The following is a 112968-nucleotide window of genomic DNA, read 5'->3' as shown; positions in this document are numbered from 1 at the left end:
GCGGCAGGATGAACGACATCAGGTCGCGTATCCGCGTCGCCGTCACGCCTTCGACGCCCACGTCAAAGTCCAGGCTTTGCGAGCGAACCTCAAATTCCGGCGTTTCCGGCGCCACGATGCGCTCGTAGAAGTTCTTGAACGATCCCTTGCCGGTGAAGTCGATCGCCCCTGCCGTCTTGCTGCCGACCGAGGCGAGCGTGTAGTTCATGCCTGCAAAGCTGGCCTCGAGTTCCTCTTCCCCGCTTTTGGAGACCATCCGGATCGGGCCGGACATTGCCGCTGCCGACCGCATGAAGGCGATGGCTGGATCGAAGATGCCCGAGAACACCATGTCGGTGACGGAATAGGTCACGTCCGTCTCTTTGCCGTCCGGCAGCTTGCCGCTGACGGAGAAGTTGACGTCGCTGTCGCTGTTGAGCTTCCACTGGCCGTTGTCCAGAGGCGAGGCCGCCATGATGAACGGGGTCAGTCCGGCCACCGTGAAGTCTTTCAGGCCAAGGGTGCCGATCAATTTGCCGAAGTCATAGGAGATCTCGTAGCGGTCGCCCGCCGGCGTCACCGTCAGAAAATCGCTCTTCTTGACCTGCTCGGGCAGGAAGCCGGTGAGGCTCTCCTGCAGTGCTGCGGCACCCTGTGCATTGATATCGGCTGCCGTTGCCGGATTGACCGCAAGCGCTATAAGCACGCTGCCGGCAATGATCTTCGTTCTCATGGGAACATGCCCCCTTCCCTCATTTTTCGCGCCTGAATGTGTGGGATACGGTATCAGAGTCAAGCGGGCGAATGCCCCCCATGTCTAAGCTTGCGCTCAAAGCCCTGATGGAGTATAGCCCGCGCGTCCGCGCAGACACCCTTGGAGGCAAACGCGGATGAAGCGCATCGGATGATGCCCTTCAGTTTGATACGGCACGTGTCGTTGAAAAACTCTCCAAACAACCTCGAAAGGACATGCCATGAGCCAGGAAACTTACGAGCTCAAGGCCGAGGCGCGCGAACGGGTAGGTAAGGGGTCCTCCCGTGAACTTCGCCGCAACGGTATGATTCCCGCTGTCATCTACGGTGACAAGCAGGCCCCGCTTTCCATCGCACTCTCGACCAACGAAGTGACCAAGCGCATCCACGCTGGCGGCTTCATGACGACGATCGCAACGATCGACGTCGGTGGCCAGAAGATCCAGGTTCTCCCGAAGGATTACCAGCTGGATCCGGTACGCGACTTCACCATGCACGTCGATTTCCTCCGCGTTTCGGGCAACACCGAAGTCACGGTTGATGTTCCGGTTCACTTCGAAAACGAAGACAAGTCGGCCATCAAGCAGGGCGGCGTTCTCAACGTTGTTCGCCACACGGTCGAGTTCATCTGCCCGGCCAACCAGATCCCGGAATTCATCACGGTTGATCTGTCCGGCGCAAAGGTCGGCGATAGCATCCACATCTCGGCCGTCAAGCTGCCGAAGGGTGTTCGCCCGGTCATCACCGATCGCGACTTCACCATTGCCACCATCGTTGCTCCGGCAGCCGGCGTTGAAGAAGAAGTGACCGAAGAAGCACCGGCTTCCGAAGCCGAATAATCAGCTTCACATCTTCTTGAAGTTGAACCCGCCTTCTCCCGGAGGCGGGTTTTTTCGTGCATTTTCCGTGACTTCTCGAGGAGATTGGTCGCCGATTTGTGGCTTTTACCGCATCCGTTTCAATGAAGCTTAATCAATCCGTGGAAGATTGGCCGATGACTTGAAGCCTGGGGTAAAGAGCCGGCAAGGCCGGAGAAAATGCGGGGAAAAGGGTGACTCGGTCCGTTGAAAGTCGATTTATCGCGATCATTTCCGGCGCCCTGCTGGTGGTGGTCGCGCCCCTGTTCACGCTTTTCCTGACACTGTCCTCCCAGCAGGCTGCCAAGAACCTCAGCGAACGCGCAGACGCGGTTCTCGCCACCAACTCCCAGGCCCTCGGCAAGCCGTTGTGGGAGATGGACACCACCAGCATCCGCCAGATCGCGACCCTCCTGGTGTCCGACTCTGCCATCAGCGCGGTTCAGATCACCGACGATGCCGGCGTCGTCGACATCTCCGAAGTCAAAGGCAACCCATCCGATTTCCGCGGCCTCGACGCGATCTCGCGGCCGATCCTCTACAAGACGACCCAGAACACCCAGCAGGTCGGCACGATCACCGCCTATGTTCCGCGGCTTGGCTGGTTCGCAGCCCTGCACCAGGTGGAGATGGCCTTCATCTCGATCTTTGTTATCGCCATCCTTACCGTTTTCGGGGCAGCCGTCCTCGGCAACCGCGTGATGGTCATCAAGCCGCTCCTGCGGCTGACGGCGGCTATCGAGGCAACCCGACGTCTCGGCTCGCGCCACCACGTCGACTGGCGCTCCAACGACGAGATGGGCCGGCTGGCCCGCAGTTTCAACGAGATGCAGACGCTGCTTGAACGCGAGGAGCGCGAGCTGAAGCGCGCCCACCAGCAGACGATCGAGATCTACAACCTGACGCCGGCCATGCTGTTTTCGCTGACGGTCGACGACCATATCTCGGCCGTGAGCGACTATTGGCTGCTGGCGACTGGCTACAACCGCGCCGATGTCATCGGCCGACCATTCCTGGATCTTATCGCACCGGCGGACCACGCCCTCTTTGCCGACCGCAAGAACCAGGCCAAGCCGGACTCGCCGGCAACCGAGGCCACCCTCCGCTTCATCCGCGCCGATGGCAGCATGATCGACGTGCTGATCGTCGAGACCAGCCTTTGTGCAGCAGGCAAACCTCCGGGATCGCTCAGCGTCATGACGGACGTGACAGAACTGAAACAGTCCGAACTGCGCAACCACCAGCAGGCGATCACCGATCACCTCACCGGGCTCCTCAACCGCCAGGGGTTTGAAGGCGCGCTGGATGAGAAGATCGCCGAAGCCGATGAAGCCGGCACCGAAGTCGCCTGCCTTTTCGTCGACCTCGACCGCTTCAAGTCCATCAACGACAATCTCGGCCATGCCGCCGGCGATGCCGTGTTGCGCGAGTTCGTGGAACGCGCCCAGCCGCTTCTCCGGGAAGGTGATTGTGCATCCCGTCTCGGCGGCGACGAGTTCGCACTCCTGATCACCGGCGAAGGTGCCGAGCGCCGCGCCTGCGAACTCGCGCAGAAGATCGTCGACCAGTTCGACGCGCCTTTCCGCGTCAGCGGCACCGCCGTGCGCCTCAGCGCCTCCATCGGCCTTGCCTTCTATCCGAGCCACGCCGCCACGGCCGCTGAACTCCTGCACAAGTCGGACCTTGCCATGTATGCGCGCAAGCGGGACGGCAAGAACGGCGCGCAGCTCTACGACCGCGTCATCCTCGATGAGACGCGCGAGCGCGCCGAGATGGAAAGCGACATCGAAGTCGCGATCGCGGCAAGCTGGTTCGAGGCGCATTTCCAGCCGATCGTCGACATCAAGACCGGGACGCCGGCGGGCTTTGAGGCGCTGATGCGCATGCGCCATCCGCGCAAGGGCCTGTTGTCGCCGGCCGGCATCGTCAGCGTTGCGGAGGAAACCGGAACGATCGCGCAGATCGGCACGCTTATTCTGGAAGACGCACTCGCAAACCTCGCGCGCGTCTCCCGCCTCCCCGGCATGGGCGATGCCTATGTCGCGGTCAACTTCTCGCCGTTGCAGTTCGAGCCCGGCCTGCCGATGCGGCTTGCCGCCCTGCTTGCCCGCTACGAGATCCAGCCGCAACGCCTGGTGGTCGAGATCACCGAGGCGGTGCTGCTGCATGACAACCCGGAGATCCGCAATGTACTCAACGAGATTCAGCAGTTCGGCTGCCGCATTGCGCTCGATGACTTCGGCACCGGCTATTCCTCGCTGAGCTACATGAGCCGCTTCCCTGTCGACATCGTCAAGATCGACCAGTCCTTCGTGCGCTCGCTCACCGAACAGACTGACGAGATCGGCCGCAAGAACCGCATGCTTGTCGAAGGCATCAGCGCCATCTCGCACAAGATGAACTGCAAGGTGGTGGCCGAAGGTGTCGAGACCGAGGAGCAGCGCCTTCTCCTTCAGGGGATGGGCATTGACTTCGCGCAGGGCTATCTCTTCTCCAAACCGCGCGGCATATCCGACATCCTGGACATGTTCTCGGCCGATGAGCCCATTGCCAGATCCCTGGCAAGCTGAGCGACTTAACCTGACCTTGGGCTGAAACCTGGTTGACATCGGCGGCGTTTCGCGGTGGTGAAGGCCGTCAGCGCCACAGGAAATTCGCCATGTTCATCATCGCAGGTCTCGGCAATCCCGGTTCGCAATATGCCAGCAACCGGCACAATATCGGTTTCATGGCCGTGGACGCCATCCAGCGCCGCCCGGGCTTTGCACCATGGTCCAAGAAGTTCAAGGCGCTGATCTCGGAAGGCGAACTCGCGGGCGAGAAGGTGCTGCTGATGAAGCCGCAGACCTTCATGAACCTGTCCGGCGAAGCCGTGGGCGAAGCCATGCGCTTCTACAAGCTCGGGCCGCAGAACATCCTGGCCATCTATGACGAACTGGACCTTGTCCCGGGCAAGAGCCGGATCAAGACAGGCGGCGGTCATGGCGGCCACAATGGCGTCAAGTCGCTGGATGCCCACTGCGGCAAGGACTATCGCCGCCTGCGGCTCGGGATCGGCCATCCCGGCGCAAAGGAACTCGTGCACAATCACGTGCTGGGTGACTTTGCGAAAGCGGATCAAGCCTGGCTGTCGCCGCTGCTCGATGCCATTGCCGACAATGCCGAAATGCTGGTGCGCGGCGAAGACTCGCAGCTCATGAACAAGCTCGCGCTGGCGGTGGGTGCCCAGCCTGACGAGGACAAGCCGAAGCGCGAAAAGCCGCCGCAGCCGAAGCCTGTCGCCAAGTCGCACATCCACCAGGCGCGCGGCGGCGCAAAGCCAAATCTTCCGACATCGGGCCCGATGGCCGAAATGCTCAAGAAGATGTTCGGCAGCAAGGATAGTTAGGCAAAGCGGTAGCATCCGGCTCCGCGAACGGTTATGCGGACGCACGAGCAAACGGACTTCAGAAGAATGACAGACATCACAGCAGAACTCGTAACGTTGCGCGACTACTGGCGCTATGCCATCTCGCGGTTCAACGCGGCCAACCTGAGCTTTGGCCACGGCACGACGACGGCTGGCGATGATGCCGCCTTCCTCATCCTCGACTCGCTCGACCTTCCGATCGACGCGCTCGATCCATTCCTCGATGCCCGGCTGCTTCCGGCCGAACGCCGCCTGCTGGCGGACCGGATCGAGACCCGCGTGACGACCCGCAAGCCGTCGGCCTACATCACCGGTCGCTCCTATATCCAGGGCGTGCGCTTCCATGTCGATGAACGTGTCATCGTGCCCCGCTCGCATATCGGCGAGATCCTGTTTTCGGAATACCTTAATGCTCAGGGCTCGTCCTTCCTGCCCGACCCGATGAATGTCGAAAGCGTGGTGGACATCTGCACCGGCTCCGGCTGCCTCGCCGTCCTTGCTGCCAAATTCTTCCCGAATGCGCAGGTCGATGCCGTCGATCTCTCTGCCGACGCACTTGAAGTGGCGGAGATCAACATTGCCGAGCATGAGGTCGAAAACCAGGTGACGCTCCACCAGGGCGACCTCTTCGGCCCCCTCACCGGCAACCGCTACGACCTCATCATCACCAATCCGCCGTATGTCGATCACGAGGCGATGGACGGCTTCCCGGAGGAGTTCCGTGCCGAGCCGGCAATGGCCTTTGATGGCGGCGTCGATGGACTTGATCTGGTGCGGCGCCTTCTCGACGAAGCCGCGGACTATCTCAGTCCCGAAGGCGGCATGATCTGCGAGATCGGCTCCGGCCGCGAGATCCTGGAGGAAGAATATCCGGACCTCGATTTCTTCTGGGTGGAAACCGCCGAGTCGCAGGATGCGGTCTTCTGGATCTCCGCCGAAGCACTGGCTGCCCGATCGGCAGGCTGAAGGCTGACGCCTGAGGCCGAAGCTATTCTTCGGGCTCGGTGATGAACATCAGCGGATAACCCGCTTCCTTGGCGAGATCGACAGCCTCCTTGGCCTTGGTCTCGGCAATATCCTTGGTGCAGACAACGACGACGGCGGTGCCCATCTTGTGCGCCGTCAGCATCACGCGGTAGCCGGTCTCCTCGCTCATGCGGAAAACCGCCTTCAGCACCATGGTGACGAACTCCCGCGGCGTGTAGTCGTCGTTGACGAGGATCACCTTGTAGAGCTTCGGCCGCTCAAGCTTCGGCTTGGTGATCGTCTTCGGTTTGAGGGTGGTGTCTTCGGCCATCGGCCTCTCCTGGCGATAGGGATTATCGGGAGATTTCTGGGCTATATCGCACCGCAGCCACGACATTTCAAGCATGAGCGACCGGTCAGGTACCCGCCCCCTCTCCGGCTCAAGCCTTGACCGCCAAGGCAGTTTCCCCCATAGCCACACCAACGCTAATCTTACATCGACAGGTTCGAACCCATGGGTTTCAAATGCGGTATCGTGGGCCTGCCCAACGTCGGCAAATCCACGCTCTTTAATGCGCTCACCAAGACAGCTGCGGCGCAGGCAGCCAACTACCCGTTCTGCACGATCGAGCCGAATACCGGCGAAGTCGCGGTGCCCGACCCGCGCATGCAACAGCTTGCATCGATCGCAGGCTCCAAGGAAATCATCCCGACCCGCATCTCCTTCGTCGACATCGCTGGCCTCGTGCGCGGTGCGTCGAAGGGTGAAGGCCTCGGCAACAAGTTCCTCGCCAACATTCGCGAAGTCGATGCCGTGGTGCATGTACTGCGCTGCTTCGAAGACGACGACATTACCCATGTCGAAGGCCGCATCAACCCGGTCGGCGATGCCGAAACGATCGAGACCGAGCTGATGCTCGCCGACCTCGAGAGCCTGGAGCGCCGTGTCGAGCAGACCCGCAAGCGCGCCACCGGCAAGGACAAGGAATCGATGGCACAGCTTCCGGTGATGGAAGCCGTCATCAAGCTCCTGAACGAGGGGAAGCCTGCTCGCCTGCTCCTCAAGACACTGGCACCGGAAGAGATCGAGATCCTCAAGGGCCTCAACCTCCTCACCTCGCATCCGGTCCTCTACGTCTGCAACGTCGCCGAAGCCGATGCTGCGACCGGCAACAAGCACACCGAGGCCGTTGCTGCGATGGCAAAGGCCCAGGGTGCCGAATGCGTCATCATCTCGGCCGCCATCGAAGCCGAGGTGGCACAGCTGCCTGAAGAAGAAGCCACCGAGTTCCTGTCGGCGCTCGGCCTTGAGGAAGCCGGCCTCGACCGGTTGATCCGCGCCGGTTACCACCTGCTCGACCTGATCACCTATTTCACGGTCGGCCCCAAGGAAACCCGCGCCTGGACCATTCGCCGCGGCACCAAGGCGCCGCAGGCCGCCGGCGTCATCCATACGGATTTCGAACGCGGCTTCATCCGCGCCTTCACCATCTCCTATGACGACTACATCACCTACAAGGGTGAAGTGGGCGCCAAGGAAGCCGGCAAGGGTCGCGATGAAGGCAAGGAATACGTCGTCAACGACGGCGACGTCATCCACTTCCGCTTCAACACGTAACCTCTAGAGGGGAAGGAGCCATGACGGGCGTCGAATTTTACTTCGAGGACTTCACGCCGGGCAGGTCCTTCCCGCTGGCGCAGAAGCACGTCTCCGCTGAAGAGGTGATCGAATTCGCGTCCGAGTTCGACCCGCAGCCGATGCACCTGTCCGAGGAAGCCGGCAAGGCCAGCATCCTCGGCGGGCTGTCCGCCTCCGGCTGGCACACCGCGAGCATGTTCATGCGCATGATGTTCGACGGCTGGCTGTCACGCTCCTCCTCCGAAGGCTCTCCCGGTATCGAGTTCATGGAATGGAAGAAGCCGGTTCTCGCCGGTGATACGTTGTCCGGCCGCTCGACTGTCGTGGAGTCTCGGGTGCTCCGCTCGCGCCCGGGCATTGGCCTCGTCAAGTTCCTGCATGAGGTCGAGAACCAACGCGGCGAGCTCGTCATGCGCGGTGAAAACCCGATCATGATGCGGCTGAAGAACAGCGAGGCCGGCGCAGCATGAGACTGATCGAACTATCCCCTCCAGGCCGCAAGGTCATCACCGGCACGCTTCTGTTCACCGCCGAAGACATCGTGCGTTTTGCCAGGAAGTTCGATCCGCAGCCGTTCCATGTCGATGCAGAAGCCGCCAAGGACTACGTCTTCGGGGCTCTCTGCGCCTCCGGCTGGCATACCTGCGCCGGTTGGATGAAGACCTATATCGCCTACTGGACGAAGGAAATCGGGCGGCTGGAGAGCGAGGGGCTGGTTGCCCCCAAGCTTGGCCCATCCGCTGGTTTCAAGAAGTTGCAGTGGCTGAAGCCGGTTTATGCCGGCGACAGCATCACCTATTCCGTCACCCTGGTGGAAAGCCGTCCGCTGATGTCACGTCCCGGGACCTGGATCAACATGACCGTCTGTGACGGCGATAACCAGCGCGGCGAGACGGCGATGCGCTACGAAGGCACCGTGCTCGAGTTCGAGTGAGCACGTGCCACTGGTTCAGTGGCCCGCAAACTCCACCAGTGTCCGCACCTCGACGCCCAGCGCCTCGAGCTTCTTGCGCCCGCCGATCTCCGGCAAGTCGATCACGAAGCAGGCGGATACGATCTCGGCGCCAAGCTGACGGATCAGCTTCACCGCCCCTTCCGCCGTACCGCCTGTGGCGATCAGGTCATCCGTCAGGATCACCTTCTCGCCCGGCTTCAACGCGTCGACATGGATCTCCATCTCGTCGGTGCCGTATTCGAGGCTATAGGCCATCCGGACCGTCTGGTGCGGCAGCTTGCCCTTCTTGCGGATCGGCACGAAACCCGCGCCCAGTTGGTGCGCCAGCGCACCGCCGAGGATGAAGCCGCGCGCTTCGATACCAGCCACCTTGTCGATGCCGAGCGCCTTGTACGGCGCGACCAGTTCATCGACTGCCTGGCGGAACGCTACGGCGTCGCCAAGCAAGGTGGTGATGTCGCGGAAGATGATGCCCGGCTTCGGATAATCCGGAATGGAGCGGATGGCAGTGGTAAGGTCGATGCTGGCTGACATGGTGCCCTGGAACGTGATGGTTTTGGCGAGACCCTAGCAAGTCGGGCCTCGGTCAGAAACAGAAAAGGCGGCACAGAGGCCGCCTTCTTTGAAGGTGAACGGGAGATTTAGTGTTCCCGGTTTGCGTAGACCGACTTCTTGGTCAGGTAGATCAGTCCCGTGAAGATCAGCAGGAAGATCATGACCATGAAGCCCGTGCGCTTGCGCTCTTCGAGGTGCGGCTCTGCAGCCCACATCAGGAAGGCAGCGACGTCCTGCGAATACTGCTCGACGGTCTGCGGAGCGCCGTCGTCGTAGGTCACCTGATCGTTGCTGATCGGCGGTGCCATGGCGAGCGCCGCAGCACTTGCGAAGTACGGGTTGTAGTGGGTGCCCGGAGCGACTTCGACGCCAGCCGGCGGCTCTTCATAACCGGTCAGCAGCGAGTAGATGTAATCCGGGCCACCTTCCTGGTACTGCGTGAAGATGTCGAAGATGAAGGTCGGGAAGCCACGGGTAATGCCGCGTGCCTTGGCGAGCAGCGACATGTCCGGCGGTGCAGCGCCGTTATTGGCGGCAGCAGCAGCCTGGTTGTTCGGGTACGGCGACGGGAAGTAATCCGAAGGCACGGCCTTGCGGGTAAACATCTCGCCATCGTCGTTCGGGCCGTCCTCAACTTCATAGTTGGCGGCGAAGGCCTTCACCTGGGCTTCCGAGTAGCCAAGGCCTTCCAGGGTGCGGAAGGACACGAGCTTCATGGAATGGCAGGCCGAGCAGACTTCCGTGTAGACCTTCAGGCCGCGCTGGAGCTGGCCCTTGTCGTAGTGCCCGAAGGGACCGGCAAAGCTCCAGTCCACGTTCTTCGGATGCTTGATCGGATAGTGCGGCGTGCCGCCTTCGGCATGTTCTTCACCGCCGGCCGGAGCAGCAGCATGGTCCTGCGCCAGCGCGGTGGTAACGCCCAGGCCTGCTACGAAGGCCAGCGAAAAGAAGCTTGCAACGAGCTTTTTCATATTCTTTTTCCCTCTCGCCCGCGAGCTTCAGACGGTGACTTTGGACTTGCCGTGCTGCTCCAGGACGGCTTCCGTGATCGAGTTCGGGATCCGCCGTGGCGTCTCGAACAGGCCGAGAAGAGGCATGATCACGAGGAAGAAGCCGAAGTAGTAGAGCGTGCCGAGCTGCGACAGGATGACGTAGATGCCTTCAGCAGGCATGGCGCCGAGCCAGCCGAGCATGATGGCATTGGCCACGAAGAGCCAGAAGAACAGCTTGTACCACGGACGGTAGACGGCCGAGCGGACCTTCGACGTGTCGAGCCACGGGAGGAAGAACAGGATGATGATCGAGCCGAACATCACCAGAACGCCACCGAGCTTGGAGTCGATCGGGCCGATGTTGAAGGTGATCGCACGCAGCATGGCGTAGAACGGCAGGTAGTACCATTCCGGAACGATGTGCGCCGGGGTCTTCAGCGGGTCAGCCGGGATGTAGTTGTCCGGATGGCCGAGGTAGTTCGGCATGTAGAAGATGAACCAGGCGAAGACGATCAGGAAGACCGATACGCCGAGCGCGTCCTTGAGCGTTGCGTAAGGCGTGAAGGCAACGGTGTCCGTCTTGGTCTTCACTTCGATGCCGGTCGGGTTCGTCTGGCCGGTCACGTGCAGGGCCCAGATGTGCAGGACGACAACGCCGGCAATCATGAAGGGCAGCAGGTAGTGAAGGGAGAAGAAGCGGTTCAGCGTCGGCTGGTCAACGGCAAAGCCGCCGAGCAGGAACTGCTGGATCCACTCACCCACCAACGGGAAGGCCGAGAAGAAGCCGGTGATAACGGTTGCACCCCAGAAGGACATCTGGCCCCAGGGAAGCACGTAGCCCATGAAGCCGGTTGCCATCATCAGGAGGTAGATGACGACGCCGAGGATCCAGAGGATTTCGCGCGGTGCCTTGTACGAGCCGTAGTAGAGGCCGCGTGCAATGTGCAGATAGACTGCGATGAAGAAGAAGGATGCGCCGTTGGCGTGCATGTAGCGCAGCAGCCAGCCGTGGTTCACGTCGCGCATGATCTTTTCGACAGAGTCGAATGCGACGCCGGTCGATGCCGCATAGTGCATGGCAAGCACGACGCCCGTCAGGATCTGAACAAGCAGCATGACCGACAGCATGGCGCCGAAGGTGTAGGCATAGTTCAAGTTACGGGGAACGGGGTAAGCAACGAAGCTGTCATGGAGCATACGCGGCAGCGGAAGCCGCGAATCGATCCATTTTTCAATGCCGGTCGACGGCTGGTATTCGGAATGACCGCTCATCTATGTGTATCCCCTCACCCGATCCTGATGACTGTGTCGGACGTAAACGTAAAAGTCGGAATGGCGAGGTTCTGCGGTGCCGGGCCCTTACGGATACGGCCAGCCGTATCATAGTGCGAGCCATGGCAAGGACAGAACCATCCGCCGAAATCGCCGGCCTGGCCCAGCGGAACGCAACCGAGGTGGGTGCAGGAACCGATCATGACGATCCAGTTTTCCTTGCCTTCGCCACCGGAGCGATCAACGCCGGTTGCTTCGGCTTCCGCCGGCAGATTTGCGTTACGAGCAACCGGATCCTTGAGGTCGGCAAGCGCAACCGCGTTGGCCTCTTCGATTTCCTTTTGCGTGCGGTTGCGGATGAACACCGGCTTGCCGCGCCACTTGACGGTCAGCGACATGCCGGGCTCGAGAGCCGCAACATTCACTTCGATCGAAGCAAGAGCCAGCGTCGAAGCATCCGGGCGCATCTGGTCGATGAAGGGCCAGGCGACGGATGCCGCACCGACCGCACCGGCCATGCCGGTCGCCAGGTAAAGGAAATCACGGCGAGTGGGCTCGCCCAAAGCTTCGCTGTGTGTATCGTGCTCGCTCACGGATAAATCTTCCTTCTCACGCAATTTGCGGAAACCCCAGTCCCCCTTCCGTAAGAATCTCAAGCGGACATAATCCGACCATAGATTCCCCGGCAATTTGGCGCGTTCTATGCTTGATCGCAAAATATGTCCAGCCTTGCCACATATCGGCATCCACATTGTCCGGCGAAAAAATCGACATGGGAAATCGCAGCTTACGAGGCAGCGACCGGGGCTTGAGGCGAGTTACCGGACAGGCCGAAAGATTCGTGGTTGCAGATAGAAGCGCGAAGTCCTTGAGAAGCCGCAGCAAGCGGTTGTGCTGCTGCGTTGCAACAATGGCGGGCGCATGCTACGTCAGCGTCAACCCAGAAGGCAGCCGCTTCGGATAAAGCTGAATGAGAGTCGTCCTGTCGGTGGCCATCTGCGTCATCGTGTCGCTTGTGCTCGGTGCGATCGGGACACGCTACATCCATCCCCACTGGATCCTTGCGACCCTCTACAGCCTGCATCTTCATGCGGCCGTGGCGTGCATGCTTGCGATGATCGTCGCGCTTTTCATCCAGCGCCATTTCCTGATCTGGCTGCTGTTTGCCGCTACCATTTTCTTCGTCGGCCATGCTCTGCTGATGAGCCGTGAATTCGCCGCACCGGCAACCGCGCAGGAGGCGTCCGGCACCAGCTTCCGCGTGCTTTCCTTCAACATTCTCAACGACAACTACGCGAATGCTGAATCGATCGTTGAAGCGATTGCCGGTTCCGGCGCCGAGATAGTCAACATCATGGAGGCGGCACCGCTGCGGGTGCATTTGGATGCACTGGCGCTCTCTTACCCCTATCGCGTCGGCTGCGGCGTCCTCATCGAGGACTGCGACCATCTGATGCTGTCCAAGGTGCCGATCGACCGCCCTGTTGTCCGCACGCTGAGCGACATCTTTCCGGACCGCTTCATCCTCGGCAAGGTGACGATCGCCGGACGTGAGATCAACGTCGCCGGCATCCACACGACCAAACCATATTTCGACAACTTCCATTCGCTCGAACTCATCCGCGCGGGACTGGCCCTGATAGAGATCCCCGGGCCCCTGCTGGTTACTGGCGACTTCAATGCCTCGAGCCTCGGGCCGAACATGCGCCGCTTCCTGCGCATCACCGACCTGAAAACTGGAGGATGGGAGCCAGCAAGCTGGCCGGTCAGCGCCGGTGTCTTTGGCGTGCCGATCGACCATGTCTATGCGCGCGCGCCGCTGAAGATCAAATCGGTGACACGACTGCCCGATGCGCATGGCTCAAACCACGCCGGCCTTCTCGCGGAAATCGTCATTCTTCCCTGAGGATTACTGAGCGGCGTCTGCCGCAAGGAAACCGCCGGACTGCCGCGCCCAGAGCTCCGAATAAAGTCCGCCCCGGGTGATGAGTTCATTATGCGTGCCCTGCTCGATGATGCGGCCGCGATCCATCACCACCAGGCGATCGAGTGCGGCGATGGTCGACAGCCGATGCGCAATCGCCAGCACCGTCTTTCCTTGCATCAGCTTTTGCAGGTTGGACTGGATAACCGCCTCGACTTCCGAGTCGAGTGCCGAGGTCGCCTCGTCGAGCACCAGGATCGGCGCGTCCTTCAGCATCACGCGCGCAATCGCGATACGCTGCCGCTGACCGCCGGAAAGCTTCACGCCGCGTTCGCCCACATGCGCGTCAAAACCCTTGCGCCCCCGCTGGTCTTCGAGGTTGGCGATGAATGTTTCCGCTTCGGCGCGCCGCGTTGCCTCGAGCAACTGCTCTTCGGTCGCATCCGGTCGGCCGAACATGATGTTGTCGCGGATCGAGCGGTGTAGCAGGGACGTATCCTGCGTGACCATGCCGATCTGGGCGCGCAGTGATTCCTGCGTCACCTTGGAGATGTCCTGCCCGTCGATCAGGATGCGCCCGCCCTCAAGGTCGTAGAAACGCAGGAGAATGTTGACGAGCGTCGACTTGCCGGCACCGGAGCGCCCCACGATGCCGATCTTCTCGCCTGGGCGGATCGTCAGCGACAGGTCGTCGATGACGCCTCTGCTCTTGCCGTAATGGAAGCTGACATTCTCGAAGCGGATCTCCGGCCGCGTGACGGTGAGTTCGCCGGCCGCCGGCGTGTCGGTTAGCCCGATCGGCTTGGAGATGAGTTCCGCCGAGTTCTGGATCGTGCCGATATTGCGCATGATGCTGTTGAGCTGCGTCATCAGCCGTCCGAGCAGGAAGTTGAGCCGCAGCATCAGCGCCAGCGTGAAGGCGACCGCGCCGGAGGTGATGAGGCCGGACAGCCACAGATGCACGCTCATGCCCGCCATGATGACGATCATCGTACCCGATAGGAATGCCATCGAAGCGCGCACCCGCGTCAACATGCGGGTGAAGCCGATGATCGTGTCCTGGAAGGTCTCGAAGCCCGACAGCATGTAGCGGTCGTTCGCCTCGTCGCGACCGAAAAGCTTCAGCGTCTGGATATTGGAATAGGCATCCACCATGCGGCCACTGATCATCGAGCCGGCTTCCGCCGAGGCCTTGGCGTGGTGGCGGATGCGCGGCACGTAATGACGAGCGAGCACGGCAAACAGACCAAGCCACACCACGACGACAACCGCCATCCGCCAATCGAGGCCCGCCACAAGCGCGATGGTCGAGACTGAATAGATCCCGACGAACCAGACGCTTTCCATGAAGGAAGTCAGCACGTCGCCGGTTGCCTGCCCGGCCGACCAGACCTTGGTGACGATGCGCCCGGAAAAATCGTTCTGGAAGAAGGAGAGCGACTGGCGCGAGACGTGAATGTAGGACTGCCACCGCACGAGATTGTAGAAGCCGGGCGTGATCACCTGCTGGTCGATGAGCGCGGTAAAAAGCGCCACCAGAAAGCGGCCGACGCCAACGACCAGCGCCATCACCACAAGCTCGGTACCGTGTGCTGCAAGCAGGCCGGACCAGCCGTCCGCCGGTTGCGTCTGGTCGAGGATGTCGACAAGCCGCCCCACATACCAGAACATCGCTGCTTCTACGCCCGCCGCTACGCCGCCGAGCACGAGCATAATGAAGAAGGGCAACTTTGCCTGCCTGATATAAAACCAGATGAAACCGAAAAGCCCTTCCGGGGGCTTCAGGTCATCCCGCCTCGCGAACGGCTTGATCCAGTTTTCAAAGAGGCGGAAGATGGGGTTCAACATGCAGCCGATATAGGCCTGTCGGGCCGGGTGGCAAATGACAAAAGCGGGCCGCTCCAACCGGAGCGGCCCGTTTCTTATTCCGCTGCCGCTTCCTCAACCGGTTCACCGCCGAGGAACCCGCCAGACTGGCGTGTCCAGAGGTCAGCATAGATCCCGCCCGAGGCCACGAGTTCGGGGTGGGTGCCGGTTTCAACGATGCGGCCGCGATCGAGCACGATCAGCCGGTCCATCTCGGTCAGCGTCGAGAGCCGGTGTGCGATGGCGATCACCGTCTTGCCCTGCATCAAGGCGAAAAGGTTTTCCTGGATCGCCGCTTCCACTTCGGAATCGAGTGCCGAAGTCGCCTCGTCGAGGATCAGGATCGGCGCGTCCTTGAGGAAGACCCGGGCGATTGCAATCCGCTGGCGCTGGCCGCCGGAAAGCTTCACGCCGCGTTCGCCGACATGTGCATCAAGACCTTTGCGTCCCTGCAGATCGGACAGCCCCTCAATGAAGTCCCAAGCGTTCGCGCGCCTGGCGGCCTCGATGATCTCCTCGTCCGTCGCCTCCGGCTTGCCATAGGCGATGTTGTCGCGGATTGACCGGTGCAGCAGCGACGTATCCTGCGTCACGACGCCAATCATCGCCCGCAGGCTGTCCTGAGTCACCGTCGAGATGTCCTGGCCGTCAATCGTGATGCGCCCGCCTTCAAGATCGTAGAAGCGCAACAGCAGGTTCATCAGCGTCGTCTTGCCCGCCCCCGAACGCCCAACAAGCCCCACCTTCTCGCCGGCCGGAATGTCGAGGGTCAGCAGATCGATCACGCCCTTCTTCTTGCCGTAGTGGAAGCGGACATTCTCGTAGCGGATGTGCCCCTTCTTGGCCGTTAGCTTGGGCGCCTGATTGGGATCCACGACGTCGTGCGACTTCGTCATCATTGACATGCCGTCATAGACCGTGCCGATGTTTTCAAAGAGCGCCGAAACCTCCCACATCACCCATTGCGACATACCGTTGATGCGCATTGCCAGGCCGATGGCAATGGAGATGGCGCCGATCGAGATCGCGCCGTCTAGCCAGAACCAGATCGACAGGCCGCCGACCACGAAGAGCGCAGCACAGTTGTAGAAATAGACGAGCACCTGGAAGCCGGTGACCTTGCGCATCTGCCGGTGCACGGTCTCCAGGAAGATATCCATCGCATCGCGCGCATAGGCCTCTTCCCGCCCGGCATGCGAAAACAGCTTCACTGTCGCGATATTGGTGTAGCTGTCGACGACACGGCCGGTCATCATCGAGCGCGCATCCGCCTGTTCGGCGGAAATCCTTCGCAGCCGCGGCACGTAGTAGGCAACGGTCGTGCCGTACGCGACGATCCACAGCACCAGCGGCACCGCCAACCGCCAATCGGCAGACGCCACGACCACGATCATCGAGATGAAATAGGTCACGACGTAAACGAAGACGTCGAGCACCTTCATCACCGTCTCGCGGATCGCCAGCGATGTCTGCATCACCTTGGTCGAGACACGGCCGGCAAACTCGTTGGCAAAGAAGGTCATCGAGTGACGCAGCAGGAAGCGGTGCATCTGCCAGCGCGCAATCATCGGGAAATTGCCCATCAGGATCTGGTGCATGATGAGCGAATTCAGCGTCGCAACCGCCGGCAGACCGATCAGCACCACGAAAGCCATCAGCAGCAGGCGGCCGCCTTCGTTCTGCAGGAACGTCTCGCGGTCGGCATTCGACAGCCAATCGACGATGTCGCCAAGGAAACGGAACAGCCAGACTTCGCCGAGCGCGATCAGCATCGTGCAGGTCGACATGATGACGACCCATGGCCAAACCGGCTTGGTGTAATGCCACAGGAACGGCACGAGCCCCTGCGGCGGCAGCGACGGTGCCTCATCCGGATAGGGATCGACGCGTTTTTCGAACCAGGAAAACATCAAGAAGCTCCAGAAGACCGCTAACACTGACACCGATCAGTAGGCGTGCGCGAAAGCGGCAGAATCGTAGATGGCGTGGCCGTGACGGCCGCGTAACGGATCAGGAATGGAAAAGTTTGCGAGAAACCGCGAAACGCCTAAGCCAGCGAGATGATTGTCTGGCGGAGGCGGGTAGACACGGTCATATCCATGGAGGCCTCCTGAGCTGGCGTTGATCTATCGCGCCTTCTACCCGTTCAAGTCAAAATTGAAAAGAGCAATTGTGCTGATGGATGCCATCAAGGAGCGTGATCTCGGGCTCTCGCGATCTCCTTCCAATGACGCACCTTGAGATGGTGCAGCGCTTTCGCCTATGGATCGATGTATGACCACACCCGCTTCCCGTCTGCGTATCGCGCTTTACCAGCCAGACATTCCGGGCAATACCGGCACGATCCTGCGCCTTGCCGCCTGTCTTGGCTTATCGGTCGACATCATCGAGCCGGCCGGGTTCGACATCTCTGACCGTAATCTCAAACGCTCCGGCATGGATTATCTCGCTTCCGTCGCACTCACCCGCCACGTGAACTGGGAGCAGTTCGATGGCTGGCGCCGCGGACAAGGACGCCGCTTGGTGCTGGCCTCGACCAAAGCCGCCCTGCCCTACACGCAGCTTCAGTTCGGAGCCGATGACATCCTGCTGTTCGGCCGTGAAAGCGCCGGCGTGCCGGACCATGTGCACGAGATCGCGGACGCTCGCGTGCTGATCCCGATGGTGGAAGGGCAACGTTCGATCAATCTTGCCATATCGGTTGCGATGATCAGCGGAGAGGCGCTGCGCCAGACAATTTGGAACGGATTATAGAGGATTCCGTTCTATTCTGTCGCTAATGGCCTATGCACTCCTGTGCACTCTGCCTATATTTAGTTAGCCGGCAATCCAAATTGCTGCAGATATTCTTCCCTACGGAAAGTGCCGCATGCAATCGACCATCGTCATCATCAATCTCCTGGGAGCAGTTGCGCTGCTGCTCTTCGGCCTTTCCCAGGTCAAGGACGGTGTGACGAGAGCTTTCGGCGCCCGGCTTCGGACGGGGCTTGCCACCGGCACGCGCAGCAGCTTGCGCTCCTTCTTCTCCGGGCTGGTCGCAACCGTTGCGCTGCAAAGTTCAACAGCGACGGCGTTGACCGTTGCCTCCTTTGCCGAACGCGAATTGATCCGCCCGCGCATGGCGCAGGTCGTGCTGCTGGGCGCCAATGTCGGCACCGCAATCACCGCCTGGATCGTCGCTACCGGCATCGAGTGGCTGTCGCCGCTCATCATCCTCGTCGGCGTCGGTATGTTGCGGTCGCGCGCCTCCACCCGCCAGGCTGGCGGCACCGCGCTTGTTGGCATTGGCCTGATGCTGCTGTCGCTGCATCTGTTGGGGCTCGCGACGGAACCAATGCGTCAGTCTCCGGCGCTCGCCACCTTCATCGGCTTGCTGGACAACGCCTGGCCGGTGGCGCTGATCTTTTCTGCCGCGCTTGCTTTCGTCTCCTCGTCCAGCCTCGCGGTCGTGGTTCTCATCCTGTCGCTTGCCTCGACCGGAATGGTCTCAGCGGGGCTTATCATCGCGCTTATCCTCGGCGCCAACCTGGGCGGCGCAATCCCGCCGGTCGTGGCGACCCTTTCCGGCCCCGCTGCCGCCAAGCGGATCACCATCGGTAACCTCATCGTCCGGGCCGCGGGCTGCGCCATTGCGCTACCGCTGGCAGGCATTGCGTCCGGGGTGCTCGCCTCGCTTCCGCTTTCGCCGTCCAAGCTGCCCGTCGATGCCCACCTCGCCTTCAACGTGCTGCTCGCCATCGTCGCCTGGCCGCTCGCCGGCACGGTCTCCAAGCTCACCACCCATCTCGTTCCCGATGATCCGCAGATGGATGGCGGCCCGCGCTTCCTTGATCCGCAGGCGCTGAGCAACCCGGTCATGGCGCTTGCCAATGCCACGCGTGAGGTCTTGGGCCTCGGCGATGCCATCGAACGCATGCTGATACGCGCTGAAAACGCCTTCAAGCACAACGACCTGACGCCACTCGCCGAGATCGCGACGCTGGAAAAGCGCGTCGACAATCTCCAGCAGGAGGTGAAAATCTACCTGTCGAAGCTTGGCCGGGTCGGGCTGGACGGCGACAACGCTCGCCGCTCCATCGCCATCATCGACTATGCGATCAACCTCGAACATATCGGCGACATCATCGACAAGGGCATCTGCGATCAGGTGCGCAAGAAGATCGCCAACGGCCTGCAATTCTCCGATGACGGTTTCGAGGAGTTGAAGACCTTCTTCGACATCACCATCGACAACCTGCGCACGGCGCAGACGATCTTCCAGACCGGCGACTTCAATCTCGCCCGGCACCTGATGGAGATAAAGGTTGACGTCCGTCGCATGGAAAAGGAGTCGGCGGAGCGGCACCTGCAGCGCCTGCGCGATGGCCGGATGGAAAGCATGCAGACGAGCTCGCTCCATCTCGACATGCTGCGCGACCTGAAGCGCATCAACGCCCATATCGTCTCGGTCGCCCATCCCATTCTGTCGGACGGCGGCGTGCTGAGCGAAAGCCGCCTGCGGCGCGCCGAACCGGGCGCGTAAAGGCGTATCAGCTAGGAAAAGGGGTCAGTCAGCGGTGGGCAGGCGCCGCATGGTGAACTCGATCTGGTCCCCATCGAGCTGCCGCCAGCTTTCGACTTCGGTCCAGTAGGCCGCCTTCGGGAACTCCGCGAACCACTCGCGCGCCTTCTGCCGGGCTTCTTCCCGCGAAAGCTGGAAGGTCTGCCGAACATAGATCCCGCCCGCGCCCTTGGCACTCTCCTGCCGGTTGCGGTCGATCCTTCGTTTCAGTCCGTCGAGTGGCGGGGGTGGAAACTTCGCCATGCAAGCCTCTGATCGGCACCTTTACAAGAAGTGAAGATAATATGCCGTTGCGCGCTTTGCGAGTCTGAATTTCCTGTCTAGGAAACGACGGCACGGTTCGCGAAAGGATGCTCCTTTAGCTGCGGGCACGGTGGAGACGACGAAGCGCCAGGCGGATGGCGAGAGGGAATGACATCATGGAACGGCCGCAACTGCCAAAGGGACTTCCCGAGGACATCGAAGACAAGAAGGGCACCGCGAAAGCCTGGTTCGAAAGCCTTCGCGACACGATCTGTGCCTCCTTCGAAGCCCTCGAAGACGAGCTGACCGGGCCACTCTCCGACCAGGAGCCCGGCCGCTTCAAGCGGAAGGACTGGCTGCGTCAGGGCGGCGAAGGTGGCGGCGGCAAGATGTCGATGATGGATGGCCGCGTCTTTGAAAAGGTCGGCGTCCATACCTCGACCGTCTTTGGCGAGTTCTCGCCGGACTTCCGCAGCCAGATTCCGGGTGCCGAAGAAGACCCGCGCTTCTGGGCCTCCGGCATTTCGCTCATCGCCCACCCGGTCAATCCGAACGTGCCGGCCGTGCACATGAACACGCGCATGGTCGTTACCTCCAGCCACTGGTTCGGCGGCGGCGCAGACCTCACGCCCGTGCTCGACGCGCGTCGGACGCAGACGGACCAGGACAGCGTTCTGTTTCACCGCGTCATGGAGATCACCTGCAAGCGCCACGAAACGGTTGCCGATTACGATCGCTACAAGGCCTGGTGCGACGACTATTTCTTCCTGAAGCACCGCAACGAGGCCCGCGGCATCGGCGGCATTTTCTTCGACTGGCTGCATTCCGAGGAGGAAAAAGGCGGCTGGGATGCAGACTTTGCTTTCGTGCAGGATGTCGGTCGCGCTTTCGCTCTCGTTTACCCGAAGATCGTCCGCGCAAACTTCAACAAGCCCTGGACGGAAGAAGACCGCGACGAGCAGTTGGTCCGCCGCGGCCGCTACGTGGAGTTCAATCTCCTCCATGACCGCGGCACGATCTTCGGGCTGAAGACGGGCGGCAATGTCGAGTCGATCCTGTCCTCGCTGCCGCCGGTCGTCCGCTGGCCATGAGCTTCAACAGGCCCTGCTAAAATTACTGAGAAAAGCCGATAGGAAAATATCCCGGCCGGTGCTAGCTTCATCTTCGGTTGCACGGAGGATGATCACCATGACCACGCCGAACAGCATGCCAACATCCGACGCGTCCTGGAACGCGTCCCGTCTGATCGAAACTCCCGAAATGATCGACCGTCTTGCGACGGAAATGCGTGCCCGGAGCGGCGGTGAACTGCCGCATTCCTTCTATGTCGAGCAGGTCAGGCGACAGCTTGCCGGCAAGACGGTGGAAGCCACCGCCGCCAACGATGAACCCGCCCAGGACAAGTGTGACGACCAGCCGTCAGTTTTCCACGCCTGGGCCATGCCTGACTGACAAGGGAACGGCACCGAGCCTTTTCGAGTTATCGTTTGAGTACCCCGGCACCGGGGGGACGCTCCCGGCCGGAAACGTCGATAGGAGGAAATGCGATGCGCTTGTTCGAATGCGGCACGCTGGTGCCAGGCTGCCAATGGCATACCCGGGCCAACGAGGATGCCGAGGTCGTGCGCCGCGCAGTAGACCATCTGCGTTCTGTGCATGGCGAAGAGATCATCCGCGAGAACATGGTCGAAAACATCAAGGCGCGTATCCGCGACGAGGGCAGCACCGAAGCCGCCTGATCCACATATTCCAGGAAACAGCCTGGTTCGGGTCCTATTCCCTGACCAGGGCATCGAGCCGGGCGGAAAGCTCCGTCCGGTTGAGCGTGAAGTTGCGCTCCACCCAGAAATCCTCCAGCATCTTCAGGATTTCGCCCACCCGCTTGCCTGCCGGCACGCCCGCCGCGACGACATCGGCGCCGCTCAAGGGAAAGACCGGCTTCTGGTAGCCTTTCGCCCGGTCGAGCAGCACAGAAAGCCGTGCCGACTTGCGCATGGCAACGGGATCACCTTCCGCATCGGCGCGCGCCGACGCCAGCGCCAGCCGCAGCCGCGTCGACAAGCCCTCGTTGCCGTGCCGGTAAAGCAGCCGATTGAAGCCGACATCCGTTACCTCATCCGGCACGACAGGAGCATTCGCCCAGGCCTGGAGGCGCGCTGCGTCGGCATTCGACAACCTCAGCCGCTTTGCCAGAGCTTCGAGCCGCTCGGCCTGCGGCGGCACGATCGCGGCAAGGCGCAAGATGTGATCTGGCGCCCAACCCAAGGCCTGCTCCGTCGCCGCCAGTGCGTGGATCGCGTCGATGCCCCACTTTTCTGTCTCCGGCAGAATTTCCGTCAGGACACCTACCTGCCGCATCCAAAGAAGCGCGCGGGACGGATCGGGTGCGGCGAGAAGCTTCCTCGTTTCCGCCCAAACCCGCTCGGCCGACAGCGTCTTGAGCTTGTCCTTGGCGCGGGCCGAAGCACGCAGGCCATCAGCATCGGGCCGTCCGGAGCCGTAATAGGCAAAGAAGCGGAAGAAACGCAGGATACGCAGGTAATCCTCGGCGATCCGCTGGCTGGCATCGCCGATAAAGCGAATGGTGCGGTTTTCGATGTCCGGCAGGCCGTTCACCAGATCCACCACCTCGCCAGACTGATCGGCATAAAGTGCATTGATCGTCAGGTCGCGGCGCTCGGCATCCACCTGCCAGTCCGTGCCGAACGCTACCTTGGCGTGGCGCCCGTCCGTTTCGATATCGCGCCGAAGCGTGGTCACCTCGAAGCCCCGACCATCAACCACGAGCGTCACCGTCCCGTGCTCGATGCCCGTCGGCACGGCTTTCAGGCCCGCCGCGTTCGTACGCTCGACCACCACCTCGGGCAAAAGTGTCGTTGCGACATCGACATCAGCGACCGGCACGCCCATCAGCGCATTGCGCACCGCGCCACCGGCAACCCTCGCCTCCCCGCCATCGGCGTTGAGCAGCGCGAGGATCTTCTGCAGCGCCGGATCATGGAACCAGTCCGTCTGGGCAACCGAGGTCATCTGTAAAGCCTTTCATACAATGTCCGGATGATCCCGGCGGTAATGCCCCAGATATGCCATTCGCCGTAAGGCATCATGTAGAAGTGGCGCTCCGTGCCATCCCATGTACGGCTGCCACGCTGGTGGTTCGCCTCGTCCATCAGGAACGATAGCGGAACCTCAAAGACAGCGGCGACCTCTGTCGGGTTAAGCTTCAGCTCGAAGCCGCGCTTCACCACCGAAAGCACCGGGGTGATGCGAAAGCCGGTCGCAGCATAATAATCTGGCAGGCGAGACAGGGTTTCGACATAAGCAGGGTCAAGCCCGATCTCCTCCTGCGCCTCCCGCACGGCGGCAACTTCCGGCGAATGGTCTTCAGGATCGATGCCTCCACCCGGGAAGGCGATCTGCCCGGAATGCTTGCGCAGGTTGGAGGTGCGCTGCGTCAGGATAACCTTTGCCTCGTCACCGTCGTCTACGACCGGCACCAGGACCGCTGCATCCTTGAGCCTCAGCCCCACTGCAATATCGACAAGCGTCGGGTTGAGCAGATGGTCGCCATGCTCGCGCGACGCTTTCGCTACCGGCCCACCATTCTGGTTCAGCGCACGCCGGCGAAATTCGGGTGCGGAGAAAAGCGGATGGCCGCGGGTCTGGTCATGCAATGTCATTGGGAGAGCGCGTCCAGTTCTGCTTCCGGCATGACCGGGAAAACCTGCCCGCCCGAGCGCAGGCAGAACATCGGCACGCCGTCGACATCGACCACTTCCCCGAGTTCGACGAGATCGTACATCACCGCCCGCGACACCAGTGCCTCAAGCCGGGCGCGCACCAGAAGGTAAGGCTTCAACTCGTTGTTCTCGCCGGCAATCTCGAAACGCAGCGGATGCTCGGCCCCGGCTTCCACCACGTCGCCGACATTCGTGCGGAAGGTCAGCACCTGCCCCTTTTCGCCCTGCGTCACCTGCATTTCCACGGCAAGGAACGGCGCATCCTCAACCCGGATTCCGACCTTTTCCACCGGCGTCACCAGATAGGTGCGCCCATCCTCGTCCTTGCGCAGCACGGTCGAGAACAACCGCACCAGCGGTGCTCGGCCGATTGGCGTGCCCATGTAGAACCAGGTGCCGTCGGCACGAATCTCCATGTCGAGATCGCCGCAGAACGGCGGATTCCATTTCTCCACCGGAGGCAAGCCGCGCGCGCCTTCACCCGTCTGTTCGGAGGCCCTCGAGATCATCGCCGCCAGCCCTGCAGCATCCGGTGCCGATTTTATCATTTCCGCCGCCATCTTGTGGTCCCGGTTCGGCCGTAAGCAACTTGAACGGCAAATTGTTCTCACGAGATAGTCATTCAGTTCGCGCTTGTCAGCCACATTTCGGGGAATAAGTTTGATCGGATGAGGCATGTGCTGCAGCGCAGCGATTCGACTTGCTCTATGAAGGGGCAGGCTTGATAAGCCCGCAGGTTCTGGATGATGGAGAGCGACATGGGCATGATGAATTCGACCGATACCGTTCTCGATGAGAAAGCCATCATCGCTTCGGCCGAACAGGCACTTGCCGATATTGCCTCCGTTCGCACGGAAGTCGCCAAGGTCATCTTCGGTCAGGAAAAGGTGGTCGAGAACACCCTGCTCGCGGTTCTGTCCGGCGGCCACGCCCTGCTCGTTGGTGTCCCGGGGCTTGCCAAGACGAAGCTGGTGACGACGCTCGGCACCGTTCTCGGCCTCGACTCAAATCGCATCCAGTTCACGCCCGATCTGATGCCGTCCGATATCCTGGGCTCCGAAGTCATGGACACGGATGACACCGGTCGCCGCTCCTTCCGCTTTGTCAAAGGTCCGGTCTTTGCCCAGCTTCTGATGGCCGACGAAATCAACCGCGCCTCTCCGCGCACCCAATCGGCGCTGCTGCAGTCCATGCAGGAATATCACATCACGGTTGCGGGCCAGCGCTACGACCTGCCGGCGCCATTCCATGTGCTGGCGACGCAAAACCCGCTGGAACAGGAAGGTACCTATCCGCTTCCCGAAGCCCAGCTTGACCGCTTCCTGCTGCAGGTCGACGTGCTGTATCCCGATCTCGCGGCTGAGCGGCAGATCCTCCTCGACACGACCGGCGTCGCAGAAGCCAAGGCGCGCAGCGTCATCAATGCCACCCGCCTCCAGGAAATACAGGTGCTGATCCGCCAGATGCCGGTGAGCGACAAGGTGGTGGACGCGATCCTGACGCTGGTGCGCTCCGCCCGCCCCGGCCACGGCAATGCCACGACCGACAAGCATGTTGCCTGGGGTCCCGGCCCTCGCGCCGGCCAGTCACTGATGCTCACCGCCCGCGCCCGCGCGCTTTATGAGGGCCGGCTGGCACCGTCGCTTGATGATGTCTATGCGCTGGCCGAGCCGGTACTTGAACACCGCATGGCGCTGACCTTTGCCGCGCGTGCCGAAGGCATGTCGGTGCGCGACGTCATTGCCAGCCTGGTGAAGCAGGCCACGGGCTGAGCGGCCGAAAACCGGCGAGAAAGGAACCTGCGTGGCATCCATTGGCCAGATCGTCGAACAGACCCCCAGCAGTGAAGTCCTCTCCCGCGCCCAGGCGCGCGCAGCCCTGGTGCCCGATTGCATGGTCGAGGCCAAACGCATTGCCAACACCGTCATCTCCGGCTGGCACGGCCGCCGCAAACGCGGCATGGGCGAGAATTTCTGGCAGTTCCGGCCGTATGCCGAAGGCGAAAGCTTGTCGCGCATCGACTGGCGCCGTTCGGCCCGCGACGACCATACCTATGTCCGCGACCGGGAATGGGAAGCCGCCCACACTGTCTGGCTCTGGGCCGACCTGTCCCCGTCGATGATGTACAAGTCGACCTTCGCCCATGTCTCAAAGGAAAGTCGCGCCCTGGTGCTGATGCTGGCGCTCGCGGAAATCCTCGCACGTTCCGGCGAGCGCATCGGCTGCCCCGGCGTCATGGAGCCCGTGTCCGCACGCAATGCCGCCGAACGGCTGGCCACCGCGATCATGCATGCGCCCGTCACCAGCGGCCTGCCCGAAACCGCGATGATCCGCGGCCAGAGCGACATCGTCCTCATTGGCGATTTTCTCGATGATGCCGACCGGGTGATGGAGCGGATTGCGCCGCTTGGTCGACGTGGCTTGCGCGGTCATGTGGTGGAAGTCGCCGATCCCGCCGAAGAAACCTTCCCTTACGTTGGCCGCACCGAGTTCACCGATCCCGAAACGGGCGAAAAGCTGGTGTCCGGCCGCGCGGAAACCATTCGCGAAGACTACCAGCGCGCTTACCTCGCCCGACGGGAGACGCTGGGCAACGAGTCGCGACGCCTCGGCTGGAGCTTCGTCTTCCACCGCACCGACCATCTCGCCTCGGAAGCGCTTGCCGCCGTCCATGGCCATCTGTCCGGCCTGCCTGCCCAAAGACCCGGAGGCCGGGCATGAGCGCGCTTGCCTTTGCCAATCCCGCCATTCTTTTCGGACTGATCGCGCTTCCCATCATCTGGTGGTTGCTGAGGCTGACGCCGCCACGGCCGAAGACCGAGGTTTTCCCGCCGCTGCGGATCCTCGCGACCGTACTGAAGCGGGAGGAAACACCATCCCAAAGCCCTTGGTGGCTGACGCTTCTGCGCATGCTCCTGGCCGCTGCGGTGATCTTTGCGATCGCCGATCCTGTGATCAACCCGCGCACAAGCTCGCTCAATTCTGACGGCCCGCTGGTGCTGATGGTCGACAATGGCTGGTCCACGGCAGTTGATTGGGAACGGCGCGTGCAGACCGCCGGCCTATTGATCGATGACGCGGAAAGCGCCGACCTGCCCGTGGCAATCGCCTTCACCGCGGAGCAGAGCCACGATGCCGTGCCGGGTTCGGCCATTGCCGCCCGCGAAAAGCTTGCCGCTGCCCAGCCAAGACCATTGGTTCCCGATCGCGCCCGCGCCGCCGCGGCGCTCGCGCAGGCCCTGACTGGAACTCGCCCCGGCACGCTGGCCATCCTTTCCGATGGTGTTGCCGCCGCCTGGGATGATGAGGCTCTGTCGGCGCTCGCGGCACTGTCGCCTGCCGATATCCGCCTCATAGAAGGGGACGGCGCCAGTGCCGTCGCCATCACCGACGCGGTCAACAATGCCGGCACGATGTCCGTTACCGCGAGCCGTCTTGCTACTGGCGCACCGCAGCGCCTGGAGGTCAATGCGCTTGACGCGCAAGGCCGCTCTCTCGCCTCCGGAACCCTCGACTTTGCCGCAGGCTCCGGAACGGCAACCGCCCAGATCGACGCGCCCTTCGAACTGCGCAACGATTTCGCGCGCCTCGCGATCGAGGGCATGTCGACGGCCGGTGCAGCGCATCTTCTTGACGACGGCTTCAAGCGTCGCCGTGTCGCGCTGATTGCCGGCGAAAGCGGCAGCGACTTCCAGCCGCTGCTGCAGCCGCTTTATTATATCAGCCGCGCGCTTTCGCCTTACGCGGATATCACGCAGCCGAATACGGCCGATTTGTCCGTCTCGATCCCGCAGATCCTGGAAGGCAATCCGTCTGCGATCATCATGGCGGATGTCGGCCGCCTGCCGCCAGAAACCGCCGCTCCCCTGCAGCAATGGATTGCGCGCGGCGGTACACTCATCCGCTTTGCTGGACCACGCCTTGCGGCGGCACCCGCGGATGACCCGCTTGTCCCGGTGATCCTTCGCCAGGGCGAACGCGCGCTCGGTGGCGCCATGTCCTGGTCGGAGCCGCAGCCGCTCGCAGACTTCCCGAGCTTTGGCCCCTTTGCCGGCATGCCCCGCGCAACCGACCTTACTGTCACCCGCCAGGTGCTCGCCGAACCGACGCCGGATCTTGCCGAGCGCACCTGGGCAAGTCTTGCTGACGGCACGCCGCTCGTCACCCAGAAGGAAGTCGAGGCAGGTCGCATCGTGCTGTTTCATACAAGTGCAGAAGCCACGTGGTCGAACCTGCCGCTTTCGGGCAATTTCGTCGAAATGCTGCGCCGCCTCGTGCAACTCGCGCGCGCCGGTGGCGCCGCTTCTTCACGCACCGGCGGTGACGGTGCCGCCACCACACTGGCGCCCTACCGTCTGCTGACGGCTGACGGCATCCTTACCACCGAAACAGGCACGGCCCGCCCGATCGCGATCGCCGCCAATGAGACGCCAGTCGCAAGCTTTGACCATCCGCCCGGCCTCTACGGTACCGAAGACGGTTTCTCCGCCGTGAACCTTCTGGCCCCGAACACGGTGATCGCACCGTTCGAGCCGACGGTCGCTGGCCGGCCGATTGCACGTGAGGGCCTCGCTGGTGGCGAAGCCGTCTCGCTTCGCCCTGCCCTCTTTGCTGCCGCCTTTGCCCTCCTCATTCTCGACAGTCTCGTGGTGCTCTTCATGAATGGCGCATTTTCGCGCAGGCCCGGTGGACGCCGCAGGGTTGCAGGCGCAGCGACTGCGGTGACCGCTCTCGCCATCGCGTTATTCGCGTTCATGCCCGGCCATTCTCAGGCACAGGAAAATGCACCCGGCCCCGCAGCCAAGCCCGGCGACGAGGAGATCCTCGAGCGGCTCGACACCACCCATCTCGCCTATGTCATCACCGGCGAGAGCGATGTTGATCGGATCTCGGAACAGGGGCTGGAGGGCTTGAGCCAGTTCCTCAGCTACCGCACCACGCTCGAGCCTGGCGCTCCGGTCGGCCTCGACCTGACGAAAGACGAACTCGCCTTCTACCCGATCATCTATTGGCCGGTTTCGGCCACCGCCCCCATGCCCTCGGCCGCCGCGATCTCGCGCATCGACGCCTATATGCGCAATGGCGGAACCGTGCTGTTCGACACCCGTGACCAATATTCGGCGCTTGATGGCGGCGGCGCCAGCGCGAACGGCCAGCGGCTGCAGGCAATTCTTGCCAATATCGACATTCCGCCGCTCGAGCCGACGCCCGAAGACCACGTGCTGACGCGCTCCTTCTACCTGCTTTCGAATTTCCCCGGCCGCTACACCGGCAGCCCGCTCTGGGTCGAGGCACGCCAGGAAGCGCAGGCGTCGGGCGCAAAGCTGTCGTCCTCCGGCGATGGCGTGACACCGCTCCTCATCACCGGCAATGACTTTGCCGGCGCCTGGGCAGTGGACCAGCAGGGCGCGCCTGTCCTGCCCACCGTGCCGCCGGATGAGATGCAGCGCGAATACGCCTATCGCTCCGGCGTCAACATCATGATGTATATGCTCACCGGCAACTACAAGGCAGACCAGGTGCATGTGCCCGCGCTCCTCGAACGGCTTGGCCAGTAGAGGGTAAAAACCATGACCATAGAATTTGCGCCTTTCTTTTCCTGGCCGATCCTGGCGGTCCTTTCGGTGCTGGCCGTTATCCTGGCGGCGCTCGCCTTCTGGCGTGGCGTGCGCGGTGCGACCTTGCGGACGCTGGCGCTTGCAGCGCTTCTCCTGGCACTCGCGAACCCGACGCTGATGCAGGAAGATCGCGAACAGTTATCGACGATCGTGCCGGTCATCGTCGACCGGTCGCAGAGCCAGGAGACCGCGCAGCGTCAGCAGCAGACGGACGAGGCGCTCGCGAGCCTCAACGACCGCTTCTCGCGTTACCCCCGGATCGAAACGCGGGTGGTCGAAGTCGCCGACGACGGTGACTCCGACACACCCTCGACCAAACTCTTCACCGCCCTGCGCTCCGCCATCTCGGATGTGCCGCCGGCGCGCATCGGCGGCGCGGTCTTCCTCACCGACGGCCAGATCCACGACCTGCCCAACATCAACCACGACCTTGGCTTCAACGCTCCGGTCCACGGCCTGATCACGGGCCAGCCGGATGAATTTGACCGCCGTGTTGAAGTGGTGAAGGCGCCGCGTTTCGGCATCGTTGGCGAAGAGCAGGAACTCACACTGCGCGTCTTCGACGACGGGCGCCAGAACGGTGGCATTGCCCAGGTAACGGTGCGTATGAACGGCCAGCAGATCGCCACGCTGCAGATGCGGCCGGGCCTGGAGACACCCTTCGCCTTTACCGTGCCCCGCGGCGGCAACAACGTCATGGAGTTCTCCGTCGCCGAGCTTCCCGGCGAAGTGACGACAGCCAATAACCGCGCCGTCCATGTCATCGATGGCATCCGCCAGAACCTGCGCGTCCTGCTTGTTTCGGGCGAGCCGCATGCCGGCGAACGCGCCTGGCGTAACCTGTTGAAATCGGACGCCTCGGTCGATCTCGTCCACTTCACCATTCTACGGCCGCCGGAAAAGCAGGACGGTACGCCGATCAATGAACTGTCGCTGATCGCATTCCCGACCCGCGAGTTGTTCGTCGAGAAGATCAAGGATTTCGACCTGATCATCTTCGACCGCTACAAGCATCGCGGCGTGCTGCCTATCCTGTATTATGATTACATCGCGCAATACGTGAACAACGGCGGCGCGCTGCTGATCGCAGCCGGACCCGAACATGCCGGCGAGGATTCCATCGCCTCGACGCCGCTCGAACAGGTCCTGCCGGCAACGCCGACCGGCGACATCCACAACGCGGCCTTCTATCCGCATCTGTCGGACGCCGGCCAGAAGCACCCCGTCACGCGCGGCCTCGATGGATCGAGCCAGACACCTCCTGGATGGGGCCGCTGGTTCCGCACGGTCGAAGTCGCACCGCCGCAGGGCCAGACCGTCATGGAAGCCGATGGAGATCGTCCGCTGCTCGTGTTGAACCGCCAAGGCGAAGGCCGTGTCGCCATGCTGCTTTCCGACCAGGGCTGGCTTTGGGCCCGCGGTTATGAGGGCGGCGGGCCGCATGTGTCGCTTTACCGCCGCATCGCCCACTGGCTGATGAAGGAACCGGAACTCGAGGAAGAGGCGCTCACTGCCCGCGCGGTCGGCCGTACCCTGGAGGCAACGCGCCAGACGATCGGCGACAACCCCGGCTCCGCCACCATTCGTTACCCCTCCGGCCGCACCGAAACGCTTGCTATGCAGGAGGCCGGTCCCGGCCAGTACCGCGTCGAGCGGCGGATGGAAGAAACCGGTTTGTTCGAGGTCACGAATGGCGAGTTCTCCACCCTCGTCCATGTCGGTGCGGTCGACGCACCGGAATTCAAGGCGATGACCTCGACGGAAGACACGCTGAGACCCTTCGCCGACAAGACGCGCGGGCTCGTGACACGTGTCGCATCGGGCGACAGCGTCACCCTGCCGGACATCCTTCCCGTCCGCGGCGAGGTGCGCGTGACGGACAACGAGCGCATGGTGATCCGCCTCACCGATGAATCCGTCTTGCGCGGCATCAATACACTTCCGCTGTTTGCTGGCTTCGCTGGGTTGTCTGCCCTGCTGTTTGCGGTCGCCGCCATGTGGTGGCGGGAAGGTCGCTGAGAATGGCCGAACTTGAACTGACCGACAGCCCCTCGCCCGAGGACCTCGCGGTGATCTCCGAAGGCTTGACGGCCTTCAACGAACTCGAGGTTGGTCCTTCCGAGCGCCTGCCGCTCGCCGTGCTGATCCGGGATGATTCGGACGGTTCGCCGGGCAGGATCGTCGGCGGGCTTTCCGGTTACACATCCTGGGGCTGGCTCTTCACGCAGTTGATCTTCATACCCGAGAACCTGCGCAGCCAGGGCATGGCGAGCCGCTTGCTGACAGCCGCAGAAAACGAGGCGCGCGCCCGCGGCTGCGGCGGTGCCTGGATCGATACGTTCAATCCAATGGCGCTCAAGGCCTACCAGCGCCAGGGATACGAAGTGTTTGGCGAACTGCCCGCCTTTGTCGGGGACCGCACGCGGACATTCCTCAAGAAGGCGCTCTAGTTTATCCTGGCCCAAGTGTCAGACTGGCTAGGCATCCCATGAACGAGCAGTTGCAGGTCAGGGAAGGTATCGGCGAGGAAGAGGAGGCAAAGCTCCTCGATCTCCTGAAAAGCTACAATGTCGCTACTTTTGGCGAGAGCGATCGGAGGGAGCTCGCGGTCCCGCTTTACGACGACGGCGGCCAACTGATCGGCGGCCTCACCGGTTATACCGGCCGCGGCTGGCTTTATATTGCGATGCTTTTTGTGCCAGAGCATCTGCGCGAGCGTGGCCTTGCCGCCCGCATGCTGGAACTGGCCGAAGCGGAGGCTCGATCGCGCGGCTGCATCGGCGCCTATATCGACACCATGAATCCGGCGGCGCGCAAGCTCTACATCAAATGCGGCTACAGCCCGATTGGAACGCTAGAAGGCCTGGCCGGCGGCCACGCCATCACCTGGCTGCAAAAGCCCCTCTCTCCCTCTCCCTAAGCAAGCGAGGCTTCGCGCGTTTCCGCGTTGATCAGGAAGGCCGCAACAGCCGCCGCGAGCAGCAAGCCGGCAAAGATGCCGATCGTCAACCCCAGGCCATGCGCCACGACATAACCCACGATCGACGGTGCCAGCAGCCCGCCGAGCCGCGCCATCGCGCCTGCCGCGCCCATGCCGGTGGCCCGCGAGGTCGTCGGGTAAAGCTCGGGCGTGTAGGCGTAGAGCGCGCCCCAGGTTCCAAGCAGCGCAAAGCTCATCAGGAGCAGGGCGACCGCAATCAGAACCGCGCTCGGCGCGAGCACAAAGAGCAGGCAGCCCAGCGATGACAGCAGGCAGAAGCCGATCAGCGTCGGCTTGCGTCCCCATTTCTCGACGCCATAGGCCGCCAGCGCATAACCGGGAAGTTGGGCAATCGCCACCAGCACCAGGAAGCCGTAACCACGCACGAAGCCAAAACCTTCGCCAGCAAGCCGCGCCGGCATCCAGGTAAAGACGCCGTAATAGGACACCGAAACCAGGAACCAGATCGCCAGGATCATCATGCTGCGCTGGCGCAATTCGCCCGAAAAAATGCCACTTGAACGCACCGGCGACGGCGAGACAAGCGCCGTCTCGGGGTCGAGCGCCGGATGGCCGTTGACCACCAGCATCCGGTCCACCACCGCCTTCGCCTCCTCCTCCCTGCCTGTCCGCAGAAGATAGAGCGGTGATTCCGGCACGAGAAACCGCAGGCCGATACCGGCAACGGCCGGAATGGCGGTAACCGCGAAAATGTAGCGCCAGGCATCTTCAACGCCGGCAAGGCTTGCGACCCAGGCGGTGACCGCCACGATCAGCGTTCCGACAGCCCAGAAGCCCTCGAGCATGACAAGCCAGCGACCGCGGTTTCGTGCCGGCAGGAACTCCGCCATCATCGCATAATCGACCGGCAAGGTGCCGCCGACCGCCGCCCCCGTCAGGAACCGCAGCAGAAGCAGGACGGTGAAGTCAGACGCAAAAACGGACATCGCGCCGAACAGCGCATCGCAGGCGACGGTGATGATCAGCACGTTGCGGCGTCCGATCCGGTCCGCAAGCCGGCCGAAGCCCATGGCACCGAGCAGCATGCCGAGGAAGAACAGCGTTCCCGTCTGCAGCGCCTGCGGCACCGTCAGCCCGAACGTCGCGGCAATCGATGCGGCGGTGAAACCGACGGCAAGCACCTGCATGGCATCCGCCGTCCACACCAGTCCGAAGATGCCCATCAGCCTGCGCTGGTAGGTTCCCGCACCGGCGCGATCCAGCGCCTCATCCATGGTGATTGCCGACATGCACGCCCCCCGGAGCACTGGCCAATCAGCCCCACGCTGATGCCTGAAGGGGTTCTAGAGCAATTGTTCTATCCGCGCCAGCAGATGACGCCCTTAAGCCGTGGATGCACATTTTCGCCGATCGGCACGACGAGCACGCGGCCGGGATCGACAGGACCCGGGAAGTCCAGCGCGTTGTAGGCGACCTTCTCGAAGCCGAGCGGCATGTAATACGGCGGGTCGCCCACCAGGATCACGGCCTCGGAGCCCTGCCGCCTTGCGGCATCGATCGCGATGCGGACGAGTTCGCGGCCGATGCCCCGATTCTTGTGAGATGGCCGGACGGCGAGCGGACCGAGCAGGTGCCCCTTGACGTCGCCGGCAAATACCGGCGTCATCCGCACCGAAGCGATCGTCTCGCCGTCATCCGCACAAACGAAGGAAAGCGACCGGTCGTGCGGCCCCTGCTCCCGGATCCGGGCTGCGGCACGCGTGTGGCGTCCGGGGCCGAACGCTTCGGCGTTGATCACTTCGATGATGTCGTCATGCGACGCATCTTCGGTGAGGTAGACAAGGTCGTGCTTAGGGAGAAGTTTCGGAGCCATGGACATGCTGAAGCCGTAGAACAGGAGCGGACAGGACAAGTGATATCGAGAACGCGTGATGCGTCCGTTTCGAAGATCAGCGTCGTCGCAGTGCCCGTGCTTCAGTCATGAGAAAGGGAGCTCTCGAAAATTTGGTGACACGCGACGTAGCAGGATTTTTTTGCGCCGTCCAATGCAAAAACGCAGCGTTCACCATTTCCCGCCTCGTAATATCGCGGCCCTGCCGTATCTTCCTCGGCAAGGGAAACAGCGGAGGCACCCATGGGCATGCTCGTTGATGGAAAATGGCATGACGTCTGGTACGACACGAAGGAGACGAAGGGCCACTTCAAGCGCTCCGAAGCACAATTCCGCAACTGGCTGACGGCAGACGGCGCCGCCGGTCCCTCCGGCAAGGGCGGCTTCAAGGCCGAGGCGGGACGCTACCATCTTTATGTGTCCTATGCTTGCCCCTGGGCGCATCGCACGCTGATCTACCGCAAGCTGAAGAAGCTCGAGGACCTCATCTCCGTATCCGTCGTTGACTACCTGATGGCGGAGAATGGCTGGGAGTTCAAAAAGCGCGAGGGCGCCACCGGCGACCACCTGTTCGGCTCCGACTATCTCTACCAGGTCTACCTGAAGGCCGATCCGCATTATTCCGGGCGGGTGACTGTGCCGGTTCTATGGGACAAACAGCAGAACACGATCGTCTCGAACGAAAGCGCCGAGATCATCCGGATGATGAACACCGCCTTCGACGGGATCACCGGGTCGACCCTGGATCTTTACCCGCAGGCGCATCGGCAGGGGATCGATGAACTCAACGCGCTGATTTACGACACCGTCAACAACGGCGTCTACAAGGCGGGGTTCGCCACCACGCAGGAAGCCTACGAGCAGGCGGTGACGAAACTGTTCGAAACTTTGGACATGCTGGAAGATCGCCTGTCTGCCAGCCGCTACCTGTTGGGCGACCAGCCGACGGAAGCCGATTGGCGGCTTTTTACCACGCTGTTGCGGTTCGACCCGGTCTATGTCGGGCACTTCAAGTGCAATATCCGGCGCATCGGCGATTACCCGAACCTGTCAGGTTATCTCGCCGATCTTTATCAGCAACCCGGCATCGCCGAGACCTGCAACCTGTTCCACATCAAGCACCACTATTACGAGAGCCACAAAACCATCAACCCGACAGGGATCGTGCCCGTCGGGCCGGTGATGGATCTCGACGCGCCGCATGGGCGCGAGAGGGTCGCCTAGACTACGGCCTGATCCCGGATCAGTATCCGAAGCGCTTCAGCGAGAACGGGCTGAGGTCGACGCGGCTTTGGCCCTCGACATGCTGCTCGGCCATTGCCTCGCCGATCGCTGCCGAATGCTTGAAACCGTGGCCGGAGCAGGCGCTTACGACCGTGACATTTTCCATTCCCGGATGACGGTCGATGATGAAGCCGAAGTCGGGGGTGACGGTGTAGGTGCACACGCTCGCCTTCACCAGTTCCGGCGTGACCCCGTCGATCTTGCCTGCAACCTGGGTGCGGAACATCTCCTCCACCTCCTCCGGTGCGATCTCCCGGGAAAGATCCGCTGGATCGATCGCCACCGTAAACTGCTCGTCGGCCACCTTCATGCTGCCCTCCCCCGGGATCGGCGGGAAGCCATAGCAGAGGTCCTTGTCGGTCGGGCCGTGCGACAGGATGAAGGTTGGCGAGCGCTCCAGGAAGATCGACGGCTTGGCGAGCTTGAACCAGAAGAGCTTTTGGCGGCAGACCCGGAGAAGCTGGTTGAACGGATTGCCAAGAAGTTCGGCGCTCCACATGCCGGCGCAGACGATAACCTTTTTCGCCGCGACCTCGCCGTCGGCAAACGAGATCACGCGGTTTTGTCCGTCAGGTCGAAGCTCGGTCACCACCTTCCCGGTGACGGTTTCCGCGCCATGCCGCTTGGCGAGCGTCAATTGCGCATCGATACAGGGCTCCGGCCGTACATAGCCGCCGCCCGGCTCGAAATAACCGATCGCGTTGTCCAGCACCGGCGCGAACTGCGGAAAGCGGGAGCGGATTTCCGGTGCGCCCAGCACCTCATGCTCGATCCCGTACTCCTGGGCCAGACGAATGGTGTTCTTGGTGAAGTTCGGCATGCCGTGATGCGAGGTCGCAGGGCTCTCGCTGGAGGTCATGATCAGAACGCCGCATTGCTCGAACAGCGAAACGCCGAGTTCCGCTTCGATCTCGCGCCAGATGCGGTGCGAGTTGGCCACCAGCGGCACATAGGCTGCCCCCTCGCGGACAGCCTGGCGGGTGATCCTCGTATCGCCGTGGCTGGAGCCCTGGTCATGCGGTGGTGCAAACCGGTCTATGCCGACAACGTCCACGCCACGCCTGGCAAGCTGGTAGAGCGTCGCCGCTCCCATCGCTCCTAGTCCAACGACCGCAACATCATGGATCTTCACGTTATTCCCCCAAAAGTCTCTGGTTACCAGTAGTCCGCCTTCGCCGCTTTCCCATCGATCTCCGCAAGGCGGCGCAGCGTCGCGGATGTCACATCGTCCGGCAGCGCATCAAGGTCAAAGAAGCCGCTTTCGGCAATCTCCATGTCCGGGGCACGTTCGGCCGTCTGCTCCACCTCGACCTTGTAGAACAGCACGTGGTCCCGCTTGCTGACCTTGCGGTTGTAGTAGACGTGGAAAAGCTCCGGCTCGCCGCGGATTTCGAGGTTTCCTTCCTCGCGCAACTCCTTGCGAAGCGCGTCCGCCGCCGTCTCATGTCGCTCCATCCCGCCGCCCGGCATGTACCAGCCCGGCACATAGGTATGCCGCACCAGGAAGACCCTGCCCTGCCTGTCGAAGCAGGCGGCCCGCACGCCGAGCGTCATGCCGCGGCTGAAGAAAAAGAAGCGATGCAGGAGCCAAGTGACGATGCGCGTGGGAAACCCGCGGATTTCCTCGATTCCCTGCTTTGCCATGCGCAACTCCAACGTCCCATAAAATCGATAACGATTTTAATGTTCATGCGTTATGTCTGCGCCATGTTCAAATTCGCGCATATTTCCGACATCCACCTGGGCCCGCTTCCGAAACTGACCGTCCGTGAGCTTTTCTCCAAGCGGATCACCGGCTTTGTGAACTGGCATCGAAATCGCCGCAAGCATCTTTTCGTCAACACGCTTGATCTGCTGCTGAGCGACCTGAAACGACAGGCGCCGGACCAATTGCTGATCACCGGAGATCTGGTCAATCTTGCGACCAAGATCGAAACGCGCCTTGCAGGTGAGTGGCTGCGCACGATCGGCGAGCCGCATGACACCACGGTGGTGCCGGGAAACCACGACGCCTATGTGCCGGGCGCGCACGACAAATCGGTCAACGAGTGGTACCCCTTCATCAAGAGCGATGACGATCCACCGGAATGGCCGGAAGACGACCACATCTTCCCGACCATGCGACGGCGCGGCCCGATCGCCATCATCGGCTGCTCCACGTCCAACGCGACGCTGCCCTTTTCGGCCTCGGGTTATTACGGGTCACGCCAGGCGCGTGAAACGGTGAACTTGCTGAAGACGGCCGGAGAAGAAGGCCTCTTCCGCGTTGTCCTCATCCACCATCCGCCGATCCGCGGCGCCGCCTCCTCGCACAAGCGAATGATCGGCATTCGCCGGTTCGCCGCGGCGATTTCGACAGGTGGGGTCGAGCTCGTCCTGCACGGGCATACTCATCTCAACACGCTGTATTGGCTACGCAATCCAGACCACCAGGTGCCGGTTGTGGGCATCGCTTCGGCCTCCCAAGGTCCGGGTGGTCACAAGCCGCGCGCCGCCTACAACCTCTTCACCCTGTCGGGCGAACCCGGCGCCTGGAACCTGCTCTGCGAGCGGCACAGCCTCACCGAAGCCGGTGACGGCGTCGAGCTCGATGCAAGCCGCGTTCTCTACGGCAGGCTGCCGGCGATGGCTTCCATTCCGGAAGCGGCGAGAATGTTGTAGAAATCTCTTTGCCATTGTTGCGATATCGCCACATTCGGGCCATAGCTGTTCATTCATTCCGAACTGCTTCGCGACGACGGTAAAGCCACCTGTTCTCATGAATCAAACCAGCCCCATGAACGACATTCGGCGTGACCTCGTCGCGCTTCTGCCGCGTCTGCGACGATTTGCTTTGACCCTGACGTCAACCGCTGTTGAGGCCGACGAACTGGTGCGCCAGGCAACCGCACAGGCGATTGGCAAGAGTTACCTCTGGAAGGGTGAAGGACGCATCGAGAACTGGCTGTTCAGCCTCATCCGCACGACGCACGCGGAAGAGTTGAAAAAGCGGCTGCGGCGGGGTGAACCGGTTGCGGCGCGTGACACGACCCGCGGCAATATCGGTGCGCGCAACGTTCTTGATCTCGACGAAGACTGGAGTAGCGCGCTGCTGCTCGTTGATGTCGAAGGATTCAGCTATTCCGAAGCGGCCGCCATCATGGGCGTTTCCTCTGAAACCATTGCAAGCTGTCTCTGCGCCGCACGCCTGGACCTGTCCGTCATGGGTTCTGAATCGAGCGAGCGGAGAGCCTGAACGCCATGACCACGGCACAGCCCACACCGCTTGAGCTTCGGCTTTCGGCCTTTATCGACGGCGAGTCAGGCGAGCAGGAGCGGCACGAGGTGGAAGCCCTGCTGGTCAACGATCCGCAGGTCCGGGCCCTGCACGACGAGATCAAGCGCGGATCGGACGCCGCGCGACGCGCCTTCGATGACCTCTTGAAAGAGCCCGTGCCGCTCGATCTGGTGCGCGGCATCCGCAATGCCGACCTGCCCCGCAAGGCGATCCGCCTGCCGGATGCACCCAGTGTGATGCGTCAGTTCAAGCCTTCCGGATGGCAGGCGTTCGTGGGCTGCGTTGCGCTTCTCGCCGTCGGCTCGGGTGTCGGTTACCTGCTCGGCAGCAATCCGGCCATGCCGCAGCTTTCCGCGATTTCCGCCCACGGCAGCATCAACCGTGACTGGTTGGATGACGTGATTGCCCATTACCGGCTTTATGCTCGACAGACCACGCATCTGGCTGAAATTCCCGCCGATCGGCCGGCCGATATCCTCGAATGGCTGACGACCAACACCGGCGTCAGCTTCCGTATCCCGGATCTCGCCAGCAGCGGGCTCACCTTCCAGGGTGCGCGATTGTTTGCCGCCGAAGGCATTCCGGTCGGCCAGCTTCTTTACCGCCGCACCAGCGGCGACGGCGATCCCGACGTGATCGTGCTGTGCTTCACCAAGTCGCGCCCGGAAGGCAACCGCTCGGTGGAAGAGATCCGCAATGATACCGGCCTCGTGTCCTGGGTCACGCCTTTGGCAACTTATGTCGCCATCGGACCCTCCTCGGCCGCCGATCTCGAAGACATCGCGGCCAAGGCTGCCGGGCTTATCTGAACAAACAAAAAAGGCCGCAGATGATGCGGCCTTTTTCTTGAGCTGGGCTCAGCCGCGAGTTTCGAGCACCCGGTTCGCGGCCGAGATGATCGCTTCGAGCGACGCCGCGACGATGTTCTTGTTGACGCCTGCACCGAAGAGCTTGCCGTCCGGATGCTGCACCTCGACATAGGCGATGGCCGAGGCATTGGAGCCCTGCTGCAGCGAGTGCTCGGAGTAATCAACAACCGACAGCTCGATGCCGAGATAGATCGACAGGGCGTTGATGAAGCCGTCGATCGGGCCCGTTCCCTTGCCTTCAATGCGCTTCAGTTCACCGTTGTCGGTGATTTCGGCGGCCACCACGCGCACGCCCTTCTGGTCGGAGCCAGCCGGATAGGTATGGTGATCGACGAACTTCAGGCGCGCGCTCGACTGATCAACATAACGCTCCATGAAGCGGTCGTAGATGCGCTTCGAGGGAAGCTCCTTGCCCTCTTCGTCGGTGATGCGCTGGATGTCCTCGCGGAATTCCACCTGCAGGTTGCGCGGCAGGTTCAGGCCGTAATCCTCCTGCAGGATATAGGCGATGCCGCCCTTTCCGGACTGCGAATTGATACGAATGATCGCCTCGTAGGACCGCCCCACGTCGCGCGGGTCGATCGGCAGGTAGGGCACTTCCCAGACCGGGTGGTTGGCGACCTTGATCGCCTTCATGCCCTTGTTGATTGCATCCTGGTGCGAGCCGGAGAAGGCGGTATAGACCAGTTCGCCAACGTAAGGATGACGCTCGGGGATCACCATCTCGTTGGAATATTCGTAGACGGCCTTGATGCGTTCGATGTCGGAGCAGTCCAGTTCCGGATCAACGCCTTGGGTATACATGTTGAGCGCCAGGGTGACGACGTCGACATTGCCGGTGCGCTCGCCATTGCCAAACAGCGTGCCTTCGACGCGGTCGGCACCGGCCATCAAGCCCAGTTCCGTCGCGGCGATACCGGTGCCCCGATCGTTATGTGGATGCAGCGAGATGATGATGTTCTCGCGGTTGTCGATCTGCCGGCACATCCACTCGATCTGGTCGGCATAGATGTTCGGCGTCGCCATCTCCACAGTCGATGGCAGGTTGATGATCAGCTTGTTGTCCGCCGTCGGCTTCACTTCGGCGATCACCGCGTTGCAGATCTCCAGCGCGACTTCCAGCTCGGTGCCGGTGAAGCTTTCCGGAGAATACTCGAAGCGATAGCCACCGCCGGCTTTCGCCGCCATGTCGGTAATCATCTTGGCCGCATCGACGGCGATCTGCTTGATGCCGGCCACGTCCTTGGCGAACACCACGCGGCGCTGCAGCTCCGAGGTGGAGTTATAGAAGTGGATGATCGGCTTGACCGCACCTTCCAGCGATTCGAAGGTCCGGGTGATCAGTTCCGGACGGCACTGCACCAGCACCTGCAGCGAAACATCGTCCGGCACGCCGCCCTCTTCCACGCACCAGCGGGCAAAATCGAAGTCCGTCTGCGAGGCGGACGGGAAGCCGATCTCGATTTCCTTGAAGCCCATGTCCAGCAGCAGCTTGAACATGCGCGCCTTGCGATCGTGGCCCATCGGGTTGACCAGCGACTGGTTTCCGTCGCGCAGGTCGACTGAACACCAGATCGGCGCCTTGTCGATGGTCTTTGACGGCCAAGTACGATCGGGGATGTTGATCGTCGGGTACGGGCGATATTTGGTTGCCGCTTCCGGCATGCCGATCTTGGCGGAGTGGGTTTTCGCGTCCATTGTCGTCTCTTCTCGCTTCACGCGCCGGCTGGCTGCCTTCGTGGGCATGGCCATGACCGATGCGGACCTTGGAGTGGTCTATTGCCTAAAAATCTGGAAATTTCGAGAGGAGCTCTTACGCCGGCAGGCTTTTCGGCCGCCGGGCGCTCCTCAACGGACCCGGCAACCGCGCGTAAGGTCGAGGCTAAGAAGCGAGAGAGGCGCAAGAACCGTCGCCCCGGCCGCGGTGCGGCAGGTGATCGCTCGGTCAGACATGATTGCGCCTGTCATGGTCATGGGCAGGATGTATAGCGACGGTGAAAAACGCTGGCAAGCCCATTTATCCCTGCCGGACACGCATGGCGCGGTTGAACGCCATCACCGCACCGCCGGCGACCAGGCCCCAGAAAGCGCCGGAAATGCCGGCAAACGACAGGCCGGATGCCGTCACCAGGAAGGTGATGGCTGCTGCTTCGCGGGTTTCCGGCTCGCGGTAGGCGGCAAAGGCTGCGTTCGAAAACGCTCCGATCAGGCCCAGCCCCGCGACCGCCTGCAGCAGAATCGGTGGCGCCAGCGAAACGAAGGCGATGATCCCACCGGCCAGCAGCCCAAGAGCGATATATCCGACGCCGCCGATGATCGCGGCCCAGTAACGTTTTGCAGGATCGGGATTGGAGTCTTCGCTGGCGCACATCGCCGCGGTGATCGCCGCCATGTTAACCGGGACGCCGCCGAACAACCCGCCGAAGATCGAGAAGGCTCCCGTCCCTGCAAACAGAACGCCCGGCGGCGGCTCGTAGTGATGAACCTTCAGGATAGCGATCCCCGGGATGTTCTGCGACGCCATGGTGACGATGAAGAGCGGCACGCCGATCGAGATGGCCGCATGCCAGGTGAAGACGGGCGTCACGAAGGTGAGGTCTGGATGAATGGCAGCACCGATCCGCCCCATCGTATCGGCCGGCAGATCGACACCGAGAACCAGCACCAGCACCATCGCCGCAAGCGATGCGGGCACAGCCCAAAGCCGCCAGCGCGACACAACCACCATCCAGGTCAGGACGATCGGCAGGCCGAGGGCTGCATTGAACGCAACCGCCTTCACCGGTGCAAGGCAGAGGCTGAGCAGGATGCCGGCAAGCATCGCGTTGGCCAGCGGCGCCGGGATAAGCCGGATCGCCCGGCCGAGCGGCTGGAATAACCCGGAAAGGATAATAAGCGCGCCGCAGATCACGAAGGCCCCGACAGCCTCGGCAAACCCGCCACCGGCCGTACCGATGCCGGCAAGCAGTGCGGCCCCCGGCGTCGACCAGGCGATGCTGATCGGCATGCGGTAAAAGCAGGAGAACACGATCGCAAGCACGCCCATGGAGATCGACTGCGCCAGGAGGCCGGAAGCAATTTCGGCCGGATTGGCTCCCATCGCCTGGAGCCCCTGCATGATCACGGCAAACGAGCTGATGAAGCCAACGAAGGCCGTCAGCAGCCCCATCATCAGGGCTGAAACAGAGAAATCCTTGAGCATGAATCGTCACCTGCGAAGTCGAGACCGGTTATCGAACACGGTGTCAGCCTCGAATCAAGGCATGTCCCGGCCGAAATAGTTCGGCTCGGACGACGAGATGCTGAAGCAAATCAGAGATTATTAAAGCCTGCGTGGCATGGTGCCGGTATAGCAGGAAGCTCCGATGATTTCTTCCCTACGTCCGTTACGAGCAAAACCATCCCGGGCACAAATCCTGGGGCTGAGTTACTTCCTCCCGGCGATCCTCGCTGTCACGGCGGTGGTCATCGGCGTCGTCAAGGCAGACATCGACAAGCGCGAGCAGTTCCATGTCTCGCAGCAGGTCAAGGCCGCCGAGCAATTGGCGCGGGTTGCTTCCAACCTTGAGACGAATATCCACGGAAACGTCAATCTCATCTATGGTCTGGTCGCGGCAATCGCTGTCGATCCGAACATGAACCAGGCGCAGTTCACCTCGCTTGTGGAGCGCATCTTCGGCGTCCCGTCCCAACTGCGAAACGTCGCGGCGGCGAAGGATCTCGTCATCAACCTGGTTTATCCGGAAGAACCCAACCGCAAGAGCCTCGGCCTCGACTACACCAAGAACGAACTTCAGAAGGAGGCGGTGATGCAGGCGGTCCAGCGCCGCGCGCTGGTCATCACCGGCCCGGTGGACCTCGTGCAGGGCGGCCGCGGACTGATCGCCCGTTATCCGGTATTCGGGCGCGGCAGCGGTCAGTTCTGGGGCGTCGTCTCTGCCGTCATCGACCTCGATCGCCTTTACCGGGACAGCAATGTCAACACCGCGCGGCAGGACCTCGATATCGCGATCGCCCGACGTCCCATCCCAACGGCAAAGGACCTCTTCCTCGGAAAGCTGGACATCTTCCATCAGGATCCGGTGAGAACGCGCATCGAACTCGGCTATGACACCTGGTATCTCGCCGCCGTCCCACAAAAGGGCTGGCAGGCCCTGCCGCCGGATATCATGCTTTTCCGGGCGATGGCGCTGATGATCGCCATCTGCATCGTCGCGCCACTGATCTGGGCCGGCGCGCTGATGAAGCAGCGCCACCGCAACATCCATATGCTGCAGGAGCGCGAGGAGCAGCTTGAAGCGCAAAATGCGGAACTGCGGGCAACCCGTCTGACGCTGGAGCACCAGTCGCTGCATGACGCCCTGACCGGGCTGGCGAACCGCCGCTTCCTCGACCAGTTCATGACGGCCGCCACGGCAACGCCTTCAACGGACCGGCTGGCCTTCATCCATATCGACCTCGACCGCTTCAAGGAAGTCAACGACACGCTCGGCCATGCCGCTGGCGATGCCGTGCTGAAGGACTGCACGGCGCGGCTCCTGAAGCATATCGGCCCCGAAGAGTTTGCCTGCCGCATCGGCGGCGACGAATTCGTGGTCGTGGTGAGCGGCGCAGATCCGCTGCCGCGTTCGAAGGTGGTCGCGAAGTCCATCGTCCAGGCGCTGGCAAAACCGATGCAGATCGATGGGCAGGAAATCCGCATCGGCTGCAGCGCCGGCATCGCCTGCCAGGCGACGCCGGCCGATGACGTCGGCGAACTGCTGATCAACGCGGATATTGCACTTTATGAAGCCAAGAAGCGCGGCCGCGGTCGCGTAGAATGTTTCACCGAAGAACTTCGCGCCGCCGCCGTCCATACCAAGCGGCTGTCGGACGAACTGCTTACCGCCCTCGAGCACGACCAGATCATCCCCTATTTCCAGCCGCAGTTCGATGCCCGCACCATGGCGATCGCCGGCGTCGAGGTGCTCGCGCGCTGGAACCACCCGACCCGTGGCATCCTGCCGCCCGACCGCTTCCTGCCGGTCGCCGAAAGCCTCCACCGCTCCGCCGAGATCGACGCGATCATCCTCGATAAGGCGCTGTTTGAGGCAACCCGCTGGCGCACGCACGGCATCGACGTGCCGCATCTGTCGGTGAACATCTCGGCCCAGCGCCTGGCGGACGAAAGGCTCTTCAAGCGGCTGTCGGAAATCTCGTTCGAGTCTGGCTCGCTTGCCGTCGAACTCCTGGAATCGATTTCCTTCGAAGGCCAGGGCGAAGAATTGAAATCGGCGATCCACCGCCTCAAGGCGCTCGGCATCGACATCGAGATCGATGACTTCGGCACGGGCCATGCCTCGATCGTCAGCCTCCTGGAGCTCGGACCGAAGCGGTTGAAGATCGACCGCAAGCTCATCGCGCCGCTGGAGGCCGAAGGTGCGCAGCTTAAGCTCGTCGCCTCGATCATCGAGATCGGCCGCTCGCTTGGCATCGAGATCGTCGCCGAAGGCGTGGAAACGGACACCCATGTCGAGATCCTGCGCAGCCTCGGCTGCCAGACGCTCCAGGGCTATGCATTCGCCAAACCGATGTCGGCTTCGGACTTCATCACCTTTGCCCAGGAGTGGCAGGCCGAAAACAGCAAGCCGCACCTGGTGCGCATCGCCTGAATGCGAAAACCCGCCAGCTTTCGCAGGCGGGTTTTTAATCTAGAAGCAGAAGCGGATCAGATTTCGCTCTGCGACGTCACGATGCGCGACACAAGGCCGTAGCCCACGGCGTCTTCGGCCGACAGCCAGTAGTCGCGGTCGATGTCCTTGGCGATCTTTTCTTCCGCCTGGCCGGTAGCCTTGGAGAAGATCTTGATCAGGCGCTCGTTCATCTTGATGATCTCGCGGGCCTGAATCTCGATGTCGGATGCCATGCCGCGGGTACCACCGGACGGTTGGTGAAGAAGGAAGCGGGTGTTCGGCAGGGCGATACGGCGTTCCTTCGGGGCCGCGACGTAGATCAGCGCGCCGGCGGAGGCGACCCAGCCAGTGCCGATCATCCAGACCTTCGGCTTGATGAACTTGATCATGTCGTGGATCGAGTCACCCGATTCCACGTGGCCACCGGGCGAATTGACGTAAACGCGGATGTCATCGTCGCTTGCTGCGGCAAGCGCCACCAGCTGCGTGTTGACCTTCTGCGCCAGTTCCTGGGTGATCGGCCCATAGATGAAGATCGAACGCGACTTGAAAAGATTCGCCTCCGTTTCCTTGCCGAGCGGCAGTTCCTTCGTCTTGTCGTCGTTGTCGTCTTCGTCGTTCAGCACGGTCAAAGTCTCCTGCATGGATTTCATATACGGGACATAATGTGTTCGCCGCCGTAAAACAATGGACAGTAGGCCCGAGAACTCGCCTACCCAGTGCTAAGGTGAATGACGTAGTCACACCTTGGAGGCCCAGCCGATTGCGGATGGACAGGCCTTGCACCTCTCCCCTAATCTGTGTGTCATTCTGGAAGATTGATAATTTAAGGGGACGACATGCTGAAACGTTTTTCACTCGCTGCGGCCACGCTCGCCGCCGCCGCAACACCCGCCCTGGCTCATCTTAATCCGCTTGAGCACGGCTCCTTCATGGCCGGCGTCTCGCACCCGCTATTCGGGCTCGACCATATTTTGGCCATGGCGGCGGTCGGCCTCTGGGCGGCGCAGCTGTCTTCCGCTGGTGACCGCAAGGCGCTCTGGGCCGTGCCCGCAGGTTTCGTCGCTGCCATGGCGGCAGGTTTTGGCCTCGCATTAGCGGGTGTGGCGCTTCCGGTCGTCGAGCCGGCGATCCTCGCATCGGTTGTTGCGCTCGGGCTCGTGGTTGCCCTTGCCGTGCGCCTGCCCGCTGCAGCCGGCGCCGCGGCCGTCGGGCTTTTCGCCCTCTTCCACGGCCATGCCCATGGCGGCGAACTGGGCGCCGCCACCGCGCTGCAATACGGCATCGGCTTCGTCGCCTCGACGGCCGCGCTGCACCTTGGCGGCATGGGCCTCGGGCTCACCATCTCCCGTCTCCACCCGCAGATAGCACGCCTGCTGGGCGGCCTGACGGCCGTCGCCGGCCTGTCTCTGGCCTTCGGCTAAGGATCATTCGGATCCGTCCGGCGCTGTCCGCGAACGGACCCGCCCCCAATCAACCGCGGCCGCGATAGGTCGCAACCCCCTGCTCCGGCAACCAGACACCTGCCGGAGCTTCGCCTGTCTGCCAGAAGACGTCGATCGGGATGCCGCCGCGCGGATACCAATAGGCGCCGATCCGCAACCATTTCGGCTTCAACAGCTCGACGATCCGCTTGGCAATATAGATCGAGCAGTCCTCGTGGAAGGCGCCGTGATTGCGGAAGGAATGGAGGAACAGCTTCAGCGACTTTGACTCCACCAGAAAGCCATTCGGGATATAGTCGATCACGATATGCGCGAAGTCCGGCTGCCCCGTCATCGGGCAGAGCGACGTGAACTCCGGTGCTGTGAACCGCACCACGTAATCCGTACCCTGATTGCCGTTCGGCACCTTTTCCAGTACCGCCTCTTCCGGCGTCTTGGGCGCCTCGACCTGTGCGCCGAGCTGCGACAGCCCGCTTACATCCGTCATCGTCATTTTCCTGCTCCTTCGACGTCGATCTTGCGACCGTGTGGGTTTTCGCTGTCCGGCTCCACGTGGATGCCCAGCGTCGCGCCCGGGATGATGGCCTTGACCGCCTCTTCCATCCGGTCGCAGATGGCATGGGCATCCTCGACGCTCATTTCCGACGGCACGACGAGGTGGAAGTCGATGAAGGCCGCTGTCCCGGCGCGGCGTGCCTTGAAATCATGAACCCCAAGCGCGCCGACGGAATGGGTGGCGATTGCCTCGCGCACCGCCGCCTCTTCGGCAGGCTCGAGCGCCCGATCCATCAAACCGCCGAGTGAATGGCTGATCACCCTGTAGCCCTGCCAGATGATGTTCACCGCCACCAGGATCGCCAGAACCGGATCGAGGATCGGGTTGCCGGTGGCGATCGCCAGGATCAGCCCGACGAACACGCCCGCCGAGGTCACCACATCCGACATGATGTGCCGGCCATCGGCTTCAAGCGCCGGCGAGCGATGCTTCTTGCCGGCGACGATCAGTTGCCGCGCCCAGACGAGGTTCACGATGCTGGCGAACGCATTGATGCCGAGACCGATCACCGGTGCATCCGGAAGCTTGGGCGACACGAGCCCCTGCCACGCCTCGTTGATGATGAGCATCGCCGCCACCACGATCAGCATGCCTTCAACGACTGCCGCGATATATTCAGCCTTGTGGTGGCCGAACTGGTGGTCGTGGTCGGCCGGCCGCTGTGCATAACGGATCACGAAATAGGCGATGATCGCGGTCGCCACGTTGACGATCGACTCAAGCCCGTCCGAGAGAAGGGCAACCGATCCGGTCACCCACCAGGCGAGCATTTTCAGCCCGATCACCGCCACCGAGATCGGGATGCTCCAGAATGCGAGCCTCTCGACCAGATTGCTTTCCCTCACCACCGACTTTGTCCTTCTTGCGCGTGCGAATGATTTGCAGAACCGAAGCTCCAAAACGCCGAAACCGCCGCAGCGAGTTTGACTCGTTGCGGCGGTTTCGGAATGGCGGCTCTATGACTCAACTGCCGCCTGTTGTCAAAGACTACGACAGACCTAATTGCAGATGTGATTAACTTGTTATATACCTCGTTATATAAACGGAGGAGCAGGCTGTGTCACGCGATATCGTACGGGATTTCGGATACCTCACGCTCGGCACGCGCCTCAGGCGGCTGGGAGAACTTCTTCAGGCAAACACGCAAGCGGTGATGACCGAGTTCGGCGTCACCATTCCTGCGGCACAATATCCCTTCCTGGCAGCAATCGACCGCGACGGCCCGCTTACCGTCGGAGAGCTCGCCGAAGCGGTCGGCATCACCCAGCCGGGTGCCACGCGCACGATCAATCAGCTCGTGCAGGCGGGCTTGGTCGAAGCCTCCGTCAGCGACGAGGACCAGCGGCGCCGCAGCATCACCTTGACGCCAGCCGGCCAGGAACTGGTGGCGCTGTCGAAACAGGGCGTCTGGCCGAAGGTCGAGGCAGCCGTGCGGGAAGCCTGCGCCGATCTTGATGGCCCGCTGCTCGACCAGATCGCCGCGCTGGAGGCGAACCTCGCGGCTGCTCCCCTCCTCCAAAGGATCCACAAGCAGAGGGAACACCAATGATGCATGTGCTTGATCGCCCTGTCTGGAATGCGCTCGCCACCGTCCATGCGGGTTTTGCTCAAGGATCGGAGTTGGCCAAGCGTTACGACCCGACCATCGTGCCGTTCGCCGCGCCCGCCGATTTGACGCAGGCGAGCCTCGATGCGCTCGCGTCGCTGCCGGCACCGTCCGAAGTGATGGTGATCGTCGAGTCACAGCCGGTGGAAACGCCGCCGTCGCTGGAAACGGTGATGGATGCCGTGCTTGTCCAGATGGTCGCTGAAAAACCGTTCGAACCGATCGAAGATCCGCGCATCAAACCGCTAGGTGAAGCGGATGCCGAAGAAATGCTTGAACTGGCGAACCTCACGAAGCCCGGCCCTTTCACGCTGCGGGCCCGGGCACTCGGCACCTTCTGGGGTATCCGCGAGAGCGGACGCCTCGTCGCAATGGCCGGGCAACGGATGCGCCAACCGGGGTATGCAGAACTCAGCGGCCTCTGCACCCGTCCAGAATTCCAGGGCCAGGGGCTCGGCAAGACGATGATGCGTTTCGTGGCCGGCGAGATCTCCGCCCGCGGCGACGCGGTCTTCCTGCATGCCTACCGCAGCAATGTCGGGGCGATCGCCATGTACGAGAAGATGGGCTTCTCGCTGCGGCGCGAGATGCACATGCGGGTTACCAAGCGGCCGAACTGATCTCGGCCGCTCGGAGTTAAGGGAAGAACGCCGCGCGCCTCAGTCAGGCAGCCTTGGTCGCCCTCTTGCGTGACAGGTGCGCCACGACATTTTCGATCATCCGCATGCCGGCGTCTCCGCCGAGCGTCATGATCGATTCCGGGTGAAACTGCACCGCCGCGATCGGCTCCTTGGCGTGCTCGATGCCCATGATCGTGCCGTCCTCGCTTTCGGCGGTGATGATGAAGTCCGCCGGCAGCGTCTTCGGGTCCGCGAAGATCGAGTGGTAGCGACCGACCGTCACCTCTTTCGCAAGGCCCGAGAACACAACGCCCGGCTCGAGCACGCGGATTCGCGACGGCTTGCCATGCATCGGCACCGCGAGGTGGCGAAGTTCGCCGCCATAGGCTTCCGCCAGCGCCTGCAGGCCAAGGCAGACGCCGAAGATTGGCAGGTTTTTCGCCCGCGCCGCCTTGATCGTTCGCTTGCAGTCGAAATCCTTCGGGCTGCCCGGTCCCGGTGAAAGTACGACCAGATCCGGATCGAAGCGGTCGAACACTTCCTCGGGCACCGGTGAGCGCACGGTTGAGACGGTAGCGCCCGTCTGGCGGAAATAGTTCGCCAGCGTATGAACGAAGCTGTCCTCGTGGTCGACGAGCAGGATCTTCACGCCATGGCCAACGGCTGCCACGTCGCGGCCCGCCTTCGCGGCATTGCCGGATCGTGCGTCGCGGATGGCGGCAATCATGGCAGAAGCCTTCAGCTCGGTTTCGGCTTCTTCCTCGTGCGGGTCACTGTCGTTCAATAGTGTTGCTCCTGCCCTCACCTCGCCAATGCCATCCTTGATCCGGATGGTGCGCAGCGTCAGCCCGGTATTCATGTCACCGTTGAAGCCGACCATGCCGATCGCCCCACCATACCATGCGCGCGGGCTCTTTTCATGGCTCTCGATGAAGCGCATCGCCCAGAGCTTTGGCGCACCCGTCACGGTCACCGCCCAGGCGTGGCTGAGGAACCCGTCGAAGGCGTCCATGTCGGGCCTGAGCCGCCCTTCGATATGGTCCACCGTGTGGATGAGGCGCGAATACATCTCGATCTGCCGACGGCCGATCACCTTCACCGACCCGGGCTCGCAGACCCGGCTCTTGTCGTTGCGGTCGACGTCCGAGCACATGGTGAGTTCGGACTCGTCCTTCTTGGAGTTCAGCAGCTTGAGGATCTGTTCGGAGTCGGAGATCGCATCCTCGCCGCGCCGGATCGTTCCCGAAATCGGGCAGGTTTCGATCCGGCGCCCGGAGACCCGCACGAACATCTCCGGCGAGGCGCCGACAAGGTATTCCTGCTCTCCCAGGTTGATGAAGAAGGAATAGGGCGACGGATTGATTGCCTTCAGCCGGTTGGAGATCTGCGATGGATTGCTGTCGCAACGCTCCATGAACTTCTGACCGGGCACGACCTCAAAGAGGTCGCCGCGCCGAAAGCTCTCCTTCGCTTTGGTAACAAGCTCGGCATATTCGCCGGGCTTGTGGTCGCCCCGCGGCGGAATGACGTCGGTACGCTGGAACGGATCGGGAGCAATCTCCCCCGACTTGCCTTCCGTGCTGAGGCCGTCCTTTGAGAAGTCATAGCGGTCGATCCAGGCTTTTGCAGCGTGGTGATCAACCACCAGGATCTCGTCCGGCAGGTAGAGGACCATGTCGCGCTGGTCTTCCGGCCGCTCCATCGACAACTTGATGGCATCGAACTGGAAGGCAATGTCGTAGCCGAAGGCACCGAACAGCCCGATCGCCGAATCCGCATCGGAATAAAAAAGATCGACCACCGCGCGCAGCACCGTGAACACGGTCGGCATCTTGGAGCGTTCTTCTTCCGTAAAAACGCGGCTTGGTTCATCGACCGTGAGGTCGAGGCGGCGCGCGATGCGGGTACCGAGCGTCAGGTCGGCAACCGTCGCGAGCTTCTGCGCAACCAGTTCGAGAAGCACTTCGCCGCGACCGTTATAGGCCTCGATCCAGACCTTGCGACCGCGCGAGGAGAAGCCAAGTGGCGGATCGGCGATCGCCGTATCCCAGCGCGTGTAGCGGCCGGGATATTCGTAGTTCGACGAAAACACCGCCCCGCGCCGCTCGTCCAGCCGATCCACATAAGACGAGATGGCGGTGGCATAATCTGCGGCGCGCCGCTTCCGGCTCACCGTCACGCCGCCCTTCGTCTCGTAGGTTTCCGAACCGTCGTCCCGGATGATGGTCACCATTGTCCTGCCTCTCCGATCTTGAAGCCCGATCCGAGTACAGCCCAACAAAAAAGCCGCCTCGGATTTCGGGCGGCTTGTTGTCGTCTTGTCGATTGAACATGACTGGTCAAGGCCGCGTGAAGCGTGCCCACCACCGGTTACCAATGTTCATCGAGTTCAACATGCGCGGGATGGTAGCGCTAGTTTAGCAATCAGGCAAGTGGCTTCTGCAACCCCTTCCCAGCTCCATCATCTCCCAGAGATCAAGGCAACCTCTGCCGATGCTGGCGCGTTCATCTGGGCCTGTTGCGGCGACCGGGAGGGTAAAGGGTGAAGCGACACATCGTGCTGATCTTGTCTGCAGCCGTTTCTCTGGGAGCGGCGCTGCCACGCATCGGTCCCGTTCCCGCCACCAAGCCAGAACCTCCCGCACAGGCCACGGAACAACCGAATCCGCAGGACGAGACACCCGCCTCGGACGCATTAGCTCCACCAGCCGAGACGTCCGCCGAAGGCGAGGCCGCAAAAGATCCGGAGAGCGGGTCGATCCCCACGCCGGCACCAAAACCCGAGCCGACAACGGAGCCAGCGGCACCCGCAGCCGAAGAGGCTCCCAAACCCGACGATGCAGCCAGGGAGCCAGCGAGCAAGCCCGAGAAAGAGAAAGAAGTCGCCGAACCTCCCCCGCCGCCGCTCGTCAAGGAGGATCCTGAGGAACTGAAGGCCTGCATGGCGGAGCTCGCAACGCTTGGCACGAAATATGAGAGCAAGCCGCGGATCGACGAAGGCGAAGGCTGCGGCATCGAGAGCCCTATCGCCGTGACCAAAGTTCTGCCGGGCATCGATGTCGGCGGCGCGACGATGCGCTGCAAAACCGCCGTCACCATGGCCCACTGGCTGAAGGATACGGTCCAGCCGGCACTGAACATCGCCATGCCCGGCCGCAAGATCACCGGGCTGGTTGCCGGATCGACCTATGCCTGCCGCCTGCGCAACAGCGCCTCCACCGGCAAGATTTCCGAACACGCCCGCGGCAATGCCTTTGACGTCGCGTCCTTCAAGCTCGACAACGGCGAAACGATTTCGATGAAGCCGCGCGACGAGGACTCGACGCTGGAAGGCGCCTTCCAGCGCACCGCCACTGCCGGCGCCTGTCTGCACTTCACCACCGTCTTGTCACCGGGCAGTGACGAAGCGCATGAAGACCACCTGCACCTCGACATCCTCGAACGCACCAATGGCTACCGGTACTGCCGGTAGGGCCGTGCACGCCGGTGATGCCTCAGAACAGGCCTTCGACCTCGCCCGTCTCGTTCAGGCGGATACGCTCCGCCGATGGCGAGCGCGGCAGGCCCGGCATGGTCATGATCTCGCCGGTGATCGCCACCACGAAACCCGCGCCGGCCGAAAGCCGCACCTCGCGCACATGCACCACATGGCCTTCCGGCGCGCCGCGCAGGTTCGGGTCGGTTGAGAAGGAATATTGCGTCTTCGCCATGCAGACCGGCAGGTTGCCGTATCCCTGCTCTTCCCAAGCCTTCAGTTGGTCGCGAACACCCTTGTCGGCGGTGACTTCGGCCGCGTGGTAGATCTTCGAGGCGACGATCTCGATCTTGTCCATCAGCGGCAGGTTGTCCGGGTAGAGCGGCTGGAACTTCGCCTGCCCGCTTTCCGCCAGCTCGACCACCTTTTCCGCCAGTTCCGCAGCACCCGCGGAGCCATCCGCCCAGTGCCGGCAGACGATCGCATCAGCGCCATGGCGCGCCGCATAATCCTTCAGTGCCTCGATCTCGGCACCGGTATCACTGGTGAAGTGGTTGATGGCGACCACCACAGGCACGCCGAACTTGCGCACATTGGCGATATGGCGGCCGAGGTTTGCAGCACCGCGAACCAGTGCCTGGACGTTTTCCGCCGACAGATCTTCCTTCTTGATCCCGCCGTTCATCTTGAGCGCCCGAACGGTCGCCACGATCACCGCCGCATCCGGCATCAGTCCTGCCTTGCGACACTTGATGTCGAAGAACTTTTCCGCCCCGAGATCCGCCCCGAAGCCGGCTTCGGTCACCACGTAGTCGCCAAGCTTCAGCGCCGTCTTCGTTGCGATCACCGAGTTGCAGCCATGGGCAATATTGGCGAATGGCCCGCCATGCACGAAGGCCGGGTTGTTTTCGAGCGTCTGCACGAGGTTCGGCTGCATCGCATTCTTCAGCAGCACCGTCATCGCCTGGTGCGCCTTCAAGTCGCGCGCAAAGACCGGCGAGCGGTCGACGCGGTAGCCGATGACGATCTCGCCCAGCCGTCGCTCCAGGTCAGCCAGATCCTCAGCAAGGCAAAGGATCGCCATCACCTCGGAGGCGACGGTGATATCGAAGCCGCTTTCGCGCGGGAAACCGTTGGAGGGACCGCCGAGCGACGTCACCACCTGGCGAAGCGCGCGGTCATTCATGTCCATCACCCGCCGCCAGGTGATCCGGCGCGTGTCGATGTTCTGTTCATTGCCCCAGTAGATGTGGTTGTCGATCATCGCGGCGAGCAGGTTGTGCGCCGAGGTGATGGCGTGGAAGTCGCCGGTGAAATGGAGGTTGATATCCTCCATCGGGATCACCTGCGCATACCCGCCACCGGCCGCCCCGCCCTTCACGCCGAAGCAGGGTCCGAGCGATGGCTCGCGCACGCAAACGATCGCTTTCTTGCCGATGCGGTTCAGCCCGTCGCCAAGGCCGACGGTGGTCGTCGTCTTGCCCTCGCCCGCGGGCGTCGGGCTGATCGCAGTCACAAGGATCAGCTTGCCGTTCGGCCGGTCGGCCAATGAGGCGATGAAGTCGGCGCTAACCTTCGCCTTGTCGTGGCCGTAAGGCGCGAGTTCTTCGGCCGGAATGCCGAGCTTTGCGCCGATCTCTATGATCGGCTTCTTGGTTGCGGCGCGTGCAATCTCGATATCCGACTGGACTGCTGACATGCATCTTCCCCTGGTTGGAACCTGCTCCCCCGCCATCATGCTTAGCGAAGCAGAGGGAGCCTGTGAACCAAGCCATCGACGTTGCGAACCGGAAATCGCAGATGTTATAAGCTAAAACGTGACAGATAATCGGAAAAATTAACCTCAAGCGGAACGGGCGGGAGAATCCGCTGGCTCTTCGGTCGGATTGGTATATTCCTGCTTGTGAAGCTAAACCGTTGTCAGATTTTTAACCATGATCACTCTTGAGCGGCAGTCGATCCTGAGCAGCGAGATTTCCGCTGTCGATTGCCCGGAGGATATTGGCCCCGCTTTTGCACGCATCACGCAGGCCTTCGGCTTCCGTTATTACCTCCTGCTCAATGCCTTGAGCCGCCCGCAGGAGGCCTCGCTTGCGCGACTCGTGATTGAGGGTGATCTTCCGGAAGAATACATCCAGGAATACGACCGCCAGCGGCTTCTCTCAGCCTGCCCGATCGCGGCGATCGTCGCCAAATCACCCACACCGGTCTCCTGGTCGATCGACGAGCCCGATGACCTGCGCGGTTTCTCCTTCCCGGATGCGATCATCGAGTTGCAGCGTTCGCACGGCATCGGGAGCGGCGTTGCCATGGCCTTCCGTTCTCTCGCCGGCCCCACCTACACGACCTTCATCTTCGGATCGCGCCCGCGGCTCACGCAAGACGAGCTCAACGAGATGGGCATGATCCTGCTGCACGCCTTCGGCGCCTTCGAGCGGCTCAACCATCCACAAGCACCGGCCGCGCCCGCATCGCTGACGACCCGCGAACTGGAAGTCGTGCGTTGGACGGCGCAAGGCAAGACCTCGGCCGAGATCGGCCGCATCCTTTCGCTCTCGGACCACACGGTGAATGCCTACATGAGCAACGCCATAAAGAAACTGGATTGCGTCAACCGAACCCAATTGGTAGCTAAAGCTTTAAGGCTCAGGCTGATAAACTGACGCCGTTGCTGCGCGGGCAGCGGGAGGAAAAGCGTGCCGCCCTGGGTTCAATATTCAACGAAGCCGTCCAACCCTCAATATCCCTCGATACCCTTGACCGCAGAGGAAGTTGTCGACCTCGCCTCTGCCTTCGAGCTCTTTGGTTACTGGCGCCTCGATATCGATAGCGGGCACCTGTTCGCCACTGAAGATATCTGCCGCATCTTCGGCCTTCCGCCGACTGAAGGGCCGCTCAATCTGGTCACCTTCACCTCCCGCATCCATCCCGATGACATGCCGGTGTTGATGGAGATCTACGAGCGTATCAGCCAGGAGCGACTGGTCTACCAGAATGTTTATCGCGTGAAGTCGGATGGCGAGGGTTACAAATACGTCCGCTCCGTCGGCAGGTTCCGCGACAAGCCGGGCACGGGTGGCGAAATCGTCGGTTTCACCGAGGAATGCTGTCCCCAGACCCCGGCAGTCACTTTCTCAGAGCCCACGGCCGCTGAATAAGGCGGCTCACGGTCGCGACGAACCTTAGCGGTCCAGCACCGCGCGCGCCTCGACAAGGTTCGAGCGCACGTTCAGGATATGGAAGCCCATCACCGCAAGATGGCTCGGCATGATCATGCCGTCTTCGCTGCCGTTCGAGACGATCGTCGGCTGGACGTTGAGCGCCGAGCGGAAGCGGCTCAGCGTGTCGTTCCAGATCTGGCCAAGATTGCGCTCGCGGATCACCTGCGAGAAGTCCGCCCCCGCGCCGGAAAGGATGGCGTAATAACCGTAGAGCTGTCCGTAGGCGAACCAGAAGCGGTCGTCGGCACGCGTGTCGAACCAGCCGGCACTGTGGTTTTCGGATCGGTCGCGCAGGATCGCCGCCGTGCCGCCAAGGTCGTTGGCGATCCGGTCAATGAACTGCACCAGGTTGTCGGCACGGCTGTCGAAGGTCGCAGCACAGATCGTAAGGTCGCGGTTGAACGCCCGCAGCTTCTCGATCGCCGTGCGGTAATAGGATGGCGTCGGGGTTTTGAAGCCGAAAGGATCAAGCCCGAAATACCAGGAATATTCATCGAACTGCAGGTTGCCGCGCGCGTCCTGGAGATTGTTGTTGATGCCCGACGTGCCGCGCACGCGACCGAGCGTATCGACAAGTTCCGTTGAGGTGCGGCGCACTGCCTGGTTCACGCCACGCTGAAACGAGGCCTTGTTGTCGAGGAACGGCGTGTGGTCCCAATCGATGCCGAAGAAGCCGAGCCGGTAAAGCAGCATCGACGATATCCAGGCATTCTGGTTGACGTTGAAGTCCGTGAGGTCGGCTGCGGCATCGACGATCGCCGAAGACTGGCACTGGCGCGCAGCCGGATTGGCAGCCGTCGCGGCCGGCGTCGCATCGCTGCCCGCTGGTGCGGTCGATGGCGGCAATTCCTGGCCCGCCGGCACCGTGCGTTCCGACCAGCGGTAGGTATCGATGAAGTTCGGGTTGAAGCCGCTCCAGACCTGCGTCTGGATAAAGAAGTAGCCGTAAAGCCCGATCAGCACCGCGAGCACGGCAAGGATCGGCCCCTTCACCATCCAGTGGCGACGGCCATACCAGCCATGCGCAGCCATGAACGGCCAGACGAGCCAAGCAAACAGCAGGCCGATCCCCCTTCCGATGGCCTGGCCGGCGTTCTGGAAGAAGGCAGTGATCCGTTCAAGCATCGAGGTCTCCGTCAGGCGCTAGTTGGCTCAACACATATGTGTTCGCCGGGCATGACACAACGGCCTTGCGATGATCAGGACCGCGCCGGCCGCAACCGTGGCAGGCCCCATCGGCGCTTGGCCGGTTGGACGGTCGGCACCGGCGGTTCTGCAGGCACCACGCCCGGAAAATGGGCGGCAAAAACCGCATCGGCGCGTTCGCGCCTGCCGTTCAACCCGTGGATCGTTAGCATGCCGCGTATGAAACGGTCCGTCTCCTGCTCGAGCGACGGAAACCGCTCCACCGCAAGCGGCTCACTGCCATCGCGACGCGAGGCTTCGAACACCACCTGATAGAGGATCAGGACATCCTCCATGTCGGCGGAAATCTTGTGCAGCAGCACGTTGCAGGTGCCAATGCGGTGGTTGATCTCGCCGACAAAGCCTTCGAACGTCGCAAGGATCCGCTGCACCCGCCGCGTCGCTTCCAGTGTTGTCATCGCCTCGCCAGTCTCGCCCTTCAAAGCCTGGATCATCTCCGGCCGATGGTCGATGAAGGTGACAAGGCAGCTTTCGGTCCGGCGCCGCTCCATCACAAGGAGTTCGCGCTCTTCGCGGATCATGCCGGCGAGCAGATCGCCGCGCCTCAGCAATTCCTCGAGATGAAGAAGCAGGGACGGACTGGAGGCACGCGCTTCCAGCCGGCGCTGCATCATCGAGCGGGAAAACAAGCCGATCAGCCTGTCAGAGCGGCTCGGCTCCTCGCGCTCCTCGAACTCCGTCTTCCGGCGCGCGATCTGCCGCGACATTTCGTAAGCCAGTCGCGCTAGCGTCGTTTCCGCCTTGCGCCGCTCGACGATCTCCGCCTCAAGCCGCGCCTCTTCGCGCTGCAGGGTTTCGTCATCGGGCAGCACCGCATCTTCGGCCGCCACATGCAGCATCTGCATGACCGGCTGCAGCGCCTCACGCATCTGCGCAAACACACCGCAGATGCGGTCTACCTCACCGTCGAAGCTCTTGACCTTCGCCACGTCCTGCCTCCCTGCCCACTCAGGCAGAAGATAGCGCCGCCGCAAGAAATTTCCACGGCGGCGGCGAAGGCGTGGCGGGGCGCGTCAGAGCCCCAGAGCGGTGATGTCGGCGGCAAGCCGTTCCTTGGCGAGCTTCGGCATCTTGGCATCCTTGACTGGCGCAAGATCGACCGGTTGGTCACCGACAACAACCACGGCAACCATGCCCATGCCGAAATGTGGCGTGCACTTGAAGACATAGGCGCCGGCCTGGTCGACGGTGACCGAAAGCTCCTGGTTCATCTTGCCCTTGATGGCGGGAACACCTTCCGGCGTCAGGCCTACGATCGAGACCACGTCATGCCCCTTGTCGGCCGGCACGAATTTGATCGTGTCACCAAGCTGCGCCTTCACGGCAGCCGGCTCGAAGACCATCGCCTGCCCGTCGGCGCCCTTGTTGAGCATCTTGATCTCGATTTCCGCACCAAAGGCCGGCGCTGCAAAAAGTGCGGCGAGGGCGGCAAAGGCGAAAGTGGTTTGGCGAGCGTTGCGCATGGGTATCTCCTGCTAGGCAATTTGGTTGCCGCCGTTTTAGGAGACGCTCAAACACCTGGCGTTGACACACCTCAACCGCCGGTGGGCAATGGACAATCTGCCGCAGCTGCGAACTTCTAGGCGCCCTCGCAGCGCATCTTTTCCTCCCAGTGCCGGCGGCAGAGCGAAACGTATTTTTCGTTTCCGCCGACCTCCACCTGCGCGCCCTCGCGAACGAGGTTGCCTTCGGCATCGAGCCGCACGACCATGGTTGCCTTGCGACCGCAAAAGCAGATGGTGCGCACCTCGCGCAACTCGTCGGCAATCGCCAGCAACTCCAGCGATCCGGGAAACAGCTTGCCCTGGAAGTCGGTCCGCAACCCATAGGCCATCACCGGAATGCCGACATGGTCGGACACGCGCGCCAGCTGCCAGACCTGCTCCGATGTCAGGAACTGCGCCTCGTCCACGAAGACACAGGCGAGCGGCTCGCGCGCGTGCATTTCCTTGATCGTCTCGAACAGGTCGTCGGAACTGCTGAAGGGGATGGCGTCGGAGGACAGGCCGATTCGCGAGGCCACCTTGCCCTGCCCTGCGCGATCATCCAGCGCGGCCGTGAAGATCGCCGTGCGCATGCCCCTTTCCTGGTAGTTATAGGAGGCTTGCAGCAACATGGTGGACTTACCAGCATTCATCGTGGCGTAGTGGAAGTAGAGCTTGGCCATGCCCGGTTTCTGATCGCATTTCAGCGCCGGGAAAAGTCGCCGCGGGCACAACCCACAGAAAACTGGGATCCCCTATGGGGCAGTGGCTGCAGCACGCTGTACCCCCGATGTCGCAAAGACACCGGGAATGCGCGCGGATGCGCGCGCTTGCGCCATTCCTCAGGATATTGATAATGGCGGGAACCCAGAAAAATCAGAGGGAGCATACAGCATGCGCGTCGACACCTTCCTGAAAACGGCCGTGGCCGCCGCCTCGCTTCTTGCGATCGCCGGCACGGCGAATGCAGCAGAACCAGAGGCTTGCCAGACCGTCCGCATCTCCGACGTCGGATGGACCGATCTCGCCTCGACCAACGGCAGCTTCGTGACGATCCTCAAGGCTCTGGGTTACAAGCCAGACGTCAAGACGCTCGGCGTGCCGGTGACCTATTCTTCCATGAAGAACAAGGACATCGATGTCTTCCTCGGCAACTGGATGCCGGCCCAGGCGGGCGCCATTAAGGCCTACCTGGACGACAAGTCCATCGAAACCATTACCGTGAACCTCGAAGGCGCCAAGTACACGCTCGCCACCAATGCTGCCGGCGCCAAGCTCGGCATCAAGGACTTCAAGGATATCGCCCAGCACAAGGATGCCCTCGAAGGCAAGATCTACGGGATCGAGCCGGGCAACGAAGGCAACGGCATGATCGTCGACCTGATCGACAAGGACACCTTTGGCCTCAAGGGCTTCCAGGTGGTGGAGTCGTCCGAGCAGGGCATGCTGACGCAGGTTTCGCGCGCCGACAAGGAAGACAAGCCGGTGATCTTCCTCGCCTGGGCGCCGCATCCGATGAACGTCGCGCACGAGATCACCTATCTCGCCGGTGGCGACGACACCGTTTTCGGCCCAGATTTCGGTGGCGCGACCGTCTACACGGTTGCCCGCGGCGGTTATGTCAACGAATGCCCGAACGTCGGCACGCTTCTCAAGAACATGAAGTTCTCGCTCGACATGGAAAACGCCATCATGGGCAGCATCCTCAACGATGGCGAGGACAACGAGAAGGCTGCAAAAGCCTGGCTGAAGGCCAATGGCAGCGTCGTCGAGCCGTGGCTTGCCGGCGTCACCACCTTTGACGGCCAGGACGGTCTCGCGGCCGTCAAGAAGGAGCTTGGCCTCTAAGCCAGATCCATGAGCCGGAGCCGCCCGTCGCTGCTCCGGCACCCGCCCTTTCTTTCTCTCAAAATGGCAGGTCTGCGTGGATTGGATCGAAGAGCACCGTATTCCCATAGGCGCCTGGGCGAAGTCAGTCGTTGATTGGCTGACGACCAATGGCTACTGGTTTTTCAGGTGGCTGTCGTCCACCTTGTCGTCGGTCATCGACGGCCTTTTATGGCTTCTGCAGGCCCCTCACCCGCTGGTGGTGATGGCGATCTTCGCAGGCCTTTCTTATGCGCTACGGCGCTCCATCCCGCTCGCGCTCTTCACCTTTGCCGGCTTCCTGTTCATCTTCAACCAGGGCTATTGGGAAGAAACGACGCAGACGCTCGCGCTCGTCAGTGCAGCAACGGCCGTCAGCATGCTGATCGGCGTGCCGCTCGGCATCGCCGCGGCCCGACGCGAATGGCTCTACAGCGCCATGCGTCCCGTGCTTGACCTGATGCAGACGCTGCCAAGCTTCGTGTACCTCATCCCGGCGCTCATCCTGTTTGGCCTCGGCATGGTCCCCGGCCTCATCGCCACGGTCATCTTCGCCATCCCCTCGCCGATTCGCCTGACCCGTCTCGGCATCATCTCGACGCCGACGGCCTTGACGGAAGCCGCCGTCGCTTTCGGCGCGACGCCCGGGCAGGTGCTGCGCAAGGTCGAACTGCCCTATGCGACGCCGCAGATCATGGCGGGCCTGACGCAGACCATCATGTTGTCCTTGTCGATGGTCGTCATCGCGGCCCTGGTCGGCGCGAACGGCCTTGGCGTTCCAGTGCTTCGCGCGCTGAACACTGTGAACGTAGCCCGCGGCTTCGACTCCGGTCTCTGTATCGTCATTCTCGCGATCATCCTCGACCGCATGTTCCGCACGTCGGGAGGTAGCGCATCATGAGCCACCAGAACAGCGCCGCCACCATGTCCGCCGCTCCGTCAGAACAGGCAAAGGACTGCGTCGTCTTCGACCGCGTTGACATCATCTTCGGGGCCAAGCCGGAGCGTGCCCTGCCTCTCGTGGACCAGGGCAAGACGCGTGACGAGATCAGCGCCGAGACCGGCATCGTGCTCGGCGTCGCCAATGCCTCGCTCTCGATCCGCGAGGGCGAGATCGTCGTCCTCATGGGCCTTTCCGGCTCGGGCAAGTCGACCCTGCTGCGCGCCGTCAACGGGCTTGCCCCGGTGGTCCGCGGAAGCGTTAGCGTGCAGACGCCGTCCGGCCCGGTCGATCCTTATACGGCAAGCCCCAAGACGCTGCGTGACCTTCGCATGCACAGCGTCTCGATGGTGTTCCAGCAGTTCGGCCTCCTGCCCTGGCGCACGGTGGCTGAAAATGTCGGCTTCGGCCTCGAACTCGCCGGCATCGGTGAAGCCGAGCGCAAGAAGCGTGTCGATGAGCAACTCGAGCTCGTCAACCTCGACACCTGGGCAGACCGCAAGGTCGGCGAGCTCTCTGGCGGCATGCAGCAGCGCGTCGGCCTGGCGCGCGCCTTTGCCACCGGCGCGCCGATCCTGCTGATGGACGAACCCTTCTCGGCGCTCGACCCGCTGATCCGAACCCGGCTTCAGGACGAGTTGCTGGAATTCCAGCGGCGCCTCAAGAAGACGATCCTTTTCGTCAGCCACGACCTCGACGAGGCCTTCCGCATCGGCAACCGCATCGCCATCATGGAAGGCGGCCGGATCATCCAGTGCGGCACGCCGCAGGAGATCGTCCGCGCCCCGGCCGACCAGTATGTCGCGGATTTCGTGCAGCACATGAATCCGATCACCATGCTGAGCGCCAGCGACGTCATGCGGCCCGGCATCAACGAGACGTCCGGCGCGGCACGCTTTTCGGCGACCGCAACGCCAACCACACCGCTCGTCGATGTGCTCGATGCCCTCGCCCGCCAGCCGGGAGCGATCGGCGTCGTGGACAACGGCGTCATCATCGGCACGATCGACGCGGACGACATCATTGCCGGGCTGACGCGCCACCGCCGCCGGCACGAATGACACCGGACGGATGACCAGCGAGAACGACATCAAAGCCGAGGGCGACAAGCCCAAGGTGATCCGTGACACCGATGACGAGGCGCGCCGTCTGGCGCGCACCCTCGTGCGCGGCGCCCGCTACATGGCGCTTGCCGTTCTTGATCCGGAAACCGGCTTCCCCTCCGTCAGCCGTGTGCTTACCGGAACGGATATCGATGGCGTGCCTGTGATCCTCGTCTCCGCCCTTGCCAGTCATACAAAGGCGCTGCGCGCCGATCCTCGCTGCTCGCTGCTGGCCGGCGAACCCGGCAAGGGCGATCCGCTCGCCCATCCGCGCATCACCGTGCAGTGCATCGCAGAACCGGTGAGCCGGGAAACGCCGCAGCACGAACGCCTCCGGTCGCGTTTCCTCAACCGCCACCCGAAGGCGGCGCTCTATGTCGATTTCGGTGATTTTCAGTTTTTGCGAATCACGCCGCAGACTGCCGCGCTCAATGCCGGCTTCGGCCGTGCATACATTTTGCCCGGCTCGGACCTCGTCATTGCTGAACCGGCAGACGGGGAAGAGTGGCGGCAGCTGGAAGAAAAGCTCTCCACCATGACCGCCGAGGCTGCCGCTGTTGCGGCCCATCTGGGGCGCCACGAGAGCCCTAACTGGCGCTTTGGAGGCCTGGATCGCAGCGGTTTTGAGCTGATTTGTGGCGATATCCTCCTCCGGCACGAGTTCGATGAACCGGCCGTATCGCCCGAGGCCGTGCTTAACCATATTTCGGCTTTCGCTAATACGCGGTGACGCCCTACCTAAATTTTAGGTATATACAATCGTCTAAGACACTTGTTATTTCTTACCCATCATTAAGGATGTTTTTGAGCGGGGGGCCGCTATGAAGACGAGGGGACACAGCTGATGAACACGATGGAACTATCCGAGCACTCAACCGCAGCCGCAGGCCTGCTCTCTGCCATGGCAAACCCGAAGCGGTTGATGATCCTTTGCTGCCTCGTAAAGGGCGAAGTGGCCGTCGGCGCCTTGGCAAACCAGGTTGGGCTGAGCCAGTCGGCTCTTTCGCAGCACCTGTCGAAGCTGCGTGCGCAGAAGCTCGTGAAGACGCGTCGTGACGCACAGACCATCTATTACTCCAGTTCCTCCGAGCAGGTCCTGAAGGTGCTCGAGACGCTCGAAGACATCTACTGCACGGTAGAACAGAAGACGTCCGTCGCCGCCTGAAACAAGGCCGCGACCTGATTTGGTGAATACATGAGATGTTGAGGGGCAGCAGGAATGCGGGCCCTCAAACGTTTGGGCGGCAGGTAGAGCTGCCGCAACCGGGCGTCGCGGGCATGATCTCGAAACCCGTTGACGCTTTCATTCTCCTTGATAATTTGACCATCCAGTCAAAAGACGGCGACAGCCGCCGAGGGGAATAGGCCACCCGAAATCGATGGCCGCGGAGATCTTTATGTCCAATCGTCTCAACACCACGCCGAACGATCTTCGTGCGTTCTGGATGCCGTTCACAGCCAACCGCCAGTTCAAGCAGGAACCGCGGATGTTCGTCGGCGCCAAGGACATGCACTACACCACGCATGACGGGCGCCAGGTGCTCGATGCGACGGCTGGCCTCTGGTGCGTGAACGCCGGTCACTGCCGCCCGAAGATCACCGAAGCGATCCGCGAACAGGCAGGAGAACTGGACTATGCGCCAGCCTTCCAGCTCGGCCACCCGAAGGCCTTCGAGCTTGCCAACCGGCTGGTGGACATCGCGCCGGAAGGCATGAACCACGTGCTTTACACCAATTCCGGCTCCGAGTCGGTGGAGACGGCGCTCAAGGTGGCACTCGCCTACCATCGCGTGAAGGGCAACGGCTCGCGCTTCCGTCTGATCGGCCGCGAGCGCGGTTACCACGGCGTCAACTTCGGCGGCATTTCTGTGGGCGGCATCGTCGCCAACCGCAAGATGTTCGGCACGCTACTGACCGGCGTCGATCACATACCGCACACCCACCTTCCGGGCCAGAATGCGTTTACCCGCGGCCAGCCGGAACATGGCGGCGATCTCGCGACGGAACTCGAACGCATCGTTACCCTGCATGATGCGTCGACCGTGGCGGCCGTCATCGTCGAGCCGGTTGCCGGCTCCACCGGCGTCCTCATTCCGCCGAAGGGCTACCTCCAGAAGCTGCGCGAAATCTGCACCAAGCACGGCATCCTGCTGATCTTCGACGAAGTCATTACCGGTTTCGGCCGCCTCGGCGCGCCGTTTGCCGCCCAGTATTTTGACGTGAAGCCGGACATCATCACCACCGCCAAGGGTCTGACCAACGGCGTCATCCCGATGGGTGCGGTGTTCGTCACCTCCGAGATCCATGATGCCTTCATGAACGGTCCGGAGCACATGATCGAGTTCATGCACGGCTACACCTATTCCGGCAACCCGATCGCATCCGCCGCTGGCCTCGCAACGCTCGAGACCTACAAGGAAGAAGGCCTCTTTGAGCGCGCCCGCGACATCGCGCCTTACTGGGAAGACGGCCTGCATTCGCTGAAAGACCTGCCGAATGTCATCGACATCCGCAATCTCGGCCTGATCGGCGGCATCGAGCTTGATCCGATTGCGGGCGAGCCCACCAAGCGTGCCTTCACCGCCTTCCTGAAGGCTTACGAGAAGGGCCTGCTGATCCGCACCACCGGCGATATCATCGCCATGTCGCCGCCGCTCATCGTCGAGAAGCACCATATCGACGAGATCTTCGGCAAGCTGCGCGAGATCCTCTCAAACAGTATCTGAGCCTCGACTTCGAGAGCAGGCGGGGCATCCCCTGCCTGCTCTCCCTGCTTCACTGCATGCTTCATCGCCAAGAGACGCGGATGCGGATTGCCTCGCGCGCCGCCCCACTCGACGGCCTGCGAAAGAGCCTCTACAGAAGGCGCTCGCATCTGCCAGTGTCAGCCGTGTCCGGCACAGCCTGGCCTACCCCTCTTCCGATTGTTTGAGCCCGCCCCCGGAGGGTCGCATGCTTCGTCGTTTCTTTTCCTATTACGCGTCATACAAGTCGCTGTTCTTCCTCGATTTCGGCTGCGCCGTGCTGGCCGGCCTGCTGGAGCTCGGCTTCCCGCTCGCGGTTAAATATTTCGTCGATGACCTTCTGCCGGCGCAGGAATGGGGCTGGATTGCCGCAGCCTCCGCCCTGCTGCTCGTCGTTTATGTCGTCAACACGGGGCTGATGGCGGTCGTCAACTACTGGGGCCACGCGCTCGGCATCTCGATCGAGACCGACATGCGGCGCCAGGCCTTCGATCATATCCAGAAGCTGTCCTTCCGTTATTTCGACAACAACCGCACCGGCCAACTGATTACCCACGTCACCAAGGACCTGGAAGAGGTTGGCGAAGTGGCGCACCACGGCCCGGAAGACCTGTTCATCGCGATCATGACCTTCATCGGCGCCTTCATCCTGATGTTCACGGTCAACTGGAAGCTGGCGCTGCTCACCACCGCCATCGTGCCGTTCATGACCTGGCTCGTCAGCAAATACGGTGCACGCATGACCACGAACTGGCGCAACCTCTTCCGCCAGGTGGGCGACTTCAACACCCGCGTGCAGGAAAGCGTCGGCGGCATTCGCGTCGTCAAGGCATTTGCCAACGAGGAATACGAAAAACAGCTGTTTGCCGCCAACAACGAAAGCTACAAGACCACCAAGCTCAACGCCTATGCCTATATGACGGCGAGCATCACCATGAGCTACCTCAGCACCCGGCTCGTGCAACTGATGGTCATGCTGGCAGGAACCTGGCTCGTCATCTCCGGCGAACTCAGCTATGGCGGCTTTGTCGGCTTCCTGCTGCTCGTCAACGTCTTCTTCCGGCCGATCGACAAGATCACCTCGGTGATCGAGACCTATCCGAAGGGGATCGCGGGCTTCACCCGCTTTGCCAATCTCATCGACACCGCACCCGACATCGCCGACCGTCCGAATGCGAAGGTCGTGGATCACCTGACCGGGGCCATCGAGTATCGCGACGTCAGCTTCAGCTATGATGGCAAGGGCAAAGTCTTCAACCACTTGAACCTCAAGATCTCGCCCGGCGAAACCGTCGCCTTCGTTGGTGCCTCGGGTGCGGGCAAAACTACCCTCTGTTCGCTGCTGCCGCGGTTCTACGAGGTCGACAGCGGCTCGATCCTGATCGACGGCATCGACATCCGCGACATGACGCAGGCGTCGCTGCGCAGCCAGATCGGCATCGTCCAGCAGGACGTCTTCATGTTCGGCTCGACGATCCGTGAAAACATCGCCTATGGCCGGCTTGGCGCGAGCGAAGCGGAAATCCTGGCGGCGCTGCGGCGCGCCTCACTGGAAGAATTCGTGCTGTCGCTGCCGCAGGGCCTCGATACCCCAACCGGCGAGCGCGGTGTGAAACTCTCCGGTGGCCAGAAGCAGAGGCTTGCGATCGCCCGCATCTTCCTCAAGAACCCGCCAATCCTGATCCTCGACGAAGCCACCTCGGCGCTGGACTCGGCCACGGAACTCAGCATCCAGCAGGCGCTTGGCGAACTTTCCAAGGGGCGCACCACGCTGGTCGTGGCGCACCGCCTCGCCACCATCCGCAACGCCGACCGGATCGTCGTCATGGGCCCGCAGGGCATTCTGGAGGAAGGCAGCCACAGCCAGCTGTTGCGGATGAATGGTGCTTACGCCCGCCTGCACGAAGCGCAGTTTGGCGCGGTAGCCTAACAATAAAAAAGGAGGCGACTTCATCAGCCGCCTCCTTCGCTTCTTCCCTCAGTCTGCTCAGGCCTTGAAGAAGGCCAGCAGGTCGGCGTTGATCACATCGGCATGGGTCGTAGCCATGCCATGCGGGAAGCCTTCATACACCTTCAGCGTACCGTTCTTCAAAAGCTTCACGGCCAGCAGGGCGGAGTCTTCGATCGGAACGATCTGGTCGTCGTCACCATGCATGACGAGGATCGGGACTTCGATCGCCTTCAGGTCTTCGGTGAAGTCGGTCTCCGAGAAGGCCGCGATGCAATCGTAATGGGCTTTCGCGCCGCCCATCATGCCCTGCCGCCACCAGTTCTGGATGGCGCCTTCCGAAACCTGGGCGCCCGGGCGGTTGAAGCCGTAGAACGGGCCGGCCGGCACGTCGCGGAAGAACTGCGCCCGGTTGGCTGCGAGGGATGCCCGGAAGCCGTCAAACACTTCCATCGGCAGGCCACCCGGATTGTTTTCCGTCTTCAACATGATCGGCGGAACTGCACCGAGCAGCACGGCTTTGGCCACGCGTCCACTGCCACCATACTGCGCCACGTAGCGTGCAACCTCGCCGCCGCCCGTCGAGTGGCCGACATGGATGGCATTCTTGAGGTCGAGTTTGGCGACGAGTTCGGCGACATCGGCCGCATAGGTGTTCATCTCGTTGCCGGTGTCGCTCTGGGTCGAACGGCCGTGTCCGCGCCGGTCATGGGCGATGACGCGATAGCCTTGGTGCAGGAAGAAAAGCATCTGCGCGTCCCAATCGTCGGCAGACAGCGGCCATCCGTGATGGAAAACGATTGGCTGGGCGTCCTTTGAACCCCAGTCCTTGTAGAAGATCTGCGCGCCGTCCTTGGTGGTGATGAAATTGCTGCTCATGGTCCTATCCTTTCAGAGTAAATCTTCGAAGGTAATGCCGTGATGCAAGAGAGGCTTGGGAGCGCCCCTCCTCCATCTTCGTATGGCTCCGCGGCCTCGTCTAGAGGCTGAAACCGTCCTTAACCGTCCGCGATATTTGTTATCGCGATAATTAAAATGTAGCGAGGGCGACGAATAATGTCTACAAAAAACTTTATCGCGATATCATTTTTATGATAGAGGTTTGAAAACACAGGAATTCCGGAGCCCACCATGCCTGCCACCAAGACGCAAGATGCGCCCTATCCGCTCGATGAGCAGCTTTGCTTCACGCTTTACGAGGTGAACATGGCCATCAATCGCGCCTACAAGCCGATGCTGGACGAGATGGGCATTACCTACCCGCAATATCTCGTGCTGAATGCGCTCGCTGAAAAGGACGGCATGACGATCGGCGCCATTGCAAGCCGCCTGTCGCTGGAGTCGAGCACGGTCACGCCGCCGGTCAAGCGCATGGAGCAGGCGGGGCTGGTCGAGCGCCGCCGCAGCAAGGAAGACGAGCGCCAGGTTCATGTCTGGTTGACACCGGCCGGCCGCGAGCTCCTCATGCAAAGTCGCTGCCTTGGAGACACGCTGCTGCGCCGTTCGGGCATGAACCAGCAGGAGTTTGCAAGCTTCAACCGCCAGGTCCAGGGGCTCTTGGCGGCACTTGGCCGCAATGCATGAGCCGAGCCTGACAAGGCTTCGGAATGTCAGGCTTGAAAGCTTTGTTCACCTTCATCTTTTCGTGAAACGACAAAAGCTGCGGTCGCTTTGTTATGTTCTTGCGAAAAGCCTCATGAAATCTTAAGCGTTGTTGCCGCCAGCCGAAAGCCAAACATGGCTCGGCACAGCTTCGACCGCATCGCCCTCCTGTGGGTTGGCTCGGCACACGCAAGACTGACCTCAAGCGAAACCGGAGACAGACAGGGCTGACTGTGGCGTTACGCCAGGCCAAGAATGGCCGATCCAAGGAGACTGAAAATGAACCTCAAGACCTTCCTCGGGGCAACTGCCCTCGCTTCGCTTCTCTCCGCACAACTCGCTCACGCTGAAATCGTCATCGGACTGATCGCGCCGCTGACCGGCCCCGTCGCCGCTTACGGCGACCAGGTCAAGAACGGCGCCGAAACCGCCATTGCCGAGATCAACAAGAACGGCGGCATCCTCGGCGAACAGGTGGTCCTGAAGACAGCGGACGACGCTGCCGAACCGAAGCAGGGTGTATCCGCTGCAAACCAGATTGTTGGCGAAGGCATTCGCTTTGTCATCGGCCCGGTCACCTCGGGTGTTGCCATGCCGGCCTCCGACGTTCTCGCCGAAAACGGCGTCCTGATGGTCACGCCGACGGCGACCACCCCTGACCTCACCACTCGTGGCCTCACCAATGTCCTGCGCACCTGCGGCCGTGACGACCAGCAGGCCGTTGTTGCCGCTGATTACGTGCTGAAGAACCTCAAGGACAAGAAGGTCGCCATCATCAACGACAAGGGCGCCTACGGTAAGGGCCTGGCCGACGCCTTCAAGGCTGCCATCAATGAAGGCGGCATGAAGGAAGTCGTCGATGAAGCCGTAACCGCCGGCGAAAAGGACTTCAGCGCGCTCACCACCCGCCTCAAGTCGGCTGGCGTCGAAGTCATCTATTTCGGCGGTTACCACCCGGAAGGCGGCCTGCTCGCCCGCCAGCTGAACGATCTTGGCGTCAAGGCGACGATCATCGGCGGTGACGGCCTGTCGAACAGCGAATACTGGAATATCGGCACCGAAGCTGCAGCCGGCACGCTCTTTACCAACGCGTCCGACGCGACGAAGAACCCGGACTCAAAGGCTGCTGCCGATGCGCTCGCTGCTCGCAACATCCCGGCTGAAGCCTTCACGCTGAACGCCTATGCAGCTGTTGAAGTACTGAAGGCCGGCATCGAAAAGGCCAAGACGGCCGAAGATGCGGAAGCCGTTGCTGCCGCACTGAAGACCGGCGAACCGATCCCGACCGCCATCGGCAAGCTGACCTATGGCGAGACGGGGGACCTCACCTCGCAGAGCTTCTCCGTCTTCAAATGGGAAAACGGCAAGATCGTTGCCGCCGAATAAGGCGTCTTATAATCTGAAAACATGAGCGGGCGCCTACGGGCGCCCTCTTCATCTCTGCGTTGGCGGCAAGCTGCATTCTGCGAAGAATACGGCCAGCAAAACCGTCGCGGATGTTCGACTTCGTCTTTCGCCCAAGGTGACCGCGTGACCCAGAACCAGCCCCATCCTTCCGCTGAAGGCATCCTCGCCGCGTCCACCCGTATCGATCCGATCTTCACCAACAGCCCGCTGATCTCGCAGGAAACCGCCAACACGGCGCTGGGCCTGCGCCTTCTTGCCAAGGTTGAGACGCTGAACCCGATCCGCTCCTTCAAGGGTCGCGGCACCGACTGGTGGATGCAGAACGAACCGGCAGGCGATCATGCCGTCGTTTCCGCCTCGGCCGGCAATTTCGGACAGGGGCTTGCTTATGCAGGGCGGGCGCACGGCCGCAAGGTGGTGATCTTTTCTGCCACGACGGCCAATCCCGGCAAGGTCGAGGCCATGCGCCGGCTGGGCGCCGAGGTGCGCCTGGAAGGTGCGGATTTCGATGCCGCAAAGGCTGCCGCGCGTGCTTATGCCGAGGCTCACAACTGCCCCTTTGTCGAGGATGGCAACCTGAAGACCATTGCCGAGGGTGCCGGCACCATTGCGCTCGAGATCACCGGGCGCCTGGAGCGCGACGGGGTTCAACTCCACGCCATCATCGTGCCGCTCGGCAACGGCGCGCTGCTCACCGGCATCGGCGCCTGGATCCGCGCCAAGGCGCCCGGCTGCAAGGTGATTGGTGTTGTCGCATCCAATGCACCCGCCATGAAGCAGTCATGGGAAACCGGCCGGCTCATCTCCACCGAAACCGCTGCCACGGCCGCCGATGGCATCGCGGTACGCGAATGCGTGCCATACGCGCTCGACTGCATGCGCGACACTGTGGACGAAGTCTGGGAGGCAAGCGAGGCCGCCATCCGCAATGCCCGGGATTTCTGCCTCACCCACTATGGGCTGGTGGTCGAGGAAGCAGGCGCCGCTGGCATCGCCGGTCTTCTGGAGAATGGCGGGAGCCTGAAGGGCAAGACCGTTGCCACCGTCCTTTGTGGCGGCAATGTCCGCAGCGAAAACGCCTGACGTCACCGGGCTTCCGAGCGCCTCTCCCCGTTTGCCGCCTGACCCGCTAGGTTAGGCGACTGAATCAGCGTGAGGAGCCTGCCCATGACCACCCGCCTCGAAACACTCATCGACCAGGGCACCGGCCGTGAACCTGCCGACATCGTGCTGAAGGGCGGGCGCTTCTTCGATCTCGTCACCGGCGAACTGGTGGCCTCGGACATCGCGATCTGCGGCGACCGCATCGTCGGCACCTGCGGCCGTTATGTCGGCAAGACCGAGATCGACATCACCGACAAGATCGTCGTGCCCGGCTTCATCGACACGCATCTGCACATCGAGTCCTCGCTCGTCACGCCGCATGAATTCGATCGCTGCGTCCTGCCCTACGGTGTCACCACCGCCATCTGCGATCCGCACGAGATCGCCAACGTCATCGGCACCGAGGGCATCCAGTTCTTCCTGGATTCGGCCGAACAGACGATCATGGACATCCGCGTGCAGCTGTCGTCCTGCGTACCGGCAACGCATCTGGAAACGGCCGGCGCCGATCTGCCGATCAAAAAGCTCCTGCCCTTCCGCGACCATCCGAAGGTGATCGGGCTCGCCGAGTTCATGAACTTCCCCGGCGTGATCCACAAGGACCCGATCTGCCTTGCCAAGCTTGACGCCTTCTACGACGATCATATCGATGGCCACGCGCCGCTCCTGCGGGGCAATGACCTGAACGGCTATCTCGCCGCCGGGATCCGCACCGAACACGAATGCACCACCGCCGAGGAAGCGCTCGAAAAGATCCGCAAGGGCATGCATATCCTGGTGCGCGAAGGTTCGGTTTCAAAGGACCTGCACGCGCTGATGCCGATCATCACCGAGCGCCTGTCGCCTTACCTCGCGCTCTGCACAGACGACCGCAACCCGCTCGACATCGCCGAACAAGGCCATCTCGACTACATGATCCGTACCGCGATCGCCCACGGTGTCGAGCCGCTCGCCGTGTATCGCGCCGCCTCAATCTCCGCCGCACGCGCCTTTGGCCTGCGCGACCGCGGCCTTGTCGCGCCCGGCTGGCGCGCTGACCTCGTGGTGGTCGATAGCCTGGAAAACTGCAAGGCGGACATCGTTTTCTCCGCCGGCCGCAAGGTCACCAACGAACTTTTCGCCACCCGCAAGCCGGTTGCCCCGGTCGGGCTCGACAGCGTCAAGGCGCGGCCGGTACAGGCCATGCATTTCGGCGTACCGGCAACGGAAGGCGAAACGCCTGTCATCGGCGTCATGCCCGGCAAGATCATCACCGAGCACCGCCGCTACCGCCTGCCCGCCTCCGGCAACCAGACTGGCGTCGATCTCGACCGCGACATCATCAAGGTTGCCGTCATCGAGCGGCACGGCAAGAACGGCAACCATGCCAACGGCTTCGTCCAGGGCTTCGGCTTGAAGAAGGGTGCGATCGCCTCCACCGTCGGCCATGACAGCCACAATATCTGCGTCGTCGGCGTCAACGAGGACGACATGGCGCTCGCCGCCAACCGCCTTGGGGAAATTCACGGCGGCTTCGTCGTGGTCGAGGACGGCAAGGTGACCGGCGAGATCGCGCTTCCGGTCGCCGGCCTCATGAGCCTTGAGCCTTATGAAGTGGTTCGCGACACGCTGCACGGCTTGAGGAAAGCCGCCTATGCCCTTGGAACGACTCTCGAAGAGCCGTTCCTGCAGGTTGCCTTCCTGCCCCTGCCCGTCATCCCGCACTTGAAGATTTCGGACAAGGGCATGGTCAATGTCGACAAGTTCGCGCTGATCTAGCTCAGGCTGCCGGGGGAAACATCCAGCCAAACCGGTTCGATGATCTACTTCCGCCGCAGCACCATGCCGGCGTGGTAGAGCACGTCGTCACGGAAGTCGCCGTCGGCGGTAAAGCCCGTATCGTCCTTGTAGTCGATATGGTCGCCATTCACCCAATACTGGCCCTCGTATGCCCGTTCGCGTGTGCCGCGGGCTTCGACATAACGTCCGTTGGGCAAGAGTTCATGGCGGATGTTGTTGTCGTCGGTCACCCACATGCCGACATAAGGGTGGTTGGTCATGCGCTTTTCCTCTTGCTTGATGTCGTGCGCCAGCACGGTGATTGCGGAAATGAAGCCGAAGGCAGCCACCACGGCTGCCAGGGCAAGCGTCCTGCGAATGGGGAGGCTAACCATCGAGATAGTCCCTCCTCAGCTTGCGTTCGCGCCGTGCATTTGCCTTTGCGGACGTCCATCCGAAGTAAGCGTGCAGCAAGCGGGTGACGTGTCGGTCGAACCAGCGGGCAACCCACCGGAAAGGGCTTTCGAGCAGGCATTGAAACTGTGCCATCACCGTCTCCTCTACGTTCAGGTTCGTATTCGGACGAGACGGAATATGAGCGAGAAGCTGCAGCAGACGGTAGACCAGTTCTCCGACATGATTGCACGATCCTCCAGACAGCATTTGTAACGGGCACGGCTACCACCTATCTCCCCACCAACAGGGATGGCGATCGCGATCCTCTACCCGCACCCGAAAGGAAGGGATCATGCAGGACAAGCTTGCCCAACTCGCAAAGCTGGTTGCACAAAACACCACGGCCGACGGCGTCTTTCCAACCGCCGTTCCGCGCCTGTCGGTGATCCGCATGTCGAGCCCCACCGAGCCGCTGCACACGCTTCACCAGCCGGCGGTCTGCGTCATCGTCCAGGGCGCCAAGCAGGTCATGGTGGCGGAGGAGGTTTATCGTTACGAGCCGGGGCAATATCTCGTCGTGTCGGTGGACATGCCGGTGACCGGCCAGATCATCGAAGCCACCCGCGACGAACCTTACCTCTGCCTGCGGCTCGATCTCGACCTGAAACTCCTGGGCGACATGCTGGTCGAGATGCCGGATGCCTTCGGCACTTCCTCGGGCCGCTGCAAATGCGTCGGCGTCAGCCGCACCACGCCGGACTTCCTGGATGCAGCGCTGCGGCTGGCGCAACTCGTTGACCGCCCGACAGAGATCGCCTTCCTCGCACCGCTCATCGAAAGGGAGCTGATGTTCCGCCTACTCCAGGGCGGCCAAGGCCAGATGCTGCGCCAGATCCTGGCGCCGGAAAGCCGGTTGCAGCAGGTCACCCGCGCCATCAACTGGATCCGCGAAAACTACGCCGCGCCGTTCTCCATCGAACAGGTGGCAAGTGCCGCACGCATGAGTTCGTCCGCGCTGCACCAGCATTTCCGCGAGGTGACATCCATGAGCCCGCTGCAATACCAGAAGCAACTGCGTCTCCAGGAAGCCCGCCGGCTCATCCTCGCCAAATCCATGGATGCCGCAACCGCTGCCCATCGCGTCGGTTATGACAGTCCTTCGCAATTCAGCCGCGAATACCGCCGCCTGTTCGGGGCACCGCCGATCCAGGACATTTCCCGCCTGCGCGGCCAACCGGCGGCCTACGCCCAGGCCTGAACTAAAAATATTCAACCATTCGGTTGACAATAAAATCCTGCGGCTGCATATTCAACCACATGGTTGAATTATACACACCGCAGATCGACAACGTCTTCCACGCCCTGAGCGACGCCACGCGGCGGCGCATGTTGCGGGAACTGGCCAGTGGCGAGCGCACCGTGAGCCAGCTTGCCGAGCCGCACGAGATGTCGCTTGCAGCCGCTTCCAAGCACATCAAGGTGCTGGAAGGCGCCGGCCTCATCCGCCGCGAGGTCAATGGCCGCACCCATATCTGCCGGTTGGAACCCGGGCCGCTGGCAAGCGCCCATGAATGGCTCGGCTTCTACGAGCGCTTCTGGACGAGCCGCCTCGATGCGCTGGAGCGTCTTCTTCGCGACGAAGATGCCCGAAACGCTGCCGGGCAAGTCAAGCAAACCTCATCCGACAAACCGAAAGCCAAAAAGGGAGAAGAGCAATGAACGACATGACGCATGCCAGCCCATACGGCACCATCACAGAACCGCTCGCGCTCACCATCCAGCGCAAGCTGCCCGGCCCCATCGATCGCATCTGGGCTTACCTGACGGAGAGCGACCTGCGCCGCCAGTGGCTCGCGTCGGGCACCATGCCGGGAGAAGCCGGCGCCCCGTTCCAGCTCACCTGGCGCAACGACGAACTGGCGACCTCGCCCGAAGGCCGGCCGGAAGGTTTTCCCGAAGAGCACAGCATGGAGAGCGAAGTTCTCGTGTTCGAGCCGCCGCACCGCCTCGTCTTCGCCTGGCCGCCGCAGGGCGAGGTCAGCTTCGAACTCCGGGCCGTCGGCAATGACGTGCTGCTCACCCTCACCCACAAGCGCATCTCCGACCGCCGCAACATGGTGATGATCGGCGCCGGCTGGCACATGCATCTCGATATCCTTGTGGCCCGCGCCAGTGGCGCCGAGCCTCCCTCCTTCTGGCAGGGTTGGAGCCGCCTCAGGGACGAATATGAAGGCCGCATCCCGGCCTGATACCGGCTCCAGCCCCCGGCCAAGCTAGACCAGAACCAGATGGAGGAGATCATGAGCAGGCCCTATGCGGGCGGCTGCGCCTGCGGCGCTGTCCGCTACACATGCGAGGGAGAACCGGTGGCGATGGTGGACTGCCAGTGCCGCCAGTGCCAACGCCAGACCGGCGGCGGCCATGGCTCCTACCTGACCTTCGCCGGCACTCCATGGGATGTCCAAGGCACCCCAAACACCTGGAGCGTGACGGGCGACAACGGCACGACCAAGAACGCCGCCTTCTGCGCCACCTGCGGCTCGCCGCTGTTCATCACCTTTCCAGATGTGCCTGGGGTCGTCGCCATCCGCGCCGGAAGCCTCGATGAGCCGGAGCACTACCAGCCGCAACTGGTAACCTGGACCGAGGCCGCGCAGCCGTGGAATCACGTTGATCCCGCGGCCACCAAATTCGCGCGGATGCCGCCCACGGCCTGACGCCCAGAGCTTGGCGCTCAGAGCCTGGCGCAGAACACGTCGAGCGCGTCGAGCTTCGCCACGCCCGCTTCGATACGGGAGGTAAAGCCGGGCAGGTCCACCGGCAGCACGTCGCCGAGCCGTGTCGGCAGCGTGAAATCCTGCGGCTGGCGGGTCAGGTTGAAGACAAACAGTAGCTTTTCGCCGCGCTTTTCGCGCACGAATGCGAGCAGGTCCTGGTTGGTGTCGAGGAAGGTCATGTCGCCGTCGATCAGCGCCGCATGCGCCTTGCGGAACGCCAGCGTCGCCCGATAGTGATCGAGCACCGAATCCGGCATTGCCTCCTGCGCATCCACGGCGCGGCTTGCATGATTCGCCGGCACCGGAAGCCAGGTCTTCGAGCCGGTCGTGAAGCCGGCATGCGGCGCCTGCGCCTCCCACACCATCGGCGTGCGGCATCCGTCACGACCCTTGAAGGCCGGCCAGAAGCGGATGCCATAGGGATCGCGCAGATCCTCGAACTCCAGCTCCGCCTCGGTCAGCCCCAGTTCCTCGCCCTGGTAAAGGCAGATCGAACCGCGCAGCGCCGAAAGCAGCGTGATCGAAAGCTTGGCCACCCGATCCTGCTCTTCCGGCGCCTCGATGAAACGCGTCACGTGGCGAATGACGTCGTGGTTGGAAAAGGCCCAGCAGACCCATCCGTTGCTCACCGTATCGGCCACCGTCGTCATCACGTTGCGGATGTAGCTCGCATCGAAGGCCGGCCCCAGGAAGTCGAAGGTGTAGCACATGTGGAGCTTGTCGTTGCCGGTCGTGTAAAGCGCCAGCGTGTTCAGCGACCGTGGTCCATCGCCGACCTCGCCCACCGTCGCGCGCGCCTCGTAGCTGTCGAGCAGCGAGCGCAGCCGCTTCAGGAACTCGATGTTTTCCGGCTGCGTCTTGTCGTAAAGGTGGTTCTGCATCGAATACGGATTGGTATCCGTTTCCATGCCCGCGCCCTCGGTGTCGTAGACCATCGGCGGGTTGTTGCGCAGTTGCTTGTCGTGGAAATAGTAGTTCACGGTATCGAGCCGGAAGCCGTCCACCCCGCGATCGAGCCAGAAGCGCACCGTATCAAGCATCGCATCCTGCACTTCCGGATTGTGGAAGTTGAGGTCCGGCTGCGAGATCAGGAAGTTGTGCATGTAATATTGCTTGCGCACGCCATCCCATTCCCAGCCCGGCCCACCGAAGATCGACAGCCAGTTGGTCGGCGCCGTGCCGTCCGGCTTGGGGTCGGCCCAGACATACCAGTCCGCCTTCGGGTTGGTGCGGCTCGAGCGGCTTTCGATGAACCACGGGTGCCGGTCGGAGGTGTGGGAGATCACCTGGTCAATGATGACCTTCAGCCCCAGCCGATGCGCCTCCTCCATCATCTCGTCGAAATCGGCGAGCGTGCCGAACATCGGGTCGACATTGCAGTAGTCGGAAACGTCGTAGCCCATGTCGGCCATCGGTGACGTGAAGAACGGCGACAGCCAGATCGCATCGACGCCAAGCGAGGCGACATGCGGCAGGCGCTCGGTAATGCCCCTGATGTCGCCAAGGCCATCGCCGGTCGTATCCTGGAAGGATCGTGGATAGATCTGGTAGATGACCGCGCCGCGCCACCAGTTGGCATCGACCGTCTTCGCCATTTCGCTCGCCATGTTCCGTCTCTCCGGGCTTGTCAATGATCCGGACCCAACCTAGAGCCGTCATGGCAAAAGACAACGCAAAAACAAGGCGTCGATGCCATCTTGCAAGAGGCTCGCCAGAAGCCTATGCGACTGACAGGGCTTATGGAGGACCGGCATGGGCGGCAAGCTTCTTTCGATCGGCGAATGCATGGTGGAACTGTCGCAAGCGGGCGAAGGCCTGCTGCGCAAGGGCTTTGCCGGCGATACCTTCAACACCGCCTGGTACGCCCGCGCATGCCTGCCGGCGGAATGGCTGGTGGATTATTACACCGCCGTCGGCGACGATCCGCTGTCGACCGAAATGCTGACGATGATGAAGGCCGCCGGCATCGGCACGACCGCGATCCGCCGCATCGAAGGCAAGACGCCCGGCCTCTACCTCATCACGCTCAAGAACGGCGAGCGCACCTTCAGCTACTGGCGCGATACGGCCGCCGCCAAAAAGCTTGCCGATGATCCGGATCATCTGCGCGCCGCGATCGAGGGATCGGACGTCGTCTATTTCTCCGGCATCACGCTCGGCATCCTGGCCCCGGGAGCCGTCGATACGCTGCTGGCAGAACTGCGCCGCGCCAAGGCGTGGGGCAAGACGGTTGCCTTCGATCCGAACATCCGCCCGCGGCTTTGGCCGAACAAGGACTACATGCTGAAGACGATCGAGGACGGCGCCCGCGCCGCGACCCTCGTGCTGCCGAGCTTCGATGACGAAACCACCCATTTCGGCGACAAGACCGTCGCTGACACGGTCGCCCGCTACAAGGCGCTCGGCGTCGAAAATGTCGCGGTGAAGAACGGCGCGGAAGGTGCCACGATCAGCTTCGGCACATCGGAGCAGGCCTACGTCCCGGCCGTCGCCGCGACCAATGTCGTGGATACAACGAGCGCCGGCGACAGCTTCAACGGCGCCTTCCTGTCGCGCCTTGTCTGCGGCGTTGCACCCGCAGAGGCCGCCGCTTATGGCGCATCGGTGGCGTCGGTCGTCATCGGCCACCACGGCGCACTGATCAGCCCCGGGCTTCTGCCGGGCTGATCCCTCGCCTCTGCTCTTCTTGAAAGCCTGACTGGAATTACTGCCGCTTCATCAAAGCGGCATCCGGTCTCAGCCGATCTTGCTGTCGCGCCAGAGGAAATACCCGATGCCGCTGAAACCCAGGCATACGGACGCAATAAGACCGGCAATGATCATGTAGTTCTCCTCCAGAAACGGTGCGACACCCTCCTGCGTCGCGAACCATTGTGCGGAGGAGAACACGGAAGCGCTGCGCTGACAAGGTGTCACCGCAGCAAGCCCCGTCTCAGCGCTTCTTTTTGCGCCCTTCGAACGGGTTGTCGCCCGCCTTGAAGTGGATGCGGATCGGCACGCCCGGCATGTTGAAGTCGGCGCGCAGCCCGTTCACGAGGTAGCGGACATAACTTTCCGGCAGCGCGTCAGGCCGCGTGCAGGAGACCATGAATGCCGGCGGGCGAGCCTTCACCTGCGTCATGTACTTAAGCTTCAGGCGGCGACCGGAAACCGCCGGTGGCGGATGCTGGATCTGCGTTCCTTCGAGCCAGCGGTTGAGGCGGGCCGTCGAGATGCGCTTGTTCCAAACCTTGTCGGTCTCGATGATGTTCTGCATCAGTTTGTCGAGACCGTAGCCGGTCTGGCCGGAGATCGGCACGGCACGGATGCCGCGCGCCTGCGGCAGCAACCGCTCGGTCTTTTCGCGCAGGTCTGCAAGCACGGCCTGCGGATCCTCGACCAGGTCCCATTTGTTGAAGGCGAGCACCGCGGCGCGCCCTTCGCGGATCACCAGGTCGACAAGTTGCAGGTCCTGCTTTTCAAACGGGATCGTCGCGTCGAATACGATGACGACCGTTTCGGCAAAGCGGATCGAGCGCAGCGAATCCGCCACCGAAAGCTTTTCAAGCTTCTCCTGCACGCGCGCCTTGCGGCGCATGCCGGCGGTGTCGAACATCTTGATGGTGCGGCCGCGCCAGTCCCATTCCACCGAGATGGAATCGCGGGTAATGCCGGCTTCCGGGCCGGTCAGCAGGCGGTCTTCGCCGAGGAAGCGGTTGATCAGCGTCGACTTGCCGGCATTCGGGCGGCCAATGATGGCAACGCGCAGCGGCTTTGTATCGTCATATTCCGGCTCGGCTTCGTCCTCGGCCTCGTCGCCCAGCACGGAATCGCGCACGTCGACGTCGGTTTCGGCTTCGTCCTCGTCGTCCTTCGGGAAGGCGCGCTCCTCACCGATCGCCTCGACGATCGCGTCACGCAGGTCGATCATGCCTTGGCCGTGTTCGGCCGAAATCGGAACCGGCTCGCCGAGGCCGAGCGTAAAGGCATCGTAGAAACCGCCATCGGAGCCGCGCGCTTCCGACTTGTTGGCCACCAGTACCACCGGCTTGCCGCTGCGGCGCAGCAGTTCGCCGAAGGTCTTGTCGAGCGGCGTGAGACCGGATTTGGCGTCGACCACGAACAGCGTCACATCCGCTTCGTCGATGGCTGCCTCGGTCTGGGCCCGCATGCGGCCTTCGAGTGTCTCCGGTCCCGCTTCTTCGAGGCCTGCGGTATCGATGATGGTGAAGCGCAGGTCCACGAGCTTGGCTGCGCCCGGCCGGCGGTCGCGGGTGACGCCCGGCGTGTCATCGACAAGCGCCAGCTTCTTTCCGACGAGGCGGTTGAAAAGCGTGGACTTGCCGACATTCGGACGTCCGACGATGGCGACTGTGAAGCTCATGGTGTTCCTTGGAGGCCTTTGACAGCCAGTAGTTAGGGTGCCTTGCCCGAAGAGGCGATGTTGTCGAGCATGATCTGGGCGCGGTTTGCGATGTTGCGCGGCGTGGCCGCATCATTGGCGATCTGCTGGTACCACTCCTTGGCCTTCTTGAAGTCACCGGCCTTGTAGGCCGAGAGCCCGAGCGCCTCGCGGGCCGAAGCGGCCAGCGGATTGCCAGGATTGGCCATGGCCTGCACCTGCGCGGCAACCTCGTCATAGCTGCCGGTGTCGATCAGCAGCCATGCGGCACGCATCTTGGCCAGCTCGCGCATTGCCTGCGGCGCCTTTGCGTCATTGCCGACTTCCGCAAAAGCGGCAATCGCGGCAGCGTTGTCGCCCTTGGCCTGGTGAACCGTCGCAGCACGCAGCTTGGCGAGCACCGGATAAGCCCCTGTGCCATCCTTGGCGAGCGCTTCGAAGGCGGCGAGCGCCTCGTCCGGCTTGTTTTCGTTCGCCAGCGTCAGCGCCGCCAGGAACCGGTCACCGGACTGGGAGGAGTTATGCGTCTGCCAGTACTGGTAGCCCTCCTTGGCGATGGCACCACCGACGACAAGCGCGACAACGGCAATCACGACGGGCCTGAATCGCCTCCAGGCGTATTTCATCTGGTCGGAACGAAGTTCCTCATTCACTTCGCGAATAAAACTGTCGTCGCTATTTGCCATCAAGAACTCCGGCCCCAACTGGTCTGCACGCGGCCCATCACGCGGAAAAGCGCCTTCTAGCTTATTTTCCCTGAGATGTAAGGCCCTTCTGGCAAATCTGGCAAAGCTTGTTAACCGGCATGAGGCTAGGAGGCGCCTTTTTTCGTTCCATTCAAAGCTTCGCCTTATTCCGTCACCAGAAGAAGGCAGCCTTCGCGTATCAATCAGGTGCCTCCCATGCGTTCCCCCCTCGCCGCCCTTGCCCTCTGTCTTGCCGCCATCTCCACCCAGGCGATCGCGCAGGACAAGCCCAAGCAACTGGTGATGATTTCGTTTGATGGCGCCGGCGACAACAAACTCTGGCAGCGCAGCCGCGACCTCGGTACGAAAACCAATGCCCGCTTCACCTATTTCCTCTCCTGCACGCTGGTGATCGCCCGCGCTGACGCCAAGCAATACCGCGCGCCGCATGGCAAGCTTGGCCGCTCCAATATCGGCTTTGCCGTGGACAAGGCGGAAGCACGCGCGCGCCTCACCCATGTCTGGCAGGCGCGCGGCGAAGGCCATGAAATCGCCAGCCATACCTGCGGCCACTTCGACGGCAAGACCTGGTCGGTTGCAGACTGGGCGACGGAGATGGCCACCTTTCGCAGCGTGCTGAAGGACGCCTGGAAGGCGAACGAGGCGGCGAATGAAGAGCCCGACGGCTGGAAGGACTTCATCGACAACGAGATCCGCGGCTTCCGCGCACCTTATTTCTCCACCAGCGCCGGGTTGGTCGCGGCCGAAAAGCGCGCCGGCTTCACCTATGACGCGAGCCTCGTCACCAAGGGCCCTGCCATGCCGGAGAAAAAGGAGGGCATCATCCGCTTCGGCCTGCCGCTCATTCCGGAGGGGCCATCGGCCCGTCCACTGATCGGCATGGACTACAATCTGTTCGTCCGCCATTCCGGCGGCTTCGACGACCTGAGCAGATCCGCGGAATTCGAATCCCGCGCCTATTCCGCCTTCCGCGCCGCATTCGACAAGCAATATGCCGGCGACCGGATCCCGCTGCAGCTCGGCTTCCACTTCGTCGAAATGAACGGCGGCGCCTATTGGCGGGCGATGGAGCGGCTGGTGACGGAGGTCTGTGGAATGGCGGACGTTGCCTGCGTCACCTATAGCGAGGCTGTCAGCCTCATCGGCGATCACGCTAAACCGGCTGCCGATTCAGGCCTCTGACCGCGGAAACGAAACGGAGGGGGCGTGGACAATTTCGCCCTCCTGAAAACAACCTTCGTCGCTGCATCAAGCACTTAACCATCGCATCATCTGCTGGTTTTCCACGCCCCTCGGCGAGCGCGCATAATTGCTCTCGTCATCAGATGTGAAACCGGGTTCGCGAACCGGCAGACTGTTCGGGTCGGAAGGCTCGGTTCCGGTGATGGTTGTTTGAAGCGGTCGACGAGGGCTCGGAAATCCTCTGAAAACCGCCAGAACAGCCGGGGCAGGCAAAACCTGATACCCCCAATACCCGAATACCTGCCTGCCCCATTCCCAAGGCCAACATTCCGGTGCTCAGACACTCCGGAACAGAGGCCACAAACGCAAAACCGCGCCGGAGCAAAGTCCGGCGCGGCCAAAACTGCTGTCTTGATTTTCCTCGATCAAGTCGGCCGGTCGGCTTCCAGTTCACCACCCACCGCTTCGCGCTCCAGGTAATGCTGGTCGATATCCGGCAGCGGCTCGTCGTAGATGGCCGCTTCGAAGGCCCGAAGGCGCTTGTGGACGGAGATCAACTCGACGATCGTCGACCAGGAATTGACGAGGAACTGGAACGAGCTCGACACCTGCCCGAAGGCGGAACTGATCTGGTTGAAGGCGCCGAGCGAAACGCTGCCGGCGACCATGGACGGCCCAAGGATCAGCAGCGAGAAGATGCCGTTTGCCTGCAGGTAGGAATAGCGCACCACGTTGAAGTAGACGTAGTGGAAGTAGAGCGTGAAGTAGTTGGTCCGCACCCGGTCGAACAGTTCGCGCACCGTCGCCGGCTGGGCGCGGTCGGCATGGTCTTCGCCGTAAACGAGTTCCTTGCGGTAGGCCGCCTCGACGCGCTGGTTGCGGAACTGCAGGCCCGGCAGGCGGTAGCCGGCGATGATGAGGCAGACCGTTCCGAAGATCGACCAGAAGATCGCCGCCGAAACGAGCGGATGCGGAATGGCGCCGACGATCGGCAGTTCGGTGATGTTGGCCGAGAGCCTCACGAGTACGGGCATGAAGGCGATCAGCGTCATGATGGAGTCGATGAAAGCGACACCCAGCCCTTCCATGATCTGCGAGAAGCGCATCGTGTCTTCCTGCACACGCTGCGAGGCACCTTCGATATGCCGGAGCTTCGGCCAGTGCTCCATGTAGTAGTCGTTCATCGCGTTGCGCCAGCGGAAGATCCAGTGGCTGACGAAGAAGGCGTTGAGCACCGACACGTTCATGCCGAGAAGAGCGAGCCAGGCGAAGCTGCCGACCTGTTCATAGAAGTTTTCGACGGTACTCGTCGTCTGCTTCGACATGATCCCCTGCACATAGTCCCAGAACGGGCCGTACCAGTTGTTGACGGCGACCGAGACCTGCACCTGGAAGTAGACGATGAAGAGGATCAACGCCGAGCCCAGGATGGACCAGCGCTGCCAGGGGTGCGGCGAGTAGAAGTTCCAGAACCCGTAGAACAGCGCCACCGCAATCGTGAAGTAGATGTAGAACCACAGGAACGGCGGTGAGAGAAAGACTGTGAAGCCGATGATCGGTTCGGCACCTGGCGCATCCGGCGGCAGGCCGATCAGGCTGCCGAGGTTATAACCGCCCGCATACCAGACGGCGACCACGATGGCCGCCCAGATCGCCGCAGTTGTGAAGAAGAGTTTGGGACGAGGAAAGAAAGAGTGGAACACGGAGCGTCGGCTTTCCTGAGGTTCGAACGCGCGAACCATTGCGCATGAAGTCGCAGGAAACTATGGCAGATCATAATGCCGGGCAATAACTGCCGCAAAATGTTACACAATTGTAACCCCGGATTATTCCCGTGAAACCACGCGCTATTCCCGCGTGAGCCGCGCCACCGGAACGGAAAGCAGGACCGCGACCACAAGGGTCACCGCCGCCATCACCGTCGGCAGGGTGAAACTGCCGCTCGCCTGCCCCACCCAGCCGGCCACCAGCGGCCCGATGATCTGGCCGGTCCCGAAGGCCGCGGTTATGATCGCAAGCGCCCGACGCGGGCTGTCGGGCGACAGCCGCCGGCCAAGCTGCAGGCCATAGGACGTGATGATCATGAAGGTCGCGCCAAGCAGTAGCCCGCCGACAAGTGCGCCCGCAATCGGCGGCAGCATCACCGAGCCAAGTACGCCGATCGCCTCCAGCCCCATCGCCACGACATAGGTCCAGGCAAATCCCATACGCGTTGCCGCCGGCCGCCAGACGAGAAGCGATGCGGCTGCCGCGATGCCTGTCACGAACCAGGCCAGGAACTCGATCAACGGGCCGGCGCTGGCCATCCGCACGATCGTGACGAGGAAGGTCGCGGTGATCACATAGCCGAAGCCGAAGAAGGTGTAGGAGAGCGTCAGCAGCGCAAGCGGCAGCCGCCACACCAGCCGCGGCTCGGGTCGGCTTGCGGCGCCCGTCGGTTGCCGGGGCAAAAGCCATGCCGCCAGGGCCAGCGCGAGGAGCACAACCACGCCGCTGGCGATCCATTCGCTGCGCCAGCCGTGCGCGCCGTCACCGGCCATCATGTTGATGCCGAACACAAGAGCGGAGGACAAGGCAATGCCGACCCCCACCCCGCCGAAATGCAGCATGTTCACCTCTTCCCGCTCGGCCGCGTAAGGCAGCACCAGCGAGGACGCAAACACCATGGACAAGGCGCTCGCCATGCCTGCGAGGAAACGGATGGCGATGAAGGCGGCGACCGAGGTCGTCGCAGCCATGGCAAACAGCAGAAGCGCGCTTGCAAGCAGCCCCCAGAGCGCCACCTTGCGCTCCCGCCCCGCTGCCCAGCCATAAGCCGAGAGTATGGCGCCTGCGAGATATCCGCCAAAGTTGCCGGCCGCGATTAACCCGGCATTGGCGGCACTGATCGGGATACCGACCATCATGCCGGGCAGGATCGGCGTATAGACGAAGCGTCCAAAACCCATGGCGCTCGCCATGACGATGGTGCCGGAAAGGCCGATCAGCAGCGGGCGGTGGTTTCGGCAGGTCTGTTGAAGCATCCCGGCATAATGCAAGCCTGCGTCGTGAAGGGCAAATCAGCAAATCTCATCGCTGGTTGAACGACGCTGATAGGATCGTCGGATTACCATCGCTCGAAGGAGTCGCGCTGCGGAAACGAATTGATGCGCCGCAATGCGACTTTCGTCTTGTTCCTGACATGAATGAAGCGCACTCTACCCCTGTCGTCATGGTGATGGCGGAGGATTGCCCATGGAACGTGACCTATCGATCAGCGAAGTCCTGAACGATCCATTGATCGCCCAGCTTCTCAAAGCTGATGCGATTGGCCATGCGGCGTTTGCCCAGTTGATGGAGAGCGCAGCGCGCGTCCATATGCGCCAGTTCCTCAACCAGCTCAATGAAGAACGCGTCGACGCCTTCTACCGGAGCGCAGAGATCGCCGCGCAGAAGAACAAGCTGAGCTAGCCTCAGCCCGCTTCCACTTTCACCTCAAGCAGCCAATGTGAGGATCAGCGGCCCGTTGCGGGTCGCAACCACCGTGTGTTCGTATTGCACGGTGAGCGCGCGAGGATCGCTGTAAAGTGTCCAGACGTCGCCGTTGCCACCGTCCTCTGCCCATTCCGCGCCAAGCGACAGGAACGGCTCGACCGTGAACACCAGCCCCTCCTCCATCACCCGCCGCTCGCTGCGGTCCGGCCATGTCGGAATCTCCTTCGGCTCGTCATGCAGCGTCAGGCCGATGCCGTGGCTCGAAAGGTTGGTGATCAGCGTATAGCGGTTCTTTTTGGCGAACGCGCCGATCGCGTTGCCGATGCCGGCGATCGGTTTGCCGGTCTTCACCTGCTGCAAGCCGGTCCAGAGCGCGCGGCGGCCGTCACGGCAAAGTTTTTCGACCTCGCGCGTCACCGGCGGTACCGCGTAGGACGCGCCAGTATCACCGTAGAAGCCGTCCTTCACCGCCGAAACGTCGATATTGACGAGGTCCCCAGCGTGGATCACCCGGTCGCCCGGAATGCCATGCGCCACTTCCTCATTGACGCTGATGCAGGTCGCACCCGGAAACTGGTAGCAGGTCTCCGGCGCCGACTGCGCACCATTGTCTTCGAGAAGCTTGCGGCCGATGTCGTCCAGTTCACGGGTGGTGATCCCCGGCTCCAGCGCCTTGGCCATGGTTTCCACGGCCTGTGCGCAAAGGCGGCCGATTTCCTTCAGCTTCGCCAGTTCGTGTTCGGTGGTGATAACCATGACATGCCTTGCAATTCTTAGTTCGTCAGCGCGGCCGGTTTCGCGCCATCGGCCGAGCCCGTCAATTCTTTTCTGACGATTGGCGCGACTTTCGTGCCGTAGAGTTCGATCCCGCGCATGATCTGGTCATGCGGCATGGGCCCGATTGCCATCTGCAACAGGAAGCGATCCATGCCGAACACCTTGTGGGCGGCGATGATCTTTTCCGCCACAAGTTCCGGCTCGCCGACGAAGAGATTGCCGAGCGGCGAGCGCGCCTGGTCAAAATGCGCCCGGTTCGTGGGACCCCAGCCGCGCTCGCGGCCGATCCGGTTCATCACCTCCGCCTGCGGGCCGTAGAATGTGTCGGCAGCGGCCTCGGTCGTATCGGCGATGAAGCCATGCACGTTGATGCTGGTCTTCAGCGTCGCCGGGTCATGCCCTGCCCTGCGTGCCGCCTCGCGGTAGAGATTGAAGAACGGTGCAAAGCGCGGATATTCGCCGCCGATGATGGCGACCGCGAGCGGCAGCCCCATGGCGCCGGCCCGGGCAACCGATTGCGGCGTGCCACCAACGGCGATCCAGACCGGAAGCGGATCCTGGAGCGGCCGCGGATAAACACCGCGCCCGTTGATCGGCGCACGCGTCTGGCCGGACCAGGTGACGACCTCCTGTTCCCGCAGCGCCAGCAGCAGGTCAAGCTTTTCGGTGAACAGCTGGTCATAGTCGCCGAGGTCGTAACCGAACAGCGGATAGGACTCGATGAAGGAGCCCCGACCTGCCATGATCTCCGCCCGGCCGTTCGAGATGAGATCGAGCGTCGCAAACTCCTGGAAGACGCGCACCGGATCATCCGAAGACAAGACCGTCACCGCGCTCGTGAGGCGGATGTTCTTGGTCCGGACGGCAGCGGCGGCGAGCACGGTGGCAGGCGAGGAGATCACGTAATCCGGCCGGTGGTGCTCACCGAGCCCGAGGACATCGAGCCCCACCTGGTCGGCGAGTTCGATCTCCTCCAGCAGGTTCTTGATGCGGCGTGCGCCTTCCGCGCCCTTGTTGGCGGCAGCGGCATCGACATCACCGAAAGTATGCAGTCCGAGTTCCATGGCATAGATCCGTTTCGTGGGGTGCCCCTCAGATAGGGGCGGCCAGCTTCGTGCACAAACCGCATTCTCTCGAACCGGCAGATCGAAATATTCGATAGGTCCGGCCATTATGCGCCCGGCAGAGGAAGGCTGTCGATCACCGTTTTCAGGTCTTCCATCATGAACGGCTTGGTAACCACCGGGCAATGGGAATAGCCGTTCTCCAGCCCGCTTGCGCCATAACCGGTGGCGAACACGAAGGGGATGCCGCGCGCGGAAAGGATATCGGCCACAGGGAAGGACTTGCGCCCATCGAGGTTGACGTCGAGCAAGGCGAGGTCGAAGGCGGCTTGGCGCGCCAGTTCCTCGGCCCGCGGCAGGCGCATGGCCAGCTCGACCACCTCATGCCCGAGCTGGATCAGCATGTCCTCGATCATCAAAGCGATTGTCATCTCGTCTTCGACGACGAGGATGCGGAGTGGCATGCGCTACCGCTCCGCATAAAGGTTTTCGGGTGCCTCCACCGTGCAGACCAGGCCGGTGGGCAGGTATTCCATCGTCACCGTGCCGCCCATCTCGCGGGCAAGGCCGCGCTCGATCAGCACCGAACCGAAACCCCGGCGCGCCGGCGGCCGCACGTCCGGGCCACCGCTTTCGCGCCATTCGATCCGCAGGCGTCGCTTGCCTTCGGCGTCGTTCCCTGTCGACCAGCGGACATCGACCCGGCCCTCGCCGTTCGACCACGCGCCGTATTTCAGCGCATTCGTCGCAAGTTCATGCATGGCAAGCGTCAGGGCAAGCGCGGTTTTTGGCGACAGCTTCACGTCTTCGTCGCCTTCGACGGTGCAGCGCCCGTCATCCGGCGCATGCGGCTTGATCGCCTGTTCGATCGCACCTCCCAGCGAGGCACCCACCCAGCGCTCTCCGGTCAGGAGGTCGTTCGCCTGGCCCAGCGCCACCATGCGCGAGGCGAAGCGGTTCTGTGCTTCCTTGAGGTCGATATCGCCGCGGAAGGTCTGCGCCGCGATGGCCTGGGTCATCGCCAGGTTGTTCTTGACCCGGTGGTTGAGCTCATGGACCACCAAGCGGAGATGCTCTTCGTACTGCCGCCTCTCGGTCGTATCGGTCGCCGCCCCGAACCATTCGACGATCTCGCCTTTCTCGTCCATTATCGGCACGGCGCGGGACAACATCCAGCCGAGGCCACCATCGGCCTGACGGACGCGATGTTCGAGTTGGAAGACGCTCTTGGTGCGGATCGCTTCCTCGACCTTCGCCAGCACAGCCGGCCGGTCTTCCGGCAGAAGATAGGTTTCCTGCCAGTTGATCGTCGGGCGCTCGGTGTCGCTCAAAAGCCCGCGGCCATCGAGCGCGCGCATTTCCTTCCAGTCGGCGCTGAACTGGTAAATGATGTCGGACGTGGCACTGGTCAGCGCACGGAACCGTTCCTCGCTTTCGCGCAGCTGCCGCTGCGCCAGCACCTGCTTGGTGGTCTCCACCACGATGGCGATCACGCCGGCCGGCTTGCCGCTTTCGTCCATGACCGGCGAATAATCGAGGTTCATCCAGACCGGTGCCGGCTTGCCGTGCCGGATCAGCGTCAGCTCCTGGTTTTCGTAGGCAAGCGTGCGCCCCGACAGCCCGACCCGCATGACATTGTCGTTGAAGTCGGCAATCTCCGCCCAGCCTTCGCGCACCTTGGAACCGAGGAGCTGCGGATGGCGACTGCCGGCAAAACCGGAATAGGCGTCATTGTAGATCATGATGCCGTCTTCGCCCCACAGGAGCACGATCGGCACCGGCGACTGCAGCAGCATGTTGGTGACAGTCTTCAGGCTTTCCGGCCAACTCGAGATCGGCCCGAGCGGCGTCTTCGACCAGTCGAAGGACCGGATGAGTTCGCCGGTATGGCCTCCACCATTCGGGAACTGCGATGTCTGGTTCTGCGGTGTGTCGGCTGCCAAACGATGCTCCAGCTCTGGACGAAACTGGCGAGCAATGTAGGACGCGCTTCTTCCAAGTCCATTGCCCGAAACCAAGAACTGAAGGAATTCAGCCGGTTCATGGCTCCGGCTGAATCAAAGTCGCAGGTCGTGCAGATTTCGGTTGAGCTCAGAAGGTCTTGGCGATCTCTTCGAGTTGGCCCGCCACGATGCCCCAGCCTTCGTGGAAGCCCATCTCCTCATGGGCCCTCATGTCCTCTTCCGTCCAGTGAAGGGCGGTCGCGACATAACGCGTGCGGCCGTTGCCGAGGTCCTCGAACTCCACCACGGCGGTCATGAAGGGTTTCTCCGACGGAACCCAGGCGCTGGTATAGGCGTCGGTCATCACGAGCTTCCGGTTCGGCACGACCTCGAGATACACGCCATGGTTCGGCGCCTTCTCGCCCTCCGGGCCTTCCATCAGGATGTAGTTCGAGCCGCCCGGACGAACATCGAGGCGGGCCTCGGTCACCTTCCAGGGCTTCGGGCAGAACCATTCGCCCATGCGCTCCGGCGTCGTCCAGGCCTTGAACAGTTTCTCGGGCGATACGTCCATCTCGCGCACGATCTGCAGCGAATATCTTGGATTTGATGCGTTCATGTTCCGTCTCCCTTCGCATTGATGCTGGTTGGTGATTACGAACCTGAGGACGCGTGACGCAGGCGCCATCCGACAACCGCCGGCAGATTTTCTTTGCAGCAGCGGTCAGAGCGGTTCGGCGACGCTCAACTTGTCGATCTGCTGGCGGATATGGGCGCATTCGGCCGGCGAATTGGCAAGCGCGATCGCCCGGTCAAAAGCGCCGCGCGCCTCGCGGTTCCTGCCCGCCTGCATCAGCAAGCCGCCCTTCACGCCATGGAAATAGAAATAGCTTTGCAGCCGCTCGGCAAGCGGTTCCAGCAGTTCAAGCCCGGCATCCGGGCCCTTCAGCTTGGAAACCGCCACAGCCTTGTTGAGAGATACGACCGGGGACGGCTGGATGCGCTCCAACAGGTCGTAGAGCAGGACGATTTCCTGCCAATCGGTCTCTTGCGCGCTCGGAGCACGGGCATGCAGCGCGGTGATCGCCGCCTGTACCTGGTACGGCCCCGGCTGCCGGTGACGGATCGCCTTGTCGAGAAGCGCCAGTGCTTCGTTGATCAGCTTGCGGTCCCAGCGCGTCCGGTCCTGGTCTTCGAGAAGCACGATCTGGCCGGCCGCATCGAAGCGCGCAGCGGCCCGCGAATGCTGCAGCAGCATCAGCGCAAGCAGACCCATCAGTTCCGGATCGCCGGGGAAGATCCGCAGCAGCAGGCGGGCGAGCCGGATCGCTTCGTCGCAGAAGGCCGCACTATCCGGATTGACGATGCCGGCGGAATACCCCTCGTTGAACACGAGGTAGATCATCGAGGAGACAACCCCGAGCCGTTCCACCCGCTCGGCGGCTCCCGGGGTCTCGAAGGGTATGCCGGCCTTGGCGACACGCGCCTTCGCGCGCGTGATGCGCTGCTCCATCGCGCTTTCGCCGACAAGGAAGGCGCGGGCGATCTGCGGCACCGTCAGGCCGGACACGATGCGCAGCGCCAGCGCGATCTGCTGCGTGTTGGGAAGGTCCGGATGGCAGCAGATGAACATCAACCGCAGGATGTCATCGCGGTAATGCGAACTGTCCAGCCGGTCGGCCATGTCGCCCTCGGCGTCGGAGAGATCCGAAAAGGCTTCTTCCTCCGGCAGCGGCTCGTTCCTGGCGCGCTTGCGGATCGCATCAACGCCGCTGTTGCGGCCAACGAAGATCAACCATGCCGCAGGGTCGCGCGGCGGGCCCTTTTCGGGCCATGTCCGGATCGCCCGCAGGCAGGCCTCCTGGAAGGCCTCTTCCGCGGTATCGAGATCGCGAAAGTAGCGCAGGAGCGCGCCGACGGCCTGCGGGCGGGCCGCCGTCAGGGCAAGTTCGATCCAGGCAATGTCGGTCATGTCGAAGTCTCGCGTTTGCCCAGCTCGTTCGGGTGGAACACATAGAAGGGCCGGATTTCATAGGACGAGGAGCCGGGATTGACCTCCGAGAGCTTCTTGGAAAAAGCGACGACCTCGTCGAGCGTATCTGCTTCCATCGTGTAGAAGCCGAGCAGCACTTCCTTCGTCTCCGCAAAGGGCCCGTCGAGCACGAGCGGCTCTTCCTTGCCCTTGCGCACCGTGGTCGCCGCCGTGGTCGGCATGAGCCGGCCGACGGGACCGAGCTTGCCGGCCTTCATCAACGGCTCCTGGACTTCCATGAGCTTGCCCATGACCGCCTCTTCCTCCTCCTTGGACCAGGCAAAGACGGTTTCCTCATGGGCATAACACAGGATCGCATAAAGCATTGTCGCCTCCTCTTGAGTGGAAGACGAAAGCCTAGCGGCTCACCCGACAGGCTGCATCAATAAATTCTCGGAGGGCCGCTGGCGGGTGCGCCGGGCATGCTTATATGTTCCGGGAACATTTCAGCTCGAAGGACAAACGATGGCCGATCTTTCCGCTTTCCCCATCACTTCCAAGTGGCCGGCGCAGGACCCGAATGTCCTGCAACTTTATTCGACGCCGACCCCGAACGGCGTCAAAGTCTCGATCATGCTGGAAGAGATCGGCCTGCCCTACGAGCCGCATTTCATCAATATCGGCGAGAACGAGACCTGGGGGCCGGAATACCTGTCACTCAACCCGAACGGCAAGATCCCCGCGATCCTCGACCCGAACGGCCCGGGCGGAAAGCCGCTGGCGCTGTTTGAATCCGGCGCGATCCTGATCTACCTCGCGGAGAAGACCGGCAAGCTGCTGCCGGCCGATCCCGCCCGCCGCTATGAGACCATCCAGTGGGTGATGTTCCAGATGGGCGGCCTGGGTCCCATGTTCGGGCAGCTCGGCTTCTTCCACAAGTTTGCCGGCCGCGAATACGAGGACAAGCGCCCGCGCGATCGCTACGCCAAGGAGTCCCACCGCATCATCCGCGTGCTGGAAACGCGGCTTGAAGGCCGGGACTGGATCATGGGCGACGAATACACGATCGCCGACATCTCCATGCTGGGCTGGGTTCGCAACCTGATCGGCTTTTATGGCGCCGGTGAACTGGTGGAATACGACCAGTTGAAGAACGTGCCGAAGTGGCTGGAACGCGGCCTTGCCCGCCCTGCCGTGCAGCGTGGCCTGGAAATTCCCAAGCGCCCGGCCTGACGGCATCGTGAGAAAGACGTGTTGGCGCCAGGCCATGGCGTCAACACATTCTTAACCAACGGAAGGCCATGTCCGATCCGGAGCCGGCGATGCAAGCCGGCCTGCAACTGCGACGGATCGATGAAGAGCCTTTCTGTATTTGCGTCTGCGCTTGTCGCGCTCACCCTCCTTGCCAATCCACTGGCGGCCAAATCCGACGAGCACAAGAAGCCTGCCTTCAACGCCTCATGGCCGAAGGGCCGCGTCACGGGCTTTCCCATTCCACGTTTTGTGTCGCTGAGGTCGGAGCGAGCCAATATGCGGGTCGGCCCCTCCACTGACTATCCGACGAAATGGGTCTATTCCGCGCGCGGCCTGCCGATGGAGATCACCGAGGAATACGGCAACTGGCGTCGCGTGCGCGACCAGGACGGCGCGACGGGATGGATGCTCGCGCCGCTCCTGTCCAGCAAGCGCACAGCGGTCGTCGGACCGTGGCTCGACCGGCCGGCGGCACTGAACGAGCGCCCACGGCCGAAAGCCCGCATGATCGCCAGGCTGTCGCCGAAGGTCCGTCTCGACATTCTCGATTGCGACGGGAACTGGTGCCGCGTCAGCCTGCGCGACAGGCACTTGTCGGGCTTCATCGACCAGACGCTGCTCTGGGGCGTTTATCCCGGCGAAGTGATCGACTAGCGAACCACGAAACAGTTCATGGATTTTGCCTGCAGCACGGTGCAGGCGCGGGTTGCCGTCTCACGATCGGCAAAACCTGCAAGGCGGGCGTTATAGGCCTGCTTGCCGTTATAGGTGGCTGCCTCGATCAGCGGTGAAACGCTGTTGAAGCCGGAAAGCAAGCTGATCGCCTTGTCGATCATGTTGACGGCCGAAGCCTTGGTGATGCCGGCCGCGATCTGGACCCGCCAGAGCGAATCCTGCGCCTGGGGCGCAACGGGTGCAACGGCCGCTACCTGCGGGTTCTGCGGCGGAAGGTTCTTCGGCGGCACGCCCTGGCTCGGCGCTGCATAAAGATTGGCGATTGATGCACGGGCCGGCTGTCCGGCAGCGGACCCCGGGTTCATCGTGATCTGCTTGCGTGGCGCTGTCGCAAAGGCGAGAGGCGCCGGCTGCTCGGCCGTCTGCTTCTGCTCCTGTGCCGCGACAAGCGCGCCATCCACCGAAAGGCGGTTGCTCGGAACATACTGGTCGAGAAGGGCCGCCATGCGGTCGTCGCGGGCGCGTGCCGTCTTGCCGCCCATCACCACGCCGATGACCCGGCGCCCGTCGATCGTCACCGCGCTTGCGATGTTGAAGCCTGAAGCCTTGATGTAGCCGGTCTTGACCCCATCCATGCCGGGATAGCGATACATCAGGTTGTTGTGGCCGCGCAGGCGCTTGCCGCGGAACTCCATGTTGCGCATGGAGAACAGCTGGTATTCGCGTGGGAAATCGCGAATCAGCGCGAGCGCCAGCACCGCCATGTCGCGGGCTGTCGTCACCTGGGCATCATCCGGCAGGCCCGACGCATTGCGAAACACCGTGCGGCTCATGCCGAGCTGGCGCGCCCTGCGGGTCATCATCTGGCCGAACTGTTCTTCCGTGCCGCCGAGGAAATCGCCCATGGCAGCGGCCGCATCATTGGCGGAGCGCACGATCATCGCCTCCACCGCCTCGCGCACGGTGATCGTACGGCCGGCAGGAACGCCGAGCTTCGACGGGATCTTGGACGCCGCGTTTGGGGTGATGAGGATGTCCTGGTCCCAGGCGATGCGGCGTTCCTTGAGCGCCTCGAAGGTCATGTAGAGCGTCATCATCTTGGTGAGAGACGCCGGATGGTTCAGCTCATTGGCATTTTCGGAGGCCAGGACCTGGTTCGTCTTCACGTCGTAGATGAAATGTGCGTAGCCGGCTTGAGCGGCCCGCCCGAAGGCCAGGGTTGCACTCAGCACGAGCAAACATGCGACGATCTTCGAAATCCGAAACATCATGAACCCTTTGTGAAGTCGGACGCACAATAGGGCATCAAAGGTGGTGCGAAAATGGCGCCACCCGTTTTTCACTTGATTTTCTTGAGCTTGGATCGCTCTAGCGCGCCGTCAGCGTCCGCTTCACGGCGTCCTTCCAGCCGCGGATCTTCGCTGCCCGGGTCTTCTCGTCCATCTGCGGTTCGAAGCGTCGCTGGCGCGCCCAGCTCTTGGCAAAGGCCTTGCGGTCCGGCCAGACACCGGCCTTGGAGCCGGCAAGCCAGGCGGCGCCGAGTGCCGTGGTTTCGAGGATCGTCGGCCGGTCGACCGGTGCGTCGAGGAGGTCGGAGAGCCGCTGCATCGTCCAGTCGGAAGCGACCATGCCGCCATCGACGCGGAGCACCGTGTCGCCGTCATAGGAGCGCCAGTCCTTCTGCATCGCGTCGAGCAGGTCGCGGGTCTGGTAGCAGACAGCCTCAAGCGCCGCGCGCGACAGTTCGGCGGGGCCCGTCGAGCGCGTCAGGCCATAGATCGCGCCGCGCGCCTCGGCGTCCCAATGCGGTGCGCCAAGACCCGTAAAGGCCGGCACGAGGTAAACTTCCTGTTGAGGATCGGCGTCTTCCGCCAAGTCACCGGACTGACTCGCCTTTTCGATGATGCCGAGCCCATCGCGCAGCCATTGCACCGCAGCACCGGCAATGAAGATCGAGCCCTCCAGCGCATACGTCGTTTCGCCGTCGAGGCGATAGGCGATCGTCGTCAGCAGGCGGTTCTTCGAGCGCACCATGTCGACGCCGGTGTTCAACACCGCAAAGCAGCCGGTGCCGTAGGTGGATTTCATCATGCCCGGTTCGAAGCAGGCCTGGCCGATCGTGGCCGCCTGCTGGTCGCCGGCGACGCCTAGGATCGGGATCGCGGCGCCGAAAAGGCTCTCGTCGGTAACGCCAAAATCGTCAGCGCAATCCTTTACCTCCGGCAGCATGGCGGCGGGGATGCGCAGGATTTCCAGCAGGTCCTCGTCCCATTCGTTGCTGCCGATATTGTAGATCAGCGTACGCGACGCGTTCGTCGCATCGGTGACGAAGCTCTTGCCGCCGGTCAGACGCCAGATGAGGAAGGTGTCGATGGTGCCGAAGCAAAGTTCGCCCTTGGCCGCCCTCGCCCGTGCGCCTTTGACGTTGGCGAGCATCCAGGAAAGCTTGGTGCCGGAGAAATATGGGTCAAGCAGCAGGCCGGTGCGGCGGGTGAAGAGCTTTTCGAGGTCCTGCCGCTTCAGCTTTTCGCAATAGCTTGCGGTGCGGCGGTCCTGCCAGACGATGGCATTGTGGATCGGCTTGCCGCTGTCGCGCTCCCATACCACCACGGTTTCGCGCTGGTTGGTAATGCCGATGGCGGCGATATCGGTGGCCTTGAGCTTGGCCTCCTTCAGGGCCTGCTTGACGGTCCAAAGCACCGTGTCCCAGATCTCTTCGGGGTCATGCTCCACCCAGCCGGAACGCGGAAAGATCTGGGTGAATTCCTTCTGGCCGATGCCGACGATCTTCATCTCGCCGTCGAAGACGATCGCCCTGGTCGAGGTCGTCCCCTGATCGATTGCCAGAACATAACCCGCCATGCCGTTCCTCCCATGATCGTCAGCGTTTTTCGTCGTTTGAGCAGATGGAAACAACAGGGTCAAACGAAATTGCGAGCAGAGGCACAACCACCGATCGCCGGCGGGCGGATTGCCAGCCCGCCCGGTTTGCGCATAACCTGCACGCCGAGGTGCGGCGCAACAGAACACCGCCCGCAGGGAGATTTTCAGAATGGCGAGAACGGTCGTCGTTACCGGCTCAACCTCAGGCATCGGGCTTGGAATCGCGAAAGCCTTCGCCACTGACGGCGCAAATGTCGTCATCAACGGCTTCGGCGATAAGGACGCGATCGAAGCCGCGCGCAAGGACCTCGACAGCCTCGGCTCCGGCACGGTGCTCTACCACGCGGCGGACATGACTAAGCCGGCCGAGATCGAGGACCTGATCAAGACGACGGCCGACCGCTTCGGCACGATCGACGTGCTCGTCAACAATGCCGGCATCCAGCATGTGGCGCGGATTGAAGAATTTCCGCCGGAGAAATGGGACCAGCTGATCGCCATCCTTTTGTCATCGGCATTCCATACGATGCGCCACACGATCCCGCTCATGAAGGCGAGCGGCAAGGGACGCATCATCAACGTGGCTTCCGCCCACGGGCTTGTCGCCTCACCGTTCAAATCGGCTTACGTGGCGGCCAAGCACGGTATCATGGGCCTCACAAAGACCGCGGCCCTGGAACTTGCGACGACCGGGATCACCGTCAACGCGATCTGCCCCGGCTATGTGCTGACCCCGCTGGTGGAAAAGCAGATCCCGGACCAGGCACGCGAAAAGGGCATCAGCGAAGCGCAGGTGAAGGACGAGATCATGCTGCGGTTGCAGGCCACCAAGGAATTCGTCGCCATTGAGGAAGTGGCTGCCGCCGCCATTTATCTTGCCAGCGATGCTGCCAGGAGCGTGACGGGCACACATATCTCCATAGACGGCGGCTGGACCGCGCAGTAATGTCAGCGGTTGATAGTTTGTAGCCGGCAACGGCAGACGAAGGAGACAAATGAGCGAAGCCATCCGCTTCATCCTGAACGCAGAAGAAGTGACATTGGGCGATTTCGGCCCCACCGAGACTCTTCTGGATTATCTGCGCCTGAAGCGGCGGCTGACGGGAACGAAGGAAGGCTGCGCCGAAGGCGATTGCGGCGCCTGCACCGTTCTCGTCGGGCGTCTGACGGAGCACGGCCTGCGCTACGAAAGCGTCAATGCCTGCATCCGTTTCCTCGGCTCCCTGCACGGCACCCATGTGGTGACGGTCGAGCACCTGGCCGGCCGCGACGGCGCGCTGCACCCGGTGCAGCAGGCCATGGTGGATTGCCATGGCTCGCAATGCGGCTTCTGCACCCCGGGCTTCGTGATGTCGCTGTACGGCCTGTGGCTATCCAACGACGCGCCGACCCGTGCCGAGATCGAAAGCGCGCTGCAGGGCAATCTCTGTCGCTGCACCGGTTATGAACCGATCGTCAAGGCGGCAGAACAGGTTGCCGCCAACCGTCCAAGCTCGCTGTTCGACCCGCTGGAGCGCGACCGCATCCAGATCATGGCAAAGCTCTGGTCGATCCAGTCCGAGAACGGCACCATCGTCGTCACCAAGGACGGCGCGCGCTCGATCATCCCGGCCTCCGTGGCCGCCTTTGCCGAAGTGCTTGCCGAAGAACCCAAGGCCACCATCGTGGCCGGCGCGACGGATGTCGGCCTGTGGGTGACAAAGCAGATGCGCCAGCTCGACGCGGTGATCTTCATCAATCACCTCACGGAGCTGCAGTCCGTCGAAGTCGACGAAAACGGCATCACCATCGGCGCCGGTGTCAGCTACAGCCAGGCGCTAGACAAGATCGCCGACGAGATCCCCGCGTTCGGGAGATTGATCGACCGGATCGGTGGCCAGCAGGTCCGCAACATGGGCACCATCGGCGGCAACATCGCCAACGGCTCGCCGATCGGCGACACGCCGCCACCTCTCATCGCGCTCGGTGCGGAACTGACGCTGCGGACCCATTCCGGCCGCCGCACCATTCCGCTGGAAGACTTCTTCCTGAGCTACGGCAAGCAGGATCGTCTCGCCGGCGAGTTCGTCGAAAAGGTCTTCGTGCCGCGCCCGCGCGACAACAGCCACTTCGCGGTCTACAAGATCTCCAAGCGTCGCGACGAGGATATCTCGGCGCTTTGCGGTGCCTTCAACCTGCGCCTTGATGACGAAGGCAAGGTAGCGAGCATCCGCATCGCCTTTGGCGGCATGGCGGGAACGCCCAAGCGCGCCAGCCACGTGGAGCAGGCGCTGCTGGGCCAAGCCTGGAGCTGGGGCGTGATCTCGGCGGTGCGCGATGCCTTCGACCAGGATTACCAGCCGCTGAGCGACTGGCGCGCATCGGCCGAATACCGCAGCCTCACGGCGAAGAACCTGCTTACGCGCTTCTTCCTGGAGACCGCCGGCCAAGGCCACGAACTGCGCCGCTTCGAGCTGGAGGAAGCGTGATGGACAAGTCCACCTTCACCACCAAGCCGATCATCAACGGCCCGATGCATGCGCCGCTGCGCCATGACTCGGCGCACAAGCACGTCACCGGCACCGCCGACTACATCGACGACATTCCGGAGCCGATCGGGACGCTGCATATGGGGCTTGGCCTCTCCGACCGTGCCCATGCAGAGCTCGTCTCGATCGACCTCTCCGCGGTGGAAACCGCACCCGGTGTTGTCTGCGTCCTGACCGGAGAAGATATTCCCGGCTTCAACGACGTCGCCTCGACCGGCCGGCATGACGAGCCGTTGCTGGCCACCAAGGACGTGCAGTTCCACGGCCAGCCGATCTTTGCCGTGGTTGCCGAAACCCGCGACCAGGCCCGCCGGGCGGCACGGCTGGCGCGCATCCAATACCGCGACCTGCCGCACTGGACCGACATCGACGGCGCCCGCGACAATGGCGCACCGCTGGTGGTGGAGCCGATGGTGCTGAAACGCGGCGAGCCGCAAACCGAGATCGAAAAGGCGCCGCTGCGCATCCAGGGCTCGATGTCGATTGGCGGCCAGGAGCATTTTTATCTGGAAGGCCAGATCGCGCTCGCCATTCCCGGCGAAGACGAAGACATTATCGTCTGGTCGTCCACGCAGCATCCGAGCGAAGTGCAGCATATGGTGGCGCATGTGCTCGGCATCGCCAACAATGCCGTTGAAGTCCGGACGCGCCGCATGGGCGGCGGTTTTGGTGGAAAGGAAACCCAGGGCAATCATTTTGCAGCCCTCGCGGCGGTTGCCGCCAAGAAGCTGAAGCGTGCCGTCAAGTTCCGCCCGGACCGCGACGAGGACATGACGGTCACCGGCAAGCGCCACGACTTCCGGGTCGATTACGACGTTGCCTTCGACGAGGACGGTCGCATCCACGCGGTGGACGCCACCTATGCGGCGCGTTGCGGCTTTTCCGCCGACCTCTCCGGCCCGGTGACCGACCGCGCGCTGTTCCACGCCGACTCCAGCTATTTCTACCCGCATGTCCACCTGACATCGCAGCCGCTCAAGACCCATACGGTTTCCAACACCGCGTTTCGCGGTTTCGGCGGACCGCAGGGCGTGCTGGGCGCCGAGCGGATGATCGAGGAGATCGCCTACGCGCTGGGCAAGGATCCGCTCGAGATCCGCAAGCTGAATTTCTACGGGCAGCAAGGTTCGGATCGCACCGCGACGCCTTACCACCAGGAGGTGGAGGACAACGTCATCGCCCGGATCGTCGAGGAGCTGGAAAGCTCATGCGATTACCAGGCGCGGCGCCAGGCGATCATCGATTTCAACGCCAACAGCCCGGTGATCCGCAAGGGCATCGCGCTGACGCCGGTGAAGTTCGGCATATCCTTCACCATGACCGCCTACAACCAGGCGGGTGCGCTGGTGCATATCTACCAGGACGGCTCGATCCACCTGAACCACGGCGGCACCGAGATGGGTCAGGGCCTCTACACCAAGGTGGCGCAGGTCGTGGCAGATACCTTCCAGGTCGATATCGACCGGGTGAAGATCACCGCCACCACCACCGGCAAGGTGCCGAATACATCCGCCACTGCCGCCTCCTCCGGCTCGGACCTGAACGGCATGGCCGCTTATGATGCAGCCCGCCAGATCAAGGAACGGCTGATCGACTTTGCCTGCCGGCAATGGGAGGTTGACCGCAGCGAGGTGGAGTTCCTGCCGAACCGCCTGCGGATCGGTGGCGAGATCGTGCCGTTCGATACCTTCGTGCGCGCCGCCTATTACGGCCGCGTCCACCTGTCGGCTGCCGGCTTCTACAAGACGCCGAAGATCCACTGGGACCGCGAGGCCGGCCGCGGGCGGCCATTCTATTATTTCTCCTATGGCGCTGCCTGCTCGGAAGTGTCGATCGATACGCTCACGGGCGAATACCTGGTGGACCGCACCGACATCCTCCACGATGTCGGCCGGTCGTTGAACCCGGCGCTCGACATCGGCCAGATCGAAGGCGGCTTCGTGCAGGGCATGGGCTGGCTGACGACCGAAGAGCTCTGGTGGGATGCCAAGGGGCGGCTGCGCACCCACGCACCCTCGACCTACAAGATCCCGCTCGCCTCCGACCGGCCGAAAGAGTTCAACGTCAAGCTGGCGGAATGGTCCGAGAACGCCGAACCGACGATCGGCCGCTCCAAGGCGGTGGGTGAACCACCTTTCGTGCTGGCGATCTCGGTGTTCGAGGCAATCTCCATGGCAGTCGCAAGCGTGGCGGACTATACCGTCTGCCCGCGACTTGATGCACCGGCCACGCCCGAGCGTGTGCTGATGGCTGTGGAACGCCTGAAGCAGATGGGGTGAGGCTATTAGCCGGCTCTGCGCCAGCCGGCTTGCCGCGCTTCCAGTTCCGAGCAGAACCACCGCTCGCCGTGCTGGGGGCTGATCTTCGTCGCCGCGTAATAATGCTGGCCGGGCACATGGTAGATCTTCTCGCCCGTCCCAATCGAGATGTTGCCCTTGATGTTGCAACTCGGATCGTAGAGCGACTTCGGCAGCAGCGTGTATCCGCCCGTTGCAGTGAAGACGGCCGCAGAAATGAGGACGGTGGCAAGCGTAAAGTTGCTCATGCTCGCGAGCATGGCATGAAGAGCTTTACCTCAGGTTGCGCCGAACGTTAAAATTGCAATACTGGGGCCGGGCCGGTCACGGCACGCCGTCCTGATGCGGCACCGGAATCTGGCTGATCTTCGGCCGCTGCCAGGGAAACAGGCCGAGCACCAGTGCGCAGCCGAGGATGATGACGGCCGCGCCGACGAACTGCACCGGCGCCAGCGGCTCCTGCAGGAAAACGGCACCTACAAAAACAGCCACCACCGTCACCACGAATTCGACGCTGATTGCCTTCGTCGCGCCGATTGAGCCGACGAGCGTGAAATACAGCACATAGGTCGTTGCGCTCATCACGCAGCCGGCGATCAGCAGGTAGACGATGTCCATGAACCCGGGCAGCGCGGGTACGGGCACCAGTGCGAGGAAGGGCGATGCGATGAGGCCACCGAACAGGAAGGAGCCCATCGTCACCTCCCAGGAGCCGACGTTCTTCAGCCGGTGGCTGGCGTAATTGCTGCCGAAGGCGGCGGAAAAACAGGCGCCGAGCGTCGCGGCACATCCGAGCAGGAATTCACCCGTCAGTGGCACGGCCGGGAACCCCACCAGCAGCACCATGCCCGCAACGCCAAGCGCGAGGCCCAGCAAGCCGCTCGGGCGCATCCGCTCCAGACCCCAGACCTGACTGATGACCATGGAAAACAGCGGGATGGAGGCAACGATGATTGCGGCCATCGCAGTCCCGATCAGCGGAGTCGCATAGGAAAGCCCGAGCAACTGCCCGGCAACCGTCGTCGCGCCGACCACGAAGAAGGGCCACCACCCGGCGCTGAAATCGAGCCGCCGCCCGGTCAACTTCGCGATGAGGTAAAGCGTGAGGCAGGCCACGAAGGCGCGGATCGACACCGCGGCCACCCAGCCGAACGCCGCCACCACCTTCAAAACGATGAGGAAGGAAAGGCCCCAGGCCGTTGCAAGGAAAATGTAGATGGCAAGGTCGCGAGGCTTCATGGTGGATGAAAGCGCTAGCGAGTTTTGTAGGGAAAGCAAGACTGCCCGGAGCCGAAACAGATCGCCTTGCCAGAAATAGAAGTTCGCGATCATATCGGATGAGTGTGATCGGATAGAAGCCATGCCGCATTATGATGTTCGCGATGCCAATCGAGCCCATGCACGACGGATGCGGCGGACGCTTACTCCCGCGGAACTCAAGTTCTGGAATGCGGTCCGCGCGCATCGGCTGATGGACCTGTCCTTCAGGCGGCAGATGCGATCGCAGGTTACATCGTCGATTTCGCCTGCCCGGATCACAAGCTGATCATCGAGATCGATGGCGTTGGCCACTCATTTGACAGAAGGATCAGAAGCGATGGCGAACGGGATCGCCAGTTGGGTTCACTCGGCTGGCGCGTGGTGCGGTATAGTAATGACGAGATCTACAACCGGCTTGATGATGTGTGTATGCAGTTGTTGCGCACGATAGGAATTCATGAGTTTGACTGATCGCTGTTACCCCCCTCTGCCCTGCCGGGCATCTCCCCCTCAAGGGGGGAGATCACCAAGCTGCGCCGGCCCGTTTGCAAGTCGGCGCAGAGCCCGCGGCAGTTGCGGCGGGGAATGGGGCGGGACAGTGCAACGATTAATCTCCCCCCTTGAGGGGGAGATGCCCGGCAGGGCAGAGGGGGGTGTATGACACAGACACAATCCCTCACCGCTTTCATTGCCGCTCATCCTGCAAGCGTGCTGGTCGAGATCGTCCAGGCGAAGGGGTCGACGCCGCGGGAGGCAGGTACCTTCATGCTGGTCGCGGACGCAGCGATCTGGGGCACGATCGGTGGCGGGCAGTTCGAGTTCATGGCGATCGACAACGCCCGCGCCATGCTTTCGGGCGCCGGCGAGCCAGTGATGGACATTCCGCTCGGGCCGGAGATCGGCCAGTGCTGCGGCGGCCGGACGCGGATCAGCTTCACGCCGGTCACCGGACCGGTGGCCGAGCAGTTGACGCGGCGGCTGGCGGACGAAGCCGACGAACGGCCGGCTGTGTTCCTGTTCGGCGCCGGGCATGTCGGGCAGGCGCTGGCCGAGGCGCTGGCACCCCTGCCCTTTGCCGTCACGGTCGTGGAAACGCGCGCCGAGGCGCTGGACGACTTGCCCGACGGCACGGCAAAACAGCTGACGCCTATGCCGGAAGCGGTGGTTTCGAAGATCCCGAGCAATGGCGCCGTCATCATTCTCACTCACGACCATGCGCTGGATTTCATGATCGCACGGCAAGCCCTGGCGCGACCCGACCTCGCTTATGTCGGGATGATCGGTTCCCAGACCAAGCGCGCCACCTTCACCAACTGGCTGAAGCGCGACGGTGATGGAGACGCCGAGATGTTGTCGCGGCTGGTGCTGCCGATCGGCGGCAACGTGGTCAGGGACAAGCGGCCGGCAGTGATCGCCGCGCTGGTGGCGGCAGAGCTTTTGACGGTTTACGCGCTACGCGAGACGAAAACGTCAGAACGGCAGGTTCCGCATCGCTGAACCGCGCCGGGCGCTGCAGAAGGCGTCCATCCGCCCCGCCGGAAGCTCCTCGCCAAGCCCGACATCACCATGCAGGTCCTTCGGGAGATCCGGGACAGACCAGACATGGCGCAGGAGGAGCCGGTTGACGAAGCTTCGTGCCGGCCGCCACAGGCTCTGCGGCAGGAATGGCAGGGACGGGAAATGATAGGCCTTTGCGCCACGCATGGTTGTCTCACGTCGATAAGCTGAATTGCTTGTCTCACCGCATCCATGCGCCTGATTGGCTTGTTCTTCCAATTCAATTATCATGAGTATCGATCAAGAGAGCTTATGATGAAACTGTCCCGCCGTTTCCCGCTCAATGCCCTGCGCGTCTTTGAAGCCGTGGCCCGGCTGGAGAATTTCACGCGGGCCGCCGAAGAGCTCGGCATGACGCAAACGGCGGTGAGCTACCAGATCAAGATCCTCGAGGATTACCTCGGCGACCGGCTGTTCATCCGCAAGCCACGCGCCCTGCAACTGACGGAATGCGGCCAGAACCTGCTGCCGAAAGTGGCCGACGCCTTCCAGCTGCTGTCGGAAGCCGTGCAGTCGGCCCGCGGCACGGCGGACGAATTGCTAGAGATCCACTCCACGCCCACCTTTGCCTCCCATTGGCTTGCCCGGCATCTTGGAGATTTCCAGTTGCAGCACCCGAATATCGCGGTGCGGCTGGTGCGCCATACCGGTCATGACAGCATGGACCCGCCGCCAACGGACGTGGCGATCCGCATCGCGGCAAAACCCTGGGATGATCTGGTTTGCCATCCGCTCATTCGCCTCACCTACACGCCGATGCTGACGCCGAGCCTTGCCGAGCGGATCGGCGGCGTGCGCGAGCCGGACGACCTGATGAAGCTGCCGTGGATTTCGAACGGCAAGGGTTTCTGGCAGGACTGGTTCAAGGCGGCCGGCCTCGACAAGCTGCCGATCCGGGAAATGCATCTCGATGCATCAGGCGCGCTCGACCTTGAAGCCAATGCCGCGATCGCCGGGCATGGCGTGGCGATGCTGAGCCCCTTCCTGTTCAGCGGCGAACTGGCTTCCGGGCGGTTGATCCAGCCCTTCGACATCTGCCTCGGCGATGCCAAGACCTACTGGCTCTGTTACCAACCCGGACGCCGCAACACTGCCAAGATCCGCGCCTTTTCGAACTGGATCCAGGCAGCGCTGGCCCGCGAGATGGAAACCATTCCCGGCCACGTGGCCTTGCCTTCCACAAACGCTTAGAGGCCTCGCGGCAGCGAGATCATGCGTGACGCCTGCGCGGCCCCGTTGTGGACATCGCCGCGCGGACCACGTCCATCAAGAAGCCCGAGATCACGCTGCCAGCTTTCCGGCATCTCTGCGGGGTCGATTGCATTTTGATGCATCGCCTGGCTTGGACGCCAAAGATCAGTGATCTTGATCTGCGGCAACAGTCGGCCGAAATTCATGCTCAGTGTCGGAAACATTGTGCACCTCCAACGGGATGAACCCGTTTTCACTGGTTTGATATGGAGGTAGTGTGCGCGCGAGGCGGCGGATGATCCAATCGAAATCCCGTCTCCATGGATCAAGAGACCTCATTCATGAAGATGTCCAAGCAGTTTCCCCTGAATGCGCTGCGCGTGTTCGAATCCGCCGCGCGGCAAATGAGCTTCACAAAGGCCGGAGAAGAGCTGGGGCTGACGCAGACGGCGGTGAGCTACCAGATCAAGCTGCTGGAAGACACGCTCGGTGAACAGCTTTTCCTGCGTCGGCCCCGGCAGGTAACGTTGACGGAAGCGGGCAACCGGCTGGCACCGCGCATCAGCGAAGCCTTCGCGATCATGAACGATGCGGTGGCGAGCCTCAGCAATACGTCGGAGGGAACGCTGATCATCCACACGACGGCGACCTTCGCGTCGCGCTGGCTGAGCCGTTACCTTGGGACGTTCCAGCTGCAAAACCCGGGCATCGCCGTGCTGCTCGAGACATCGCAGGAAACGATCGACTTCACGCGCACCCAAGGCGACGTCGCCATCCGCAGCGGCAGCGGCACGTGGCCGGGGCTCAAGTCGCATTTCCTGATGAAGAGCCATTTCACGCCGATGCTGAGCCCGCAGCTGGCGGAAACCATCGGTGGTGTGAAGACGCCGGAAGACATCCTGAAGCTGAGGATCATCGACCCCGGCGATATCTGGTGGCCGATCTGGTTTGCAGCCGCGGGCCTGCCGGATGTGGACCTGAAGAGCCGGCCGATCAGCCGGTTCGGCGCCCAGTCATTCGAGGCGGCGGCGGCCGTGGCGGGCCAAGGCGTGGCGATCCTGAAACCCGAATTTTATACCGACGACGTCGCGCTCGGGCGGCTGATCCAACCCTTCGACATTCTTGCAAGCGACGGCAGCGACTACTGGCTCGTTTACCCCGAAGCGAAGCGCAATCAACGCAAGATCCGGCTGTTCCGCGACTTCATCCTGAAGATCATGGCGGACGAACCCGACCAACTGCCCGGTTGAGACTGAACGGTCAGAAGCTCATGTCCGGCGCGTAGAAGCAACGCAGGTTATCTTCCGTCGGGTAAAGGCAGATGTGATATTCCTCGTCCTGGCTGCGGCGGGCCTGGCTCTGCTTCATGGTGAAGCGGTGCGGGCGCGTGATCATCCGATGGTCGCCGGGCTTCAGCTGGATCTCGTAGCCGTTCTCCGTCACCTTGACGTTGCGGGTGGAGATCATCTGGCAATCACCGGTGTGGTTGTCGCCATTGCAGCAGAAGCCATCATATTTCCACGCCATGCCGCTCCCGCTATGGGCCTCGTGGGCAAGTGCGGCAGTCGAAAAAAGGCACGCGAACGCAACCATCGATCCTGTCAGAACAAGACGCATAAGCTTAGTCTCCGTTGATGAACCAATCATCCCCGGCGAGCCTGTCACGCATTACCCGGCGCCCGCCGGTGCATCTGCATTGCATGTGAAGAATGTCATCGCCGGCCCGGCCACGTTTGGGAGGGGAAGCGGCGGTCTGAAAATCTGCGGCATTCGGTATCAAAAGCGCGCTATGAGGCTTTGAACTCAAAGCCAATGTTCCAGGTTCCCACGTCCGTGCAAAATGTTCCCGCAGAGAGGCACTTTCTTCTTGAGCGGTTTTTCCGCAAAGTGGCGCCGAGTCAGGGGATCATGTGACGGACGAAGGGGTGCCTGAATGTATGAATATGCCGTAGCCTGGGAGTGGCTGAGTTTTGCCGCTCGCTGGTTTCATGTGATCACTGCGATCGCCTGGATCGGTTCGTCCTTCTATTTCATTGCCCTCGATCTTGGCCTCGTGAAGCGGCCGCACCTTCCGGTCGGCGCCTATGGCGAGGAATGGCAGGTGCATGGCGGCGGCTTCTACCATATCCAGAAATACCTGGTGGCGCCGGCGCAGATGCCCGAGCACCTGACCTGGTTCAAATACGAGAGCTATTTCACCTGGCTCTCCGGCTTCCTGATGCTGTGCATCGTCTATTACGGCGGCGCCGACCTCTTCCTGATCGACCGTTCGGTGATGGATCTGTCGTCATGGCAGGCGGTGCTCATCTCGGTTGCGTCCCTCGCCATCGGCTGGGTGTTTTACGACCAGCTTTGCAAGTCGCCGATCGGCAAGAACACCTGGGGCCTGATGGGCGTGCTCTACCTGGCGCTGATCGCCATGGCCTGGGGTTACACGCAGGTGTTTTCTGGCCGCGCGGCCTTCCTGCATCTTGGCGCCTTCACCGCGACGATCATGTCGGCGAACGTCTTCTTCATCATCATCCCGAACCAGAAGATCGTCGTGGCGGACCTGATTGCCGGCCGCACCCCGGACCCGAAATATGGCGTCATCGCCAAGCAGCGCTCGCTCCACAACAACTACCTGACGCTGCCCGTCATCTTCTTCATGTTGTCGAACCATTATCCGCTGGCGTTTGCGACCGAGTTCAACTGGGTGATCGCGGCGCTGGTCTTCCTGATGGGCGTCACGATCCGGCACTGGTTCAACACGACGCATGCGCGCAAGGGCAAGCCGACCTGGACCTGGCTGGTCACGGTGCTGCTGTTCATCGCCATCATGTGGCTTTCGACGGTGCCGAAGGTGCTGACCGGGGAAACCGAGACCTCCATGTCGCCCGTCGCGCAAAAGTTCGCCGCAAACGACCATTTCGGCGCCGCCCGCGATGTCGTGCAGGCGCGTTGTTCCATGTGCCACGCCGCCGAGCCCGTCTGGGAGGGCATCAACTTTACGCCGAAATCGGTGAAACTGGAGACGGACGCGGAGATTGCCGCACATGCGCGGGAAATCTATATCCAGGCAGCCCGCAGCCATGCCATGCCACCCGGCAATGTCACGGCCATCACCCCGGAAGAACGCCGGCTCCTCACCGCCTGGTATGAAAGCAGCATTTCGCAATGACCACCAAACTCATCCGTGGACGCCTGCTGTCCTTCAAGCGCGCGCCGCTTTCCATGACCGACAGCGCCAGCTACGTTTACGAACACGACGGCGCGCTGCTGGTTGCGGACGGCAAGATCGCTGCCGCCGGCGACTACGCCAAGGTCAAGGATGAAGCCGCGGCAGACGTGGAGGAGATCGACCACCGCCCCCACCTGATCATGCCGGGCTTCATCGACTGCCACATGCATTTCCCGCAGATGCAGGTCATCGCCTCCTATGCCGGCAGCCTCCTGGAATGGCTGAACACCTATACCTTCCATGAGGAATGCCGCTTCGTCGAGACCGACCATGCGGCCCGCATCGCCACCCACTTCTATGACGAACTGCTGCGCCACGGCACGACGACGGCCGCGGCCTATTGCTCCGTCCACAAGGCCTCCGCCGACGCCTATTTCGCCGAAGCGATGAAGCGTGGCATGTGCATGGTGGGCGGCAAGGTGATGATGGACCGCAACGCACCGCAGGGCCTGCTCGACACCCCCGAGATGGGCTATGACGAGACACGCCAGGTGATTGCCGACTGGCACGGCAAGGGCCGCAACCACGTGGCGATCACGCCGCGCTTCGCCATCACCTCGACGCCGACGCAGATGAAGGCGGCACAGACGCTAGCGGAAGAATTTCCCGACCTCTTCATCCAGACGCATCTTTCCGAAAACCACGAGGAAATCCGCTACACCTGCGAGCTTTTCCCCGAGGCAATCGACTACACCGACATCTATGCTCGTTACGGGCTTCTGGGCGCGAAGACCCTGCTCGGCCATGCCATCCATCTCTCCGAGCGCGAGGCGGATGTCCTCTCAGAGGCCGGCAGCGTGGCGGTGCACTGCCCGACTTCGAACCTGTTCCTCGGCTCCGGCCTTTTCCCGATGAAATCGCTGATGCGCCGCGACAAGCCGGTGCGCGTGGCGGTCGCCACAGATATCGGCGGCGGTTCGAGTTACTCCATGCTGCGGACGCTGGACGAGGCCTACAAGATCCAGCAATTGCTGGGCGAGCGGCTGAACCCGTTTGAAAGCTTCTACCTGATGACCAGGGGCAACGCCGAGGCGCTGTCGATGGAGAACGATATCGGCACGCTGGACGTGGGCTCGACTGCCGACCTGGTGGTGCTGGATGCGGCGCCGACGCCCGCGATGAAGCTTCGGATGGAAACGATCCAGAGCCTGCCGGAAGAACTTTTCCTGCTGCAGACCATGGGCGACGACCGCGCCGTGGTGGAAACCTATGTCGCCGGCGAGGCGATGAAGAGCGTATTGGCGTGAGGCGCCGGTCAAGGCATCGAGCGGGCAATAAGATATATGCCACATCCAAAGCAGCCAAGAGATGAGAGCGCCACGAGTGCTGCTCCATGGTTCATAGCCGATCCCTGCGACCAACCTTTGCCGCCCCCTATTAGGGCGTTTGCATAACCTTGGTTCGCCCAGTACGCAAAGAAGCACGCGAACACCGCTAAACCTGCCCCAATGCCAAAAGCTAACAAGGACCGAGTCGTTGCTTGCACCAGATCAACGAATTCGGGACGCAGTTTTTCACTCGTAGCCAAGGCGCCAACGAATGTTAGGAGCGAGACACATGCCCCGCCGTTCAGCAGCAGTAAAGCCTTGAGTCCCTGCGCTGCGCCGGCAATCGCAGCAGCTTCCATTGCGAGAAATCTATCCCGGTCTTCCACCCCATCCCCCCTAATGTTCAGTCGGCGCCTCTACGAGCATAGGCAGCGCGCAGGAAGCCGTCTAGGAGCACGTCGCCGAACACCTCATACTCAGATCGGTCCGCTGCTACTCATCCAAGGGCGCCCCGCGTTATTCGACCATGCGTGATGCCAACATGCGAGAGAACGTTGGTAGATGTCTTTTTTGCTGACGTGCTCGGACTACTCATGATAGCTGACGATACCTTCTGCCGGAGATTTACCGATCATGTCCAAGCCGCTGACCATTGCCGATTTGAAGAAACTTGCCCGCCGCCGTGTGCCGCGGATGTTCTTCGACTACGCAGACAGCGGCGCCTGGACGGAAGGTACCTACCGGGCCAACGAAGAGGATTACAGCAAGATCAAGCTGCGCCAGCGCGTGCTGGTGGACATGACTGATCGCTCGCTGGAAAGCACCATGGTGGGCCAGAAGGTGTCGATGCCCGTGGCGCTTGCGCCGACCGGGCTGACCGGCATGCAGCATGCCGATGGGGAGATGCTGGCAGCGAAGGCGGCCGAAGAATTCGGCGTTCCCTTCACCCTCTCGACCATGAGCATCTGCTCGATCGAGGACGTCGCCTCGGTCACCTCCAAGCCCTTCTGGTTCCAGCTTTACGTGATGAAGGATCGCGGTTTCATCGAGCGGCTGATCGGGCGAGCTAAGGCGGCGAACTGCTCGGCGCTTGTTGTTACTGCCGACCTGCAAATCCTCGGGCAGCGCCACAAGGATATCCGCAACGGCCTGTCGGCACCGCCGAAGCCGACGCTGGACGCGGCCTTCCAGCTCGTCACCCGGCCACGCTGGTGCCTGGAAATGCTGGGCACCAAGCGCCGCAGCTTCGGCAATATCGTCGGCCATGCGAGCAATGTTTCCGACCTGTCCTCGCTCGGCGCCTGGACCGCGGAACAGTTCGACCCGCGGCTCTCCTGGAGCGACATTCGCTGGATCAAGGATCTGTGGGGCGGCAAGCTGATCATCAAGGGCATCCTCGACGAGGAGGATGCGCGCGCCGCGGCCGATACCGGTGCCGATGCGATCATCGTTTCCAACCACGGCGGTCGCCAGCTGGATGGTGCGCCGTCCTCGATCAGCATGCTGCCGAAGATCGTCGAGGCCGTGGGTGACCGGATCGAGGTTCATGTCGATGGCGGCATCCGCTCCGGCCAGGACGTGCTCAAGGCCGTGGCGCTTGGCGCCCGCGGCACCTATATCGGCCGGCCGTTCCTTTATGGACTGGGCGCCATGGGCAAGGCTGGCGTGACGACGGCGCTCGAGATCATCCGCAACGAACTCGACATCACCATGGCCCTTTGCGGCAAGCGTGACATCCAGACGATCGATCGCAGCATCCTGGCGAATACCTCTTTCTAGGCCGTGAGCACGCGGTTCAGAAAAGTCACGAATCCCGAAGTTCGTGACACGATGGACCGCTCACACGCGACACAGTTCTAGGATAGCGCGATCAGCGTCGACCTGACGACGCTCGATGAAGGGATTAGTGTTGCTGAGGTAGAGCGGATGTTTCAGGCCTCTCGGACGATAATCGGTTTCACCCGACGGTCCATGGCCGGCCACCTCATTGAATAGCTTGCGGTGACGAGTCACTCCTCCCGGATTGGGGGCCATATAGTGCTCCGAACGGAGTTCGACTTTTGCATCCAGATCGAGTTAGTGTCCGCAATAGCAAGCAGGTCGGTTCGATCTTCGGCTTTTTGAAGAAGGAGCCCGGAGCCAGCCCGATACTCGTCCGGCGCTTTATCAGAACTGCGTGGCATTTGAGCTTTGATCTTCCCGCGACCTTAAAGACCTACCAGCTATGGAAGGCCATCGATGACGCGAGGGGATCATGGCTCCAACAGAAGAATTCATCACAGAGGCAGAGCTAAAATGCGTCGAACTATGTGGACAGATGAGCGTGTCTGCAGGCGTGGAACTGATGTGGGATCTCATAGCGGTCAGCGGTGATGAGCTAGCTGACCCGGCTCTCCGTAACGGAATGTATTTCGATGAGTTCAAGCAGGATGCGATAGATGGCGTTCTGCGTGTCGCCCTGAAGCACCCAGATCACCCACTCGAATGTTGGCAGGCGGCAGCGAAGATCCTCAGCGAGATTGACGCCAGCCTCACGAGTATCGGAGCTCCCGGAATCGGCGTGCCGACTTATGACGGCTTTGCCGCACAGCTTCAGACATTCGCCGTTTCCGAAGACACTGTCGCGGCTCTGAGACAGGAGATCGCGGAAATTTCCGACCGGGATGACTACTTCATTGAGCTCTCAGATGACGAGTGTCGTCTCCTGAAACAATGCCGTTGCGTGGCGGCTAGACGGAAGGAGATACGCGACCGGGGGAAGCCGCTGGCTTGTTGATTTGCACTGAGAGCTGACCCGGGATTTGCGCCGAGAAG

The 112968-nt window shown here is 62.3% G+C and carries 110 protein-coding genes and 1 pseudogene (1 of these 111 only partly in view); 61 read left to right on the top strand and 50 right to left on the bottom strand.

The window, feature by feature from the left end; all coding sequences use genetic code 11:
* A protein-coding gene (locus tag M0654_RS00555; protein ID WP_248681376.1) for a hypothetical protein crosses the window boundary here: on the bottom strand, nt 1-712 show its start. It extends 734 nt beyond the left edge of the window; 712 of the gene's 1446 nt are visible here — the first part of the coding sequence; the start codon lies at nt 710-712; the stop codon falls past the left edge of the window.
* A 241-nt stretch (nt 713-953) separates the two neighbouring features.
* Between M0654_RS00555 and M0654_RS00550 the strand changes: the two genes are divergently transcribed.
* From M0654_RS00550 to prmB, 4 genes are all read left to right on the top strand, one after another.
* Entirely contained in the window at nt 954-1571 is a 618-nt protein-coding gene (locus M0654_RS00550; protein WP_118850127.1) for a 50S ribosomal protein L25/general stress protein Ctc, read from the top strand.
* A gap of 212 nt (nt 1572-1783) precedes the next feature.
* Nucleotides 1784-4159 (top strand): EAL domain-containing protein, encoded by a 2376-nt coding sequence (locus M0654_RS00545; RefSeq protein WP_248681375.1) that lies wholly within the window; start codon nt 1784-1786, stop codon nt 4157-4159.
* An 89-nt stretch (nt 4160-4248) separates the two neighbouring features.
* Nucleotides 4249-4977: an aminoacyl-tRNA hydrolase gene (pth, locus tag M0654_RS00540; RefSeq protein ID WP_248681374.1), complete on the top strand. Its 729-nt coding sequence runs from the start codon at nt 4249-4251 to the stop codon at nt 4975-4977.
* A gap of 66 nt (nt 4978-5043) precedes the next feature.
* A complete protein-coding gene (gene prmB, locus M0654_RS00535) occupies nt 5044-5964 on the top strand; it encodes a 50S ribosomal protein L3 N(5)-glutamine methyltransferase (protein WP_248681373.1) in 921 nt (306 codons plus the stop codon).
* Nucleotides 5965-5986: 22 nt separating this feature from the next.
* On the opposite strand, the gene clpS is transcribed toward prmB, so the two are convergent.
* The gene (gene clpS, locus M0654_RS00530; protein WP_118850131.1) at nt 5987-6295 is read right to left on the bottom strand and encodes an ATP-dependent Clp protease adapter ClpS; all 309 of its coding nucleotides are present in this window, start codon (nt 6293-6295) and stop codon (nt 5987-5989) included.
* Between the two features lie 183 nt (nt 6296-6478).
* Between clpS and ychF the strand changes: the two genes are divergently transcribed.
* From ychF to M0654_RS00515, 3 genes are read left to right on the top strand one after another with little or no spacing between them, the layout of a single operon-like run.
* On the top strand, nt 6479-7582 hold the full coding sequence (gene ychF, locus M0654_RS00525) for a redox-regulated ATPase YchF (RefSeq protein WP_118850132.1): 1104 nt from the start codon (nt 6479-6481) through the stop codon (nt 7580-7582).
* A 20-nt stretch (nt 7583-7602) separates the two neighbouring features.
* Nucleotides 7603-8073, top strand: coding sequence for a MaoC family dehydratase (locus M0654_RS00520; RefSeq protein WP_248681372.1), 471 nt, complete (start codon nt 7603-7605; stop codon nt 8071-8073).
* A complete protein-coding gene (locus M0654_RS00515) occupies nt 8070-8537 on the top strand; it encodes a MaoC family dehydratase (RefSeq protein ID WP_248681371.1) in 468 nt (155 codons plus the stop codon). The genes M0654_RS00520 and M0654_RS00515 overlap by 4 nt, the downstream gene beginning before the upstream one ends.
* 15 nt (nt 8538-8552) lie before the next feature.
* Here M0654_RS00515 and M0654_RS00510 read toward each other — a convergent pair whose 3' ends face one another.
* The 4 genes from M0654_RS00510 to petA form a co-directional block, all read right to left on the bottom strand.
* Nucleotides 8553-9092: an adenine phosphoribosyltransferase gene (locus M0654_RS00510; RefSeq protein WP_248681370.1), complete on the bottom strand. Its 540-nt coding sequence runs from the start codon at nt 9090-9092 to the stop codon at nt 8553-8555.
* Nucleotides 9093-9199: 107 nt separating this feature from the next.
* Complete coding sequence (locus M0654_RS00505) at nt 9200-10084, bottom strand: cytochrome c1 (RefSeq protein WP_118850136.1); 885 nt, start codon at nt 10082-10084, stop codon at nt 9200-9202.
* A 27-nt stretch (nt 10085-10111) separates the two neighbouring features.
* The gene (locus M0654_RS00500) at nt 10112-11377 is read right to left on the bottom strand and encodes a cytochrome b (RefSeq protein WP_118850137.1); all 1266 of its coding nucleotides are present in this window, start codon (nt 11375-11377) and stop codon (nt 10112-10114) included.
* A gap of 14 nt (nt 11378-11391) precedes the next feature.
* Nucleotides 11392-11970 (bottom strand): ubiquinol-cytochrome c reductase iron-sulfur subunit, encoded by a 579-nt coding sequence (gene petA, locus M0654_RS00495; RefSeq protein ID WP_118850138.1) that lies wholly within the window; start codon nt 11968-11970, stop codon nt 11392-11394.
* A gap of 377 nt (nt 11971-12347) precedes the next feature.
* Between petA and M0654_RS00490 the strand changes: the two genes are divergently transcribed.
* A complete protein-coding gene (locus tag M0654_RS00490; RefSeq protein ID WP_248681369.1) occupies nt 12348-13283 on the top strand; it encodes an endonuclease/exonuclease/phosphatase family protein in 936 nt (311 codons plus the stop codon).
* A 3-nt stretch (nt 13284-13286) separates the two neighbouring features.
* On the opposite strand, the gene M0654_RS00485 is transcribed toward M0654_RS00490, so the two are convergent.
* Both M0654_RS00485 and M0654_RS00480 read right to left on the bottom strand, forming a co-directional pair.
* Entirely contained in the window at nt 13287-15149 is a 1863-nt protein-coding gene (locus tag M0654_RS00485) for an ABC transporter ATP-binding protein (protein WP_248681368.1), read from the bottom strand.
* A gap of 74 nt (nt 15150-15223) precedes the next feature.
* Complete coding sequence (locus tag M0654_RS00480) at nt 15224-17077, bottom strand: ABC transporter ATP-binding protein (RefSeq protein WP_248681367.1); 1854 nt, start codon at nt 17075-17077, stop codon at nt 15224-15226.
* Nucleotides 17078-17441: 364 nt separating this feature from the next.
* On the opposite strand from M0654_RS00480, the gene M0654_RS00475 reads away from it, so the two are divergent.
* Together M0654_RS00475 and M0654_RS00470 are read left to right on the top strand one after the other, a co-directional pair.
* The gene (locus tag M0654_RS00475; protein ID WP_248681366.1) at nt 17442-17921 is read left to right on the top strand and encodes a tRNA (cytidine(34)-2'-O)-methyltransferase; all 480 of its coding nucleotides are present in this window, start codon (nt 17442-17444) and stop codon (nt 17919-17921) included.
* Between the two features lie 115 nt (nt 17922-18036).
* A complete protein-coding gene (locus tag M0654_RS00470) occupies nt 18037-19689 on the top strand; it encodes a Na/Pi cotransporter family protein (protein WP_248681365.1) in 1653 nt (550 codons plus the stop codon).
* A 24-nt stretch (nt 19690-19713) separates the two neighbouring features.
* Here the strand turns inward: M0654_RS00470 and M0654_RS00465 are convergent, their stop codons facing one another.
* Nucleotides 19714-19971, bottom strand: a complete 258-nt coding sequence (locus tag M0654_RS00465; protein WP_118850144.1) for a hypothetical protein — start codon at nt 19969-19971, stop codon at nt 19714-19716.
* A gap of 176 nt (nt 19972-20147) precedes the next feature.
* On the opposite strand from M0654_RS00465, the gene hemF reads away from it, so the two are divergent.
* From hemF to M0654_RS00450, 3 genes are all read left to right on the top strand, one after another.
* Nucleotides 20148-21062: an oxygen-dependent coproporphyrinogen oxidase gene (gene hemF / locus M0654_RS00460; protein WP_248681364.1), complete on the top strand. Its 915-nt coding sequence runs from the start codon at nt 20148-20150 to the stop codon at nt 21060-21062.
* 97 nt (nt 21063-21159) lie between these two features.
* Entirely contained in the window at nt 21160-21423 is a 264-nt protein-coding gene (locus M0654_RS00455; protein WP_248681363.1) for a hypothetical protein, read from the top strand.
* Nucleotides 21424-21518: 95 nt separating this feature from the next.
* Nucleotides 21519-21710, top strand: coding sequence for a DUF1059 domain-containing protein (locus M0654_RS00450; RefSeq protein ID WP_248681362.1), 192 nt, complete (start codon nt 21519-21521; stop codon nt 21708-21710).
* Nucleotides 21711-21744: 34 nt separating this feature from the next.
* Here M0654_RS00450 and M0654_RS00445 read toward each other — a convergent pair whose 3' ends face one another.
* Genes M0654_RS00445 through M0654_RS00435 form a run of 3 tightly spaced genes read right to left on the bottom strand, consistent with a single transcriptional unit; the run spans nt 21745 to nt 24271 of the window.
* The gene (locus M0654_RS00445; RefSeq protein WP_248681361.1) at nt 21745-23001 is read right to left on the bottom strand and encodes a CCA tRNA nucleotidyltransferase; all 1257 of its coding nucleotides are present in this window, start codon (nt 22999-23001) and stop codon (nt 21745-21747) included.
* Nucleotides 22998-23651, bottom strand: coding sequence for a CoA pyrophosphatase (locus tag M0654_RS00440; RefSeq protein ID WP_248681360.1), 654 nt, complete (start codon nt 23649-23651; stop codon nt 22998-23000). Before M0654_RS00440 ends, M0654_RS00445 begins: the two co-directional genes overlap by 4 nt.
* Nucleotides 23648-24271, bottom strand: a complete 624-nt coding sequence (locus M0654_RS00435) for a DUF1285 domain-containing protein (RefSeq protein ID WP_248681359.1) — start codon at nt 24269-24271, stop codon at nt 23648-23650. The genes M0654_RS00440 and M0654_RS00435 overlap by 4 nt, the downstream gene beginning before the upstream one ends.
* A 198-nt stretch (nt 24272-24469) precedes the next feature.
* Here M0654_RS00435 and M0654_RS00430 point away from each other — a divergent pair, with 198 nt between their 5' ends.
* Genes M0654_RS00430 through M0654_RS00405 form a run of 6 tightly spaced genes read left to right on the top strand, consistent with a single transcriptional unit; the run spans nt 24470 to nt 32249 of the window.
* Nucleotides 24470-25483: an AAA family ATPase gene (locus M0654_RS00430; protein ID WP_248681358.1), complete on the top strand. Its 1014-nt coding sequence runs from the start codon at nt 24470-24472 to the stop codon at nt 25481-25483.
* Between the two features lie 31 nt (nt 25484-25514).
* On the top strand, nt 25515-26432 hold the full coding sequence (locus tag M0654_RS00425; RefSeq protein ID WP_248681357.1) for a DUF58 domain-containing protein: 918 nt from the start codon (nt 25515-25517) through the stop codon (nt 26430-26432).
* Complete coding sequence (locus M0654_RS00420) at nt 26429-29269, top strand: DUF4159 domain-containing protein (RefSeq protein WP_248681356.1); 2841 nt, start codon at nt 26429-26431, stop codon at nt 29267-29269. Before M0654_RS00425 ends, M0654_RS00420 begins: the two co-directional genes overlap by 4 nt.
* A gap of 12 nt (nt 29270-29281) precedes the next feature.
* A complete protein-coding gene (locus tag M0654_RS00415; RefSeq protein ID WP_248681355.1) occupies nt 29282-31348 on the top strand; it encodes a hypothetical protein in 2067 nt (688 codons plus the stop codon).
* A 2-nt stretch (nt 31349-31350) separates the two neighbouring features.
* Nucleotides 31351-31779, top strand: coding sequence for a GNAT family N-acetyltransferase (locus M0654_RS00410; protein WP_248681354.1), 429 nt, complete (start codon nt 31351-31353; stop codon nt 31777-31779).
* Between the two features lie 38 nt (nt 31780-31817).
* Entirely contained in the window at nt 31818-32249 is a 432-nt protein-coding gene (locus M0654_RS00405; RefSeq protein WP_248681353.1) for a GNAT family N-acetyltransferase, read from the top strand.
* Here M0654_RS00405 and M0654_RS00400 read toward each other — a convergent pair.
* Both M0654_RS00400 and M0654_RS00395 read right to left on the bottom strand, forming a co-directional pair.
* The gene (locus tag M0654_RS00400) at nt 32246-33559 is read right to left on the bottom strand and encodes an MFS transporter (protein WP_248681352.1); all 1314 of its coding nucleotides are present in this window, start codon (nt 33557-33559) and stop codon (nt 32246-32248) included. The genes M0654_RS00405 and M0654_RS00400 overlap by 4 nt on opposite strands.
* A gap of 68 nt (nt 33560-33627) precedes the next feature.
* Nucleotides 33628-34143, bottom strand: a complete 516-nt coding sequence (locus tag M0654_RS00395; protein WP_248681351.1) for a GNAT family N-acetyltransferase — start codon at nt 34141-34143, stop codon at nt 33628-33630.
* 261 nt (nt 34144-34404) lie between these two features.
* On the opposite strand from M0654_RS00395, the gene M0654_RS00390 reads away from it, so the two are divergent.
* Nucleotides 34405-35385, top strand: coding sequence for a glutathione S-transferase family protein (locus M0654_RS00390; protein ID WP_248681350.1), 981 nt, complete (start codon nt 34405-34407; stop codon nt 35383-35385).
* A gap of 19 nt (nt 35386-35404) precedes the next feature.
* On the opposite strand, the gene solA is transcribed toward M0654_RS00390, so the two are convergent.
* Together solA and M0654_RS00380 are read right to left on the bottom strand one after the other, a co-directional pair.
* Complete coding sequence (gene solA / locus M0654_RS00385) at nt 35405-36577, bottom strand: N-methyl-L-tryptophan oxidase (protein WP_248681349.1); 1173 nt, start codon at nt 36575-36577, stop codon at nt 35405-35407.
* Between the two features lie 23 nt (nt 36578-36600).
* Nucleotides 36601-37089: an NUDIX domain-containing protein gene (locus tag M0654_RS00380; protein WP_248681348.1), complete on the bottom strand. Its 489-nt coding sequence runs from the start codon at nt 37087-37089 to the stop codon at nt 36601-36603.
* A 63-nt stretch (nt 37090-37152) separates the two neighbouring features.
* Here M0654_RS00380 and M0654_RS00375 point away from each other — a divergent pair, with 63 nt between their 5' ends.
* The 3 genes from M0654_RS00375 to M0654_RS00365 all read left to right on the top strand — a co-directional run bounded on the left by M0654_RS00375 (nt 37153) and on the right by M0654_RS00365 (nt 39531).
* Nucleotides 37153-38106, top strand: a complete 954-nt coding sequence (locus M0654_RS00375) for a metallophosphoesterase family protein (protein ID WP_248681614.1) — start codon at nt 37153-37155, stop codon at nt 38104-38106.
* Between the two features lie 115 nt (nt 38107-38221).
* Nucleotides 38222-38680 (top strand): sigma factor-like helix-turn-helix DNA-binding protein, encoded by a 459-nt coding sequence (locus M0654_RS00370; RefSeq protein ID WP_248681347.1) that lies wholly within the window; start codon nt 38222-38224, stop codon nt 38678-38680.
* Nucleotides 38681-38685: 5 nt separating this feature from the next.
* Nucleotides 38686-39531 (top strand): anti-sigma factor family protein, encoded by an 846-nt coding sequence (locus M0654_RS00365; protein ID WP_248681346.1) that lies wholly within the window; start codon nt 38686-38688, stop codon nt 39529-39531.
* Nucleotides 39532-39579: 48 nt separating this feature from the next.
* Here M0654_RS00365 and leuA read toward each other — a convergent pair whose 3' ends face one another.
* Together leuA and M0654_RS00355 are read right to left on the bottom strand one after the other, a co-directional pair.
* Nucleotides 39580-41289 (bottom strand): 2-isopropylmalate synthase, encoded by a 1710-nt coding sequence (leuA, locus tag M0654_RS00360; RefSeq protein WP_248681345.1) that lies wholly within the window; start codon nt 41287-41289, stop codon nt 39580-39582.
* Nucleotides 41290-41608: 319 nt separating this feature from the next.
* The gene (locus tag M0654_RS00355; RefSeq protein WP_248681344.1) at nt 41609-42793 is read right to left on the bottom strand and encodes a benzoate/H(+) symporter BenE family transporter; all 1185 of its coding nucleotides are present in this window, start codon (nt 42791-42793) and stop codon (nt 41609-41611) included.
* 163 nt (nt 42794-42956) lie between these two features.
* Between M0654_RS00355 and M0654_RS00350 the strand changes: the two genes are divergently transcribed.
* The gene (locus tag M0654_RS00350; RefSeq protein WP_248681343.1) at nt 42957-45242 is read left to right on the top strand and encodes a bifunctional diguanylate cyclase/phosphodiesterase; all 2286 of its coding nucleotides are present in this window, start codon (nt 42957-42959) and stop codon (nt 45240-45242) included.
* 56 nt (nt 45243-45298) lie between these two features.
* Here M0654_RS00350 and M0654_RS00345 read toward each other — a convergent pair whose 3' ends face one another.
* Nucleotides 45299-45886: an ATP-dependent Clp protease proteolytic subunit gene (locus M0654_RS00345; RefSeq protein WP_245450469.1), complete on the bottom strand. Its 588-nt coding sequence runs from the start codon at nt 45884-45886 to the stop codon at nt 45299-45301.
* A 216-nt stretch (nt 45887-46102) separates the two neighbouring features.
* On the opposite strand from M0654_RS00345, the gene M0654_RS00340 reads away from it, so the two are divergent.
* Nucleotides 46103-46687 (top strand): HupE/UreJ family protein, encoded by a 585-nt coding sequence (locus M0654_RS00340; protein ID WP_248681342.1) that lies wholly within the window; start codon nt 46103-46105, stop codon nt 46685-46687.
* 49 nt (nt 46688-46736) lie between these two features.
* Here M0654_RS00340 and queF read toward each other — a convergent pair whose 3' ends face one another.
* Both queF and M0654_RS00330 read right to left on the bottom strand, forming a co-directional pair.
* Nucleotides 46737-47201, bottom strand: a complete 465-nt coding sequence (gene queF / locus M0654_RS00335) for a preQ(1) synthase (RefSeq protein WP_248681341.1) — start codon at nt 47199-47201, stop codon at nt 46737-46739.
* On the bottom strand, nt 47198-48034 hold the full coding sequence (locus M0654_RS00330) for a cation diffusion facilitator family transporter (protein ID WP_282571492.1): 837 nt from the start codon (nt 48032-48034) through the stop codon (nt 47198-47200). The genes queF and M0654_RS00330 overlap by 4 nt, the downstream gene beginning before the upstream one ends.
* A 287-nt stretch (nt 48035-48321) precedes the next feature.
* On the opposite strand from M0654_RS00330, the gene M0654_RS00325 reads away from it, so the two are divergent.
* Nucleotides 48322-48813, top strand: a complete 492-nt coding sequence (locus tag M0654_RS00325; protein ID WP_248681339.1) for a MarR family winged helix-turn-helix transcriptional regulator — start codon at nt 48322-48324, stop codon at nt 48811-48813.
* On the top strand, nt 48810-49490 hold the full coding sequence (locus M0654_RS00320; RefSeq protein ID WP_248681338.1) for a GNAT family N-acetyltransferase: 681 nt from the start codon (nt 48810-48812) through the stop codon (nt 49488-49490). The genes M0654_RS00325 and M0654_RS00320 overlap by 4 nt, the downstream gene beginning before the upstream one ends.
* Before the next feature lie 43 nt (nt 49491-49533).
* Here the strand turns inward: M0654_RS00320 and M0654_RS00315 are convergent, their stop codons facing one another.
* A complete protein-coding gene (locus M0654_RS00315; protein ID WP_248681337.1) occupies nt 49534-51723 on the bottom strand; it encodes an anthranilate synthase in 2190 nt (729 codons plus the stop codon).
* A 309-nt stretch (nt 51724-52032) separates the two neighbouring features.
* Here M0654_RS00315 and M0654_RS00310 point away from each other — a divergent pair, with 309 nt between their 5' ends.
* Nucleotides 52033-52962 (top strand): extensin-like domain-containing protein, encoded by a 930-nt coding sequence (locus M0654_RS00310; RefSeq protein WP_248681336.1) that lies wholly within the window; start codon nt 52033-52035, stop codon nt 52960-52962.
* A gap of 22 nt (nt 52963-52984) precedes the next feature.
* Here the strand turns inward: M0654_RS00310 and M0654_RS00305 are convergent, their stop codons facing one another.
* Nucleotides 52985-54664: a formate--tetrahydrofolate ligase gene (locus tag M0654_RS00305; protein ID WP_248681335.1), complete on the bottom strand. Its 1680-nt coding sequence runs from the start codon at nt 54662-54664 to the stop codon at nt 52985-52987.
* Between the two features lie 235 nt (nt 54665-54899).
* On the opposite strand from M0654_RS00305, the gene M0654_RS00300 reads away from it, so the two are divergent.
* Both M0654_RS00300 and M0654_RS00295 read left to right on the top strand, forming a co-directional pair.
* Nucleotides 54900-55628 (top strand): helix-turn-helix transcriptional regulator, encoded by a 729-nt coding sequence (locus M0654_RS00300; protein ID WP_248681334.1) that lies wholly within the window; start codon nt 54900-54902, stop codon nt 55626-55628.
* Between the two features lie 33 nt (nt 55629-55661).
* The gene (locus M0654_RS00295; protein WP_248681333.1) at nt 55662-56123 is read left to right on the top strand and encodes a PAS domain-containing protein; all 462 of its coding nucleotides are present in this window, start codon (nt 55662-55664) and stop codon (nt 56121-56123) included.
* Nucleotides 56124-56147: 24 nt separating this feature from the next.
* Here the strand turns inward: M0654_RS00295 and M0654_RS00290 are convergent, their stop codons facing one another.
* The 4 genes from M0654_RS00290 to M0654_RS00275 all read right to left on the bottom strand — a co-directional run bounded on the left by M0654_RS00290 (nt 56148) and on the right by M0654_RS00275 (nt 59559).
* Nucleotides 56148-57311, bottom strand: a complete 1164-nt coding sequence (locus M0654_RS00290) for a DUF2333 family protein (protein WP_248681332.1) — start codon at nt 57309-57311, stop codon at nt 56148-56150.
* 74 nt (nt 57312-57385) lie between these two features.
* A complete protein-coding gene (locus tag M0654_RS00285; protein ID WP_248681331.1) occupies nt 57386-58321 on the bottom strand; it encodes a hypothetical protein in 936 nt (311 codons plus the stop codon).
* Nucleotides 58322-58405: 84 nt separating this feature from the next.
* Nucleotides 58406-58855 (bottom strand): pseudoazurin, encoded by a 450-nt coding sequence (locus M0654_RS00280; protein WP_248681329.1) that lies wholly within the window; start codon nt 58853-58855, stop codon nt 58406-58408.
* 116 nt (nt 58856-58971) lie between these two features.
* The gene (locus M0654_RS00275) at nt 58972-59559 is read right to left on the bottom strand and encodes a thymidine kinase (protein ID WP_248681327.1); all 588 of its coding nucleotides are present in this window, start codon (nt 59557-59559) and stop codon (nt 58972-58974) included.
* A 211-nt stretch (nt 59560-59770) separates the two neighbouring features.
* Between M0654_RS00275 and choX the strand changes: the two genes are divergently transcribed.
* From choX to M0654_RS00240, 7 genes are all read left to right on the top strand, one after another.
* Entirely contained in the window at nt 59771-60724 is a 954-nt protein-coding gene (gene choX, locus M0654_RS00270; RefSeq protein ID WP_118850177.1) for a choline ABC transporter substrate-binding protein, read from the top strand.
* 76 nt (nt 60725-60800) lie between these two features.
* Complete coding sequence (gene choW / locus M0654_RS00265; RefSeq protein ID WP_118850178.1) at nt 60801-61643, top strand: choline ABC transporter permease subunit; 843 nt, start codon at nt 60801-60803, stop codon at nt 61641-61643.
* 23 nt (nt 61644-61666) lie between these two features.
* Entirely contained in the window at nt 61667-62743 is a 1077-nt protein-coding gene (gene choV / locus M0654_RS00260; protein ID WP_248681613.1) for a choline ABC transporter ATP-binding protein, read from the top strand.
* Nucleotides 62744-62753: 10 nt separating this feature from the next.
* A complete protein-coding gene (locus tag M0654_RS00255) occupies nt 62754-63515 on the top strand; it encodes a HugZ family pyridoxamine 5'-phosphate oxidase (protein WP_248681325.1) in 762 nt (253 codons plus the stop codon).
* Nucleotides 63516-63629: 114 nt separating this feature from the next.
* Complete coding sequence (locus M0654_RS00250; protein ID WP_248681324.1) at nt 63630-63950, top strand: ArsR/SmtB family transcription factor; 321 nt, start codon at nt 63630-63632, stop codon at nt 63948-63950.
* Between the two features lie 232 nt (nt 63951-64182).
* Nucleotides 64183-65511, top strand: a complete 1329-nt coding sequence (locus tag M0654_RS00245) for an aspartate aminotransferase family protein (protein ID WP_248681322.1) — start codon at nt 64183-64185, stop codon at nt 65509-65511.
* A 226-nt stretch (nt 65512-65737) separates the two neighbouring features.
* Nucleotides 65738-67459 carry an ABC transporter ATP-binding protein gene (locus M0654_RS00240; RefSeq protein ID WP_248681320.1) on the top strand — a complete coding sequence of 574 codons (1722 nt, stop codon included), beginning with the start codon at nt 65738-65740 and terminating at the stop codon, nt 67457-67459.
* Between the two features lie 57 nt (nt 67460-67516).
* Here the strand turns inward: M0654_RS00240 and M0654_RS00235 are convergent, their stop codons facing one another.
* Nucleotides 67517-68356, bottom strand: a complete 840-nt coding sequence (locus M0654_RS00235; protein ID WP_248681318.1) for an alpha/beta fold hydrolase — start codon at nt 68354-68356, stop codon at nt 67517-67519.
* A 252-nt stretch (nt 68357-68608) separates the two neighbouring features.
* Here M0654_RS00235 and M0654_RS00230 point away from each other — a divergent pair, with 252 nt between their 5' ends.
* From M0654_RS00230 to ade, 4 genes are all read left to right on the top strand, one after another.
* Nucleotides 68609-69061 (top strand): MarR family winged helix-turn-helix transcriptional regulator, encoded by a 453-nt coding sequence (locus M0654_RS00230; RefSeq protein WP_118850183.1) that lies wholly within the window; start codon nt 68609-68611, stop codon nt 69059-69061.
* A gap of 297 nt (nt 69062-69358) precedes the next feature.
* Entirely contained in the window at nt 69359-70465 is a 1107-nt protein-coding gene (locus M0654_RS00225; RefSeq protein WP_118850184.1) for a branched-chain amino acid ABC transporter substrate-binding protein, read from the top strand.
* Nucleotides 70466-70609: 144 nt separating this feature from the next.
* A complete protein-coding gene (locus tag M0654_RS00220) occupies nt 70610-71569 on the top strand; it encodes a threonine ammonia-lyase (protein WP_248681317.1) in 960 nt (319 codons plus the stop codon).
* Nucleotides 71570-71653: 84 nt separating this feature from the next.
* Nucleotides 71654-73348 carry an adenine deaminase gene (ade, locus tag M0654_RS00215; RefSeq protein WP_248681316.1) on the top strand — a complete coding sequence of 565 codons (1695 nt, stop codon included), beginning with the start codon at nt 71654-71656 and terminating at the stop codon, nt 73346-73348.
* A gap of 44 nt (nt 73349-73392) precedes the next feature.
* Here ade and M0654_RS00210 read toward each other — a convergent pair whose 3' ends face one another.
* Both M0654_RS00210 and M0654_RS00205 read right to left on the bottom strand, forming a co-directional pair.
* A complete protein-coding gene (locus tag M0654_RS00210) occupies nt 73393-73743 on the bottom strand; it encodes an Atu4866 domain-containing protein (RefSeq protein ID WP_248681314.1) in 351 nt (116 codons plus the stop codon).
* Complete coding sequence (locus M0654_RS00205) at nt 73736-73897, bottom strand: hypothetical protein (protein WP_248681313.1); 162 nt, start codon at nt 73895-73897, stop codon at nt 73736-73738. The genes M0654_RS00210 and M0654_RS00205 overlap by 8 nt, the downstream gene beginning before the upstream one ends.
* Before the next feature lie 199 nt (nt 73898-74096).
* Between M0654_RS00205 and M0654_RS00200 the strand changes: the two genes are divergently transcribed.
* From M0654_RS00200 to M0654_RS00185, 4 genes are read left to right on the top strand one after another with little or no spacing between them, the layout of a single operon-like run.
* Entirely contained in the window at nt 74097-75002 is a 906-nt protein-coding gene (locus M0654_RS00200; RefSeq protein ID WP_248681311.1) for an AraC family transcriptional regulator, read from the top strand.
* Nucleotides 75003-75061: 59 nt separating this feature from the next.
* Nucleotides 75062-75463: an ArsR/SmtB family transcription factor gene (locus tag M0654_RS00195; RefSeq protein ID WP_248681309.1), complete on the top strand. Its 402-nt coding sequence runs from the start codon at nt 75062-75064 to the stop codon at nt 75461-75463.
* Nucleotides 75460-75993 carry an SRPBCC family protein gene (locus tag M0654_RS00190; RefSeq protein WP_248681307.1) on the top strand — a complete coding sequence of 178 codons (534 nt, stop codon included), beginning with the start codon at nt 75460-75462 and terminating at the stop codon, nt 75991-75993. The genes M0654_RS00195 and M0654_RS00190 overlap by 4 nt, the downstream gene beginning before the upstream one ends.
* 51 nt (nt 75994-76044) lie before the next feature.
* Entirely contained in the window at nt 76045-76461 is a 417-nt protein-coding gene (locus M0654_RS00185) for a GFA family protein (protein WP_248681305.1), read from the top strand.
* Nucleotides 76462-76478: 17 nt separating this feature from the next.
* On the opposite strand, the gene bglA is transcribed toward M0654_RS00185, so the two are convergent.
* Nucleotides 76479-78128 (bottom strand): beta-galactosidase BglA, encoded by a 1650-nt coding sequence (gene bglA, locus M0654_RS00180; protein ID WP_248681304.1) that lies wholly within the window; start codon nt 78126-78128, stop codon nt 76479-76481.
* A 145-nt stretch (nt 78129-78273) separates the two neighbouring features.
* Here bglA and M0654_RS00175 point away from each other — a divergent pair, with 145 nt between their 5' ends.
* Complete coding sequence (locus tag M0654_RS00175) at nt 78274-79188, top strand: sugar kinase (RefSeq protein WP_248681302.1); 915 nt, start codon at nt 78274-78276, stop codon at nt 79186-79188.
* A gap of 69 nt (nt 79189-79257) precedes the next feature.
* Here M0654_RS00175 and M0654_RS00170 read toward each other — a convergent pair whose 3' ends face one another.
* The 3 genes from M0654_RS00170 to M0654_RS00160 are packed head-to-tail and all read right to left on the bottom strand — an operon-like array spanning nt 79258 to nt 81588.
* Complete coding sequence (locus M0654_RS00170) at nt 79258-79410, bottom strand: hypothetical protein (protein ID WP_199925117.1); 153 nt, start codon at nt 79408-79410, stop codon at nt 79258-79260.
* A 43-nt stretch (nt 79411-79453) separates the two neighbouring features.
* Nucleotides 79454-80884, bottom strand: coding sequence for a ribosome biogenesis GTPase Der (der, locus tag M0654_RS00165; protein WP_118850194.1), 1431 nt, complete (start codon nt 80882-80884; stop codon nt 79454-79456).
* Between the two features lie 32 nt (nt 80885-80916).
* Nucleotides 80917-81588: a tetratricopeptide repeat protein gene (locus M0654_RS00160; protein WP_248681300.1), complete on the bottom strand. Its 672-nt coding sequence runs from the start codon at nt 81586-81588 to the stop codon at nt 80917-80919.
* A gap of 216 nt (nt 81589-81804) precedes the next feature.
* Here M0654_RS00160 and M0654_RS00155 point away from each other — a divergent pair, with 216 nt between their 5' ends.
* Nucleotides 81805-82791 (top strand): polysaccharide deacetylase family protein, encoded by a 987-nt coding sequence (locus M0654_RS00155; protein WP_248681298.1) that lies wholly within the window; start codon nt 81805-81807, stop codon nt 82789-82791.
* A gap of 425 nt (nt 82792-83216) precedes the next feature.
* On the opposite strand, the gene sbmA is transcribed toward M0654_RS00155, so the two are convergent.
* A complete protein-coding gene (gene sbmA / locus M0654_RS00150) occupies nt 83217-84494 on the bottom strand; it encodes a peptide antibiotic transporter SbmA (protein ID WP_248681296.1) in 1278 nt (425 codons plus the stop codon).
* 144 nt (nt 84495-84638) lie between these two features.
* Nucleotides 84639-85814, bottom strand: a complete 1176-nt coding sequence (locus M0654_RS00145; RefSeq protein WP_248681294.1) for a YbfB/YjiJ family MFS transporter — start codon at nt 85812-85814, stop codon at nt 84639-84641.
* Between the two features lie 211 nt (nt 85815-86025).
* Here M0654_RS00145 and M0654_RS00140 point away from each other — a divergent pair, with 211 nt between their 5' ends.
* Nucleotides 86026-86241: a hypothetical protein gene (locus tag M0654_RS00140; RefSeq protein ID WP_248681292.1), complete on the top strand. Its 216-nt coding sequence runs from the start codon at nt 86026-86028 to the stop codon at nt 86239-86241.
* 24 nt (nt 86242-86265) lie between these two features.
* Here M0654_RS00140 and map read toward each other — a convergent pair whose 3' ends face one another.
* From map to M0654_RS00105, 7 genes are all read right to left on the bottom strand, one after another.
* Nucleotides 86266-87021, bottom strand: a complete 756-nt coding sequence (map, locus tag M0654_RS00135; RefSeq protein ID WP_248681291.1) for a type I methionyl aminopeptidase — start codon at nt 87019-87021, stop codon at nt 86266-86268.
* A gap of 17 nt (nt 87022-87038) precedes the next feature.
* A complete protein-coding gene (locus M0654_RS00130) occupies nt 87039-88106 on the bottom strand; it encodes an LLM class flavin-dependent oxidoreductase (protein ID WP_248681289.1) in 1068 nt (355 codons plus the stop codon).
* Nucleotides 88107-88213: 107 nt separating this feature from the next.
* Nucleotides 88214-88570 carry a response regulator gene (locus tag M0654_RS00125; protein WP_248681288.1) on the bottom strand — a complete coding sequence of 119 codons (357 nt, stop codon included), beginning with the start codon at nt 88568-88570 and terminating at the stop codon, nt 88214-88216.
* Between the two features lie 3 nt (nt 88571-88573).
* Complete coding sequence (locus M0654_RS00120; RefSeq protein ID WP_248681287.1) at nt 88574-90049, bottom strand: sensor histidine kinase; 1476 nt, start codon at nt 90047-90049, stop codon at nt 88574-88576.
* Between the two features lie 148 nt (nt 90050-90197).
* Complete coding sequence (locus tag M0654_RS00115; protein WP_248681286.1) at nt 90198-90668, bottom strand: SRPBCC family protein; 471 nt, start codon at nt 90666-90668, stop codon at nt 90198-90200.
* A 105-nt stretch (nt 90669-90773) separates the two neighbouring features.
* Nucleotides 90774-92021, bottom strand: coding sequence for an RNA polymerase sigma factor (locus M0654_RS00110; RefSeq protein ID WP_248681285.1), 1248 nt, complete (start codon nt 92019-92021; stop codon nt 90774-90776).
* Nucleotides 92018-92407 carry a YciI family protein gene (locus tag M0654_RS00105; protein WP_118850205.1) on the bottom strand — a complete coding sequence of 130 codons (390 nt, stop codon included), beginning with the start codon at nt 92405-92407 and terminating at the stop codon, nt 92018-92020. The genes M0654_RS00110 and M0654_RS00105 overlap by 4 nt, the downstream gene beginning before the upstream one ends.
* Nucleotides 92408-92546: 139 nt before the next feature.
* Between M0654_RS00105 and M0654_RS00100 the strand changes: the two genes are divergently transcribed.
* On the top strand, nt 92547-93254 hold the full coding sequence (locus M0654_RS00100) for a glutathione S-transferase N-terminal domain-containing protein (RefSeq protein ID WP_248681284.1): 708 nt from the start codon (nt 92547-92549) through the stop codon (nt 93252-93254).
* 120 nt (nt 93255-93374) lie between these two features.
* Nucleotides 93375-93929, top strand: coding sequence for an SH3 domain-containing protein (locus tag M0654_RS00095; protein ID WP_248681276.1), 555 nt, complete (start codon nt 93375-93377; stop codon nt 93927-93929).
* Here M0654_RS00095 and M0654_RS00090 read toward each other — a convergent pair.
* Nucleotides 93926-95218 (bottom strand): D-alanyl-D-alanine carboxypeptidase, encoded by a 1293-nt coding sequence (locus M0654_RS00090; protein WP_449289660.1) that lies wholly within the window; start codon nt 95216-95218, stop codon nt 93926-93928. The genes M0654_RS00095 and M0654_RS00090 overlap by 4 nt on opposite strands.
* Before the next feature lie 100 nt (nt 95219-95318).
* Nucleotides 95319-96812, bottom strand: a complete 1494-nt coding sequence (gene glpK, locus M0654_RS00085; protein ID WP_248681264.1) for a glycerol kinase GlpK — start codon at nt 96810-96812, stop codon at nt 95319-95321.
* Between the two features lie 190 nt (nt 96813-97002).
* On the opposite strand from glpK, the gene M0654_RS00080 reads away from it, so the two are divergent.
* Genes M0654_RS00080 through xdhB form a run of 3 tightly spaced genes read left to right on the top strand, consistent with a single transcriptional unit; the run spans nt 97003 to nt 101640 of the window.
* Nucleotides 97003-97779 carry a 3-hydroxybutyrate dehydrogenase gene (locus tag M0654_RS00080; RefSeq protein ID WP_248681263.1) on the top strand — a complete coding sequence of 259 codons (777 nt, stop codon included), beginning with the start codon at nt 97003-97005 and terminating at the stop codon, nt 97777-97779.
* Nucleotides 97780-97828: 49 nt separating this feature from the next.
* Entirely contained in the window at nt 97829-99301 is a 1473-nt protein-coding gene (gene xdhA / locus M0654_RS00075) for a xanthine dehydrogenase small subunit (protein WP_248681262.1), read from the top strand.
* Nucleotides 99301-101640, top strand: a complete 2340-nt coding sequence (gene xdhB, locus M0654_RS00070) for a xanthine dehydrogenase molybdopterin binding subunit (protein ID WP_248681261.1) — start codon at nt 99301-99303, stop codon at nt 101638-101640. Before xdhA ends, xdhB begins: the two co-directional genes overlap by 1 nt.
* A 5-nt stretch (nt 101641-101645) precedes the next feature.
* On the opposite strand, the gene M0654_RS00065 is transcribed toward xdhB, so the two are convergent.
* Together M0654_RS00065 and M0654_RS00060 are read right to left on the bottom strand one after the other, a co-directional pair.
* On the bottom strand, nt 101646-101906 hold the full coding sequence (locus M0654_RS00065; RefSeq protein WP_248681260.1) for a sunset domain-containing protein: 261 nt from the start codon (nt 101904-101906) through the stop codon (nt 101646-101648).
* Between the two features lie 76 nt (nt 101907-101982).
* The gene (locus tag M0654_RS00060; RefSeq protein WP_248681259.1) at nt 101983-102897 is read right to left on the bottom strand and encodes a DMT family transporter; all 915 of its coding nucleotides are present in this window, start codon (nt 102895-102897) and stop codon (nt 101983-101985) included.
* Between the two features lie 121 nt (nt 102898-103018).
* Here M0654_RS00060 and M0654_RS00055 point away from each other — a divergent pair.
* Together M0654_RS00055 and xdhC are read left to right on the top strand one after the other, a co-directional pair.
* Nucleotides 103019-103389, top strand: a pseudogene (locus M0654_RS00055) (endonuclease domain-containing protein).
* Between the two features lie 186 nt (nt 103390-103575).
* The gene (xdhC, locus tag M0654_RS00050) at nt 103576-104415 is read left to right on the top strand and encodes a xanthine dehydrogenase accessory protein XdhC (RefSeq protein WP_248681258.1); all 840 of its coding nucleotides are present in this window, start codon (nt 103576-103578) and stop codon (nt 104413-104415) included.
* Here the strand turns inward: xdhC and M0654_RS00045 are convergent.
* The gene (locus M0654_RS00045) at nt 104389-104622 is read right to left on the bottom strand and encodes a hypothetical protein (protein ID WP_248681257.1); all 234 of its coding nucleotides are present in this window, start codon (nt 104620-104622) and stop codon (nt 104389-104391) included. The genes xdhC and M0654_RS00045 overlap by 27 nt on opposite strands.
* Nucleotides 104623-104730: 108 nt before the next feature.
* Between M0654_RS00045 and M0654_RS00040 the strand changes: the two genes are divergently transcribed.
* Nucleotides 104731-105666 carry a LysR substrate-binding domain-containing protein gene (locus tag M0654_RS00040; protein ID WP_118851586.1) on the top strand — a complete coding sequence of 312 codons (936 nt, stop codon included), beginning with the start codon at nt 104731-104733 and terminating at the stop codon, nt 105664-105666.
* Here M0654_RS00040 and M0654_RS00035 read toward each other — a convergent pair.
* The gene (locus M0654_RS00035; protein WP_248681256.1) at nt 105663-105890 is read right to left on the bottom strand and encodes a hypothetical protein; all 228 of its coding nucleotides are present in this window, start codon (nt 105888-105890) and stop codon (nt 105663-105665) included. The genes M0654_RS00040 and M0654_RS00035 overlap by 4 nt on opposite strands.
* Before the next feature lie 117 nt (nt 105891-106007).
* Between M0654_RS00035 and M0654_RS00030 the strand changes: the two genes are divergently transcribed.
* Nucleotides 106008-106916 carry a LysR substrate-binding domain-containing protein gene (locus M0654_RS00030; RefSeq protein WP_118851587.1) on the top strand — a complete coding sequence of 303 codons (909 nt, stop codon included), beginning with the start codon at nt 106008-106010 and terminating at the stop codon, nt 106914-106916.
* A 10-nt stretch (nt 106917-106926) separates the two neighbouring features.
* On the opposite strand, the gene M0654_RS00025 is transcribed toward M0654_RS00030, so the two are convergent.
* Nucleotides 106927-107283: a hypothetical protein gene (locus M0654_RS00025; protein ID WP_248681255.1), complete on the bottom strand. Its 357-nt coding sequence runs from the start codon at nt 107281-107283 to the stop codon at nt 106927-106929.
* A 316-nt stretch (nt 107284-107599) separates the two neighbouring features.
* Between M0654_RS00025 and puuD the strand changes: the two genes are divergently transcribed.
* The 4 genes from puuD to M0654_RS00005 all read left to right on the top strand — a co-directional run bounded on the left by puuD (nt 107600) and on the right by M0654_RS00005 (nt 112930).
* A complete protein-coding gene (puuD, locus tag M0654_RS00020) occupies nt 107600-108826 on the top strand; it encodes a urate hydroxylase PuuD (protein ID WP_248681254.1) in 1227 nt (408 codons plus the stop codon).
* Complete coding sequence (guaD, locus tag M0654_RS00015; protein WP_248681253.1) at nt 108823-110133, top strand: guanine deaminase; 1311 nt, start codon at nt 108823-108825, stop codon at nt 110131-110133. The genes puuD and guaD overlap by 4 nt, the downstream gene beginning before the upstream one ends.
* Nucleotides 110134-110787: 654 nt before the next feature.
* On the top strand, nt 110788-111933 hold the full coding sequence (locus M0654_RS00010; protein ID WP_248681252.1) for an alpha-hydroxy acid oxidase: 1146 nt from the start codon (nt 110788-110790) through the stop codon (nt 111931-111933).
* A gap of 475 nt (nt 111934-112408) precedes the next feature.
* Nucleotides 112409-112930 carry a hypothetical protein gene (locus tag M0654_RS00005; protein ID WP_248681251.1) on the top strand — a complete coding sequence of 174 codons (522 nt, stop codon included), beginning with the start codon at nt 112409-112411 and terminating at the stop codon, nt 112928-112930.
* Nucleotides 112931-112968: the final 38 nt, after the last annotated feature.

This window comes from Neorhizobium turbinariae, assembly GCF_023223505.1.
GTDB classification, from domain to species: Bacteria; Pseudomonadota; Alphaproteobacteria; order Rhizobiales; family Rhizobiaceae; genus Neorhizobium; species Neorhizobium turbinariae.
The sequence above is the reverse complement of the archived record's forward strand: the minus strand, read 5'-3'. Positions and strand labels throughout refer to the sequence as shown.

Bases quoted from the DNA above. Each gene is read 5' to 3' on its own strand.
- M0654_RS00065 (WP_248681260.1), bottom strand. From the start codon at position 101,906: ATGAGCAACTTTACGCTTGCCACCGTCCTCATTTCTGCGGCCGTCTTC.
- M0654_RS00355 (WP_248681344.1), bottom strand. From the start codon at position 42,793: ATGCTCAAGGATTTCTCTGTTTCAGCCCTGATGATGGGGCTGCTGACG.
- M0654_RS00250 (WP_248681324.1), top strand. From the start codon at position 63,630: ATGAACACGATGGAACTATCCGAGCACTCAACCGCAGCCGCAGGCCTG.
- queF (WP_248681341.1), bottom strand. From the start codon at position 47,201: ATGACGATGACGGATGTAAGCGGGCTGTCGCAGCTCGGCGCACAGGTC.
- M0654_RS00465 (WP_118850144.1), bottom strand. From the start codon at position 19,971: ATGGCGAAGTTTCCACCCCCGCCACTCGACGGACTGAAACGAAGGATC.
- M0654_RS00230 (WP_118850183.1), top strand. From the start codon at position 68,609: ATGCCTGCCACCAAGACGCAAGATGCGCCCTATCCGCTCGATGAGCAG.
- M0654_RS00095 (WP_248681276.1), top strand. From the start codon at position 93,375: ATGAAGAGCCTTTCTGTATTTGCGTCTGCGCTTGTCGCGCTCACCCTC.
- M0654_RS00090 (WP_449289660.1), bottom strand. From the start codon at position 95,218: ATGTTTCGGATTTCGAAGATCGTCGCATGTTTGCTCGTGCTGAGTGCA.
- M0654_RS00225 (WP_118850184.1), top strand. From the start codon at position 69,359: ATGAACCTCAAGACCTTCCTCGGGGCAACTGCCCTCGCTTCGCTTCTC.
- M0654_RS00410 (WP_248681354.1), top strand. From the start codon at position 31,351: ATGGCCGAACTTGAACTGACCGACAGCCCCTCGCCCGAGGACCTCGCG.
- M0654_RS00245 (WP_248681322.1), top strand. From the start codon at position 64,183: ATGTCCAATCGTCTCAACACCACGCCGAACGATCTTCGTGCGTTCTGG.
- M0654_RS00315 (WP_248681337.1), bottom strand. From the start codon at position 51,723: ATGGTGACCATCATCCGGGACGACGGTTCGGAAACCTACGAGACGAAG.
- M0654_RS00125 (WP_248681288.1), bottom strand. From the start codon at position 88,570: ATGCCACTCCGCATCCTCGTCGTCGAAGACGAGATGACAATCGCTTTG.
- glpK (WP_248681264.1), bottom strand. From the start codon at position 96,812: ATGGCGGGTTATGTTCTGGCAATCGATCAGGGGACGACCTCGACCAGG.
- M0654_RS00470 (WP_248681365.1), top strand. From the start codon at position 18,037: ATGCAATCGACCATCGTCATCATCAATCTCCTGGGAGCAGTTGCGCTG.
- M0654_RS00200 (WP_248681311.1), top strand. From the start codon at position 74,097: ATGCAGGACAAGCTTGCCCAACTCGCAAAGCTGGTTGCACAAAACACC.
- M0654_RS00455 (WP_248681363.1), top strand. From the start codon at position 21,160: ATGACCACGCCGAACAGCATGCCAACATCCGACGCGTCCTGGAACGCG.
- der (WP_118850194.1), bottom strand. From the start codon at position 80,884: ATGAGCTTCACAGTCGCCATCGTCGGACGTCCGAATGTCGGCAAGTCC.
- M0654_RS00380 (WP_248681348.1), bottom strand. From the start codon at position 37,089: ATGGCAAAGCAGGGAATCGAGGAAATCCGCGGGTTTCCCACGCGCATC.
- M0654_RS00505 (WP_118850136.1), bottom strand. From the start codon at position 10,084: ATGAAAAAGCTCGTTGCAAGCTTCTTTTCGCTGGCCTTCGTAGCAGGC.
- ychF (WP_118850132.1), top strand. From the start codon at position 6,479: ATGGGTTTCAAATGCGGTATCGTGGGCCTGCCCAACGTCGGCAAATCC.
- clpS (WP_118850131.1), bottom strand. From the start codon at position 6,295: ATGGCCGAAGACACCACCCTCAAACCGAAGACGATCACCAAGCCGAAG.
- M0654_RS00375 (WP_248681614.1), top strand. From the start codon at position 37,153: ATGTTCAAATTCGCGCATATTTCCGACATCCACCTGGGCCCGCTTCCG.
- M0654_RS00185 (WP_248681305.1), top strand. From the start codon at position 76,045: ATGAGCAGGCCCTATGCGGGCGGCTGCGCCTGCGGCGCTGTCCGCTAC.
- M0654_RS00300 (WP_248681334.1), top strand. From the start codon at position 54,900: ATGATCACTCTTGAGCGGCAGTCGATCCTGAGCAGCGAGATTTCCGCT.
- M0654_RS00255 (WP_248681325.1), top strand. From the start codon at position 62,754: ATGACCAGCGAGAACGACATCAAAGCCGAGGGCGACAAGCCCAAGGTG.
- M0654_RS00275 (WP_248681327.1), bottom strand. From the start codon at position 59,559: ATGGCCAAGCTCTACTTCCACTACGCCACGATGAATGCTGGTAAGTCC.
- M0654_RS00520 (WP_248681372.1), top strand. From the start codon at position 7,603: ATGACGGGCGTCGAATTTTACTTCGAGGACTTCACGCCGGGCAGGTCC.
- M0654_RS00210 (WP_248681314.1), bottom strand. From the start codon at position 73,743: ATGGTTAGCCTCCCCATTCGCAGGACGCTTGCCCTGGCAGCCGTGGTG.
- M0654_RS00400 (WP_248681352.1), bottom strand. From the start codon at position 33,559: ATGTCGGCAATCACCATGGATGAGGCGCTGGATCGCGCCGGTGCGGGA.
- M0654_RS00140 (WP_248681292.1), top strand. From the start codon at position 86,026: ATGGAACGTGACCTATCGATCAGCGAAGTCCTGAACGATCCATTGATC.
- map (WP_248681291.1), bottom strand. From the start codon at position 87,021: ATGGTTATCACCACCGAACACGAACTGGCGAAGCTGAAGGAAATCGGC.
- M0654_RS00395 (WP_248681351.1), bottom strand. From the start codon at position 34,143: ATGGCTCCGAAACTTCTCCCTAAGCACGACCTTGTCTACCTCACCGAA.
- M0654_RS00205 (WP_248681313.1), bottom strand. From the start codon at position 73,897: ATGGCACAGTTTCAATGCCTGCTCGAAAGCCCTTTCCGGTGGGTTGCC.
- M0654_RS00040 (WP_118851586.1), top strand. From the start codon at position 104,731: ATGAAACTGTCCCGCCGTTTCCCGCTCAATGCCCTGCGCGTCTTTGAA.
- M0654_RS00435 (WP_248681359.1), bottom strand. From the start codon at position 24,271: ATGGCGGCGGAAATGATAAAATCGGCACCGGATGCTGCAGGGCTGGCG.
- M0654_RS00365 (WP_248681346.1), top strand. From the start codon at position 38,686: ATGACCACGGCACAGCCCACACCGCTTGAGCTTCGGCTTTCGGCCTTT.
- M0654_RS00480 (WP_248681367.1), bottom strand. From the start codon at position 17,077: ATGTTTTCCTGGTTCGAAAAACGCGTCGATCCCTATCCGGATGAGGCA.
- M0654_RS00010 (WP_248681252.1), top strand. From the start codon at position 110,788: ATGTCCAAGCCGCTGACCATTGCCGATTTGAAGAAACTTGCCCGCCGC.
- M0654_RS00145 (WP_248681294.1), bottom strand. From the start codon at position 85,814: ATGCTTCAACAGACCTGCCGAAACCACCGCCCGCTGCTGATCGGCCTT.
- M0654_RS00290 (WP_248681332.1), bottom strand. From the start codon at position 57,311: ATGCTTGAACGGATCACTGCCTTCTTCCAGAACGCCGGCCAGGCCATC.
- M0654_RS00405 (WP_248681353.1), top strand. From the start codon at position 31,818: ATGAACGAGCAGTTGCAGGTCAGGGAAGGTATCGGCGAGGAAGAGGAG.
- leuA (WP_248681345.1), bottom strand. From the start codon at position 41,289: ATGGACGCGAAAACCCACTCCGCCAAGATCGGCATGCCGGAAGCGGCA.
- M0654_RS00060 (WP_248681259.1), bottom strand. From the start codon at position 102,897: ATGAAGCCTCGCGACCTTGCCATCTACATTTTCCTTGCAACGGCCTGG.
- M0654_RS00370 (WP_248681347.1), top strand. From the start codon at position 38,222: ATGAACGACATTCGGCGTGACCTCGTCGCGCTTCTGCCGCGTCTGCGA.
- M0654_RS00195 (WP_248681309.1), top strand. From the start codon at position 75,062: ATGGTTGAATTATACACACCGCAGATCGACAACGTCTTCCACGCCCTG.
- M0654_RS00235 (WP_248681318.1), bottom strand. From the start codon at position 68,356: ATGAGCAGCAATTTCATCACCACCAAGGACGGCGCGCAGATCTTCTAC.
- xdhA (WP_248681262.1), top strand. From the start codon at position 97,829: ATGAGCGAAGCCATCCGCTTCATCCTGAACGCAGAAGAAGTGACATTG.
- M0654_RS00490 (WP_248681369.1), top strand. From the start codon at position 12,348: ATGAGAGTCGTCCTGTCGGTGGCCATCTGCGTCATCGTGTCGCTTGTG.
- M0654_RS00175 (WP_248681302.1), top strand. From the start codon at position 78,274: ATGGGCGGCAAGCTTCTTTCGATCGGCGAATGCATGGTGGAACTGTCG.
- M0654_RS00045 (WP_248681257.1), bottom strand. From the start codon at position 104,622: ATGCGTGGCGCAAAGGCCTATCATTTCCCGTCCCTGCCATTCCTGCCG.
- M0654_RS00100 (WP_248681284.1), top strand. From the start codon at position 92,547: ATGGCCGATCTTTCCGCTTTCCCCATCACTTCCAAGTGGCCGGCGCAG.
- M0654_RS00350 (WP_248681343.1), top strand. From the start codon at position 42,957: ATGATTTCTTCCCTACGTCCGTTACGAGCAAAACCATCCCGGGCACAA.
- M0654_RS00110 (WP_248681285.1), bottom strand. From the start codon at position 92,021: ATGACCGACATTGCCTGGATCGAACTTGCCCTGACGGCGGCCCGCCCG.
- M0654_RS00340 (WP_248681342.1), top strand. From the start codon at position 46,103: ATGCTGAAACGTTTTTCACTCGCTGCGGCCACGCTCGCCGCCGCCGCA.
- M0654_RS00510 (WP_248681370.1), bottom strand. From the start codon at position 9,092: ATGTCAGCCAGCATCGACCTTACCACTGCCATCCGCTCCATTCCGGAT.
- choV (WP_248681613.1), top strand. From the start codon at position 61,667: ATGTCCGCCGCTCCGTCAGAACAGGCAAAGGACTGCGTCGTCTTCGAC.
- M0654_RS00240 (WP_248681320.1), top strand. From the start codon at position 65,738: ATGCTTCGTCGTTTCTTTTCCTATTACGCGTCATACAAGTCGCTGTTC.
- M0654_RS00500 (WP_118850137.1), bottom strand. From the start codon at position 11,377: ATGAGCGGTCATTCCGAATACCAGCCGTCGACCGGCATTGAAAAATGG.
- choX (WP_118850177.1), top strand. From the start codon at position 59,771: ATGCGCGTCGACACCTTCCTGAAAACGGCCGTGGCCGCCGCCTCGCTT.
- M0654_RS00485 (WP_248681368.1), bottom strand. From the start codon at position 15,149: ATGTTGAACCCCATCTTCCGCCTCTTTGAAAACTGGATCAAGCCGTTC.
- puuD (WP_248681254.1), top strand. From the start codon at position 107,600: ATGTATGAATATGCCGTAGCCTGGGAGTGGCTGAGTTTTGCCGCTCGC.
- M0654_RS00025 (WP_248681255.1), bottom strand. From the start codon at position 107,283: ATGCGTCTTGTTCTGACAGGATCGATGGTTGCGTTCGCGTGCCTTTTT.
- M0654_RS00430 (WP_248681358.1), top strand. From the start codon at position 24,470: ATGGGCATGATGAATTCGACCGATACCGTTCTCGATGAGAAAGCCATC.
- pth (WP_248681374.1), top strand. From the start codon at position 4,249: ATGTTCATCATCGCAGGTCTCGGCAATCCCGGTTCGCAATATGCCAGC.
- M0654_RS00190 (WP_248681307.1), top strand. From the start codon at position 75,460: ATGAACGACATGACGCATGCCAGCCCATACGGCACCATCACAGAACCG.
- xdhC (WP_248681258.1), top strand. From the start codon at position 103,576: ATGACACAGACACAATCCCTCACCGCTTTCATTGCCGCTCATCCTGCA.
- M0654_RS00280 (WP_248681329.1), bottom strand. From the start codon at position 58,855: ATGCGCAACGCTCGCCAAACCACTTTCGCCTTTGCCGCCCTCGCCGCA.
- M0654_RS00390 (WP_248681350.1), top strand. From the start codon at position 34,405: ATGGGCATGCTCGTTGATGGAAAATGGCATGACGTCTGGTACGACACG.
- M0654_RS00440 (WP_248681360.1), bottom strand. From the start codon at position 23,651: ATGACATTGCATGACCAGACCCGCGGCCATCCGCTTTTCTCCGCACCC.
- M0654_RS00445 (WP_248681361.1), bottom strand. From the start codon at position 23,001: ATGACCTCGGTTGCCCAGACGGACTGGTTCCATGATCCGGCGCTGCAG.
- M0654_RS00035 (WP_248681256.1), bottom strand. From the start codon at position 105,890: ATGTTTCCGACACTGAGCATGAATTTCGGCCGACTGTTGCCGCAGATC.
- M0654_RS00420 (WP_248681356.1), top strand. From the start codon at position 26,429: ATGAGCGCGCTTGCCTTTGCCAATCCCGCCATTCTTTTCGGACTGATC.
- M0654_RS00450 (WP_248681362.1), top strand. From the start codon at position 21,519: ATGCGCTTGTTCGAATGCGGCACGCTGGTGCCAGGCTGCCAATGGCAT.
- xdhB (WP_248681261.1), top strand. From the start codon at position 99,301: ATGGACAAGTCCACCTTCACCACCAAGCCGATCATCAACGGCCCGATG.
- M0654_RS00320 (WP_248681338.1), top strand. From the start codon at position 48,810: ATGATGCATGTGCTTGATCGCCCTGTCTGGAATGCGCTCGCCACCGTC.
- bglA (WP_248681304.1), bottom strand. From the start codon at position 78,128: ATGGCGAGCGAAATGGCGAAGACGGTCGATGCCAACTGGTGGCGCGGC.
- M0654_RS00475 (WP_248681366.1), top strand. From the start codon at position 17,442: ATGACCACACCCGCTTCCCGTCTGCGTATCGCGCTTTACCAGCCAGAC.
- M0654_RS00105 (WP_118850205.1), bottom strand. From the start codon at position 92,407: ATGCTTTATGCGATCCTGTGTTATGCCCATGAGGAAACCGTCTTTGCC.
- M0654_RS00080 (WP_248681263.1), top strand. From the start codon at position 97,003: ATGGCGAGAACGGTCGTCGTTACCGGCTCAACCTCAGGCATCGGGCTT.
- M0654_RS00030 (WP_118851587.1), top strand. From the start codon at position 106,008: ATGAAGATGTCCAAGCAGTTTCCCCTGAATGCGCTGCGCGTGTTCGAA.
- hemF (WP_248681364.1), top strand. From the start codon at position 20,148: ATGGAACGGCCGCAACTGCCAAAGGGACTTCCCGAGGACATCGAAGAC.
- M0654_RS00155 (WP_248681298.1), top strand. From the start codon at position 81,805: ATGCGTTCCCCCCTCGCCGCCCTTGCCCTCTGTCTTGCCGCCATCTCC.
- M0654_RS00415 (WP_248681355.1), top strand. From the start codon at position 29,282: ATGACCATAGAATTTGCGCCTTTCTTTTCCTGGCCGATCCTGGCGGTC.
- guaD (WP_248681253.1), top strand. From the start codon at position 108,823: ATGACCACCAAACTCATCCGTGGACGCCTGCTGTCCTTCAAGCGCGCG.
- M0654_RS00515 (WP_248681371.1), top strand. From the start codon at position 8,070: ATGAGACTGATCGAACTATCCCCTCCAGGCCGCAAGGTCATCACCGGC.
- M0654_RS00160 (WP_248681300.1), bottom strand. From the start codon at position 81,588: ATGGCAAATAGCGACGACAGTTTTATTCGCGAAGTGAATGAGGAACTT.
- M0654_RS00305 (WP_248681335.1), bottom strand. From the start codon at position 54,664: ATGTCAGCAGTCCAGTCGGATATCGAGATTGCACGCGCCGCAACCAAG.
- M0654_RS00330 (WP_282571492.1), bottom strand. From the start codon at position 48,034: ATGCTCGCCTGGTGGGTGACCGGATCGGTTGCCCTTCTCTCGGACGGG.
- M0654_RS00550 (WP_118850127.1), top strand. From the start codon at position 954: ATGAGCCAGGAAACTTACGAGCTCAAGGCCGAGGCGCGCGAACGGGTA.
- M0654_RS00005 (WP_248681251.1), top strand. From the start codon at position 112,409: ATGGCTCCAACAGAAGAATTCATCACAGAGGCAGAGCTAAAATGCGTC.
- M0654_RS00115 (WP_248681286.1), bottom strand. From the start codon at position 90,668: ATGAACGCATCAAATCCAAGATATTCGCTGCAGATCGTGCGCGAGATG.
- prmB (WP_248681373.1), top strand. From the start codon at position 5,044: ATGACAGACATCACAGCAGAACTCGTAACGTTGCGCGACTACTGGCGC.
- ade (WP_248681316.1), top strand. From the start codon at position 71,654: ATGACCACCCGCCTCGAAACACTCATCGACCAGGGCACCGGCCGTGAA.
- M0654_RS00130 (WP_248681289.1), bottom strand. From the start codon at position 88,106: ATGGAACTCGGACTGCATACTTTCGGTGATGTCGATGCCGCTGCCGCC.